At 68.2% G+C, this 112,719-nt stretch carries 107 protein-coding genes, 3 tRNA genes and 12 pseudogenes (1 of these 122 only partly in view); 61 read left to right on the forward strand and 61 right to left on the reverse strand.

Going from position 1 to position 112,719, the window contains the following annotated elements:
- Nucleotides 1-259 precede the first annotated feature (259 nt).
- Nucleotides 260-1,563: pseudogene (locus BN4348_RS54370) on the forward strand (N-acetylmuramoyl-L-alanine amidase).
- A 98-nt stretch (nucleotides 1,564-1,661) separates the two neighbouring features.
- Nucleotides 1,662-3,209: a PE family protein gene (locus BN4348_RS54375; RefSeq protein WP_066916992.1), complete on the forward strand. Its 1,548-nt coding sequence runs from the start codon at nucleotides 1,662-1,664 to the stop codon at nucleotides 3,207-3,209.
- Nucleotides 3,210-3,231: 22 nt separating this feature from the next.
- On the opposite strand, the gene BN4348_RS54380 is transcribed toward BN4348_RS54375, so the two are convergent.
- Genes BN4348_RS54380 through BN4348_RS54395 form a run of 4 tightly spaced genes read right to left on the reverse strand, consistent with a single transcriptional unit; the run spans nucleotide 3,232 to nucleotide 6,413 of the window.
- The gene (locus tag BN4348_RS54380; protein ID WP_066916993.1) at nucleotides 3,232-4,047 is read right to left on the reverse strand and encodes a Cof-type HAD-IIB family hydrolase; all 816 of its coding nucleotides are present in this window, start codon (nucleotides 4,045-4,047) and stop codon (nucleotides 3,232-3,234) included.
- Between the two features lie 22 nt (nucleotides 4,048-4,069).
- Nucleotides 4,070-4,855: a lysophospholipid acyltransferase family protein gene (locus BN4348_RS54385; RefSeq protein ID WP_066916994.1), complete on the reverse strand. Its 786-nt coding sequence runs from the start codon at nucleotides 4,853-4,855 to the stop codon at nucleotides 4,070-4,072.
- 16 nt (nucleotides 4,856-4,871) lie between these two features.
- Complete coding sequence (locus tag BN4348_RS54390) at nucleotides 4,872-5,639, reverse strand: lysophospholipid acyltransferase family protein (RefSeq protein WP_066916995.1); 768 nt, start codon at nucleotides 5,637-5,639, stop codon at nucleotides 4,872-4,874.
- A 3-nt stretch (nucleotides 5,640-5,642) separates the two neighbouring features.
- Nucleotides 5,643-6,413 (reverse strand): lysophospholipid acyltransferase family protein, encoded by a 771-nt coding sequence (locus BN4348_RS54395; protein WP_066916996.1) that lies wholly within the window; start codon nucleotides 6,411-6,413, stop codon nucleotides 5,643-5,645.
- Nucleotides 6,414-6,546: 133 nt separating this feature from the next.
- Here BN4348_RS54395 and BN4348_RS54400 point away from each other — a divergent pair, with 133 nt between their 5' ends.
- Complete coding sequence (locus BN4348_RS54400; RefSeq protein ID WP_066916997.1) at nucleotides 6,547-8,121, forward strand: MBL fold metallo-hydrolase; 1,575 nt, start codon at nucleotides 6,547-6,549, stop codon at nucleotides 8,119-8,121.
- Nucleotides 8,118-8,450 (forward strand): hypothetical protein, encoded by a 333-nt coding sequence (locus tag BN4348_RS54405; protein ID WP_066916998.1) that lies wholly within the window; start codon nucleotides 8,118-8,120, stop codon nucleotides 8,448-8,450. Before BN4348_RS54400 ends, BN4348_RS54405 begins: the two co-directional genes overlap by 4 nt.
- Here BN4348_RS54405 and BN4348_RS54410 read toward each other — a convergent pair.
- The 3 genes and pseudogenes from BN4348_RS54410 to BN4348_RS54420 all read right to left on the reverse strand — a co-directional run.
- Nucleotides 8,447-10,009 (reverse strand): phytoene desaturase family protein, encoded by a 1,563-nt coding sequence (locus BN4348_RS54410; RefSeq protein WP_066917136.1) that lies wholly within the window; start codon nucleotides 10,007-10,009, stop codon nucleotides 8,447-8,449. The genes BN4348_RS54405 and BN4348_RS54410 overlap by 4 nt on opposite strands.
- A 90-nt stretch (nucleotides 10,010-10,099) precedes the next feature.
- Nucleotides 10,100-10,495 (reverse strand): annotated as a pseudogene (locus BN4348_RS54415) (serine--tRNA ligase); the annotation flags it as partial.
- Between the two features lie 162 nt (nucleotides 10,496-10,657).
- Nucleotides 10,658-11,134 (reverse strand): annotated as a pseudogene (locus BN4348_RS54420) (TetR/AcrR family transcriptional regulator); the annotation flags it as partial.
- Nucleotides 11,135-11,205: 71 nt separating this feature from the next.
- Here BN4348_RS54420 and BN4348_RS54425 point away from each other — a divergent pair.
- Nucleotides 11,206-11,688, forward strand: a complete 483-nt coding sequence (locus BN4348_RS54425; RefSeq protein WP_066916999.1) for a DUF2834 domain-containing protein — start codon at nucleotides 11,206-11,208, stop codon at nucleotides 11,686-11,688.
- Here BN4348_RS54425 and BN4348_RS54430 read toward each other — a convergent pair.
- Complete coding sequence (locus BN4348_RS54430) at nucleotides 11,685-12,257, reverse strand: class I SAM-dependent methyltransferase (RefSeq protein WP_066917000.1); 573 nt, start codon at nucleotides 12,255-12,257, stop codon at nucleotides 11,685-11,687. The two genes, BN4348_RS54425 and BN4348_RS54430, sit on opposite strands and share 4 nt — an antisense overlap.
- Before the next feature lie 53 nt (nucleotides 12,258-12,310).
- Here BN4348_RS54430 and BN4348_RS54435 point away from each other — a divergent pair, with 53 nt between their 5' ends.
- Nucleotides 12,311-13,051 (forward strand): AraC family transcriptional regulator, encoded by a 741-nt coding sequence (locus BN4348_RS54435; RefSeq protein WP_066917001.1) that lies wholly within the window; start codon nucleotides 12,311-12,313, stop codon nucleotides 13,049-13,051.
- Here the strand turns inward: BN4348_RS54435 and serS are convergent.
- Nucleotides 13,048-14,307, reverse strand: a complete 1,260-nt coding sequence (gene serS, locus BN4348_RS54440; protein ID WP_066917002.1) for a serine--tRNA ligase — start codon at nucleotides 14,305-14,307, stop codon at nucleotides 13,048-13,050. The genes BN4348_RS54435 and serS overlap by 4 nt on opposite strands.
- Nucleotides 14,308-14,429: 122 nt before the next feature.
- Between serS and BN4348_RS54445 the strand changes: the two are divergent.
- From BN4348_RS54445 to BN4348_RS61895, 3 genes and pseudogenes are all read left to right on the forward strand, one after another.
- Nucleotides 14,430-15,576: pseudogene (locus BN4348_RS54445) on the forward strand (septum formation family protein); the annotation flags it as partial.
- Nucleotides 15,577-15,589: 13 nt separating this feature from the next.
- Nucleotides 15,590-15,992 (forward strand): annotated as a pseudogene (locus BN4348_RS54450) (metallopeptidase family protein).
- Nucleotides 15,989-16,189 carry a hypothetical protein gene (locus BN4348_RS61895; protein WP_066917004.1) on the forward strand — a complete coding sequence of 67 codons (201 nt, stop codon included), beginning with the start codon at nucleotides 15,989-15,991 and terminating at the stop codon, nucleotides 16,187-16,189. The pseudogene BN4348_RS54450 and the gene BN4348_RS61895 overlap by 4 nt, the downstream one beginning before the upstream one ends.
- Here BN4348_RS61895 and BN4348_RS54460 read toward each other — a convergent pair.
- Nucleotides 16,166-16,852 (reverse strand): histidine phosphatase family protein, encoded by a 687-nt coding sequence (locus tag BN4348_RS54460; RefSeq protein WP_066917005.1) that lies wholly within the window; start codon nucleotides 16,850-16,852, stop codon nucleotides 16,166-16,168. The two genes, BN4348_RS61895 and BN4348_RS54460, sit on opposite strands and share 24 nt — an antisense overlap.
- Nucleotides 16,852-17,787, reverse strand: a complete 936-nt coding sequence (gene pheA, locus BN4348_RS54465; RefSeq protein ID WP_066917006.1) for a prephenate dehydratase — start codon at nucleotides 17,785-17,787, stop codon at nucleotides 16,852-16,854. Before pheA ends, BN4348_RS54460 begins: the two co-directional genes overlap by 1 nt.
- A 93-nt stretch (nucleotides 17,788-17,880) precedes the next feature.
- On the opposite strand from pheA, the pseudogene BN4348_RS54470 reads away from it, so the two are divergent.
- Nucleotides 17,881-18,633: pseudogene (locus BN4348_RS54470) on the forward strand (DUF2470 domain-containing protein); the annotation flags it as partial.
- A gap of 10 nt (nucleotides 18,634-18,643) precedes the next feature.
- Nucleotides 18,644-19,576 (forward strand): LCP family protein, encoded by a 933-nt coding sequence (locus BN4348_RS54475; RefSeq protein WP_084454567.1) that lies wholly within the window; start codon nucleotides 18,644-18,646, stop codon nucleotides 19,574-19,576.
- On the opposite strand, the gene BN4348_RS54480 is transcribed toward BN4348_RS54475, so the two are convergent.
- Nucleotides 19,573-20,412, reverse strand: coding sequence for a glycerophosphodiester phosphodiesterase (locus tag BN4348_RS54480; RefSeq protein WP_066917009.1), 840 nt, complete (start codon nucleotides 20,410-20,412; stop codon nucleotides 19,573-19,575). The two genes, BN4348_RS54475 and BN4348_RS54480, sit on opposite strands and share 4 nt — an antisense overlap.
- Nucleotides 20,413-20,416: 4 nt before the next feature.
- A pseudogene (locus BN4348_RS54485) lies at nucleotides 20,417-21,275 on the reverse strand (DUF4328 domain-containing protein).
- 451 nt (nucleotides 21,276-21,726) lie between these two features.
- Here BN4348_RS54485 and BN4348_RS60570 point away from each other — a divergent pair.
- The 10 genes from BN4348_RS60570 to rraA all read left to right on the forward strand — a co-directional run bounded on the left by BN4348_RS60570 (nucleotide 21,727) and on the right by rraA (nucleotide 28,132).
- Nucleotides 21,727-21,882 (forward strand): hypothetical protein, encoded by a 156-nt coding sequence (locus tag BN4348_RS60570; protein ID WP_167670484.1) that lies wholly within the window; start codon nucleotides 21,727-21,729, stop codon nucleotides 21,880-21,882.
- Nucleotides 21,883-22,032: 150 nt separating this feature from the next.
- Nucleotides 22,033-22,656, forward strand: coding sequence for a superoxide dismutase (locus BN4348_RS54490; protein WP_066917011.1), 624 nt, complete (start codon nucleotides 22,033-22,035; stop codon nucleotides 22,654-22,656).
- 196 nt (nucleotides 22,657-22,852) lie between these two features.
- A complete protein-coding gene (locus tag BN4348_RS54495; RefSeq protein WP_066917137.1) occupies nucleotides 22,853-23,386 on the forward strand; it encodes a peptidase in 534 nt (177 codons plus the stop codon).
- 254 nt (nucleotides 23,387-23,640) lie between these two features.
- Nucleotides 23,641-24,336, forward strand: coding sequence for a TMEM165/GDT1 family protein (locus tag BN4348_RS54500; protein WP_066917012.1), 696 nt, complete (start codon nucleotides 23,641-23,643; stop codon nucleotides 24,334-24,336).
- 454 nt (nucleotides 24,337-24,790) lie between these two features.
- Nucleotides 24,791-25,189 (forward strand): helix-turn-helix transcriptional regulator, encoded by a 399-nt coding sequence (locus BN4348_RS54505; protein WP_066917013.1) that lies wholly within the window; start codon nucleotides 24,791-24,793, stop codon nucleotides 25,187-25,189.
- Between the two features lie 110 nt (nucleotides 25,190-25,299).
- Nucleotides 25,300-25,956: a DUF6474 family protein gene (locus tag BN4348_RS54510; protein ID WP_066917014.1), complete on the forward strand. Its 657-nt coding sequence runs from the start codon at nucleotides 25,300-25,302 to the stop codon at nucleotides 25,954-25,956.
- On the forward strand, nucleotides 25,953-26,588 hold the full coding sequence (locus tag BN4348_RS54515) for a YcnI family protein (protein ID WP_066917015.1): 636 nt from the start codon (nucleotides 25,953-25,955) through the stop codon (nucleotides 26,586-26,588). Before BN4348_RS54510 ends, BN4348_RS54515 begins: the two co-directional genes overlap by 4 nt.
- The gene (locus BN4348_RS54520) at nucleotides 26,585-27,097 is read left to right on the forward strand and encodes a copper resistance CopC family protein (RefSeq protein WP_066917016.1); all 513 of its coding nucleotides are present in this window, start codon (nucleotides 26,585-26,587) and stop codon (nucleotides 27,095-27,097) included. The genes BN4348_RS54515 and BN4348_RS54520 overlap by 4 nt, the downstream gene beginning before the upstream one ends.
- A gap of 104 nt (nucleotides 27,098-27,201) precedes the next feature.
- Nucleotides 27,202-27,657 (forward strand): Rv3852 family protein, encoded by a 456-nt coding sequence (locus BN4348_RS54525; protein WP_066917017.1) that lies wholly within the window; start codon nucleotides 27,202-27,204, stop codon nucleotides 27,655-27,657.
- A gap of 1 nt (nucleotide 27,658) precedes the next feature.
- Nucleotides 27,659-28,132: a ribonuclease E activity regulator RraA gene (gene rraA, locus BN4348_RS54530; protein ID WP_066917018.1), complete on the forward strand. Its 474-nt coding sequence runs from the start codon at nucleotides 27,659-27,661 to the stop codon at nucleotides 28,130-28,132.
- Between the two features lie 9 nt (nucleotides 28,133-28,141).
- On the opposite strand, the gene BN4348_RS54535 is transcribed toward rraA, so the two are convergent.
- Nucleotides 28,142-29,611, reverse strand: coding sequence for a flavin-containing monooxygenase (locus tag BN4348_RS54535; RefSeq protein WP_066917019.1), 1,470 nt, complete (start codon nucleotides 29,609-29,611; stop codon nucleotides 28,142-28,144).
- A gap of 77 nt (nucleotides 29,612-29,688) precedes the next feature.
- Between BN4348_RS54535 and BN4348_RS54540 the strand changes: the two genes are divergently transcribed.
- From BN4348_RS54540 to BN4348_RS61900, 3 genes are all read left to right on the forward strand, one after another.
- Nucleotides 29,689-30,330 (forward strand): TetR/AcrR family transcriptional regulator, encoded by a 642-nt coding sequence (locus BN4348_RS54540; protein ID WP_066917020.1) that lies wholly within the window; start codon nucleotides 29,689-29,691, stop codon nucleotides 30,328-30,330.
- An 83-nt stretch (nucleotides 30,331-30,413) separates the two neighbouring features.
- Nucleotides 30,414-31,613, forward strand: coding sequence for a DNA polymerase IV (gene dinB / locus BN4348_RS54545; protein WP_066917021.1), 1,200 nt, complete (start codon nucleotides 30,414-30,416; stop codon nucleotides 31,611-31,613).
- A 151-nt stretch (nucleotides 31,614-31,764) separates the two neighbouring features.
- Complete coding sequence (locus tag BN4348_RS61900) at nucleotides 31,765-32,067, forward strand: hypothetical protein (protein ID WP_084454606.1); 303 nt, start codon at nucleotides 31,765-31,767, stop codon at nucleotides 32,065-32,067.
- A gap of 36 nt (nucleotides 32,068-32,103) precedes the next feature.
- Here the strand turns inward: BN4348_RS61900 and BN4348_RS54555 are convergent, their stop codons facing one another.
- Both BN4348_RS54555 and BN4348_RS54560 read right to left on the reverse strand, forming a co-directional pair.
- Entirely contained in the window at nucleotides 32,104-33,111 is a 1,008-nt protein-coding gene (locus BN4348_RS54555; protein ID WP_066917023.1) for a PHP domain-containing protein, read from the reverse strand.
- Between the two features lie 22 nt (nucleotides 33,112-33,133).
- A complete protein-coding gene (locus BN4348_RS54560; RefSeq protein ID WP_066917024.1) occupies nucleotides 33,134-33,565 on the reverse strand; it encodes a hypothetical protein in 432 nt (143 codons plus the stop codon).
- Nucleotides 33,566-33,615: 50 nt separating this feature from the next.
- Here BN4348_RS54560 and BN4348_RS54565 point away from each other — a divergent pair, with 50 nt between their 5' ends.
- Nucleotides 33,616-34,467: an LLM class F420-dependent oxidoreductase gene (locus BN4348_RS54565; protein ID WP_066917025.1), complete on the forward strand. Its 852-nt coding sequence runs from the start codon at nucleotides 33,616-33,618 to the stop codon at nucleotides 34,465-34,467.
- Nucleotides 34,468-34,524: 57 nt separating this feature from the next.
- On the opposite strand, the gene BN4348_RS60575 is transcribed toward BN4348_RS54565, so the two are convergent.
- The 4 genes and pseudogenes from BN4348_RS60575 to BN4348_RS54585 form a co-directional block, all read right to left on the reverse strand.
- Entirely contained in the window at nucleotides 34,525-34,674 is a 150-nt protein-coding gene (locus BN4348_RS60575; protein ID WP_096866220.1) for a hypothetical protein, read from the reverse strand.
- 144 nt (nucleotides 34,675-34,818) lie between these two features.
- On the reverse strand, nucleotides 34,819-36,285 hold the full coding sequence (locus tag BN4348_RS54575) for a glutamate synthase subunit beta (RefSeq protein WP_066917026.1): 1,467 nt from the start codon (nucleotides 36,283-36,285) through the stop codon (nucleotides 34,819-34,821).
- Nucleotides 36,278-40,855: a glutamate synthase large subunit gene (gene gltB, locus BN4348_RS54580; RefSeq protein WP_066917027.1), complete on the reverse strand. Its 4,578-nt coding sequence runs from the start codon at nucleotides 40,853-40,855 to the stop codon at nucleotides 36,278-36,280. The genes BN4348_RS54575 and gltB overlap by 8 nt, the downstream gene beginning before the upstream one ends.
- Nucleotides 40,856-41,338: 483 nt before the next feature.
- Nucleotides 41,339-41,629: pseudogene (locus BN4348_RS54585) on the reverse strand (sigma factor); the annotation flags it as partial.
- 111 nt (nucleotides 41,630-41,740) lie between these two features.
- Between BN4348_RS54585 and BN4348_RS54590 the strand changes: the two are divergent.
- From BN4348_RS54590 to phoU, 3 genes are read left to right on the forward strand one after another with little or no spacing between them, the layout of a single operon-like run.
- Nucleotides 41,741-42,583 carry an NAD(P)H-binding protein gene (locus tag BN4348_RS54590; RefSeq protein WP_066917138.1) on the forward strand — a complete coding sequence of 281 codons (843 nt, stop codon included), beginning with the start codon at nucleotides 41,741-41,743 and terminating at the stop codon, nucleotides 42,581-42,583.
- Nucleotide 42,584: 1 nt separating this feature from the next.
- Nucleotides 42,585-43,025 carry a nitroreductase family deazaflavin-dependent oxidoreductase gene (locus BN4348_RS54595; protein ID WP_066917028.1) on the forward strand — a complete coding sequence of 147 codons (441 nt, stop codon included), beginning with the start codon at nucleotides 42,585-42,587 and terminating at the stop codon, nucleotides 43,023-43,025.
- 33 nt (nucleotides 43,026-43,058) lie between these two features.
- Nucleotides 43,059-43,721, forward strand: a complete 663-nt coding sequence (gene phoU, locus BN4348_RS54600; protein WP_066917029.1) for a phosphate signaling complex protein PhoU — start codon at nucleotides 43,059-43,061, stop codon at nucleotides 43,719-43,721.
- 10 nt (nucleotides 43,722-43,731) lie between these two features.
- Here the strand turns inward: phoU and BN4348_RS54605 are convergent.
- The 6 genes and pseudogenes from BN4348_RS54605 to BN4348_RS54630 form a co-directional block, all read right to left on the reverse strand.
- Nucleotides 43,732-44,352: pseudogene (locus BN4348_RS54605) on the reverse strand (AAA family ATPase); the annotation flags it as partial.
- Between the two features lie 400 nt (nucleotides 44,353-44,752).
- Nucleotides 44,753-45,532, reverse strand: coding sequence for a nucleotidyl transferase AbiEii/AbiGii toxin family protein (locus tag BN4348_RS54610; protein WP_066917030.1), 780 nt, complete (start codon nucleotides 45,530-45,532; stop codon nucleotides 44,753-44,755).
- Nucleotides 45,529-46,161 carry a type IV toxin-antitoxin system AbiEi family antitoxin domain-containing protein gene (locus BN4348_RS54615; RefSeq protein ID WP_066917031.1) on the reverse strand — a complete coding sequence of 211 codons (633 nt, stop codon included), beginning with the start codon at nucleotides 46,159-46,161 and terminating at the stop codon, nucleotides 45,529-45,531. The genes BN4348_RS54610 and BN4348_RS54615 overlap by 4 nt, the downstream gene beginning before the upstream one ends.
- A gap of 261 nt (nucleotides 46,162-46,422) precedes the next feature.
- Nucleotides 46,423-47,865: a CCA tRNA nucleotidyltransferase gene (locus tag BN4348_RS54620; protein ID WP_066917032.1), complete on the reverse strand. Its 1,443-nt coding sequence runs from the start codon at nucleotides 47,863-47,865 to the stop codon at nucleotides 46,423-46,425.
- Between the two features lie 59 nt (nucleotides 47,866-47,924).
- Complete coding sequence (locus tag BN4348_RS54625) at nucleotides 47,925-48,347, reverse strand: PIN domain-containing protein (RefSeq protein ID WP_066917033.1); 423 nt, start codon at nucleotides 48,345-48,347, stop codon at nucleotides 47,925-47,927.
- On the reverse strand, nucleotides 48,338-48,544 hold the full coding sequence (locus BN4348_RS54630; RefSeq protein ID WP_066917034.1) for a hypothetical protein: 207 nt from the start codon (nucleotides 48,542-48,544) through the stop codon (nucleotides 48,338-48,340). Before BN4348_RS54630 ends, BN4348_RS54625 begins: the two co-directional genes overlap by 10 nt.
- 125 nt (nucleotides 48,545-48,669) lie before the next feature.
- On the opposite strand from BN4348_RS54630, the gene BN4348_RS54635 reads away from it, so the two are divergent.
- The 7 genes and pseudogenes from BN4348_RS54635 (at nucleotide 48,670) to trxA (ending at nucleotide 58,721) form a co-directional block, all read left to right on the forward strand.
- Nucleotides 48,670-49,404: an NUDIX hydrolase gene (locus BN4348_RS54635; protein ID WP_066917035.1), complete on the forward strand. Its 735-nt coding sequence runs from the start codon at nucleotides 48,670-48,672 to the stop codon at nucleotides 49,402-49,404.
- Nucleotides 49,401-51,581: pseudogene (locus BN4348_RS54640) on the forward strand (hypothetical protein); the annotation flags it as partial. The gene BN4348_RS54635 and the pseudogene BN4348_RS54640, both read left to right, overlap by 4 nt.
- A 1,709-nt stretch (nucleotides 51,582-53,290) precedes the next feature.
- A pseudogene (locus BN4348_RS54650) lies at nucleotides 53,291-55,302 on the forward strand (lipid II flippase MurJ); the annotation flags it as partial.
- A gap of 576 nt (nucleotides 55,303-55,878) precedes the next feature.
- A complete protein-coding gene (gene sigM, locus BN4348_RS54655) occupies nucleotides 55,879-56,505 on the forward strand; it encodes an RNA polymerase sigma factor SigM (RefSeq protein WP_066917036.1) in 627 nt (208 codons plus the stop codon).
- Nucleotides 56,498-57,238 carry a hypothetical protein gene (locus BN4348_RS54660; protein ID WP_066917037.1) on the forward strand — a complete coding sequence of 247 codons (741 nt, stop codon included), beginning with the start codon at nucleotides 56,498-56,500 and terminating at the stop codon, nucleotides 57,236-57,238. The genes sigM and BN4348_RS54660 overlap by 8 nt, the downstream gene beginning before the upstream one ends.
- 101 nt (nucleotides 57,239-57,339) lie before the next feature.
- Complete coding sequence (trxB, locus tag BN4348_RS54665; protein ID WP_066917038.1) at nucleotides 57,340-58,371, forward strand: thioredoxin-disulfide reductase; 1,032 nt, start codon at nucleotides 57,340-57,342, stop codon at nucleotides 58,369-58,371.
- Nucleotides 58,368-58,721 (forward strand): thioredoxin, encoded by a 354-nt coding sequence (gene trxA / locus BN4348_RS54670; protein WP_066917039.1) that lies wholly within the window; start codon nucleotides 58,368-58,370, stop codon nucleotides 58,719-58,721. Before trxB ends, trxA begins: the two co-directional genes overlap by 4 nt.
- 78 nt (nucleotides 58,722-58,799) lie before the next feature.
- Here trxA and BN4348_RS54675 read toward each other — a convergent pair whose 3' ends face one another.
- Nucleotides 58,800-59,162: a hypothetical protein gene (locus BN4348_RS54675; protein WP_066917040.1), complete on the reverse strand. Its 363-nt coding sequence runs from the start codon at nucleotides 59,160-59,162 to the stop codon at nucleotides 58,800-58,802.
- A gap of 46 nt (nucleotides 59,163-59,208) precedes the next feature.
- Nucleotides 59,209-60,063, reverse strand: a complete 855-nt coding sequence (locus tag BN4348_RS54680) for a transposase (RefSeq protein ID WP_066917041.1) — start codon at nucleotides 60,061-60,063, stop codon at nucleotides 59,209-59,211.
- A 131-nt stretch (nucleotides 60,064-60,194) separates the two neighbouring features.
- On the opposite strand from BN4348_RS54680, the gene BN4348_RS54685 reads away from it, so the two are divergent.
- Nucleotides 60,195-61,208 carry a P63C domain-containing protein gene (locus BN4348_RS54685; RefSeq protein WP_211145770.1) on the forward strand — a complete coding sequence of 338 codons (1,014 nt, stop codon included), beginning with the start codon at nucleotides 60,195-60,197 and terminating at the stop codon, nucleotides 61,206-61,208.
- Here the strand turns inward: BN4348_RS54685 and BN4348_RS60580 are convergent.
- The gene (locus BN4348_RS60580; protein ID WP_211145771.1) at nucleotides 61,205-61,582 is read right to left on the reverse strand and encodes a hypothetical protein; all 378 of its coding nucleotides are present in this window, start codon (nucleotides 61,580-61,582) and stop codon (nucleotides 61,205-61,207) included. The genes BN4348_RS54685 and BN4348_RS60580 overlap by 4 nt on opposite strands.
- 161 nt (nucleotides 61,583-61,743) lie before the next feature.
- Here BN4348_RS60580 and BN4348_RS54695 point away from each other — a divergent pair, with 161 nt between their 5' ends.
- Nucleotides 61,744-62,964 (forward strand): N-acetylmuramoyl-L-alanine amidase, encoded by a 1,221-nt coding sequence (locus tag BN4348_RS54695; RefSeq protein ID WP_066917044.1) that lies wholly within the window; start codon nucleotides 61,744-61,746, stop codon nucleotides 62,962-62,964.
- On the opposite strand, the gene BN4348_RS54700 is transcribed toward BN4348_RS54695, so the two are convergent.
- From BN4348_RS54700 to rpmH, 9 genes are all read right to left on the reverse strand, one after another.
- Nucleotides 62,961-63,716 carry an acetyltransferase gene (locus tag BN4348_RS54700; protein ID WP_066917045.1) on the reverse strand — a complete coding sequence of 252 codons (756 nt, stop codon included), beginning with the start codon at nucleotides 63,714-63,716 and terminating at the stop codon, nucleotides 62,961-62,963. The genes BN4348_RS54695 and BN4348_RS54700 overlap by 4 nt on opposite strands.
- A 286-nt stretch (nucleotides 63,717-64,002) precedes the next feature.
- Nucleotides 64,003-64,986 carry a ParB/RepB/Spo0J family partition protein gene (locus tag BN4348_RS54705; protein ID WP_066917046.1) on the reverse strand — a complete coding sequence of 328 codons (984 nt, stop codon included), beginning with the start codon at nucleotides 64,984-64,986 and terminating at the stop codon, nucleotides 64,003-64,005.
- 23 nt (nucleotides 64,987-65,009) lie between these two features.
- Nucleotides 65,010-66,065 (reverse strand): ParA family protein, encoded by a 1,056-nt coding sequence (locus BN4348_RS54710; RefSeq protein WP_084454574.1) that lies wholly within the window; start codon nucleotides 66,063-66,065, stop codon nucleotides 65,010-65,012.
- Nucleotides 65,960-66,697: a 16S rRNA (guanine(527)-N(7))-methyltransferase RsmG gene (gene rsmG, locus BN4348_RS54715; protein WP_066917139.1), complete on the reverse strand. Its 738-nt coding sequence runs from the start codon at nucleotides 66,695-66,697 to the stop codon at nucleotides 65,960-65,962. The genes BN4348_RS54710 and rsmG overlap by 106 nt, the downstream gene beginning before the upstream one ends.
- 84 nt (nucleotides 66,698-66,781) lie before the next feature.
- Nucleotides 66,782-67,357 carry a Jag family protein gene (locus BN4348_RS54720; RefSeq protein ID WP_066917047.1) on the reverse strand — a complete coding sequence of 192 codons (576 nt, stop codon included), beginning with the start codon at nucleotides 67,355-67,357 and terminating at the stop codon, nucleotides 66,782-66,784.
- Nucleotides 67,358-67,435: 78 nt separating this feature from the next.
- Nucleotides 67,436-68,560, reverse strand: coding sequence for a membrane protein insertase YidC (gene yidC / locus BN4348_RS54725; protein WP_066917048.1), 1,125 nt, complete (start codon nucleotides 68,558-68,560; stop codon nucleotides 67,436-67,438).
- On the reverse strand, nucleotides 68,544-68,849 hold the full coding sequence (gene yidD / locus BN4348_RS54730; protein ID WP_096866223.1) for a membrane protein insertion efficiency factor YidD: 306 nt from the start codon (nucleotides 68,847-68,849) through the stop codon (nucleotides 68,544-68,546). The genes yidC and yidD overlap by 17 nt, the downstream gene beginning before the upstream one ends.
- Nucleotides 68,846-69,202: a ribonuclease P protein component gene (gene rnpA, locus BN4348_RS54735; protein WP_084454576.1), complete on the reverse strand. Its 357-nt coding sequence runs from the start codon at nucleotides 69,200-69,202 to the stop codon at nucleotides 68,846-68,848. The genes yidD and rnpA overlap by 4 nt, the downstream gene beginning before the upstream one ends.
- 23 nt (nucleotides 69,203-69,225) lie before the next feature.
- Nucleotides 69,226-69,369, reverse strand: a complete 144-nt coding sequence (gene rpmH, locus BN4348_RS54740; RefSeq protein WP_077100535.1) for a 50S ribosomal protein L34 — start codon at nucleotides 69,367-69,369, stop codon at nucleotides 69,226-69,228.
- Between the two features lie 580 nt (nucleotides 69,370-69,949).
- Between rpmH and dnaA the strand changes: the two genes are divergently transcribed.
- The 9 genes from dnaA to BN4348_RS54785 all read left to right on the forward strand — a co-directional run bounded on the left by dnaA (nucleotide 69,950) and on the right by BN4348_RS54785 (nucleotide 81,604).
- Nucleotides 69,950-71,509 (forward strand): chromosomal replication initiator protein DnaA, encoded by a 1,560-nt coding sequence (gene dnaA / locus BN4348_RS54745; protein WP_066917050.1) that lies wholly within the window; start codon nucleotides 69,950-69,952, stop codon nucleotides 71,507-71,509.
- A 469-nt stretch (nucleotides 71,510-71,978) separates the two neighbouring features.
- Nucleotides 71,979-73,178 carry a DNA polymerase III subunit beta gene (dnaN, locus tag BN4348_RS54750; RefSeq protein ID WP_066917051.1) on the forward strand — a complete coding sequence of 400 codons (1,200 nt, stop codon included), beginning with the start codon at nucleotides 71,979-71,981 and terminating at the stop codon, nucleotides 73,176-73,178.
- Nucleotides 73,179-74,336: a DNA replication/repair protein RecF gene (recF, locus tag BN4348_RS54755; protein WP_066917052.1), complete on the forward strand. Its 1,158-nt coding sequence runs from the start codon at nucleotides 73,179-73,181 to the stop codon at nucleotides 74,334-74,336.
- Entirely contained in the window at nucleotides 74,333-74,887 is a 555-nt protein-coding gene (locus BN4348_RS54760) for a DUF721 family protein (RefSeq protein ID WP_066917053.1), read from the forward strand. The genes recF and BN4348_RS54760 overlap by 4 nt, the downstream gene beginning before the upstream one ends.
- A 253-nt stretch (nucleotides 74,888-75,140) precedes the next feature.
- Entirely contained in the window at nucleotides 75,141-77,174 is a 2,034-nt protein-coding gene (gyrB, locus tag BN4348_RS54765) for a DNA topoisomerase (ATP-hydrolyzing) subunit B (protein ID WP_066917054.1), read from the forward strand.
- A gap of 33 nt (nucleotides 77,175-77,207) precedes the next feature.
- Nucleotides 77,208-80,300, forward strand: a complete 3,093-nt coding sequence (gyrA, locus tag BN4348_RS54770) for an intein-containing DNA gyrase subunit A (protein ID WP_066917055.1) — start codon at nucleotides 77,208-77,210, stop codon at nucleotides 80,298-80,300.
- 76 nt (nucleotides 80,301-80,376) lie between these two features.
- Nucleotides 80,377-81,240: a DUF3566 domain-containing protein gene (locus tag BN4348_RS54775; protein WP_066917056.1), complete on the forward strand. Its 864-nt coding sequence runs from the start codon at nucleotides 80,377-80,379 to the stop codon at nucleotides 81,238-81,240.
- Nucleotides 81,241-81,306: 66 nt separating this feature from the next.
- Nucleotides 81,307-81,380: transfer RNA gene (locus BN4348_RS54780), tRNA-Ile, on the forward strand.
- A gap of 151 nt (nucleotides 81,381-81,531) precedes the next feature.
- A tRNA-Ala gene (locus BN4348_RS54785) sits at nucleotides 81,532-81,604 on the forward strand.
- A gap of 19 nt (nucleotides 81,605-81,623) precedes the next feature.
- On the opposite strand, the gene BN4348_RS54790 is transcribed toward BN4348_RS54785, so the two are convergent.
- Together BN4348_RS54790 and BN4348_RS54795 are read right to left on the reverse strand one after the other, a co-directional pair.
- Nucleotides 81,624-81,842: a hypothetical protein gene (locus BN4348_RS54790; RefSeq protein ID WP_066917057.1), complete on the reverse strand. Its 219-nt coding sequence runs from the start codon at nucleotides 81,840-81,842 to the stop codon at nucleotides 81,624-81,626.
- Nucleotides 81,823-82,392 (reverse strand): TetR/AcrR family transcriptional regulator, encoded by a 570-nt coding sequence (locus BN4348_RS54795; protein WP_066917058.1) that lies wholly within the window; start codon nucleotides 82,390-82,392, stop codon nucleotides 81,823-81,825. The genes BN4348_RS54790 and BN4348_RS54795 overlap by 20 nt, the downstream gene beginning before the upstream one ends.
- A 195-nt stretch (nucleotides 82,393-82,587) precedes the next feature.
- Between BN4348_RS54795 and BN4348_RS54800 the strand changes: the two genes are divergently transcribed.
- The gene (locus BN4348_RS54800; protein ID WP_066917059.1) at nucleotides 82,588-83,802 is read left to right on the forward strand and encodes a cytochrome P450; all 1,215 of its coding nucleotides are present in this window, start codon (nucleotides 82,588-82,590) and stop codon (nucleotides 83,800-83,802) included.
- A gap of 3 nt (nucleotides 83,803-83,805) precedes the next feature.
- Here BN4348_RS54800 and cwsA read toward each other — a convergent pair whose 3' ends face one another.
- Complete coding sequence (gene cwsA, locus BN4348_RS54805) at nucleotides 83,806-84,240, reverse strand: cell wall synthesis protein CwsA (protein ID WP_066917060.1); 435 nt, start codon at nucleotides 84,238-84,240, stop codon at nucleotides 83,806-83,808.
- 91 nt (nucleotides 84,241-84,331) lie between these two features.
- Here cwsA and BN4348_RS54810 point away from each other — a divergent pair, with 91 nt between their 5' ends.
- Entirely contained in the window at nucleotides 84,332-84,880 is a 549-nt protein-coding gene (locus BN4348_RS54810; RefSeq protein ID WP_066917061.1) for a peptidylprolyl isomerase, read from the forward strand.
- Between the two features lie 13 nt (nucleotides 84,881-84,893).
- Here the strand turns inward: BN4348_RS54810 and BN4348_RS54815 are convergent, their stop codons facing one another.
- Nucleotides 84,894-85,319, reverse strand: coding sequence for a PH domain-containing protein (locus BN4348_RS54815; protein ID WP_066917142.1), 426 nt, complete (start codon nucleotides 85,317-85,319; stop codon nucleotides 84,894-84,896).
- 155 nt (nucleotides 85,320-85,474) lie between these two features.
- Entirely contained in the window at nucleotides 85,475-85,756 is a 282-nt protein-coding gene (gene crgA / locus BN4348_RS54820) for a cell division protein CrgA (RefSeq protein ID WP_066917062.1), read from the reverse strand.
- A gap of 311 nt (nucleotides 85,757-86,067) precedes the next feature.
- Here crgA and BN4348_RS54825 point away from each other — a divergent pair, with 311 nt between their 5' ends.
- A complete protein-coding gene (locus BN4348_RS54825) occupies nucleotides 86,068-86,562 on the forward strand; it encodes a DUF881 domain-containing protein (RefSeq protein ID WP_407937911.1) in 495 nt (164 codons plus the stop codon).
- Nucleotides 86,563-86,583: 21 nt separating this feature from the next.
- The gene (locus BN4348_RS54830; RefSeq protein ID WP_066917063.1) at nucleotides 86,584-87,270 is read left to right on the forward strand and encodes an aminodeoxychorismate/anthranilate synthase component II; all 687 of its coding nucleotides are present in this window, start codon (nucleotides 86,584-86,586) and stop codon (nucleotides 87,268-87,270) included.
- On the opposite strand, the gene pknB is transcribed toward BN4348_RS54830, so the two are convergent.
- The 7 genes and pseudogenes from pknB to BN4348_RS54865 form a co-directional block, all read right to left on the reverse strand.
- Nucleotides 87,248-89,125 carry a Stk1 family PASTA domain-containing Ser/Thr kinase gene (gene pknB, locus BN4348_RS54835; protein WP_066917143.1) on the reverse strand — a complete coding sequence of 626 codons (1,878 nt, stop codon included), beginning with the start codon at nucleotides 89,123-89,125 and terminating at the stop codon, nucleotides 87,248-87,250. The genes BN4348_RS54830 and pknB overlap by 23 nt on opposite strands.
- Nucleotides 89,122-90,220: pseudogene (locus BN4348_RS54840) on the reverse strand (serine/threonine-protein kinase). The gene pknB and the pseudogene BN4348_RS54840 overlap by 4 nt, the downstream one beginning before the upstream one ends.
- Nucleotides 90,217-91,695: a D,D-transpeptidase PbpA gene (pbpA, locus tag BN4348_RS54845; protein ID WP_066917064.1), complete on the reverse strand. Its 1,479-nt coding sequence runs from the start codon at nucleotides 91,693-91,695 to the stop codon at nucleotides 90,217-90,219. The pseudogene BN4348_RS54840 and the gene pbpA overlap by 4 nt, the downstream one beginning before the upstream one ends.
- Nucleotides 91,692-93,101 carry an FtsW/RodA/SpoVE family cell cycle protein gene (locus BN4348_RS54850; protein WP_066917065.1) on the reverse strand — a complete coding sequence of 470 codons (1,410 nt, stop codon included), beginning with the start codon at nucleotides 93,099-93,101 and terminating at the stop codon, nucleotides 91,692-91,694. Before BN4348_RS54850 ends, pbpA begins: the two co-directional genes overlap by 4 nt.
- On the reverse strand, nucleotides 93,098-94,585 hold the full coding sequence (locus BN4348_RS54855) for a PP2C family protein-serine/threonine phosphatase (protein WP_066917066.1): 1,488 nt from the start codon (nucleotides 94,583-94,585) through the stop codon (nucleotides 93,098-93,100). The genes BN4348_RS54850 and BN4348_RS54855 overlap by 4 nt, the downstream gene beginning before the upstream one ends.
- The gene (locus BN4348_RS54860; protein ID WP_066917067.1) at nucleotides 94,582-95,049 is read right to left on the reverse strand and encodes an FHA domain-containing protein FhaB/FipA; all 468 of its coding nucleotides are present in this window, start codon (nucleotides 95,047-95,049) and stop codon (nucleotides 94,582-94,584) included. The genes BN4348_RS54855 and BN4348_RS54860 overlap by 4 nt, the downstream gene beginning before the upstream one ends.
- 128 nt (nucleotides 95,050-95,177) lie before the next feature.
- On the reverse strand, nucleotides 95,178-96,872 hold the full coding sequence (locus BN4348_RS54865) for a DUF3662 and FHA domain-containing protein (protein ID WP_066917068.1): 1,695 nt from the start codon (nucleotides 96,870-96,872) through the stop codon (nucleotides 95,178-95,180).
- 252 nt (nucleotides 96,873-97,124) lie between these two features.
- Here BN4348_RS54865 and BN4348_RS54870 point away from each other — a divergent pair.
- Nucleotides 97,125-97,207: transfer RNA gene (locus BN4348_RS54870), tRNA-Leu, on the forward strand.
- Nucleotides 97,208-97,321: 114 nt separating this feature from the next.
- Here the strand turns inward: BN4348_RS54870 and BN4348_RS54875 are convergent.
- Nucleotides 97,322-97,810 carry a glutathione peroxidase gene (locus BN4348_RS54875; RefSeq protein WP_066917069.1) on the reverse strand — a complete coding sequence of 163 codons (489 nt, stop codon included), beginning with the start codon at nucleotides 97,808-97,810 and terminating at the stop codon, nucleotides 97,322-97,324.
- A 22-nt stretch (nucleotides 97,811-97,832) separates the two neighbouring features.
- Entirely contained in the window at nucleotides 97,833-98,186 is a 354-nt protein-coding gene (locus BN4348_RS54880; RefSeq protein WP_066917070.1) for a VOC family protein, read from the reverse strand.
- Nucleotides 98,187-98,224: 38 nt separating this feature from the next.
- On the opposite strand from BN4348_RS54880, the gene BN4348_RS54885 reads away from it, so the two are divergent.
- On the forward strand, nucleotides 98,225-98,491 hold the full coding sequence (locus tag BN4348_RS54885) for a YdeI/OmpD-associated family protein (RefSeq protein ID WP_066917071.1): 267 nt from the start codon (nucleotides 98,225-98,227) through the stop codon (nucleotides 98,489-98,491).
- A 9-nt stretch (nucleotides 98,492-98,500) separates the two neighbouring features.
- Here BN4348_RS54885 and BN4348_RS54890 read toward each other — a convergent pair whose 3' ends face one another.
- The 4 genes from BN4348_RS54890 to BN4348_RS54905 form a co-directional block, all read right to left on the reverse strand.
- Nucleotides 98,501-98,830: a GNAT family N-acetyltransferase gene (locus tag BN4348_RS54890; protein WP_066917072.1), complete on the reverse strand. Its 330-nt coding sequence runs from the start codon at nucleotides 98,828-98,830 to the stop codon at nucleotides 98,501-98,503.
- The gene (locus tag BN4348_RS54895; protein WP_066917073.1) at nucleotides 98,827-99,810 is read right to left on the reverse strand and encodes a pirin family protein; all 984 of its coding nucleotides are present in this window, start codon (nucleotides 99,808-99,810) and stop codon (nucleotides 98,827-98,829) included. Before BN4348_RS54895 ends, BN4348_RS54890 begins: the two co-directional genes overlap by 4 nt.
- Nucleotides 99,811-99,839: 29 nt before the next feature.
- Entirely contained in the window at nucleotides 99,840-101,222 is a 1,383-nt protein-coding gene (locus BN4348_RS54900) for an acyl-CoA dehydrogenase family protein (RefSeq protein WP_066917074.1), read from the reverse strand.
- A gap of 71 nt (nucleotides 101,223-101,293) precedes the next feature.
- Nucleotides 101,294-101,710, reverse strand: a complete 417-nt coding sequence (locus BN4348_RS54905; protein ID WP_066917075.1) for a WhiB family transcriptional regulator — start codon at nucleotides 101,708-101,710, stop codon at nucleotides 101,294-101,296.
- A gap of 144 nt (nucleotides 101,711-101,854) precedes the next feature.
- Between BN4348_RS54905 and BN4348_RS54910 the strand changes: the two genes are divergently transcribed.
- The 6 genes from BN4348_RS54910 (at nucleotide 101,855) to BN4348_RS54935 (ending at nucleotide 106,014) form a co-directional block, all read left to right on the forward strand.
- Nucleotides 101,855-102,643: a helix-turn-helix domain-containing protein gene (locus BN4348_RS54910; protein ID WP_066917076.1), complete on the forward strand. Its 789-nt coding sequence runs from the start codon at nucleotides 101,855-101,857 to the stop codon at nucleotides 102,641-102,643.
- Nucleotides 102,640-103,467, forward strand: a complete 828-nt coding sequence (locus BN4348_RS54915) for a C40 family peptidase (protein WP_066917077.1) — start codon at nucleotides 102,640-102,642, stop codon at nucleotides 103,465-103,467. The genes BN4348_RS54910 and BN4348_RS54915 overlap by 4 nt, the downstream gene beginning before the upstream one ends.
- On the forward strand, nucleotides 103,464-103,841 hold the full coding sequence (locus tag BN4348_RS54920; protein WP_066917078.1) for a DUF4226 domain-containing protein: 378 nt from the start codon (nucleotides 103,464-103,466) through the stop codon (nucleotides 103,839-103,841). Before BN4348_RS54915 ends, BN4348_RS54920 begins: the two co-directional genes overlap by 4 nt.
- Nucleotides 103,842-103,944: 103 nt before the next feature.
- Entirely contained in the window at nucleotides 103,945-105,342 is a 1,398-nt protein-coding gene (locus BN4348_RS54925) for a DUF4226 domain-containing protein (RefSeq protein ID WP_066917079.1), read from the forward strand.
- A gap of 55 nt (nucleotides 105,343-105,397) precedes the next feature.
- Nucleotides 105,398-105,715 (forward strand): ESX-1 secretion-associated protein, encoded by a 318-nt coding sequence (locus BN4348_RS54930; protein ID WP_066917080.1) that lies wholly within the window; start codon nucleotides 105,398-105,400, stop codon nucleotides 105,713-105,715.
- The gene (locus BN4348_RS54935; protein WP_066917081.1) at nucleotides 105,712-106,014 is read left to right on the forward strand and encodes a DUF2694 family protein; all 303 of its coding nucleotides are present in this window, start codon (nucleotides 105,712-105,714) and stop codon (nucleotides 106,012-106,014) included. Before BN4348_RS54930 ends, BN4348_RS54935 begins: the two co-directional genes overlap by 4 nt.
- Here BN4348_RS54935 and BN4348_RS60585 read toward each other — a convergent pair.
- On the reverse strand, nucleotides 106,011-106,154 hold the full coding sequence (locus BN4348_RS60585) for a hypothetical protein (RefSeq protein ID WP_167670485.1): 144 nt from the start codon (nucleotides 106,152-106,154) through the stop codon (nucleotides 106,011-106,013). The genes BN4348_RS54935 and BN4348_RS60585 overlap by 4 nt on opposite strands.
- A gap of 82 nt (nucleotides 106,155-106,236) precedes the next feature.
- Here BN4348_RS60585 and BN4348_RS54940 point away from each other — a divergent pair, with 82 nt between their 5' ends.
- A complete protein-coding gene (locus BN4348_RS54940; RefSeq protein ID WP_066917082.1) occupies nucleotides 106,237-107,424 on the forward strand; it encodes a DUF5631 domain-containing protein in 1,188 nt (395 codons plus the stop codon).
- 5 nt (nucleotides 107,425-107,429) lie between these two features.
- Here BN4348_RS54940 and BN4348_RS54945 read toward each other — a convergent pair whose 3' ends face one another.
- Together BN4348_RS54945 and BN4348_RS54950 are read right to left on the reverse strand one after the other, a co-directional pair.
- Nucleotides 107,430-108,185 (reverse strand): TIGR03084 family metal-binding protein, encoded by a 756-nt coding sequence (locus tag BN4348_RS54945; RefSeq protein WP_096866327.1) that lies wholly within the window; start codon nucleotides 108,183-108,185, stop codon nucleotides 107,430-107,432.
- Nucleotides 108,186-108,213: 28 nt separating this feature from the next.
- On the reverse strand, nucleotides 108,214-109,530 hold the full coding sequence (locus BN4348_RS54950; protein WP_096866224.1) for an MFS transporter: 1,317 nt from the start codon (nucleotides 109,528-109,530) through the stop codon (nucleotides 108,214-108,216).
- A gap of 84 nt (nucleotides 109,531-109,614) precedes the next feature.
- Between BN4348_RS54950 and BN4348_RS54955 the strand changes: the two genes are divergently transcribed.
- On the forward strand, nucleotides 109,615-110,217 hold the full coding sequence (locus BN4348_RS54955) for a YqgE/AlgH family protein (RefSeq protein ID WP_096866328.1): 603 nt from the start codon (nucleotides 109,615-109,617) through the stop codon (nucleotides 110,215-110,217).
- Nucleotides 110,218-110,335: 118 nt separating this feature from the next.
- Here the strand turns inward: BN4348_RS54955 and BN4348_RS54960 are convergent, their stop codons facing one another.
- Nucleotides 110,336-110,683, reverse strand: coding sequence for a hypothetical protein (locus tag BN4348_RS54960; protein WP_066917086.1), 348 nt, complete (start codon nucleotides 110,681-110,683; stop codon nucleotides 110,336-110,338).
- A gap of 54 nt (nucleotides 110,684-110,737) precedes the next feature.
- Nucleotides 110,738-111,784, reverse strand: a complete 1,047-nt coding sequence (locus BN4348_RS54965) for an LpqN/LpqT family lipoprotein (RefSeq protein WP_066917144.1) — start codon at nucleotides 111,782-111,784, stop codon at nucleotides 110,738-110,740.
- Between the two features lie 177 nt (nucleotides 111,785-111,961).
- On the opposite strand from BN4348_RS54965, the gene leuS reads away from it, so the two are divergent.
- A protein-coding gene (gene leuS / locus BN4348_RS54970; RefSeq protein ID WP_066917087.1) for a leucine--tRNA ligase crosses the window boundary here: on the forward strand, nucleotides 111,962-112,719 show its beginning. It continues 2,155 nt past the right edge of the window; only the first 758 of its 2,913 coding nucleotides appear in the window; the start codon lies at nucleotides 111,962-111,964; its stop codon lies off the right edge, out of view.

A 112,719-nucleotide genomic window follows, 5' to 3' on the forward strand; every position in this document is an offset into this window, starting at 1 on the left:
CGGGTGCGCTGCCCGCCGCCGCGGGTGCCGTGCCGGGCGCTACCGGCGCCCTGACCAGTGCCGCCGCGCCGGTTCTGCCCCACTAGAGCCCCACGGGAACCGGGAGGAACCTGTCCCCCGACGGCACCGCAGAGCCCCTCTGCGGTGCCGTCGAACAGGTTTTCGTGGACTTTTCGGCGTCGGCATCGTGTCGCCTCATAAATAACACCAGAAACACACGTAACATCAGCTGGTGTCGTCCCGCAGTCGCGCGCCAACGATGTTGCTCACCGCCATCGCGGCGACCGTCGTCATCGTCTCGTGGGTGGGCGACGCGACACACGACCGCGGCGCGCCGGAGCCGCCGCGAACCCAGGACACCCAACTCGCCGAGCAGCCGCTGACCGGCCTCGGGGCCGGGGTCACGGTTCGCGAACTCACCCAGGACAAGCCGTTTNCATCCCCGCGCCCCTCATCCCCCCGCCGCAGACACCGGCCAGGACGCACTGGACGCCGCCGACCGGCGTCATGATGCCGGGGCAGCCGCCCGCGATCATCAGCCGGGCGGAGTGGGGCGCCGACGAATCGCTGCGATGCGGTAGTCCCCAATACGACAACGGGATTCGCGCCGCGGTCGTCCACCACACCGCGGGCAGCAACGACTACTCCCCGCTGGAATCGGCCGGAATCGTCAAGGCGATCTACACCTACCACAGCAAGACGCTGGGCTGGTGCGACATCGCGTACAACGCACTGGTCGACAAGTACGGCCAGGTGTTCGAGGGCAGCGCCGGCGGGCTCACCAAGGCCGTCGAGGCCTTCCACACCGGCGGATTCAACCGCAACACCTGGGGTGTGGCGATGATCGGGAACTTCGACGACGTGCCGCCGACGCCCATCCAGCTGCGGACCGTGGGCCGGCTGCTCGGCTGGCGGCTGGGCATGGACGGCGTCGACCCCAAGGGCACGGTGGCGCTGGAGTCGGCCGGCAGCCACTACACCACGTTCGCGGCCGGCACCATCGCCAACCTGCCCACCATCTTCACCCACCGCGACGTCGGCAATACCGATTGCCCGGGCAACGCCGCCTACGCCCTGATGGACGAAATCCGCGACATCGCATCGCATTTCAACGATCCGCCCGAGGAGCTGATCAACGCGCTGAAGGGCGGCGCGATCTACGACCATTGGCTGGCGATGGGCGGGATGAACAGCGTACTGGGCGCACCCACCTCTCCGGAAGACAACGCGGAGGGTAACGCCCGCTTCGCCGAATTCGCCAAGGGCGCGATGTACTGGTCACCCGAGATCGGCCCGCAGCCGGTGACCGGCGCCATCTACGACGCGTGGGCCTCGCTGAGCTACGAGCGAGGTCCGCTCGGGCTGCCGACCAGCGCGGAAATACAAGAGCCCCTGCAGGTTACGCAGAATTTCCAGCACGGGACCCTCAACTACGAGCGGCTCACCGGGAACGTCACCTCGGTGGTCGACGGCATCACGACGCCGCTGTCGACGCAATCCCCGAGCGGGCCCGACGTGCCGCCCGAACACTTCTCGCTGCCGAGCCACCCCACCGCCACCTAGGACCTATCGGATCGTTTCGGACCCGGTGTGGGCTTGGTCACAGTACGCTCGGGGAGCCCGGCAGGCACGGGGTTGGACCGAGGCGAGGGGAGACGGTCGTGTCGTTCGTCATCGCAGAACCGGAGCTGGTGACGGCCGCAGCCGAGCGCCTCTCGGGCATCGGCTCGAACCTGGGTGAGGCCACCGCCGCCGCCGCGGCCCCCACGACGGGGTTCGCCGCGGCGGCCTCCGACGAGGTGTCGATCGCGGTCTCGGAGGTGTTCGGCAGGTTCGGCCGCGAATTCCAAGCCCTCGGCGCCCGGGCAGTGGCGTTTCAGGACGAGTTCGTCAGCCTGCTCAACGGTGGCGCGGCGGCCTACCTCGGCGCCGAGATCGCCAACGCCGAGCACAGCCTGCTGTCGACCGGCCTGTCCACCGGGGCCGCCGCGTCCGGCCTGGCCGCCGCCCCGGGCGGCGCGTACGGGCAACTGATCGTGAACACGTCCGCAAACCTGCAAAACCTCTTCAACACCTGGTCCGCCGACCCGTTCCCGTTCCTGCGCCAGGTTCTGGTCAATCAGATCGGCTATTGGCAGCAGATCGCGACGGCGCTAACCAACACCATCGAGAACTTCCCCGCCTTCCTGGCCAGCCTGCCGGCGGCCATCCAGGCCGGCATCCAGCAACTCCTGACCTTCCCCGCCGCGTCTTACGTGCAGCAGTTCATCACCACGCAGATCGGCTTCGCCCAAGAGTTTTTCACGTACCTCAACGCCGCGACCACCGGCATCTGGGCCGGCCTGCCCGCCTTCGCGAACGGGCTTCAGGTGGCCTGGCAGGCGGTCAGGGCGGGCGATTACTTCGGCGCGGTGCAGGACGTGGCGCAGGCCTTCGCCAACCTCATGGTCACCGGCGTCGATCCCAGCACCCCGGCAGTCAGCCAAAGTGGAGGAAGCATCATTCCCCCGGTCCTTCCCACGGTGACCGCGACGGTGAACCCCACGCTGCTGGGCCCGCTGGGGGATTTGTTCGCCATGGCGAACATCCCCGGACAGGAGGCTCAGTACCTCACCAACTTGATGCCACCGTCCATCCTTCGACAGATGTCGCAGAATCTCACCAACGCGCTCAATGTGCTGACGATCCCCAGCATTTCGGCGACCACCATATTGCCGCTGTCAAATCCGACGACCGGGTCGCTCAGCGCCTGCTTCGGGTTGCCGCTGCAACTCACCTATGCGGCGGCGGGCGCGCCGCTCGCGGCTCTGGAGGGGCTCGCCACCAGCGCGACAGCGGTCCAGCAGGCCCTGCTGGCCGGCAACCCGGTAGGCGCCTTCGGCGCGCTCGTGGCCGCGCCGGCCGTCGTGGCCAACGGCTTCCTCAATGGCGAAACCATCGTGGACATGACGATCCCGGTGCCCGTGTATTACTCACTGAATCCTCTGCTTCCTCCCGTCAGCTTCACCATGACGATCGTTCTGCACCTGCCCTTTGACGGCATTCTCGTTCCGCCCCACCCCCTTACGGGGACGGTCGCCCTGAGCAGCCCCATCTCTACCGACCCCTATCCGGTGACCATCTTCGGCACGCCGTTCATGGGACTGGCGCCCCTGCTGCTCAACTACCTGCCCCAGGAGCTCGCCGGGGTCATCGCGCCCACGGGTTAGCCCCTCAAGCTCGATCCCCCTGCTACAACCACCAGCGCTCCAGCACCCGCGCCACCCCGTCATCGGTGTTGGGGGCGGTGACCTCGTCGGCGGCGGCCACGACGTCGGGATGCGCGTTGCCCATGGCCACTCCGTGGCCGGCCCACAGCAGCATGGGGATGTCGTTGGGCATGTCGCCGAACGCCACCACCTCGTCGCTGGTGATCCCCTGCGGTTTGGCGATCTCCTCGACGCCGCTGGCCTTGCTTATCCCGATCGGCACTATCTCCACCAACCCGTTGTTGGTCGAATAGGTGATATCGCCTTCGATGCCAACATGTTTGGCCAATGCGGCGGCCATGTCCGCGCTGCGGGCACCGGCCTTGCGGATCAGCAGCTTGATCGCCGGGGCGCTCAGCAGGTCGTCGATCGACACCTCGGTGTTGTCCGGATTGAGCCATGCGTGCTCGTAGCCGGGCGAGCTGATGAATTGCGGGGTGGCCGTGTCGTGGGCGCGTTCGCCGATCCGCTCGACGGCCAGCCCCGCGCCGGGGATGACGCGCGCCGCGAGCTCGGCCAGTTCGGCCAGGGTGTCGACGGGCAGCGTTCGCGACGACAGCACCCGGTCGTTCGCGGGGTCATAGAGGACGGCCCCGTTGGCGCACACCGCGATCGGCGCGAAGCCGAGCGCCTCCACGACGGGGCGTATCCAGCGCGGCGGCCGGCCGGTTGCCACGACGAACTGCGCACCGGCGGCGACCGCGGCGCGCACGGCGTCGCGGGTGCGCGGGGTAATGGTTTCGTTTTCGTCGAACAGCGTGCCGTCGACGTCGCAGGCGATCAGCGCCGGCAAGGTCATTGAGAGGGTCCGCCTTTGCCTCTCAGTGGATTCCGCTTTGCGTCTGTCCCGGTCGCGTCACACCGTCGCTACCGGATCGCTGAATCCGCTCCTGCAATTCGGCCAACCGGATCGCCCGGGAATCGTCCTGGTTCGGCGCCGCGCCACCCAGGCGCCGCGGCACCCAGAACTCGCCCTCGGGGTGGGGATACTCCTCCTGCACCCGGTACAGCATCGCATTCATCGCCTGGCGCACGGCGGCGATGAGCTGCTCGGCGTCGCCCTCCGGCGCCAGCGGGCGGCCGGCGGCCACGGTGATCGGAACCTTGTTGCGGAACACCTTCTTTGGATGATCCTTGGGCCAAATCCGATGCGCACCCCAGACGATCATCGGAACGATCGGCACCCGGGCCTCCAGCGCCATGCGAGCCGCACCCGACTTGAACTCCCGAAGTTCGAAGCTGCGGCTGATGGTCGCCTCGGGATGGAGCCCGACCAGTTCCCCTTCCCGCAGCTTCTGCACGGCCACCGCGTAGGCGTCCTGCCCCATCCGGCGGTCCACCGGAATGAGCTGGCAGTGCTTGATCACGAAGTTGACGGCCTTCACGTCCGCCATCTCGGCTTTGATCATGAAGCGCAGCCGTCGCTTGCGCTCGTGGGCGGCAATCGACGCGGGCATCCAGTCCAGGTAGCTGGTGTGGTTGAGGGCGATCAGGGCGCCGCCCCGCGCGGGAATGTTCTCCAGGCCTTCGAACGTGAGCTTCGTTCCGTTCATCGCGACGACCGCCGGGACAACCATCTCCGCGAAGCGGAAAAATGGCTCCGCCATGCTCCTCTCCTTCCCCCTACCGCGACCGATGCGGGGTACGGTGGGCGGCCCGCTTGGCCGACCTTGCCGCCGCCTCGTCGGCCTCTATCTGCGCCGCCTCCGCCAAAGTCGGCGCACCGCCGCCCAGCCGGCGCGGCACCCAGCAGGCGCCGGCGGGTTGCGGGTACCGCTGCTGCGCCCGGTGCAACAGCGCGGTCATCGATTCTCGCAGGGCGGCCGTGGTGGAGGCGACGTCCCCGGCCGCGCGCACCGGGCCACCCACCTGCACGGTGACCGGCAGCTTCTTGCGGCCGATCTGTCGGGGATGGTCCTTGGTCCAAATGCGGTGGGCCCCCCAGACGATCACCGGGACGATCGGCACGTCCGCCTCGATGGCCATCCGGGCCGCGCCGGTCTTGAATTCCTTGAGCTCGAAACTCCGGCTGATCGTGGCTTCCGGATAGACGCCGACCAGCTCGCCCTCACGCAGCCGCTGGACGGCGACCGCGTAGGCGTCCGCTCCGGCGCCGCGGTCCACCGGAATGGTGCGAGTGTGCTTGATCAAAAAATTGACCACCTTCACCTGCTGCATCTCCGCTTTGATCATGAATCTAAGCCGACGGCGCCGCCGGTGCACAGCTAATGCGGCAGGCAGAAAATCGACGTAGCTGGTGTGGTTGATCGCGATCACCGCGCCGCCGGTGTCCGGGATGTTCTCCTCGCCGCGATAGGTGATGGGTGTGCCGGTGGCCAGCACCACGAGCCGGGCCAGGATCTCGAGAGTGCGAAAGGTCGGCTCCGCCATCGGCTACTGCTCCGGCGGCCCGGCGGCTCGGTCCCGGCGCGCCGCTCGCGCGGCGGCATCCTCGGCGTCCATGCGGGCCGCCTCGGCGAGCGACGGAGCGCCGCCGCCGAGCCGGCGCGGCACCCAGAACTCACCGGCCGGATGGGGCCCATACAGTTCTTGCGCCCGTTCCAGCAAATGCTGCATTCGCGAATGCAGCAGGCCCTTCAACTCCTCGATCCCCAGCGTCGGCTCGATCGGCTCGCCCACCAGGACGACGATCGGCACCTTGGGACGCAGCAGCTTCTTGGGGTGGCCCTTGGTCCAGATCCGCTGCGCGCCCCAGACGATATGCGGCACGATGGGCACCCCGGCATCGACGGCCATCCGGGCGGCCCCGGACTTGAACTCCTTGATTTCGAAGCTGCGGCTGATGGTGGCTTCGGGGTAGACACCGACCAGCTCGCCGTCCTTGAGGTTGCGGACGGCGGCCTCGTAGGACGCCGCCCCGTCCTGCCGGTCCACGGAGATGTGCCGCAGGCTGCGCATGATCGGCCCGGTGATCTTGTCGTCGAACACCTCTTGTTTGGCCATGAACCGAACCTTGCGTCCAAGGCCCTGCTTGTACGCGGGCAAACCCGCGAAAGTGAAGTCCAGGTAGCCGGTGTGATTGATCGCGATGACCGCGCCACCGCTCTTGGGCAAGTTCTCGACGCCCGAGACAGTGATCTTCAGGCCCTGAATGCGCCAGATCAAGCGGGCCAGCTGAATGATCGTCCCGTATACCGGTTCCACAGCACTTCAGCCTAGTGCTCCCGACTGTGAGCCGCCCGAAGTGCCTGAACCGTGGATGCGGGACCGCGCTAAGCTCGGGGGCTGACAAAGCCGTCAACCGTCGGCACGCCCCCCTGTCCCCCGAAAGGTATCAGTGCAGGTCACCAGCGTCGGCCACGCCGGATTCCTGATCGAGACCCACGCGGGCAACATCCTTTGTGACCCCTGGGTCAATCCCGCCTACTTCGCGTCCTGGTTTCCGTTCCCGGACAACAGCGCGCTGGACTGGGACCGGCTGGGCGACTGCGACTACTTGTACGTGTCCCACCTGCACAAGGACCATTTCGACGCGAAAAATCTGAGCGACCACGTCAACAAGGACGCCGTGGTGCTGCTGCCCGACTTCCCGGTGCCCGACCTGCGAAACGAGTTGCAAAAACTAGGGTTTCATCGCTTCTACGAGACCACCGACTCGACCAAGCACCGGATCGGCGGCCCCAAGGGCGACCTCGACATCATGATCGTCGCCCTGCGCGCGCCGGCCGACGGTCCGATCGGCGACTCGGCGCTGGTGGTTTCCGACGGCGCCACAACGGTTTTCAACATGAACGATGCCCGGCCGCTGGACCTGGACGTGCTGGAAACCGAGTTCGGCCGCGTGGACGTGCACCTGCTGCAGTACTCGGGGGCGATCTGGTACCCGATGGTCTACGACATGCCGGCCCGCGCCAAGGAGTCGTTCGGCACCCAGAAGAGGCAGCGCGGAATGGACCGCGCCCGCCAGTACATCGCCCAGGTGGGGGCGAGGTGGGTGGTGCCGTCGGCGGGGCCACCGTGCTTTCTTGACCCCGAGTTGCGCCACCTCAACGACGACCACGGCGACCCGGCCAACATCTTCCCCGACCAAGTCGTCTTCCTGGAGCAGATGCGCACGCACGGCCACGACGGCGGCCTGCTGATGATTCCCGGGTCGACCGCGGACTTCACCGGCGCGACGCTGAACTCGCTGCGCCATCCGCTGCCGAGCGATGTGGGGGCACCTCCCGCTTGCGGGGGAGTCGAGGCCATCTTCACCACCGGCAAATCGGCCTACATCGCCGACTACGCCGACCGGATGGCGCCCGTGCTGGCCGCGGAGCGCGCCGGCTGGGCCTCCGCCACCGGCGAGCCACTGCTGGACCCGCTGCGCGCGCTGTTCGAGCCGATCATGCTGCAGAGCGACGAGATCTGCGACGGCATCGGCTATCCGGTCGAGCTCGTCATCGGTCCCGAGACGGTGATTCTCGACTTCCCGAAAAGAACCGTGCGCGAACGGATTCCAGACGAGAAGGTCCGTTACGGATTCAGCATAGCGCCGGAGCTGGTGCGCACCGTGCTGCGCGACCGCGAACCGGACTGGGTCAACACCATCTTCCTGTCCACCCGGTTCACGGCATGGCGCGTGGGCGGCTACAACGAATACCTGTACACGTTCTTCAAGTGCCTGACCGACGAGCGCATCGCCTACGCCGACGGATGGTTCGCCGAGACCCACGACGACTCCGCATCGATTACCCTGGACGGCTGGGAGATTCAGCGTCGCTGCCCCCACCTCAAGGCCGACCTGTCGAGATTCGGTGTGGTAGAGGGCAACACCTTGACCTGTAACCTGCACGGCTGGCAGTGGCGGTTGGACGACGGCCACTGCGTGACCGCCCGGGGCCACCAACTGCGGAGCGCCAAGAAATGAACGCCAATTACGACGACGGGCTGGTCCAGCTGGATCGAACCGCGATCACGTTGCGCCGCTACCACTTTCCGTCCGGCACGTCCAAGGTCATCGCGCTGGACAGCGTCCGCGGATACAAGACCGAGTCGTTGGGCATGTTCATGCAGCGGTTCCGCATCTGGGGCAGCTCCGACTTCCGTCGCTGGCTGCCCCTGGACATACAACGGCCGTTCAAGTCGACGCTGATCACCCTCGACGTACCGGGGACCTGGCCCAGCCCCGCGTTGACGCCGGAACGTCCGGACGAGTTCACCGCATTGCTGGACGAACTGCTGAGCGAGCGCGGCTAGCGCCCCAACTCCTCTAGCGCCGCGCGGGCCGCGTTGTAGCCGGGAATGAAGGTGATACCCGGCCCGCCGTGGCACCCGGCGCCGCCCAGGTACAGCCCTTTGATCGGGATCGGCTGGCCCAGAAAGCCTTTCGGGCCGGGCCGATTCGGACCGATCTGGTCCGAGCTCAACAGACCGTGGCAGTAGTCGCCCCCGGGGGCGCCGAACATCACCCCCATGTGCCTGGGCGTGAAGGTCGTGTGCCGGATGATGCTGCCCTCGAAGTTCGGCGCCAGCCGGGTGATCTTGTCGATCACCTGCTGGCCCATCTCGACCTTCGCTTGGCCATAGTCCGCGCCGCCCTCGATCGGGAACCACAGCGCGAACGCCGACGCGGCGTGCTTGCCCTCGGGCGCCAGGTCGGGGTCGTTCTGCGACGGGATCTGCAGGACCAGCGTCGGGTCGGCCGGCACGATCCCGCGCCGGGCCTCCTCCCACTGTTGCTGGACTTCCTCCGGCGTGCAGAACAGGCCGATGGAGGCCTGCATGGCCGGCTCGTTGAGCACCTCGTAGGGCGCGGCGAATTTCGGGGCCTCTTCCAGCGCGAAGTGCATCTGCAGGTAGCTGCCGCGGTGGTCGATCCCCGCGTAGCGCTCGCGGATGTCGGCCGGCAGCGCGGCGGGATCGATCATCTCGTTGAGCGTGACGTCGGGCGCCAGGTTGGAGACGACGATCGGCGCGGACAGCTCTTCGCCCGCCTCCGTGCGCACCCCGGTGACCTTGCCCTCGGCGACCAGGATGTCGGTGACCTTGGTGCGCAGTCGCACCTCCCCGCCCAGGGTTTCCAACAGCCGGGCCAGGTGGGCGGTCAAAGCGCCGATGCCGCCGCGCAGCTTCTTCATCTGCATGGTGTCGCCGTCGGGCACGCCCAGCCCGAAGGCGAGCGCCGCGGCACTGCCCGGCGTGGCCGGCCCGCGGTAGAGGGTGTTGACGGCCAGCACGGTCATCGAGCCGCGTAGCGCCCCGTGTTTCTCGCGGTCCGGCAGATAGCGGTCCAGCACGTCGGTGACCGAACCGAACAGCATGTCGTCGATGGCCGAGCGTTCGAATTCGTTGGTGGCGCAGGCGTACATCTCGTCGAAGGTTTTGGGTGGGGTCCCAGCCTCGAACCGGCCCAGCGCCCGTGTCGGCGCCTGGCTCCAGGCCATCAGCCCCGCCATCCCGTTGACGGCATCCGCTCCGTGCACCTCGTTGAGGTGGGTGAACAGCTTGATCGGGTCGCTGTACTGGATCAGCGGATTGTCGCCGACGCCGCGCACCGCGACCGACATCACCTCCAGGTCGAGGGTCTCGAGGGTGTCCAGGCCCAATTCCTCGACCACCACCGCCGAGGTCGGGAACTGCACCGAGCCGGCGATCTCGAAGTGATACCCGTCGAAAAGCTCGACCGTGGAAGCCATCCCGCCGGCATAGAGCTTGGCGTCCAGGCACAACGTCCGCAGCCCGGCCTTTTGCAGCAGCACCGCCGCGGCCAACCCGTTGTGGCCCGCGCCGATGACGATCGCGTCGTATTCAGTCATGTCCCTGCCCTCCAGGAATGGAGGCTGGCACGACCGCCAAGTTTTGTCAATTATGACGAAACCGTTTTCAGGCGCCCGCCGCCCAGGCGNGTTTTCGATCGCCGCGGGCTCGCCGACCATGTCGAGGACCCGGTAGTCGTCCTCCCCGCCGGCGGGCACCCCGTCGATGATGACGTTCGAGATCGCCATGTGCGCCGCGGTGAACGCCGCCTCGGCCTCGGCCTGGGCGGCTTCGGCCGCCTTCACCTGCTCGGCGAGCTGCTTGGCGCGCGCCAGCCTGGCCGGGCGTTCGTCGGGCGACGCCGCCCCGACGCTCTTGCTGGCGGCCTTCTGTTCCGCGCGCAGGTCGTCGGCGGCCGAAATCGCCGAGCGGCGGTTGGCGTCGGCGGTCAACAAGGTATCCACCAGCCCCGGGTCCTCGCCGCGGCTGACTTGCGAGCGGCGCACGGCATCGGGGTCTTCCCGGAGCAGTTTCAGGTCGATCACGCGCCTGAGACTACTTTTGCCGCGCCGCCGCGGCGGCGGAGCACCCCCGCAGGCCCATCCCACACGTTGCACATCCGCAACTTTTGTCACCCCACTTAGCGGGCCCTGTCAGAATGGAGCCGATGTCGCAAGCGCCCGAGAAGGAAGCTTCGGAAGCCGGNTGCAGCGCGCGGTCACCGCGGCGCGCAGCCGGGCGTCGGGCGCCGGCACCGCCGCACAGCTACGCCGTTGCAGTTGCTCCTGGATGGCGTCGGCGAAGTCGGCTTGGACTTCCTGGATATGGCGCACGATGCGGCCGGGGTCGAGCTCGCCGCCCCGCAACGCCGCGATTTTCGTCACGGCCTCAACGTCATAGGGAAACGAGAAGACGGCCGACTGCACCGAGTCGATGATCGGCTCGTCGGCGGGCCGGGCGTCGAGCGCGGCGCGAAACCAGTTCAGCCCGGTGTAGTCGGCAAACAACAAGTCGTGCTTGGACCGGAAGTGTCGATAGAAGGTCCGCAGCGACACCCCGGCGTCCGTGGCGATCTGCTCGGCCGACGTTTCCTCGACGCCCTGGGCCAAGAAACGCACCAGCGCGGCCTGGATCAGCGCCTCCCGGGTGCGCTCGCTGCGCGCGGTCTGCGCGGGTCGGACCATGGGAGTAAGGTACCTCAGGAATCGTTATGTCAATCTTGACAAAACTTTGGACCAAGGGTGAGACTGCGCCCATGGTCTCGCTCCTCGTGCACGCGGTTCTCGGCCTCACCGTCATCGGCTGGATCGTCGCGTCCAATTCCAAGGTCTTCGCCCGCCCGGCCGACGGCCCGTTGTTCTCACCGTTGGAAGTCGTGTATTACGTCGTAGGCATCGCGTCGGTCGCGCTGGGCTGGTGGTTCAACATCCACTTCGTACAGGAGTACGCGAAGGGGTCCACCAACCCGATCTGGGGCCACGGCAGTTGGGCCGAATACATCCAGCTGATGTTCACCAACCCGGCGGCAAGCTCGGCCAGTCAGGACTACACGATCGCGAACGTGATCCTGCTGCCGCTGTTCACGATTGTCGATGGCTACCGTCGCGGGCTGCGCCACCCGTGGCTGTACTTCGTGTCCAGCCTGTTCACCAGCTTCGCGTTCGCCTTCGCCTTCTACTTCGCCACCATGGAGCGGCAGCGCCGGCACGAAAAGGCCCGCGAGACGGTGCACGCCTAACCAATCGGTTTGGTGGCGCGCCACCTCTGGCGCCCACCCGACACGTCGATCCGGACGTCGGCGAATCCGGCGCTGCCCAGTCGCCTGCCCAGGTCCTCCGGCGGCACCGGGTTGTAGGTGTCGGCGATGTGCAGCAGCCGGAAGGTCAGTGACGGCACCCCGTCGCTGCCGGCGAAGGCGCCCCCGGGCCGCAGCACCCGGAAGGCCTCGGCGAACAGCCGATCCTGCAGCTGCGCGCTGGGGACGTGATGCAGCATCGTGAAGCACACCACCGAGCTGAAGTGATCATCGGGCAGCCCGGTGTCGGTGCCGTCGCCGTGCATGATGCGGGCCGCCTCGCCGTAGCGACGGTTCAGCCGTTCGGCCATCGCGGCATCGACCTCAACGGCGGTGAGCGATTCGGCCCGGTCCAGCAGAGCGCCCGTCGTCGCACCGTACCCCGGGCCGATTTCCAGTGTCCGAGAGCCTAATTCGACCTCGCCGAGCACCCAGGGCAGCAGCCGGTCTGTGACCGTCTCTTGCCAGCCCGTCGAGCTGCAGCGCCACCGGTGCAGAAGGTTCATCGCCATATCGCAACGCTAAGCGCTCCCCTGATTGCAGGCTTCCGATATTCTGCCGTGATATGTCGGGAATCGGTCAGCACGGGCTGGTGACTTCATCCCAGTCGCTGCCGCCGGGCGCGCGGATCCAGCGGCACCGGCATCACCTGCACCAGATCGTCTACCCGTCCTCCGGTGCGGTCTCGGTGACCACCCCCGCGGGCACCTGGATCACCCCGGCGAACCGCGCCATCTGGATACCGGCGGGCGTGTGGCACGAACACCGGTTCCACGGCCACACCCAATTTCACGGCGTCGCACTCGACCCCCAGCGCTACCGTCGGGGTCCCGCGACACCGGCCGTGCTCGCCGTCAATCCCTTGATGCGAGAACTGATCATCGCTTGCTCGCGATCCGATGCGGTCGACACCGATCGACACCACCGCATGCTGGCGGTGCTTCACGACCAGTTGCAGGCGGCGAGTATTGTTGAGCCGCTTTGGATTCCGACGCCCACCGACAGCCGGCTGCGGCAGGCGTGCGCTCTGATCACCGACGACCTGACGGACCCGTTGACGTTGCGGCAACTCGGCAGCCGGGTCGGTGTCAGCCAGCGCACCCTGAGCCGCCTGTTCGCCGACGAGCTGGGCATGACCTACCCGCAGTGGCGTACCCAGGTCCGCCTGCAGCATGCGCTGGCGCTGCTTGCCGAGAACCACGGCGTCACCGCGGTGGCGCTGGCGTGTGGCTGGGCCACGCCCAGCGCCTTCATCGACACCTACCGGCGCGCCTTCGGCCACACGCCGGGCGCACGGCGCCGTTAGCCGGCCGGCTCCAGCAGCTCGGTACCCACGAACGGCACCAGCGCGGCGGGCACCCGCACGCTGCCGTCGGGCTGCTGGTGGTTCTCCAGGATCGCCACCAGCCACCGGGTGGTGCCCAGCGTGCCGTTGAGCGTGGCGGCCACCTGCGGCTTGCCATTCGCATCCCGGTAGCGCGTGGCCAGCCGGCGCGCCTGAAAGGTGGTGCAGTTCGACGTCGACGTCAGTTCGCGGTAGGCGCCCTGCGTGGGAACCCATGCCTCGCAGTCGAATTTGCGCGCGGCCGACGAGCCGAGATCGCCCGCGGCGACATCGATCACCCGATACGGCACCTCGATGCGGGCCAGCATCTCGCGCTGCCAACCCAGCAGCCGTTGGTGTTCGGCCTCGGCGTCGGCGGGCGCGCAGTAGACGAACCCTTCCACCTTGTCGAACTGGTGCACCCGGATGATGCCGCGCGTGTCCTTGCCGTAGCTGCCGGCCTCCCGCCGGAAGCACGACGACCAGCCCGCGTAGCGCAGCGGGCCGCCGGACAGGTCGATGATCTCGTCGGCGTGGTAGCCGGCCAGCGGCACCTCGGACGTGCCCACCAGGTACAGGTCGTCGGCCTCCACCCGGTACACCTCGTCGGCGTGCGCACCCAGAAACCCCGTGCCGGCCATCACCTCCGGGCGCACCAGCACGGGCGGAATCATCGGGGTGAAGCCGTTGTCGACGGCCAACCGCAGGGCCAGCTGCAGCAGGCCCAGCTGCAACAACGCGCCCCGGCCGGTCAAAAAGTAGAACCGCGATCCGGATACTTTGGCACCGCGCTGCATGTCGATGAGCCCCAACGACTCGCCCAGTTCCAGGTGATCCCTGGGGTTTTCGATCGCCGCGGGCTCGCCGACCATGTCGAGGACCCGGTAGTCGTCCTCCCCGCCGGCGGGCACCCCGTCGATGATGACGTTCGAGATCGCCATGTGCGCCGCGGTGAACGCCGCCTCGGCCTCGGCCTGGGCGGCTTCGGCCGCCTTCACCTGCTCGGCGAGCTGCTTGGCGCGCGCCAGCCTGGCCGGGCGTTCGTCGGGCGACGCCGCCCCGACGCTCTTGCTGGCGGCCTTCTGTTCCGCGCGCAGGTCGTCGGCGGCCGAAATCGCCGAGCGGCGGTTGGCGTCGGCGGTCAACAAGGTATCCACCAGCCCCGGGTCCTCGCCGCGGCTGACTTGCGAGCGGCGCACGGCATCGGGGTCTTCCCGGAGCAGTTTCAGGTCGATCACGCGCCTGAGACTACTTTTGCCGCGCCGCCGCGGCGGCGGAGCACCCCCGCAGGCCCATCCCACACGTTGCACATCCGCAACTTTTGTCACCCCACTTAGCGGGCCCTGTCAGAATGGAGCCGATGTCGCAAGCGCCCGAGAAGGAAGCTTCGGAAGCCGGGACCCCCGCCGGCTCCCCCGGCGATCCCGCGGAACGGCCGCAGGCCGGCTTCGTCTGGCCGCGCGGGTTGCAGGCGACGGCGACCCGGCGAGCCCTGTTGCTCACCGCGTTGGGCGGGCTGTTGATCGCGGGAGTGGTCACCGCGATCCCGGTCGGCACCGGGCCGGGGCGGCTGGCCGGCTACATGAACAGCGAGCCGGTGCCCAGCACCGGAACCAAGAGTGACGCGGCCTTCAACCGGGCCAAGGGCGGCGATTGCCTGACGTGGCCGGATGCGACGCCGGAGTCGGCCAGCATCGTCAGCTGCGCCGACGATCACAAGTTCGAGGTCGCCGAGTCCGTCGACATGCGAACCTTTCCGGGCGCCGAGTACGGGCCGGGCGCGTCTCCCCCGTCTCCGGCCCGGATCCAGCAGATGACGCAGGAGCAGTGCGAGCCCGCCGTGCAGAACTACCTGGGCCCCAAATTCGACCCGGCCAGCAAGTTCATGGTCAGCCTGTTGTGGGCCGGTGACCGGGCCTGGCGCCAGTCCGGCGACCGCCGGATGCTGTGCGGCCTGCAGCTCCCGGGGGCCAACAACCAGCAGGAGGTCTTCAAGGGCAAGGTCGCCGACGTCGACCAGTCCAAGGTGTGGCCGGCCGGCACCTGCCTGGGCATCGACTCGGCGACCAACCAGCCGACCGACGTTCCGGTCGACTGCGCGGCGCCGCACGCGATGGAGGTCACCGGCACGGTAAACCTGGCCGAGAAGTTTCCGGGTGCCATGCCCGCGGAGCCCGACCAGGACGGGTTCATCAAGGATTCCTGCACCAAGATGACCGACGCCTATCTCGCGCCGACCAAGCTGCGGACCACCACCCTGACGCTGATCTACCCGACCGTGTCGCTGCCCAGTTGGTCGGCGGGCAGCCGCCAGGTCGCGTGCAGCATCGGCGCGACGCTGGGCAACGGGGGTTGGGCCACGCTGGTCAACAGCGCCAAGGGCCAACTGCTCATCAACGGCCAGGCGCCGGTCCCGCCGCCGGACATCCCCGAGGAGCGGCTGACGATGCCTCCGATACCNGCCCCCGGCGCCGCCGCCCCCGCCCCCGCCGGCCGAACCGGCCCCGGGAGGCTAGCCGGGTGCCCGTGCGGATGGATCCGCGGCGGTTCGACGAGCTGGTCTCCGATGCGCTCGACCTGATCCCGCCCGCGCTGGCGGCCGCGATGGACAACGTCGTCGTCCTCGTCGAGGACCGCCATCCGGAGGACGCCGAGCTGCTCGGGCTCTACGAAGGGGTGGCCCTCACCGAACGCGACTCCGACTACGCCGGGGCGCTGCCGGACGCCATCACCATCTACCGCGAGGCGCTGCTCGACGCCTGCGACTCCGAAGACGATGTCCTCGAGGAGGTGGCGATCACCGTCATCCACGAAATCGCCCATCACTTCGGCATCGACGACGCACGGCTCGAACAACTCGGTTGGGCCTGACGGGCGCGGCATCCCGACATTGTCCGGGCCGGGTGCTATGAACGGCTTATGAGCGCTGAGTGCCGCGAGTGCCGGGCGGGCTTAGATCACTGCCACGGCACCATCGTTCGCCATTCCTTGCGCCGGTGGGAATGCACCGAGCCGGACTGCGACAGCCCCGAGCTGGTAGTACACACGTTCGTCATCGACTGCGACGCCGTCGGCTGCGCATGCGCGGACGAGTCGTCAGCCCATCGGATCGGTGCCTGAGCGCACCGCGTCCGCGACCGGGGTCGCCCCGGCCTGGGGATAGAACGGCGGCGTCAGCTGTCCCCACCGCACGCAGCTCCACCTCCCGTCGGTGATCGGGGCCAGCACCACCGATTCGGCGTTGTCGAGGTGGTTGTCGAGCGCGAAGTTGCCGTCCACCCCGGCCAGCACCGCCGAGGCCAGCCGGATCGCCGCGCCGTGGCTGACGACGACGATGTCGCCGTTGAACTCGTCGTCGTCCAGGTAGCGCATTCGTAGCTCGGTCAGCACCGGCACGTAGCGGTCCAAGACGTCGTTGCCGGTCTCCCCGCCGGGCAGCGGCAGGTCGAGCTCACCGCGGTGCCAGCGCTCGTAGATCGCGTTGAATTCGGCGACCGCGTCGTCGTCACTGCGGTCCTCCAAGCGCCCGACCTGCACCTCGTGGATGTCCGCAACTTCCAGGGCCCCCAGTTCGACTTCCGCGCCGATCACCTCGGCCGTCTGCGACGCACGCGTCGCCACCGAGTGCGCCAGCAGCGCCGGCCGTCCCGAACCGCGGGCAAACGCCCGGGCCTGGTCACGGCCCAACGGCGTCAGCTCCGCTCCGGGCGGCCTGGTGTCCAACCGGCGCTCGACGTTGCCGTAGGACTGTCCGTGCCGCAGAAGCACCAAACGACCGCCCATCACTCCAACCCCCCGGGCTTGCCTTCCTGCAACCGCTCGAGCCAGCGCGCGGCCTCGTCCGCCGGCGGTGGCGGCACTCCGACGGCCGACCCGGTCGGCCAAGAACCCAGATACCTCACATCGGCACAACGACGGTGCAACGCCTTGAGTGCCTCGGCGACGGCGCCGTCGTCGATGTGGCCGACACAGTCGGCGAAGAACAGGTAGGTGCCGAGTTCGGTTCGGGTCGGCCGGGATTCGATCCGGGTGAGGTCGATGCCGCGGATGCCGAATTCGGCCAGGGCGGACAACAGCGCGCCCGGCACGTTGTCGATGCGCAACACCACCGACGTCCGATCGGCTCCAGTGCGGGCCGGCGGCGGGCCGGGCAGGCCGATCAGGACGAAGCGGGTGCGGGCGTTGGGTTCGTCGACGACGCCGTCGGCGATGACGCCCAGTCCCCAATGTGCGGCGGCCAGCGGCGAGGTCACCGCCGCGTCGGCCTGGCCCTCGGCCACCTGCCGCGCCGCGTCGGCGTTGGAGTACGCCGGCCGCAGCTCGACGCCCGGCAGCTGGGCGGCCAGCCACTGACGCACCTGCGCCACCGCCACCGGGAAGGCGGCCAAGGTGCGCACGTCGCCGGGGCGCAGGCCCTGTTTGGCGACGATGCTGAACGCCACGTCCAGCGTGGTCTCGGCGAACACCTGCAGGGGCGAACCGATGGCCAGGCTGTCCAGGGTGGGTACCACCGAGCCGTCGATCGAGTTCTCGATCGGCACACACGCGTAATCGGCGTCGCCGTCGCGCACCGCGTTGAGCGCCGAGGGCGTGCTTTCCAGCGGAATTTGCCTGATCGGGCCCGGCTCCTCCTGCGGAACCAGGCCGGCGGCGGTGATCTGCCGCAGCGCCGCCTCGGTGAACGTCCCTTCGGGACCGAGGTAAGCGATGCGGACCACGCCCCAACCCTAACGGCGGTCCACGTCAAACAGTCCTTGCGGCGCGATGGGTCGTAAGTTAACTTAGCCTTACCTAAGAGACTAAGGAGCACGATGGCATCGACGATCGGCCACGCACCGACGACTCCGGAACGTATTCGCAGCGCCTGCGCGCGGGCCGGTGCCGCGCTGCTGGCGATCCAGGGTGGCGATCCGGTCGCCACACCGGTGCATCACCTGCTGCCCGACGGGTCCTTCGCCATCGCGCTGCCGGTCGACTGCGCCGGCCAGGCGGATGGCCGGGAGTCCGGATCGCAGGCGCTGCTGGAGTTGACGGACTACGCCCCGCTGCCCCTGCGGGAACCGGTTCGTTCGCTGGTGTGGGTGCGCGGGCGCCTGCATCGGGTCCCACCCGAGGACGTGACCGACATGCTCGACCTGATCGCCGCCGAGTACCCGAACCCGACATTGCTGCAGGTCGAGACGCCGCGATCGGCGCCGTCGCACGGGGACCCGCGGTACACGCTGTTCCGGCTGGAGATCGCGTCCGTGGTCGTCACCGATGCCACCGGCGCCGAGCCCGTCGGCGTCGCGGACCTGCTCGCCGCCCGGCCCGATCCCTTCTGCGAAGTCGAGGCCGGCCTGCTGTGGCACCTGGACACCGTCCACAACGACGTGGTCGCGCGTCTGGTGTCGAAGCTGCCGCCGCCACTGCGGCGGGGGCAGGTTCGGCCGCTCGGGCTCGACCGATACGGCATGCGGTTCCGCGTCGAGGGCAAGCACGGCGACCACGACGTCCGGCTGCCGTTTCACAAACCGGTGGACGACATGACCGGGCTGAGCCAGGCCATCCGGCTGCTGATGGGCTGNGCTCGCGGTGCTGATCGGCGCGCTGCTCGCCGGCGCCGGCATCGTGGGCGGGGCCGCGTGGTTCGACACCAGGCTGCACCGCGAGCAGGCGCTGACCGACTATCCCGACCGACCCGCACCCGGCCGCGGCACGAACTGGCTGATCGTCGGCTCCGACAGCCGCCGGGACCTCACCGCCGAGCAGCAGCAGCAGCTGGCGACCGGCGGCGACGTCGGCACCGGCCGCACCGACACCATCCTGCTGGTGCACGTGCCCGAGTTCCGGTCGAGCACCCCGGCGACGGTGGTGTCGATTCCCCGCGACTCGTACGTGCCGATCCCGGGCCATGGCAAGGACAAGATCAACGCCGCGTTCGCGACGGGCGGCGCGCAGTTGCTGGCCCAGACGGTGGAGCAGGCCACCGGGCTGCGCCTCGACCACTACGTCGAGATCGGATTCGGCGGCTTTGCGTCGCTGGTGGACGCGCTGGGAGGGATCACCGTGTGCCCGACCGCGCCGATCGACGACCCGTTGGCCGGCATCGACCTGCCGGCCGGCTGCCAGAAGCTCGCGGGCCGCGACGCGCTCGGCTACGTGCGGACCCGCGATACACCGCGCGCCGATCTGGACCGGATGGCCCACCAGCGCCAGTTCCTGTCGGCGCTGCTGCACCGCGTCGGCAGCCCGGCGGTCTGGCTCAATCCGCTGCGCTGGTACTCGGTGCCGCGCGCGGCCGCCGACGCCATGACCGTGGACCGGGGCGACCATGTCTGGGACGTGGCGCGACTCGGCTGGGCGCTACACGGAACCACCACCGCGATCACGGTGCCGATCGGTGAGTTCACCAGCGGCGACGTCGGGTCGGTGGTGGTGTGGAACCACGAGGTGGCCGGCGAGTTGTTCGAGGCGCTCGCCGCCGACGCGCCCGTGCCCGCCGACGCCCTCGAAGGACAGAACTAGTTCGATCGTGGCGACCCGCTGCCGTCGCCGGCGCGCGCGTTCTGCAACCACGCCTTGGTGCGACCCGGGTGGTGGGTGGCCAGCCAGGCCACGCCGACATCCCGGCAAAAGTCGATGTCGTCGTACTCGTCGACGTTCCAGCAGTAGACCGCCCGGCCCTGCGCGACGGCACGGTCCACCAGCTGCGGGTAGTCCTTCAACGTCGCCAGCGAGGGCCCGACGGCGGTGGCGCCGACGGCGGTGGCCGCGCTACTGGCCAGATAGCGAGCCGTCTTGCCGAGCAGCACCGTGGGCAGCAGCGGCGCGGCGCGCCGGATCCGCCAGACGGCGGCCGCCGAGAACGACATCACCACGGCTCGGGAGCGGTCGGCCGAGGCGGGCGCAGCGATCCCGAAACGGTGCAGCGACGCGAGGAGCTTGCTTTCCACCAGGGAGCCGTAGCGGACCGGATGCTTGGTCTCGATGAAGAGCTTCACCGGCCGGTGCCAGTCCAGCACCAGCGACACCAGCGCGTCCAGGGTCAGCAGGCTGGTGTCACCGTGCGTGCCGTCGGCGCGCCAGCTGTCGTGCCACGCACCGTATTCGAGTTCGCGCAACTCGGCGAGCGTCATGGTGCTGACCAGACCGGCGCCGGTCGAAGTCCGGTCCAGCCGGCGGTCGTGCACGCAGACCAGGTGGCCGTCGCGGGTCAGGCGCACGTCGCATTCCACGCCGTCGGCGCCCTGCTTGAGGGCCAGATCGTAGGCGGCCAGCGTGTGTTCGGGCCGGGCGGCCGAGGCTCCTCGGTGGGCAACGACAAAGGGATGCCCGGCGAGCACCTCCTCGGCCCACGTCATACCCCTATGCTGCCGGTTCCTGCCCCTCCAACTCAACCGGATCTCCGGATGCGTGCCCGGCGCGGCGGTCGGTGGGCTCCCGTTCGACCATGACCCAGCGATGCGCGGGCCGCTGCACCGGTTTGCGCTCGAACCCCTCGAAGACCCGGGCGGCCGCGGCCACGGTGACCGCCGCCAGCAGGTAGGCGAAAACCATCAGCGCGGTGTTGTTGGCGATGCCCTGGGCGTCCGTGGCCAAGCTGGTGGAGATGGCGAAGGCCGAGACCAGATAGCTGAAAACCCACGCGATCCACCACTCGAGGATCGGCCGCCGCAGCCGGGCATAGTTCTCCTCGACGGTCGCCAGCTCGATGACGTAGATCGGGGCCCACAACAGGTTCGCCAGTGGCAGCACGCACCCCGCCCACAAGGCGCGAACGGAACGCGACTCCGGCAGGCCGTGATGGGCGAACACGGCGGCCCGGCGCGCGATCAGCCACCGGATCAACATCGCGCCGGAGGCGATCAGCGCCGCGATCGCCCCCACGCTGGCCAGCACTGAAATCCAGTCAGCGGCGAAGGCCACGATCGAATTCAACAGCGTGTTCCGGTTGATGACCAACAGCACATACCGCGCGACATACACCAGGGCGGCCATGCCAAGGATCAGGACGCTAAGGAACAGCGTGGTGCGCACCGTCGGCGCGGAAGGCCCTGTCCGNCGGCCCGGCCGGTGCCGGACCGGACTGCGGGCTCCACCGCGGGTCGGCCCCAGGCATGTCCGGCAGCGGCGCCATCAATGCCCCGCGGCAGCGCGGACACCAGTCGCGTCGCCGCTCGCGCACATTCCACCGAGTGCCGCACTGGGAGCACACCTGGATCACCGGACCAGCCTAACCTTGCGACTATTCGGGCCCCGCCGAAGCGGCCGGTCCGGCAACCCGACAATTGCCGAGGGCTATCCACAGTTTCCACAGGTTTATCCACAGTCGACGAACGGGCATCACACCCATCAACACAGCCTTTTCGAGCCGCCCGGGCCGTAACTGTGGATAACCGCCGGGTGGTACGGCTGTGCCATAAACAACCCGATCGGCGCCCGAGCGAAATGAATTGCCCCGCTAAGCACCCGCGGACGAGCCCGCCTGGCTCGCTGGTGCCCGCCGGGTCGCACCCCGGCGCGTGGGCCCGGGTGAAGCTGGAAGCGGCCCGTCCGGCGCGTCGTCAAGCAGCGCGTTTTCCAACCCCGGCCCCAGGGGTTATGATCACCGTCACGAAAAATCGTTGTGACTCACCTCACTCAAGCGGGGTGGGCTTGCAGGTGAAAGGCGCTTGATGGCCACGCATTCGTTCGGTCCCGGTTCGCCGGCCGCGTCGAACTCGTATTCCGGCTCGCCCGCCTGTAACCACAGCTATAGCGTCGCCGCCCTACGCGCCGCCCTGATCGCGCTGGCGTTGCTCGCGGTTCTCGCCATCATCGTCTTGTACTGACATCTCGCCCCGAGGGGTATTCGTTCCCGGCGGTCATCCTTGCGGCGGGCGCGCGCATGGAGCAGGGTTGATTATGGCTGGCCGCCGCGTGGCAGCCCCGCGCGATGAGCGTCCGATCATCACCAACGATGCACTGAAGAAAGGAATGCTGTGGCTGTATACACCCTGCCCGACTTGGACTGGGACTTTGGAGCGCTGGAACCGCACATCTCCGGCCAAATCAACGAGCTGCACCACGACAAGCACCACGCCACCTACGTCAAGGGCGCCAACGACGCCCTGGAGAAGCTGGCGGAGGCACGCGCCAAGGAGGACCACTCGGCGGTCCTGCTGAACGAGAAGAACCTGGCGTTCAATCTGGCCGGGCACGTCAACCACAGCATCTGGTGGAAGAACCTCTCTCCCAACGGCGGCGACAAGCCGACCGGCGAGCTTGCCGCGGCCATCGACGACGCCTTCGGATCGTTCGACAAGTTCCGCGCGCAGTTCCACGCGGCCGCCACCACGGTCCAGGGCTCGGGCTGGGCGGCGCTCGGCTGGGACACGCTGGCGCAGAAGCTGCTGATTTTCCAGGTGTACGACCACCAGTCCAATTTCCCGCTGGGAATCGTGCCGCTGCTGCTGCTCGATATGTGGGAGCACGCGTTTTACCTGCAGTACAAGAACGTCAAGGTCGACTTCGCCAAGGCGTTCTGGAATGTCGTCAACTGGGCTGACGTCCAGGACCGCTACGCGGCCGCGACGTCGAAAACCCAGGGACTGATTTTCGGCTGAGGCCGTCTTTCTCAGGCTGGGGCGTCACGCGATTCGCGTGGCGCCCCCGCCGTTTGCGGAGCGTTAAAACCGGGCATCTGGAGAACATGCGCGTCAGTGGCCGTGTCGGGTTGCACGGCGTCTAACCCACAGGCATGCTTAGTCATTCGAGCTACCAGTGTGGTTAGGCGGAGCCAGGCGTCACACGGAGGTCGAGATGGAGACTGGGTCGGAGGGTCCTATCGGGGTTTCCCCCTTCCATGCCCGTGGCGCCCTGAAAGGGTTTGTGATCTCCGGCCGTTGGCCGGATTCGACGAAAGAATGGGCCCAGCTGCTGATGGTCGCGGTCAGGGTCGCGTCATTGCCCGGATTGCTATCCACCACAACGGTGTTCGGTGCCCGGGAGGAGTTACCCGACGAGCCCGAGCCCGGCACCGTCGGGCTGGTGCTGGCCGAGGGCACGGTCTTCGGTGAATCGGCCATTCAGCCAGGGTATTTCGCCGATCATCAGCCTCCGGCATTGCTGATGCTGCATCCGCCCTCGGAAACCATGCCGTCGTTGCCGGAGTGCACCGGGGCGGCATCCGGGTGCGTATTGCTTCCGGGGTTGCCGTATCTGGGATTGGAGCACCGGGCCGCGTGGGTCGAGGCGGAGTCCGACGGGACGATCACCTCGATGGTGAGCCGCGTGGGCGTCGACCCCATCAGCCACCCCGATACGGCGATATTGGCGATGCTTCTTGCCGCGTAAGGGAATTCAAACCCATTGATTCGGGCGTCGAATCGGGAAATACGGGTGCCCGAACTCGGGCGTCCGTCTGGCGGCCGGCCGGTCTGACCGTTAGCCTTGGCTCCGTTAGCGAAGGGGAGTAGCCCCGAATCGTCGGGTCGACATACTGGCGCACAGCCCGGCCGGCGGACCGGCCCCACGGGGGGCGGTGGGCGAGACCTTCGACCGATGTTCGGCGACTGGGTCGTCGACCACGTGTCGAAAGGTCGCCTCCCATGCTCGCCGCCACGTTGCTCACCCTCGGGGTGGTCTTCCTCGCCGAACTCGGCGACAGGTCCCAGCTGGTCACCATGACCTATGCGCTGCGCTACCGCTGGTGGGTCGTGTTGACCGGGGTGGCGATCGCCGCGTGCCTCGTGCACGGGGTCACGGTCTCGATCGGGCACTTCCTGGGCACCGCCCTGCCCTCGCGTCCGATGGCGTTCGCGTCGGCGATCGCGTTCCTGATCTTCGCGGTGTGGGCCTGGCGCGAGGGCGGCAACGCCGAGCAGGGGGTTCGGACCGATCCGCAACCCAGGTTCGCGCTGCTGACGGTCGTGTCCACCTTCGTCCTGGCCGAGCTGAGCGACAAGACGTCGCTGGCGACCGTCACACTGGCCGGCGATCACGACTGGACCGGGGTGTGGATCGGTTCCACCCTGGGCATGGTGCTGGCCGACGGGTTGGCGATAGGGGCGGGCACACTGCTGCATCGGCGCCTGCCGCAACGGCTGCTGCACACGCTGGCCGGCCTGCTTTTCCTGATCTTCGGGCTGTGGATGTTGTTCGACAGCGCGCTGGGGTTGCGCTCGCTGGCGATCGCCGTGACGGTGACGGTGGTGCTGACCGCCGCGACCGCGGCGGCCGCGCAAACTCGGCGCCGGCGCCGGCAGGAAGCTCCAACCGCCGGGGGGTTAACCGACATCGGCTAAAGTGCCGTCGGCACCCCTGTCCTTCGCGCCGCCCCACCCCGCAGTCGCCCCCGGGGTATCTCCGGAGGCCATTCGTTGCACCCGGAGCCTGTTTTTCGGGCGTGTCACCGACCTGACAGCAAATGATGTCGCCGACGGCCGCGCGTTGCCTGCCGGTTGCGGTGCGACTGCCCAGCATCCTCGCCCGCATCGCCTCGCCATCCGCGCACCCGGCGGCCCGCCACCGTCGCCGGGACACCGCATTCTGCGGATAACCTGTGAAGTTGGCTGATTTAGTGGACACCCCAGCGAATTAGTTAGACGCTCGTCGAGTGGTTACTCGGCCGCCATCAGCAACGCCGGTGTCGGAGTACCGCGGGTTTGCATCTGGTTGCGGGCCCAATCCGTCGCTACCATTGTCAGCAAATACACCTAGGCAATAGTTCACTTCTACAGCCCAGTAGAGGTCATATCGATGAGCACGACGTTCGCCGCCCGCCTCAACCGCTTGTTCGACACGGTGTATCCACCGGGACGGGGGCCGCACACCTCGGCGGAGGTGATCGCCGCGCTCAAGGCGGAGGGCATCACGATGTCGGCTCCCTACCTGTCCCAGCTACGTTCGGGCAACCGCACCAACCCGTCGTCGGCGACCATGGCCGCCCTGGCCAACTTCTTCCGCATCAAGCCGGCGTACTTCACCGACGACGAGTACTACGAAAAGCTCGACAACGAGTTGTCGTGGCTGGCCACGATGCGCGATGACGGGGTCCGCCGCATCGCCCTGGCCGCCGTCGGATTGTCCCCTCAGGCCCAACAGGACGTGGTGGAGCGGGTCAACGAGCTGCGCCGCGTCGAACGCCTCGACGCCTAGCTGCACAGCCCGACCTGACCGGCTGCCGCCGGCGCATTCCGATTAGGGTTGGCTCTCGGATCACGCACGCGCGAGAGCGACAGTCACGAGATACCGGGAGGCGGCCGGGAATGGGCCTGTTCCGCAAGCGAAAGAGCCGCGCGACCCGTCGCGCCGAGGCCCGCGCGATCAAGGCCCGCGCCAAACTTGAGGCCAAGCTGGCCGCCAAAAACGACGCTCGCCGGCTCAAGGCCGACCGGCGCGCCGCCGAGAAGGCCCTGAATGCGCAGATCAAATCGCAGCGAGACAGCGACCGGACGGCCCTGAAGGTGGCCGAGGCCGAGCTCAAGGCGGCGAAGGAGGGCAAGTTGCTGTCGCCGACACGGATTCGCCGGGTGCTGACGGTATCTCGGTTGCTGGCGCCGATCCTGACGCCGGTGATCTATCGGGGCGCGATGGCCGCGCGCGCGGCGATCGACCAGCGGCGCGCGGATCAGCTCGGCATCCCGTTGGCCCAGATCGGCCAGTTCTCCGGGCACGGCGCCCAGCTGTCGGCACGCATCGCCGGGTCGGAGAAGTCGTTGCGGATCGTGGTGGAGCGCAAGCCCAAGGACGCCGAGACCAAACAGTTCGTCGCCGCGATCACCGAACGGCTCACCGACCTGGCGGCGGCCGTCACCGCCGCGGAGAACATGCCGGCCGCGCGGCGCCGGGCGGCGCACGCCGCGATCTCGTCGCAGCTCGACGGCATCGAGGCGGACCTGATGGCCCGCCTCGGGCTGACATGACCGCCGCACGCGTCCTGATCGCGGCCGCGGCGCTCTATCTCGGCTCGGCGGTGGGCATCCCGGTGGCATGGGCGCACGTCCACGCCAGCAGCGACAACCCCGCACGCGGCGCCATGGCGATCGTCACCTTCGAGGTGCCCAACGAATCCAACGCGGGCGCGGCGACCACCGCGCTGACCGTCAGCCTGCCCAACGTGGCGGCCGCCAGCACCGAAGCCATGCCGGGCTGGACGGCCAAGCTCGATCGCGACGCGGCGTCGGGCACCGTCCGCTCGGTGACGTGGACGGCCGCGCCCAACGGCGGGATCGGCGTGGACCAATTCGGGCTGTTCCGGATATCGGTGCAGCTGCCCGACGCCGATACCGTCAGCTTCCCGGCCACGCAGACTTATGCCGATGGGACGGTCGTGAAGTGGGACCAGCCGCCGCTGCCCGGCGGCGGTGAGCCCGAACACCCCGCGCCCACGCTCAGCCTCGGCGCGGGCGGCGGGGCGCCGCATCAGCATCATGCACCCGCCGCGGCGCCCTCGTCGTCGACATCACCGGACACCGCCGCCCGCGTGCTGGGCGGGGCGGCCCTGGTGGTGGCCGCCCTCGGTGTCGCACTGGTGCTGCTGCGCCGCCGCGCATGAGGCGCCGGGCGGTCGCCGGGTGGGTAGGCCTGCTGCTGGCCGCGATGATGTCGACCGCGACCATCAACGCACAACCTGCGTGCGCGCACGCCGCGCGGGTCTCGACCGACCCCGCCGACAACGCGGTTCTCGCCACCGGTCCCGACCGGGTCACCGCGACGTTCAACGAAAGGTTGCAGACCGCGTTCGCCGCCATGACCGTCGTCGGGCCCGACGCCCACGTGTGGTCCACCGGGGAGCCGACGGTGCAGGGCGCGATCGTCGCCATCGGCCTGCGTCCCCTGGGGCCGGCCGGCACCTACACGGCGAACTACCGCGTCACCTCGGCCGACGGCCACGTCGTGTCGGGGTCCTGGTCGTTTCGCCTGACCGTCCCGGGCACCGGAACCCCCGGGCCGCCCGCCGCCGGCCCGACCGGGGGTGGCGGCATCCCGGTCTGGCCGTTTGCGGTGGTGGCGGTCGCCCTGGTCGCCGCGGGGGGCTGGTGGGCGCTGCGGCGCAGGCCCTGAGCGCCCCGCTCGCCGAGAGCCGCCCGCGCGCCCTGGCATGATGGGACGCGAGGAACCGGCGCGCAAGACAACACTTCGACGGACAGCTGCAAAGGAGCGGCCGCATGGCAGACCCGCAGGACCAACCCAACGGCGAACCCGACGGCCCACCGGCCCCGCCGGAGAAGAAACCTCCCCCCGAGGTCGCCAAAAAGGCCCCTGCGAAAAAGGCGCCCGCCAAAAAGGCCCCTGCGAAAAAGGCGCCCGCCAAAAAGGCTCCGGCGAAAAAGGCGCCCGCCAAAAAGGCGCCCGCCAAAAAAGCCCCGGCCAAAGCCCCGGAACCCGCTCCCCCGCCACCGGCCGAGGTGGCCATACAGCAGCGCATCGAAACGAACGGCGACCTCGCAGCCGCGGCCAAAGACGCCGCGGCGCAAGCTAAATCAACCGTCGAAGCCGCGCCCAATCCCGTCTCGCCGGAGGGTGCGCCGGCGAGATCCGGGCAGTCGCCGGTGCCGTTGATCGTCGCGGTGGCGCTCAGCCTGCTGGCGATCCTGCTGATCCGGCAGCTGCGGCGCCGCTGACGTGTCCGCGCCGTTCCGGCCGACCGCCGACCTCGTCGACGACATCGGGGCCGACGTGCGCAGCTGCGACCTCCAGTTCCGCCAGTTCGGCGGCCGCTCCGAGTTCGCCGGGCCGATCAGCACCGTGCGCTGCTTCGAAGACAACGCGCTGCTGAAGTCCGTGCTGTCCGAACCGGGGCGCGGTGGCGTCCTGGTGATCGACGGCGCCGGCTCGCTGCACACCGCGCTGGTGGGCGACGTCATCGCCGAATTGGCCCGGTCCAACGGCTGGGCGGGGCTGATCGTCCATGGTGCGGTGCGTGATGCCGCCGCGCTGCGCGGCATCGACATCGGCATCAAGGCGCTGGGCACCAATCCCCGCAAGAGCACCAAGACGGGTGCCGGCGAGCGCGGCGTCGAAATCACCCTCGGCGGGGTGACTTTCGTGCCCGGCGAGATCGCCTACAGCGACGACGACGGCATCGTGGTCGTGTAGCCGAGCCGCCTAAACGGCGACCGCTGCGGGCTTTTTGGCGAACCGCAGGCCCTCGTCGGCGATTTTTCCGCGCCGGATCAGCCGGATGTCGCGCACATAGTTCTGGTTCAGCCGCCACGGCGTGCGCGAGCCCTGCTTGGGCAACTCGTCGAGCGAGCGCAGCACGTAGCCCGGGGTGAACTCCATGAACGGACGCTCCTCGACGTCGGAACCCGGGTGCTCCACGACGACGGTGTCAAAACCGTTGTCGTCCATGTAATTCAGCAGTCGGCACGCGAACTCCGAGACCAGATCGGCCTTCAGGGTCCACGACGCGTTGGTGTATCCGACGGTGTAGATCATGTTCGGCAGCCCGGACAGCATCATGCCCTTATAGGCCATCGTCTTGGTCAGGTCCACCGGCTGCCCATCGACCGTCACGGTCGCCCCGCCAAACAGCTGCAGGTTCAAACCCGTTGCGGTGATGATGATGTCGGCCGGCAACTCCTCGCCCGAGCCGAGCCGGATCCCGGTCGGGGTGAACCGATCGATGGTGTCGGTCACCACGTCGGCCTTGCCCTTGCGGATGACGCGGAACAGGTCGCCGCTGGGCACCAGGCACAGGCGCTGGTCCCACGGGTTGTAGCGCGGGCCGAAGTGCTTCTGCACGTCATAGCCCTCGGGAAGCTGGCGCTGCACGAAGCCGAGCAGGATCTTTCGCATCCGCCGCGGCCACTTCTGGCAGGCCCCGTACAGCGCCGCCTGCCGCAGCACGTTCCGCCACCGGATCGCGGTGTAGGCCTGCTTGTCGGGAAGCCAGCGGCCCAGCCGCTCGGCGAACTTGTCCCGCTTCGGCTGCGAGACGATGTAGGTCGGTGACCGCTGCAGCATGGTGACGTGCTTGGCGCCCGACTCCGCCATCGCCGGGATCAGCGTGACCGCGGTGGCGCCGCTGCCGATCACGACGACGTTCTTGCCGGCGTAGTCGAGGTCCTCGGGCCAGTGCTGCGGGTGGATGATCGGGCCCGTGAAGTCCTCCGCGCCCGCGAACGTCGGCGCAAAGCCCTGCTCGTAGTTGTAGTAGCCGCTGCACAGCAACAGGAACGAACAGGTGAGTGTGGTTGTCATGCCGCCGTTTTCGATCTGCAGGGTCCAGCGGTTGTCGGCGTTGGACCAGTCGGCGTTGACCACTTTCTGGTTGAGCCGGATTTGCTTGTCGATGCCGTACATGGCCGCGGTGCTCTTGACGTAGTCGAGGATCGGGCCGCCGTCGGCGATGGCCTGGCGCTCGGTCCACGGGCGGAACCGGAACCCCAGCGTGTACATGTCCGAGTCGGAACGGATGCCCGGGTAGCGGAACAAGTCCCAGGTGCCCCCCATGGCAGCACGCTTCTCCAGGATGGCGTAGCTCTTGGTCGGGCAGCGGTCCTGCAGGTGCCAGGCCGCGCTCACGCCGGAGATGCCGGCGCCCACGATGACGACGTCAAGGTGCTCAGTCATGGGGCCACGCTATCAACACGGTGTCGAACGAGTCAACGGTCTGTCGAAATTGTCGACGACGTGTAAAGTAACGTCCTGTGACTACCGTCGGCCCGACTCGCGCCCTGCGCGGCCGCCGCGCTCTGCGCCCCTCCGGGGACGACCGGGAGCAGGCGATCCTCGCCACCGCCGAACGACTGCTGGAAGAGCGCGGGTTCGCGGGCATCTCGGTCGACGACCTGGCCAAGGGCGCCGGCCTGTCACGCCCGACGTTCTACTTCTATTTCAAATCCAAGGAAGCGGTGCTGCTGTCGCTGCTCGAGCCGATCATCGCGCGCGCCGACTCCGAGTTCGACGGCGCGGTGCAGCGACTCCCGGAGGACCCGCGCCGCGTCTGGCGCAACGGCATCAAAGCGTTCTTCGACGCGTTCAGCTCGCACCGCACGCTGGCGCGCGCGGCGACGGAGGCGCTGGCCACCAGCGCGGAGCTGCGGCCGGTGTGGCTGGGGTTCATGCAGAAGTGGATCGACCAGACCGCGGCCCTCATTAACGCCGAACGCGCGCGCGGCGCGGCACCGGAGACCATCCCGGCGACCGACCTGGCGACGTCGCTGAACCAGATGAACGAGCGCACAATGATGGCCGCCCTCGCGGCCGAGACGCCGGCCGTCGACGAGGACCGGGTCGTCGACACCCTCACCCACATCTGGGTGACCAGCATCTACGGCGAAACTGGCTAGGCGGCGATCGCAAGCGCGGCGTAGCCGGGCGATGCGGGTCGCCGCCATCGGACGCTGTCGTAGCCGCATGCGAACATACGTTCGTGCGGTGTGACGCGTCCATCCTGCACGCGGACCTGGACTCGTTCTATGCGTCCGTCGAACAGCGCGACGACCCGACGCTGCGCGGCCGTCCCGTGATCGTCGGCGGCGGAGTCGTGCTGGCGGCCAGCTACGAGGCCAAGGCCTACGGCGTGCGCACCGCGATGGGCGGGGCGCAGGCCCGGCGCCTGTGCCCGCACGCCGTGATCGTGCCGCCCCGGATGACGGCCTACAGCCGGGCCAGCGACGCCGTGTTCGAGGTGTTTCGCGACTGCACACCGATCGTGGAGGCGCTGTCGGTGGACGAGGCCTTCCTCGATGTCGGCGGGCTGCTCCGGGTCGCCGGCACCCCGGTCCAGATCGCCGAAAAGTTGCGCGCCGACGTGCGCGACCGCGTCGGCCTGCCGATCACCGTCGGCATCGCCCGGACGAAATTTCTCGCCAAGGTGGCCAGCCAGGAAGCCAAGCCCGACGGGCTGCTGCTGGTGCCGCCCGACCAGGAGCTGGCGTTTTTGCGCCCGCTGCCGGTGCGCCGGTTGTGGGGCGTGGGCGCCAAGACCGCCGAGCGGCTGCACAGCCACGGCATCGCGACCGTCGCCGACGTCGCCGAGCTCAGCGAGTCGACGCTGTCCTCCATGCTGGGCGGGGCCATGGGCCGCCAACTGTATGCGCTGTCCCGCAACATCGACCGCCGCCGGGTGACCACCGGGGTGCGCCGGCGATCCGTGGGCGCGCAACGGGCGCTGGGCCGTGCGGGCAACCGCATGTCGGCCGCGGAGGTCGACGCGGTGGTGGTGAACCTGATCGATCGCATCACCGCACGGATGCGCGCCGCCGGCCGCACCGGTCGCACGGTGGTGCTGCGGCTGCGCTTCGACGACTTCAGCCGGGCGACGCGGTCGCACACCCTGCCGTGGGCCACGTCGTCGACGCAGCCCATCCTGGCCGCCGCGCGGCAGCTGGTCGGCTCCGCGGCGCCCCTGATCGCGGAGCGCGGGCTGACGTTGGTCGGCTTCGCGGTGTCGGGCATCGACCGCAGCGGGGCCCAGCAGCTGATGCTTCCGTTCGGAACCGACGCCGGCCGGCTCGCCGTCGACGAGGCGATCGACCGGGTGCGCCGGCGCTACGGCAAATCCGCGCTCACACCCGCGGTGTTGGTCGGCCGCGACCCCGGCTTCGAGATGCCGCATTTACCCGACTGAGGTCGTCCGCTACCACCCCTGGCACGCCAGCCCGAGCGGGCGACACGGCCGCGACTTCCCCGCATTCGGCGATGGGCCTCTTCAGAGTCTTCGTCCGTGGCCATGCCGGGACTAACATTTGGGTGAAGCGAGCCGGAAGGCGGTGGAGACCATGGGAACCGAAACGCACACGCAGCACCTAGGCCATGATCACGCCCATGGGGAAGGCTGCGGGCATGTTGCCGTCCCGCACGGCGATCACGTCGACTACGTACACGACGGTCACCTTCATCGAAAGCATGACGGGCACTACGACGAATGTGAGCCCGCGTCCGGGCACGTGGTCCATGAGAACCACAGCCACGCCCACGGCGAGGGCTGCGGGCATGTCGCGGTCCCGCACGGCGACCACGTCGACTACATCCACGATGGTTGTCGGCACGCCGCTCACGGCGAACATTACGACGAGCACTGACTCGACCCGGCGAGCGGTCTACTACGACTTTCGCTGTTAGTTCGACCCCGTCCACTCCAGCAGCCTCTCGGCCGGCCAGGTGTTGACGATCCGGTCGGCGGGCACGCCGGCGTCCAGCGCACGCTGGGCACCGTAGCCGAGGAAGTCGAGCTGACCCGGCGCGTGCGCGTCGGTGTCGATGCTGAACACGCAGCCGATCTCCAGCGCGAGCTTCAGGAGCCGGGTCGGCGGGTCGCGGCGCTCGGGACGCGAGTTGATCTCCACGGCCGTCCCGTGCTCGCGGCAGGCGGCGAACACCGCCTCGGCGTCGAACTTGGACTCCGGCCGGATGCCGCGGTTGCCGGAAACCAGCCGGCCGGTGCAGTGGCCGAGGACGTCGGCGTGCGGGTTGGAGACCGCGCGCACCATGCGCCGCGTCATCGCCGGCGCGTCCATGGACAGCTTCGAGTGCACGCTGGCCACGACGACGTCGAGGCGCTCGAGCAGCTCGGGTTCCTGGTCCAGGCTCCCGTCGTCGAGGATGTCGACCTCGATGCCGGTCAGGATGCGCATGGGCGCGAACTCGTCGCGCAACCGGTCGATGACGTCGAGCTGCGCGCGCAGCCGCTCCGGCGACAACCCGTTGGCGATGGTCAGCCGCGGCGAGTGATCGGTCAACGCGCAGTACTCGTGACCCAGCGCCGACGCGGTCGCCATCATCTCGTCGATCGGCGCCGACCCGTCGGACCAGTTGGAGTGCAGGTGCAGGTCGCCGCGCAGCGCGGCACGCAGCCCGCTACCCCCGAGATCCTCTGCGGCGGAACGCAATTCGATCAGCAGGTCGGGCTCGCGACCGGACCAGGCCTGGTCGATCACCTTCGCGGTTCTCGGACCGATGCCCGGCAGCGTCTGCCAGCTGTTGGCCTGACCGTGCCGCTCCCGCGCGGCGTCGTCCAGGCCCTCGATGATGTCGGCGGCGTTGCGGTAGGCCATCACCCGCCTGGGGTCGTGGCGGCTCCGGTCCTTGTAATAGGCGATCTGCCGCAAGGCGGTTACCGGGTCCATGGCTCCAGTGTGCCTGGCCGGATCAGAGCAGTTGGCCGGCGACGAACCCGGCGAGCAGCACGGCGAAGCCGCCGATTTCGCCGGCGATGAGCAGCACCATCGCCACCTCCAGGCCGCGGCCCGGGTCTTCGAATTGGTTGACGGTGTCGCGCCGCGCCCCGTGGCCGATGTAGCCGAGGATCGCGGCGACGAAAAAGAAGACGACAACACCCGCCGCGGTCAGGTTGATCCACGTGGGCCAGGCGCTGAGCTCGACGAAGACCGCCAGCAGCAGGGTCGCGAACGAGTAGAGCAGCGCCGCGCGGTGCGCGATGTCGACATAGGGGTGCGCGCGGTGGTCGTCGGCGGTCATGATCTGGCGGTATTTCCACACGCCGAGAACCAGCGCGAGCACGAAGATCAGCCCGGCCGCCAGCAGGGTGATCTTGGTGTCGAGGCCGAGGGTGTAGGTCATCGCGTGATGAGTTTAGTTTCCCTTAATAAAGCCCGACTACCGTCGGGTGCATGCGATTCGCATTCAAAACCTCACCCCAAAACACCACCTGGGCCGACATGCTCGCCGTCTGGCAGGCCGCCGACGACATCGAGGTCTTCGAGTCCGGGTGGACCTTCGACCACTTCTATCCGATCTTCTCCGACAGCACGGGGCCCTGCCTCGAGGGCTGGACGACACTGACCGCGCTGGCCCAGGCCACCAACCGGCTGCGGCTGGGCACCCTCGTCACCGGCATCCACTACCGCCACCCCGCCGTGCTGGCGAATATGGTTGCGGCGCTGGACATCATCTCGAACGGTCGGCTCGAACTCGGCATCGGTGCCGGCTGGAACGAGGAGGAGTCGGGCGCCTACGGCATCGAGTTGGGCTCCATCAGGGAACGCTTCGACCGATTCGAGGAAGCCTGCCAGGTGCTGATCAGCCTGCTGAGCGAGGAGACCACCGACTTCGACGGCGAGTACTACCAACTCAAGGGCGCCCGCAACGAGCCCAAGGGCGTGCAGCGCCCGCACCCGCCGATCTGCATCGGCGGCAGCGGCGAGAAGCGCACGCTCCCGATCACCGCGCGCTACGCCCAGCACTGGAACTTCGCCGGCGGACCACCCGAACTGTTCGCGCAGAAGCGCGACGTCCTGGCCGCGCGGTGCGCGGACATCGGGCGGGACCCCAAGGAGATCACCATGTCGGCCCACCTCCGGCTGGAGCCGGACCTCGACTACGGGAAGGTCATCGCGGACGCGGCGGCGCTGGCCGCCGAGGGCCTGGACCTCGGGATCGTCTACCTTCCCCCGCCGCACGACCCCGCGGTGCTGGAGCCGTTGGCCGAGGCGATCCGGGAATCGGGGCTGGCGGACGGCTGAGCATGGCTAACCCGGCGTCGGCCGGAGCAAATCCGGCGGGGACGGTGGGGGTGGCGGCTACACCCCGAACAGCATCAGCTCTTCGGCGGTGATCAGTCGTTCTTGCTTGGCGGGAAACTCGCGGCTCTTTACCGGGTGACGTAACCACGACCAGGCGATTCGCCCCATCCGCGACCGAGGTACCGGGTTGACATGCACAGTGACCACTCCTGCGATCGGTCCGTTCTGGCGGGACTCCCCCGTGACTACCCTGTGACAGAGCCCACAACGAACCATTAGACAACAACCGTCTGGCAAACGTGGGCAGAAACGCCGGATTGAATTTTTCTGTTTCTGGTGTGACTGATGTGACTAAGTAAGAGGCGCCGCCGTCGGCCTGATGGGCGCCGGCAGCGCCGTCGCACCCATCAAAAAACGGTCCACGCCGGCCGCGGCGGCCCGGCCCTCAGCTATCGCCCAAACGATCAGTGACTGGCCGCGACCCATGTCACCGGCAACGAAGACGCCGGGGACCGAGGTGTCGAAATCGGCGCCGCGCGCGACGTTGCCGCGGTCGGTGAGCTTCACGTCGAGCTCGGTGAGCAGGCCCGGCCTCTCGGGGCCGACGAACCCCATCGCCAGCAACACCAAATCGGCCTCGAGTTCGAAGTCGGAGCCCTCGACCTTGACGAACTTGCCGTCTTGCATGGTCACCTCGTGGGCCTTCAGGCCGGTCACGTGCCCGTCGGTGCCGACGAACTCCTCGGTATTAACCGAGAACACCCGCTCGCCGCCCTCCTCGTGCGCCGAGGACACCCGGTACATCAGCGGGTAGGTCGGCCACGGCGTGGATTCGGCGCGGGTGTCCGGCGGGCGCGGCATGATCTCGAACTGGTGCACCGCGATCGCACCCTGCCGGTGCACGGTGCCCAGGCAGTCGGCCCCGGTGTCGCCGCCGCCGATGATGACGACCTTCTTGCCCTTGGCGGTGATCGGCGGTTCGCCGTCTTCCCCCAGGACGTCGTCGCCTTCCTGGACCCGGTTGCCCCACGGCAGGAACTCCATGGCCTGGTGGATGCCGTCCAAGTCGCGGCCGGGGATGGGCAGATCGCGCCAGGCGGTGGCCCCGCCGGCCAGCACCACCGCGTCGAAGTCGGCGAGCAGCTGTTCGGCGGTGATGTCGACCCCGACGTTGACGTTCGCCCGGAACTCGGTGCCCTCGGCGCGCATCTGGTCGAGCCGCCGGTTCAGGACGCGCTTTTCCATCTTGAATTCCGGGATGCCGTAACGCAGCAGCCCGCCGATGCGGTCGTCGCGCTCGAAGACGGTCACGCTGTGTCCCGCGCGGGTCAGCTGCTGGGCGGCGGCCAGACCCGCGGGCCCCGAGCCGACCACGGCGACCGTCTTGCCGGTCAGCTTGTCCGGCGGCAGCGGCACCACGAAGCCTTCCTCGAAGGCCCGGTCGATGATCTCCAGCTCGATCTGCTTGATCGTCACCGGATCCTGGTTGATGCCCAGCACGCACGCCGGCTCGCACGGCGCCGGGCACAGCCGCCCGGTGAAGTCGGGGAAGTTGTTGGTGGCGTGCAGCCGTTCGATCGCATCGCGCCAGAGGCCCCGGCGCACCAGGTCGTTCCATTCCGGGATCAGGTTGCCCAGGGGACACCCGTTGTGGCAGAAGGGAATACCGCAGTCCATGCAGCGGGTGGCCTGTTCACGCAGGGTCTGTTCATCGAAGTCCTCGTAGACCTCGTTCCAGTCGCGCAGTCGCAGCGGGACAGGCCGGCGCTTCGGCAATTCCCGATGCGTGTATTTCAGGAAGCCGCTCGGATCAGCCATGCGCGGCCGCCATGATCGCCTTGTCCACGTCGATGCCGTCGCGCTCGGCCTCGGCGATCGCCTGCAGCACCTTCTTGTAGTCGCGCGGCATCACCTTGACGAAGTGCCGGCACTGGCGGGGCCAGTCGGCCAGGATCCGCTGGCCGACAGCCGAATCGGTGGCGTCGACATGCGCCTGGATGGCGCCGTGCAGGTACTCGGCGTCGTCGCCGTCGAGCGTTTCGAGCTCCACCATTTCGGCGTTGAGGTTGTTCGGCAGTTCTTCGTCTGGGTCGTAGACATAGGCCACGCCCCCGGACATGCCCGCCGCGAAGTTGCGCCCGGTGCGGCCCAGAACGACGACCTTGCCTCCGGTCATGTACTCGCAGCCGTGATCGCCGACGCCCTCGACCACGGCGTGGGCGCCGGAGTTGCGGACCGCGAACCGTTCGCCGACCACGCCCCGCAAGTAGACCTCCCCGCTGGTGGCGCCGAACAGGATCACGTTGCCGCCGATGATGTTGTCCTCGGCGACGTAGTCGGCCGGCGCGTTGTCCGACGGGCGCACCACGATCCGGCCGCCGGACAGGCCCTTGCCGACGTAGTCGTTGGCGTCGCCGTAGACACGCAACGTGATCCCCCGGGGCACGAACGCGCCGAAGCTGTTTCCGGCGGAGCCGTCGAAGGTGATGTCGATTGTGCCGTCCGGCAAGCCCTGCCCGCCATAGGCTTTCGTGAGCTCGTGGCCGAGCATGGTGCCCACCGTGCGGTTGACGTTGCTGATCGTGGTGGAGAACCGGACCGGCTTGCCGGAGTCCAGCGCCTCGCGGCTCATCACGATCAACTGCTGATCGAGCGCCTTGTCCAGGCCGTGATCCTGGCGCGAGCTGCAGTACAGGTCCTGGTTCATGAACGCCGACTCCGGCTCGTGCAGCACCGGCGCCAGGTCCAGCTTGTGCGCCTTCCAGTGCGCCCGCGCCAGCGTCGTGTCCAGCGCTCCGACCTGGCCCACGGCCTCGTTGAAGGTCCGGAACCCCAACTGCGCCATGTACTCCCGGACCTCTTCGGCGATGAACAGGAAGAAGTTCTCGACGAACTCGGGTTTGCCGGTGAACCGCTCGCGCAGCACCGGGTTCTGGGTGGCGACGCCGACCGGGCAGGTGTCCAGGTGGCAGACCCGCATCATGATGCAGCCGGCCACCACCAGCGGGGCGGTGGCGAAGCCGAACTCCTCGGCGCCCAGCAGCGCGGCGATCATCACGTCGCGCCCGGTCTTGAGCTGCCCGTCGACCTGGACCACGATCCGGTCGCGTAACCCGTTGAGCAGCAAGGTCTGCTGCGTCTCGGCCAGCCCCAGCTCCCAGGGGGCGCCCGCGTGCTTCTGCGAGGTCAACGGCGTGGCGCCGGTGCCGCCGTCGTGGCCCGAGATCAGCACCACGTCGGCGTGCGCCTTGGAAACCCCGGCCGCGACCGTGCCCACCCCGTTCTCGGACACCAGCTTCACGTGCACGCGCGCCGCCGGGTTGGCGTTCTTCAGGTCGTGGATCAGCTGCGCCAGGTCCTCGATGGAGTAGATGTCGTGGTGCGGCGGCGGCGAGATCAACCCGACGCCGGGCGTGGAGTGCCGCACTTCGGCGACCCACGGGTACACCTTGTGGCCCGGAAGCTGGCCGCCCTCACCGGGTTTGGCGCCTTGGGCCATCTTGATCTGGATGTCGGTGCAGTTGGTCAGGTAGTGCGACGTGACCCCGAAGCGGGCCGAGGCGACCTGCTTGATCGCGCTGCGGCGCCAGTCCCCGTTGGGGTCGCGGTCGAATCGCTTGACGTCTTCCCCGCCCTCGCCGCTGTTGGACCGCCCGCCCAGGCGGTTCATCGCGATGGCCAGCGTCTCGTGCGCCTCGGCGGAGATGGAGCCGTAGCTCATCGCGCCCGTGGAGAAGCGCTTGACGATCTCGCTGGCGGGCTCGACCTCCTCCAGCGGAACCGGCGGCCGCACGTCGCCACGGAATTTCAGCAGCCCGCGCAGCGATGCCAGCCGCTCGCTCTGGTCGTCGACCAGACGGGTGTATTCCTTGAAGATCTTGTATTGCCCGGTGCGGGTGGCGTGCTGCAGCTTGAACACGGTCTCCGGGTTGAACAGGTGGTACTCGCCCTCGCGGCGCCACTGGTATTCGCCGCCCACCTCGAGTTCGCGGTGGGCGCGCTCGTCGGGCCGGTCGAGGTAGGCCAGCGTGTGGCGGGTGGCGACGTCGGCGGCGATGTCCTCCAGGGTGATCCCGGAGGTCGGGCAGCTCAGCCCGGTGAAGTACTCGTTGAGCACGTCCTCGGAGATGCCGACCGCCTGGAACAGCTGCGCGCCGGTGTAGGAGGCCAGCGTCGAAATGCCCATCTTGGACATGACTTTCAGCACGCCCTTGCCGGCCGCCTTGACGTAGTTGTTCAGGGCCTTGTTGCGGTCGATCCCGTCGAATGCGCCGCGGTCGAGCATGTCCTCGATCGACTCGAACACCAGGTACGGGTTGATGGCCGCCGCGCCGAAGCCGATCAGTGCCGCCATATGGTGCACCTCGCGGGCATCGCCGGTTTCGACCACCAGGCCGACGTGGGTGCGGGTCCGGTCGCGCACCAGGTGGTGGTGCACCGCCGACACCGCGAGCAGCGACGGGATCGGGGCCAGCCGCTCGTCGGACTCGCGGTCGGACAGGATGATGACCCGGGCGCCGTCGGCGATCGCCGCCGACGCCTGCGCGCGCACCTCCTCGAGTGCGGCGGCCAGCCCGGAGCCGCCCTCGGCGACCGGGTACAGGCAGCGAATCACCTTGGACCGCATGCCGTGTGGACGCCCGTTGATCTTGTCGTCGGGGTTGAGGTTGACCAGCCTGGCCAGCTCGTAGTTCCGCAGGATCGGCTGTTGCAGCAGGATCTGGCGGCAGGAGTCCTCGTCCGGGTTGAGCAGGTCGCGCTCGCCTCCGGTGGTGCCCTGCAGGCTGGTCACCACCTCCTCGCGGATGGCGTCCAGCGGCGGGTTGGTCACCTGGGCGAACAGCTGCTGGAAGTAGTCGTAGAGCATCCGCGGACGCTGAGACAGCACGGCCACCGGGGTGTCGGTGCCCATCGAGCCGATCGGCTCCGCGCCGGAGCGCACCATCGGCGCCACCAACAGGTTGAGCTCCTCGTAGGTGTAGCCGAAAGTCAACTGCCGCTTGACGAGTCGGTCGTGGGGCATCCGGGCGTACTCGCCCGACGGCAGGTCGTCGAGGGGAACCAGGCCCTTGTCGAGCCACTCCTGATAGGGGTGCTCGGCGGCCAGCTCCGCCTTGATCTCCTCGTCGGAGACGATGCGGCCCTGAGCGGTGTCCACCAGGAACATCCGGCCGGGCTGCAGCCGCATCCGGCGCACCACCGTGGCCGGGTCCAGGTCGAGCACGCCGGCCTCGGAGGCCATCACCACCAGGCCGTCGTCGGTGACCCAGATCCGCGAGGGGCGCAAGCCATTTCGGTCCAAAACGGCGCCGATGATGGTGCCGTCGGTGAACGTCATCGACGCCGGGCCGTCCCACGGCTCCATCAACGAGGCGTGGTACTGATAGAACGCCCGCCGCGCGGGGTCCATCGACTCGTGGCGTTCCCACGCCTCGGGGATCATCATCAGCACCGCGTGGGCCAGGCTGCGCCCGCCGAGATGGAGCAATTCGAGCGCCTCGTCGAAGCGCGCGGTGTCCGACGCGCCGGGGGTGCAGATCGGGAACAGCTTCTCGACGTCGTCGCCGAACAGGTCGGTCTTGATCAGCGCCTCGCGCGCCCGCATCCAGTTCTCGTTGCCGGTGACGGTGTTGATCTCGCCGTTGTGCGCAATGCGCCGGAAGGGGTGCGCGAGCGGCCACGACGGGAAGGTGTTCGTGGAGAAGCGGGAGTGCACGATGCCCAGCGCACTGGTCAGCCGATCGTCTTGCAGGTCAAGGTAAAACGCCTTGAGCTGCGGGGTGGTCAGCATGCCCTTGTAGATGAATGTCTGACCGGAAAGGCTTGGGAAGTAGACGGTTTCGCGACCGGGGCCGTCCTGGCCCGGGCCCTTGGTTCCCAGTTCGTGCTCGGCGCGCTTGCGCACCACGTAGGCGCGGCGCTCCAGCGCCATCCCGGAGGCGCCCGTCATGAACACCTGCCGGAAGGTGGGCATCGCGTCGCGCGACAGCGCACCCAGCGACGAGTCGTCCGTCGGCACGTTGCGCCAGCCGATGACCTGCAGGCCCTCGGACTCGGCGATCTTCTCCACCGCGGCGCACGCGGTCACGGCGTCCTTCGACGACTGCGGCAAGAAGGCGATACCGGTGGCGTAGCTGCCCGGAGGGGGCAGTTCGAAATCCACGACCTCCCGCAGGAACGCGTCCGGGACCTGGATCAGGATGCCGGCCCCGTCACCGCTGCGCGGCTCGGCGCCCTGGGCGCCTCGGTGTTCGAGGTTGAGCAGCGCGGTGATCGCCTTGTCGACGATGTCCCGGCTGCGGCGGCCGTGCATATCGACGACCATGGCTACCCCGCACGAATCGTGCTCGAACGCGGGGTTGTATAACCCGACGCGCTTGGGCGTCATATGCACCTGACCCTTCAACCAGAACGTTCGTCGCTGCCGTTACGAGCGGCTCCGACGGGGCCGCACCCGGAGGTTGCGGGCTAGGACCCCGTCGGTCTTGTCGATCGGCTGTGCCCCAGGTGGAGACGATCCGTCAGGGATTCGTCCGTGCAGCGCTGAACGGTGGCCTGGAACTGGTTTCGACAAGTCGTAAAACGATATGACAATACCCGCCTGACATGCCAACTTCGTTAAGTCTAGCCGCCAGCCGGCAGCGGCGTAAATTCGCTGCAGCGGGCGATCGGCAACGCCGCCGACATGGGTGTTTGCTGTTGATATTTTCCCGGCCCGCGCGCCGATTCTACCCAACCGCCCGGCCCATTCGCCAATTTCACAAGTTTGCTGTGATCGCGCACATGCGGGGGGGCCTGGGTACCGGCCTCGCTCACGGGCGTGCTCAGCGGACGGCGGGACGCATCGCGGCGTTGGCGCCGCGAGCCCCNGGTCCGAGCGGGGCGTCCCCGGGCGCTCGTCGACATCGCCGGGTCGCTCGTGGCGGGCGCGCGCCGAGCGCACCTGATCGAGGCACAGGCGGCTCGCCACCACCGTGAGCCAGCCGCGAACGTCGTCGATCTCGTTGGGTTCGGTGCGCGAGAGCCGCAGAAAGGCTTCTTGCGCAACGTCTTCGGCGTCGCCGACGTCGCCGAGCATCTGGTAGGCGAGGTTGATCAGATACGGGCGGTGCAGGCGCCAGGCCTGGGCGACCCGGTCGCTGGGGGACGGCGATTGGCTCATGAACCTTCGACGATGTGGGGCCGCAAAAAGTTACGCGTTTGCGCGGTAACTTTCCCGGCTCCGGCGCCGTCGTATGCGCAGTCAGAAAAATTCACGAAAGGAACCACTCCCATGACAATCGTCGTAACCGGAGCGACCGGCAACGTCGGGCGCCCGCTCGTCGCCGAACTTGTCGCCGCGGGCGCCCGGGTGCGCGCGGTCACCCGCACCCCCGACGCCGCGGGGTTTCCCGCTGACGTCGAGGTGGTCGGGTCGGCGGCGGACGCGTTACCGGGCGCGTCGGCGGTGTTCCTCAATTCGCGGGCCCTGGGCGGGCAGCTCGCCGAGACGGTCGCCCACTGCGGTCGCGCGGGCGTGACCAAGCTGGTCGCCCTGTCGGCGATCAACGCCGACGACGACTTCTCGCGGCAGCCGTCGCGCTTCCGCGGAGACCGCAACAAGGAGGTCGAGCAGCTCGCCGTGGATTCCGGCCTGGCCTGGGTGGGCCTGCGGCCCTCGGTCTTCGCCACCAACTTCGCCGGGATGTGGGGCGCGCAGCTGCGCGCCGGCGACGTGGTGGGCGGCCCCTACGCAGCGGCGTCGTCGGCGCCGATCGTCGAGAGCGACATCTCGGCGGTCGCGGCGCGGGCGTTGCTCACCGACGACCTTGTCGGGCAACGGATCCCGATGACGGGCCCGCGGGCGTTCAGCAACGCGGAGCTGGCCGGTGTCATCGGCGAGGTCCTGGGCCGCCCGCTGCAGTACCTCGAGGTTCCGGCGGAGCTGGTGCGGCAACGGTTCATCGGCCTGGGCCTGGGCGCCGAGTTCGCCGATGCCTATATCGCCATGCAGGCCGAGACCCTCGACAAGCCCGCGCTGGTCACCCACGACGTGGAGAAGATCCTGGGCCGCCCGGCCACCCCGTTCGCGCAGTGGGTGTCCGAGCACCGCGAGCTGTTCGCGAAGGAGAGCTGACATGTCCGAACCACGTCCGCCGCGCTACCTCAAGCCGATGAACAAGGTGATGATGACCGTCCAGCGGCTCGGGATACCGACCGGCCCCGCCATGGTGCTGACGGTGCCCGGTCGCAAGTCGGGCCGCCCGCGCAGCACCCCGATGACGCCGTTCGAATTCCGGGGCGGCCTCTACGTGGTCGCCGGCTACCCGGGCGCCGACTGGGCGGCGAACGCCCGCGCCGCCGGCGCGGGCACGCTGAGCCGGGGCCGACGAGCGCGGGAGGTCAAGATCGTCGAACTGGACGCCGAGGAGGCGCGCCCGGTGCTGCGCGCGTTCCCCGCCCAAGTCCCGGTCGGTGTGGCGTTCGCGAAGCGCTCGGGGATGGTGCGCGACGGGACGCCCGACGAATTCGAGGCGTTGGCCGGCCGGCTCACCGTCTTCCGGTTCGACCCGAAGTAGCCGCTTTCACCTGGGCAGACGTAACGTGGGGCCATGCGCACGGCCTTTCACGAGCAGCTGGACGCTCTCAACGAGCAGCTGGCTGACATGTGCGGACGGGCCGGGTGGTCGATGCAGAACGCCACCCGGGCCCTCCTGCACGCCGACCTCGCGCTGGCCGAACAGGTCATCGACGAACAGCGCCGGCTCGCGGACATGAGCGCCGCCGCCGAGGACGCCGCGTTCGTCCTGCTGGCGCTGCAGGCCCCGGTGGCCGGCGACCTACGCGCCGTGGTCTCCGCGATCCGGGTGTGCGCCGACGTCGAACGCATGGGCGGCCTGGCCGTGCACGTCGCCAAGATCGTGCGCCGCCGCCACCCCGAACATGTGCTGCCCGAAGAGGCCGACGGCTACTTCGCCGAAATGGGCAGCGTCGCCGTCGAATTGGGCAACGCTGCCGAGGAGGTCTTGCGCACCGGCGACCCCGACAAGGCCCGCCTCCTCAACGACGAAGACGACACGATGGACAATCTGCACCGCCAGCTGTTCACCGAGCTGATGTATCGGCAATGGGAACACGGCGTGGCCGCCGCGGTCGATGTGACCTTGCTGGGCAGGTTCTACGAACGCTTCGCCGACCACGCGGTCGAAGTCGCCCGGCACGTGATCTTCCAGGCCACCGGCGCGTTCCCCGGCGGCCCTGATCCGGCCGCCTGAGCGGCACCGGTCACCACACGATGGCGGCCATGTCGCGGTTGTCCGAGCACACGCTGCGCACCGCGGCCTCGATATCGGCGGCGGTGATGATCTGCAGGTCCTCGACCGTCACCGTTTGGCCCGAACGCTTTCGGGCGACCACCCGGGTGTCGCGGAACCCCTCGGCGCGTTCGATCACGTTGCGCGCGAACCGGCCGTTCTGCATGGCGTCGATGCCGTGCTGGCCGCCAGGCGTGGTGTAGTTGCGGATGGTGGTGGCCGCATCCAGAAACGCCTCCCGGGCGCCGTCGTCGAGCATGCTGGCCCGCGGCGCGGCGTAGCGGTGCCCGATCTCGACGATCTCGGCCGGCGAATACGACTCGAAACGCAGCTTGCGGTTGAACCGGCCCGCCAAACCCGGGTTCACTGTGAGGAATTCGTCCACCTGATCCTCGTAGCCCGCGCCGATGAAGCAGAAGTCGAACCGGTGGGTTTCCAAGGCCACCAGGAGCTGGGTGACCGCCTCCATGCCGATCATGTCCGGCGTGCCGTCCTGGTGGCGTTCGATCAGCGAATAAAACTCGTCCATGAAAATGATTCGGCCGAGCGGCTTTTCGATCAGCTCGTTGGTCTTGGGCCCAGATTCTCCAAGCCGAAGCTGATGAGACTGCTCATGTGCCAATAGTCTTTCCGTAGCCCGGACGTAGCGATGTAGGCCGACCAGCTAAAGCAAGGAATTCTCGAGCACTCTAGTCGGAAGTATTTGGACATCGGCAAACGACGGCTTCGCTCGACCTGTTGCCTGTTGCGGCGGCGGTCACATTTTTCCAAAACTCGTACCGCCATGGATTGTGCCCGACGGGTCGCGGGTGTGATCGCGATCTAGGGATTTCGACCCACCCCTCGGGTCGCGTCGCGCCGGCTCGGCATGGGTTGCCGAAGAAATCCTCTGATAGGCGTGCAGCATCGGGTCACGCGGGCTGTGGATGTAGGCCGCGAACAGGCGGCTGCCGGTTTAGCGATCGAGACGCTTTACAAAAGCTGGTAGAGCATCAATCCCAGGTTTCGCCGAGGACGCTGGCCCATGAACTTCGAACCACGGCTAGTGCTTCGGCCGCCGTGATTTCCAGTCGTGTCTGGCCGGAGAGGGATGTCTGCCACTCCAACTCGCTGGGCGGATGCGCGAACATGAAATCGCGCGGCGGAGTTGCGGTTGGGCCGTGCCGAGCGAATAGGGTAGCGGCATCTGGTGTAAGCGACCCGATCTCCGCCATTGCCCACAAGTCGTAAAGGTCGCGGGCCGCGCCGCGGTCGTACCATGCCGTGGTCTTCCAACCGACGAATGATTCGATGGTCGGGACGATCAGGGTTGCGGGGGGAGCATCTTGGTAACGCTGCTCGATGTGACGCAGTTCAGTAGGCCATTCCGGATACCCACGTCGGGCCAGTAATTGGAGCTTTATCGAGATGCCGCTGGCGGTTTGGACGATGGCGGGCTCGACGTCACGTGTTCCAAATGATGGAGACCAACTCAGTCGGCCGTGGGTCCGTAATAGCGCGGAGCCGATCGATTTCACAAGCCGGTCGGCGACTTCACTGCGATTCCCCAGGGCAATCATGTCGATGTCTTCGCTCAGTCGTGCGTGCACTAGGTGCGTGCGACTCAGCGCTGTTCCACCGTAAAAAATCACCTCATCGCGCAAGCTGTCGGAGATGGCGCCGAGGATATGTGAGATCGCGTGATCTCGCCGGACCTGATCATCGGCGACGCGGAAGCGTGCAGCTTCCCGTTCCAAATCTTCCCGGAGGAGCCCGAAACCAGCCCCCGTCATGCCGCCATCTTGCGGACCCGGTTGAATGGTTGGCGGAGCCGTTGGGTTGCGGCGATTTCGGCCATCAGCCCTTGGTCACATCGCGGCAGCAGGGCATGGATCGCCGCGAGCGCCTCGTCCTCCATATCGCCGATGTTGGGCAGATGGGCGAGATCCAGCACTGTCCGCTCGGGCGTCGTGACGAGACAGTCGCCAAGATCGGTCTGCATCACCTCTACCTGCAGGTCGGTGATGTTGCGCACGAAGAATCGGATCGTCGCCGGCCGATCCGTCATCCGCAGAGTTTCACGCCTTCGAGGGGCGGCTATTACTGCGACGGCGATCGCACGCGGAATTGCCCGGTGTAGCCGGGCGGCCGTCAGGCCCATCAAAGCGTATCGGCCCGCACCGAACTCCGCGGCACCGATCCCGGCTGCGGCGCCTTCCAGAGTTGGCAGCCAGTCACCACCGATTCGGTCCTGGGGGACGAGCGTGTAGAAGCCCTCGGCAAGGCGATGGACGAGTCCGCGAGCCTCAAGTCGGGCTAGTTCTTTACGCGGGTTGGCATACGCATCCACATCCCGCGGACGCACGGTGCGCAGCGGAGCCTGAGCGATCGCAGGTGGCACGCCTGGGTAGCGAACGGGCATGTGGCACCTCCTCTCGCCCCAAATAGACGGATCAAGTCGCTTTCAAGGTTACAATATCCGTAGTTTAATGCCAACAGCCGCTAGTTGAGAGGATACTTCTCGGTGAGCTCAAGTCGACTTCTTCGCATCGAGATGGACTATCAAAAGTAGCCCTGGACGCGCCCGATCGAGTTCCCAAGCTGAATACGCGGGTTCGTTCCCTGCATCGGACTCTGCTTTGGGCAGGTCAGACGTGGAATTAGCTTGTGACTGGTTACACCGCTACCCGCTCCCGCGCGATTGCCACCAGGACAGCAGCTCGGCGGTCGCCTCCTCGGTCGTCAGGGGCCCGCGCTCCAGCCGCAGCTCCTTCAAATACCGCCACGCCTCGCCGACCTGGGGGCCGGCCGGGATGCCGAGCAGCTCCATGATCGCGTTGCCGTCCAAATCCGGGCGCACCCGCGCCAGGTCCTCCTGGGCGGCCAGCTCGGCGATCCGCTCCTCCAGCCGATCGTAGCTGGCCTGCAGCCGCGCGGCCCGGCGCTTGTTGCGCGTCGTGCAGTCGGCGCGCACCAACTTGTGCAACCGGGGCAGCAGCGGCCCCGCGTCGGTGACGTAGCGGCGCACCGCCGAATCGGTCCATTTACCGTCGCCGTAGCCGTGGAACCGCAGGTGCAGGAACACCAGCTGCGAGACGTCGTCGACCATCTGCCGCGAATACTTCAACGCCCGCAACCGCTTTCGGGCCATCTTGGCGCCCACCACCTCGTGATGGTGGAAGCTCACCCCGCCGTCGGGCTCGTGCCGCCGCGTCGAGGGCTTGCCGATGTCGTGCAGCAGGGCGGCCCAGCGCAGCACCAGGTCGGGCCCGTCGTCCTCCAGCGCGATCGCCTGGCGCAGCACGGTCAGCGAATGCTGGTAGACGTCCTTGTGCTGGTGGTGTTCGTCGATGGCCATCCGCATGCCGCCGACCTCGGGCAGCACCACCTCACCCATCCCGGTCTCCACCAGCAGGTCGATGCCGGCCACCGGGTCGTCGCCCAGCAGCATCTTGTCCAGCTCGGCGGCCACCCGCTCGGCGCTGATCCGCTCCAGCTGCGGCGCCATCTCCTCGATCGCCTGCCGCACCCGCGGGGCGACGGTGAACCCGAGCTGCGACACGAACCGCGCGGCGCGCAGCATCCGCAACGGGTCATCGCCGAAGGACACCGACGGCGCCGCGGGGGTGTCCAGCGTGCGCGAAGCCAGTGCCGCCAAACCGCCCAGCGGATCGAGGAATTCACCCGGCCCCGCCGGGGTGACGCGCACGGCCATCGCGTTGGCCGTGAAATCGCGGCGCACCAGGTCGTCCTCGAGGCGCTCGCCGAAACGCACCTCGGGTTTGCGCGACACCTGGTCGTAGGCGTCGGCGCGGAACGTGGTGATCTCCAGCCGATAGTCGCCCTTGCCGACACCGACGGTGCCGAACCGGATCCCGGTCTCCCACACCGCGTCGGCCCACCGGCGCAGCATGTCCTGCACCTGCTCGGGGCGGGCGTCGGTGGCGAAGTCCAGGTCCGGGCTGAGCCTGCCCAGCAACGCGTCGCGCACCGAACCGCCGACGAGGTACAACTCGTGGCCCGCGGCGTCGAAGATGGAGCCGAGCTCGCGCAGCACCGGGGCGTGCTTGTTCAGGGCGACCGCGGCGGCGGTCAGCAGGGTGGCATCCTGGGCGGCGTCAGGCACGTTCGATCAGCGTAGTCGGACGGCCTGGCGACCGTGCTGGGCGCCGCTGGACGGTGCGGCTAGATACTTCCCCGTGGCAGCACCCACCTGTGCTTGAACTCTAAAACCGTCGCAGCGGTTTCGAAGTCAGCGTCGTAGTGAACAACGATGATTTGGTGCGCGGCGGCAATCGTCGCGGTGAGCAGGTCGGCCACACCCAGGGATCGATGTAGGCCGGCTCTCGCCAGCGCCCGCTGCGCACCCAGTGCCGTCTGCCAGTGCTCGTCATTTGTCGGCAGATACTCGTAGGCGGCGCGGCGGTCAGCCCACAACTGCTCGTATTCGGCCGGTCCGCGGGCACTGTAAAGCGCCTCGGCGTCCAGCGATGCCGTTGTCGCGACCACGCCGCTTTCGATCAGCGGCCGCAGGCGCCGAGACACGCCGGGATGGCGCATCCTCGCCGCGGCGCTGGTGTCGACCAGATAACGCGCGATCAGCGCCACACGTCGCCGCGCTCGCCCGCGTCGGCCATCTCCTCCAAGCCCCCTTGTTCGAGCCATTCGACCTGGCGTGCCCGGGCCGAGGTGGCGGCCGCCTGCTGCAGCGCCATCCGCACCGTGTCCGAAATACCGGTGGTCTTCAATTCACGCTGTGCCGCGGCAAGAAGGTCGTCATCTAGATCGATCAGTCTTTTGGGCATAGCTCTCCGGCGCCGAATATATACGTGCTGTAGACGAAGTATATCTCCACCGCACATCCCGCCGCACGTCGGCCCAGCGGCGAGTATGTCCTGAAGAGGGACCCCCGCCAGCTACTATCGCTTGGGTGTCGGACGCCGAACAATCCAGACCACGTCGCCGCCGGGGGCGGCGCCGGCGTCGTGCTGGCGGCGGCGCGGCGGAAAACCCCACCGATACCCCGTCGAACGGCGACTCCCCCGCGGCCAAACCGCGCCGACCGCGCCCGTCTCGCGGCATTCCCGAGCGACTGAAGACCGTCCACGAAACCTCCGCCGGGGGCCTGGTCATCGACGGCATCGACGGCCCGCGCGACGAACAGGTCGCCGCGCTGATCGGGCGCGTCGACCGGCGCGGACGCATGCTGTGGTCGCTGCCCAAGGGCCACATCGAGGTCGGCGAGACCGCCGAACAGACCGCCATCCGTGAGGTCGCCGAGGAGACCGGGATCCGCGGCAGCGTGCTGGCCGCGCTGGGGCGCATCGACTACTGGTTCGTCACCGACGGCCGCCGCGTGCACAAGACGGTGCATCATTATTTGATGCGCTTCTCGGGCGGCGAGCTGTCCGACGAGGACCTCGAGGTGGCCGAGGTGGCCTGGGTGCCGATCCGGGAACTGCCGTCGCGGCTGGCCTACGCCGACGAGCGCCGGCTGGCCCAGGTCGCCGACGAGCTGATCGACAAGCTGCAGAACGACGGCCTCGACGCGCTTCCGTCGCTGCCACCCAGCGCGCCGCGGCGGCGCCCGCAGACGCATTCGCGCACCCGGCATTCGGACAAGCGCATCGCGGGCCGGAAGAACGGTCACGGGCCGGGGCCGTGACGCCGCCGCGACTCTGCTGGGCCGGCTCGTTGCGCCTCGCCGCAGTGGTTGCCATCGTGGCCGGTTTTGCGGCGCTCGCCGGGCCCGCCCCGCGCGCGGTCGCGGGTGAGCCCGGGGACACCCCGTTCGTCCGGGTCCGCATCGATCAGGTGACCCCCGACGTGGTCACCACGACGAGCCCGCCCGTCGTCACCGTCAGCGGCATGGTCACCAACATCGGTGACCGACCGGTCCGCGACGTCATGGTCCGGCTCGAGCACGCCCCGGCGGTCGCCGACTCGGCGGCGCTGCGCACCTCGCTGGACGGCAACACCGACCAGTACCAGCCGGCCGCCGACTTCCTCACGGTCGCCCCCGAACTGCAGCGCGGGCAACAGGCCGGCTTCACCCTGTCCGCCCCGCTGCGCGCCGTGACCAAACCGTCGCTGGACATGGAGAAGCCGGGAATCTATCCGGTCCTGGTCAACGTCAACGGCACCCCCGATTACGGCGCCCCCGCCCGCCTCGACAACGCGCGATTCCTGCTGCCCGTGGTCGGCGTGCCGCCCGATCACGCCGACGACGTGAACTCCGCCGTCGCGCCCGACACCTCCAAACCCGTGTGGATCACCATGCTGTGGCCGCTGGCCGACCGGCCGCGGCTGGCCCCCGGCGTCCCGGGCGGCACCATCCCGGTCCGATTGGTCGACGACGACCTGGCCACCTCGCTGGCGCCCGGCGGCCGCCTCGACATCCTGCTGTCCGCGGCCGAGGTCGCCACCAGCCACGACGTCGACCCGGACGGCGCCGTCAGCCACGCGCTGTGCCTGGCCGTGGATCCCGACTTGCTGGTCACCGTCAACGCGATGACCGGCGGCTACGTGGTGTCCAATTCGCCCGACGGCCCCGCTCAACTCCCGGGCACCCCGACGCATCCGGGCACCGGCCAGGCCGCCGCGGCCGAATGGCTGAACCGGCTGCGCACGCTGGCCCACCACACCTGCGTGGCGCCGCTGCCCTACGCCCAGGCCGACCTGGACGCCCTGCAGCGCGTCAACGACCCGGGGCTGAGCGCCACCGCCACCAACACCATCGGCGGCATCGTCGACCGCATCCTGGACATACCCTCCACCCGCGGGGCGACGCTGCTGCCCGACGGCCCGCTGACCGGCCGCGCCGTGAGCCTGCTCAGCGCCGACAACAGCACGGTCGCGATCGCCGCCGGCAACCTGTCCGCCCACGACCTGACCAACGACACCCTCGCCGCCGCCGACACCGCGCCCAGGCGGCTGTCACCGCAGGTGGTGGTCGCGCCGTTCGACCCCGCCGTCGGGGCCGCGCTGGCCGGCGCGGGCACCAATCCCGTCGTCCCCACCTATCTGGACTCCTCGCTGGCCGTTCCGCTCTCGCACGACTCCGACACCGCCCGGCGCCAGGACGCGCTGGGTTCCATCTTCTGGCATGCCCTGCAGCGCGACGCCGCGCCGCGTACCCAGCTGTTGGTGCCCCCGGCGACGTGGACCCTGCAGGCCGATGACGCGCAGGTCATTCTCACCGCGCTGGCCACCACCATCCGTTCCGGTTTGGCGGTGCCGCGACCGCTGCCGGCGGTCATCGCGGAGGCCAACCAGCCCGGAAAAGCCCCCACCGAGCCGGAGCAGCAGGCGGGCTTAGACAAATCCGCGCGCGGCCGGATCGGCGACGACGTGACCGGCGCCATCGCCGGCCAGGTCGGCCGGCTGTGGGGGCTGACCTCGGCGCTGACCACCGACGAGCGCACCGGGCTGACCGGAGTCCAGTACACCGCGCCGCTGCGCGAGGACATGCTGCGCGCGTTGAGCCAATCCGAACCGCCGAACACCCGCAACGGGCTGGCCCAGGAGCGCATCGCGGTGGTCGGCAAGACGATCAACGACCTGTTCGGCGCCGTCACGATCGTCAACCCGGGCGGCTCCTACACCCTGGCCACCGAGCACAGCCCGCTGCCGCTGGCGCTGCACAACGGCCTGGCCGTTCCGATCCGGGTGCGGCTGCAGGTCGACGCCCCGCCCGGGATGCGGGTGACCGACGTCGGCCAGATCGAACTGCCGCCCGGATACCTGCCGCTGCGGGTGCCGATCGAGGTCAACTTCACCCAGCGCGTCGCGGTCGACGTGACGCTGNCCGGCGTCCCGGGCGGCACCATCCCGGTCCGATTGGTCGACGACGACCTGGCCACCTCGCTGGCGCCCGGCGGCCGCCTCGACATCCTGCTGTCCGCGGCCGAGGTCGCCACCAGCCACGACGTCGACCCGGACGGCGCCGTCAGCCACGCGCTGTGCCTGGCCGTGGATCCCGACTTGCTGGTCACCGTCAACGCGATGACCGGCGGCTACGTGGTGTCCAATTCGCCCGACGGCCCCGCTCAACTCCCGGGCACCCCGACGCATCCGGGCACCGGCCAGGCCGCCGCGGCCGAATGGCTGAACCGGCTGCGCACGCTGGCCCACCACACCTGCGTGGCGCCGCTGCCCTACGCCCAGGCCGACCTGGACGCCCTGCAGCGCGTCAACGACCCGGGGCTGAGCGCCACCGCCACCAACACCATCGGCGGCATCGTCGACCGCATCCTGGACATACCCTCCACCCGCGGGGCGACGCTGCTGCCCGACGGCCCGCTGACCGGCCGCGCCGTGAGCCTGCTCAGCGCCGACAACAGCACGGTCGCGATCGCCGCCGGCAACCTGTCCGCCCACGACCTGACCAACGACACCCTCGCCGCCGCCGACACCGCGCCCAGGCGGCTGTCACCGCAGGTGGTGGTCGCGCCGTTCGACCCCGCCGTCGGGGCCGCGCTGGCCGGCGCGGGCACCAATCCCGTCGTCCCCACCTATCTGGACTCCTCGCTGGCCGTTCCGCTCTCGCACGACTCCGACACCGCCCGGCGCCAGGACGCGCTGGGTTCCATCTTCTGGCATGCCCTGCAGCGCGACGCCGCGCCGCGTACCCAGCTGTTGGTGCCCCCGGCGACGTGGACCCTGCAGGCCGATGACGCGCAGGTCATTCTCACCGCGCTGGCCACCACCATCCGTTCCGGTTTGGCGGTGCCGCGACCGCTGCCGGCGGTCATCGCGGAGGCCAACCAGCCCGGAAAAGCCCCCACCGAGCCGGAGCAGCAGGCGGGCTTAGACAAATCCGCGCGCGGCCGGATCGGCGACGACGTGACCGGCGCCATCGCCGGCCAGGTCGGCCGGCTGTGGGGGCTGACCTCGGCGCTGACCACCGACGAGCGCACCGGGCTGACCGGAGTCCAGTACACCGCGCCGCTGCGCGAGGACATGCTGCGCGCGTTGAGCCAATCCGAACCGCCGAACACCCGCAACGGGCTGGCCCAGGAGCGCATCGCGGTGGTCGGCAAGACGATCAACGACCTGTTCGGCGCCGTCACGATCGTCAACCCGGGCGGCTCCTACACCCTGGCCACCGAGCACAGCCCGCTGCCGCTGGCGCTGCACAACGGCCTGGCCGTTCCGATCCGGGTGCGGCTGCAGGTCGACGCCCCGCCCGGGATGCGGGTGACCGACGTCGGCCAGATCGAACTGCCGCCCGGATACCTGCCGCTGCGGGTGCCGATCGAGGTCAACTTCACCCAGCGCGTCGCGGTCGACGTGACGCTGCGGACCCCGGACGGCATGCGGCTGGGCGACCCGGTGCGGTTGTCGGTCCACTCCAACGCCTACGGCAAGGTGCTGTTCGCCATGACGCTCAGCGCCGCGGCGGTGCTGGTGCTGCTGGCCGGGCGCCGGCTGTGGCACCGGTTCCGCGGCCAGCCCGACCGCGCCGACCTGGACCGCCCGGATCCCCCCGACGCCAGCCCCGCCGACCTGCGCGACGCGATCGACGATCGCGTCGATCAGCAGCACAGAGTATGAGCCCCGCCCCCCGGCACGCGCAGTCCCAGGCACCGCGGCACCCGCACCGCGTGCCGCCGTCGGCGCGCCGGATCCGCCCGGGTCCGCCGACGGGTCCCCTGCCGCCGGTGCCGGAGCTGGCGCGGCGACGGCCCGAGCTGTCCGACGCCGCCGTGGTCTCGCGGTCGTGGGCGATGGCATTCGCCACGCTGATCAGCCGCATCACCGGGTTCGCCCGCATCGTCGTGCTCGCCGCCATCCTGGGTGCCGCCCTGTCCAGCGCCTTCTCGGTGGCCAATCAGCTGCCGAACCAGGTCGCGGCGCTCGTGCTGGAGGCGACGTTCACCGCCATCTTCGTGCCGGTGCTGGCCCGCGCCGAACAAAGCGACCCCGACGGCGGCGCGGCGTTCGTGCGGCGCCTGGTCACGCTGACGACCGCGCTGCTGGTGCTCACCACGGCGCTGTCGGTGCTGGCCGCGCCGCTGTTGGTGCGGCTGATGCTGGGCCGCGCCCCTCAGGTCAACGAGCCGCTGACCACCGCGTTCGCCTATCTGCTGCTGCCGCAGGTGCTGGCGTACGGCCTGACGTCGGTGTTCATGGCGATCCTGAACACCCGCAACGTGTTCGGGCCGACGGCGTGGGCGCCGGTCGTCAACAACGTCGTCGCGCTGGCCACCCTGGGCGTGTATCTGGCCGTCCCGGGCGAACTGTCCGTCGACCCGGTGCGGATGGGCAACGCCAAGCTGCTGGTGCTCGGCATCGGCACCACCCTGGGCGTGTTCGCGCAGACGGCCGTGCTGCTGGTGGCGCTGAAGCGTCAGCACGTCAGCCTGCGCCCGCTGTGGGGCATCGACGAACGCCTCAAGCGTTTCGGCACGATGGCCGCGGCGATGGTGCTCTACGTGCTGATCAGCCAGCTTGGCTACATCGTCGGCAACCAGGTTGCCAGCACCGCGGCCGCGTCGGGGCCCGCGATCTACAACTACACGTGGTTGGTGCTGATGCTGCCCTACGGCATGATCGGCGTGACCGTGCTGACGGTGGTGATGCCGCGGTTGAGCCGCAACGCCGCCGCCGATGACACCGGGGCCGTGCTCGCCGACCTATCGCTGGCGACCCGGCTGACCGTGGTCACGCTGATCCCGATCGTGGCGTTCATGACTGTCGGCGGCCCGGCGATCGGCAGCGCGCTGTTCGCCTACGGGCATTTCGGCGGCGTCGACGCCGGCTACCTGGGCGCCGCGATCGCGATGTCGGCGTTCACCCTGATCCCGTACGGGCTGGTGCTCCTGCAGCTGCGCGTCTTCTACGCGCGGGAGCAGCCCTGGATGCCGATCGTGCTCATCCTCGTCATCACCGCCGTCAAGATCGCCGGCTCGGTGGCGGCGCCCCACCTCACCGGCGATCCCAAGCTGGTGGCCGGGTTCCTCGGCCTGGCCAACGGGGTCGGGTTCCTGGCCGGCGCGATCGTGGGTTACTACCTGCTACGCCGCGCGCTGCTGCCCAACGGCGGGCACCTGATCGGTGTGGGCGCGGTGCGCACGATCCTGGTGACGATCGTCGCGTCGCTGCTGGGCGGTTTGGTCGCCCACGTGGCCGATCGGCTGCTGGNCCCCTGCCGGAGTCCGGGGTGCGAAGCGGGCTGGCCCCGGCCGAGCGGGATGCGGCGGGCAATCCCGTCGAGCCCATGGTCATCGACCGCGACATCCCCTTCCAGATTTCCGCGGTTGCCGTTCGCGCGGTTCAGGAAGATGGCGGAATACGCAGCGCCTCAACGCTTTTGAACCTGCTACAGCAGGCGACCGCGGTGGCCGACCGCACCGAGGTGCTCGGACCGATCGACGATTCGCCGCCACCACCCATCGCCCGGGCGTCCACGGGCCGCGAGTATGCGGCCTTCGCGCGCCGCCGCCGCAACGTGCTGATCGGCGTCGGCGCCGCCCTGGCCGTCATCGTGGTGGCCCTGTTGGTCCTGGCGTCGGTGGTGAGCAAGATCTTCGGCAACGTCGGGGGCCTCAACAAAGACGAGTTGGGGCTGAACGGGCCCTCGTCGTCGGCGTCCTCGGCGGCCCCGGGTTCCGCGGCCGCGGGGAGCGTCGTCAAACCCAGCAAGGTGTCGGTCTACTCCCCCGACGGTGACACCGACAACCCCGGGCAGGCCGGGCAGGCGATCGACGGCGACCCCTCGACCGCCTGGTCGAGCGAGATCTACACCGACGCCGTCCCGTTCCCCAGCTTCAAGCAGGGCGAAGGGCTCATGCTGCAGTTGCCGAATCCCACCGTGGTCGGCCAGGTCACCATCGACACGCCCAGCACCGGCACCAAGGTCGAGATTCGCTCGGCGTCGACGGGCTCGCCGTCGCGGCTGGAGGACACCACCGTGCTCGCGCCGGCCTTCCCGCTCAAGCCCGGCCACAACGTCATCCCGGTGCGGGCCGGCTCGCCGACGTCGTACCTGCTGGTGTGGATCTCCACCCTGGGCACCACCAATGGCAAGAGCCAGGCCAGCATTCAGGAGATCACCGTTCAGGCGGCCTCCTGACGGCGCTCACAGATCCTGCTCTGGTGAAGTGCCGCGCGACCCCCGATTGGTTACTGTCCGGCCGTGGGTCTCGGGGGCGGGGAATTCGAGGGTAAGAGCCAGGGCGAACGCACTGACGCCGAGCTGCTGGCCGCCCACGTCGCCGGCGATCGCCGCGCCTTCGACGAGCTGTTCCACCGCCACCAACGCCAACTGCACCGCCTGGCCCGACTCACCACCCGCACCCGCGAGGACGCCGAAGACGCGCTGCAGGACGCGATGCTCTCGGCGCACCGCGGCGCCGGATCGTTCCGGCACGACGCGGCGGTCGGGAGCTGGCTGCACCGCATCGTGGTCAACGCCTGCCTGGACCGGCTGCGCCGCACCAGGGCCCACCCGACCGCCCCGCTGGAGGACGTCTATCCAGTCGCCGATCGCACGGCACAGGTCGAGACGGCCATCGTGGTGCACCGGGCCTTGATGCGCCTACCCGTCGAGCAACGGGCGGCGGTGGTGGCCGTCGACATGCAGGGGTACTCGGTCGCCGACACCGCCGCGCTGCTGGGCGTCGCCGAGGGCACCGTCAAGAGTCGATGCTCCCGCGCCCGGGTCCGCCTCGCCGAGTTGCTCGGCTACCTCAACGCCGGCCCCGACCTGGCCCCACCCATGGCCGTCAAGCCGCGCATAACGGACACTGGGGCGGATGGGTGAACCCGACCAGGATGCCGCCGAGCCGCCCCTGACGGTCGAGCTGCTGGCCGACCTGCAGGCCGGTCTGCTCGACGACGATTCGGCCGCCCGCGTACGCAAACGGGTCCGCGAAGATCCGGCGGCGCAGAACATCCTGCGTGCCCTGAACCAGGTGCGCTGCGACGTGGCCACGCTCGGCGCCGACGCGGCATGGGCGCCCGACGTGCCGCCGCAGGTGACGGCCCGGATCTCGGCGTCGCTGAAGTCCGAGGACAGCCACGACCGGGTCGGTGCCGCCCACTCGGCCCGGCCGCGCATCCGCCCCGCCCGACTGGCCGCCGGCGTGGCCGGCGTGGGGGCGGTGCTCGCGGCCATCGGGGTGGGCACCGCGGCGCTGCTCAACGCGCCCCAGCCCGCCCCCAGCACCCCGGCCACCGCGGAGCACATCACGGTCTCCACGCCGCCGATGGTCATCCCGCTGTCACAGGCCGAGATCCTGGGACTGCTGACGAAGAGCCCCGATTACGGCCCGCTCGGCGACGCCTCGCTGCGTGCGTCCTGCCTCAGCGGGCTCGGCTACCCGGCGTCCACCCGGGTGCTCGGCGCGCGGCCGGTCGACATCAACGCCCGCCCCGGCGTGCTGCTGGTCCTGCCCGGCGACACGCCCGACGACCTCGCGGTCTTCGCGGTGGCGCTCAATTGCAGCGCCGCCGACACCGGGTTGCTGGCCAACACGCAGGTACCGCGGCCTTAGCGGTGATCGCCGCCGGACTTTAGTGTGGTGCCCAGCACCCGGGGAACACCCGCGCCTACGCTGGCGTTCGTAGACGTAGCTTCCGCACCCGAAAGGCTCGAATGACTGCCGCTACCCCTGCTCCCGACACCCACGACACCATCCACGACGTCATCGTCATCGGCTCCGGTCCCGCCGGGTACACCGCGGCCCTCTACGCGGCCCGCGCCCAGATGAAGCCCCTGGTTTTCGAGGGCACCTCTTTCGGCGGCGCACTGATGACCACCACCGAGGTGGAAAACTACCCCGGGTTTCGCGACGGCATCACCGGCCCGGAGCTGATGGACGAGATGCGTGAGCAGGCGCTGCGCTTCGGCGCGGACCTGCGGATGGAAGACGTCGAATCGGTCTCGCTGACGGGGCCGGTCAAGTCGGTCGTCACCGCCGACGGCGAAACCCATCGGGCCCGGGCCGTCATCCTGGCCATGGGTGCGGCGGCGCGCTATCTGCAGGTCCCCGGTGAGCAGGAGTTGCTGGGCCGCGGGGTGAGTTCGTGTGCCACCTGCGACGGGTTCTTCTTCCGCGACCAGGACATCGCGGTCATCGGTGGGGGCGACTCGGCGATGGAAGAAGCCCTCTTCCTGACCCGCTTCGCCAGCAGTGTGACGCTTGTGCACCGCCGCGACGAGTTCCGGGCGTCCAAGATCATGCTCAACCGCGCCCGCAACAACGACAAGATCAAGTTCGTCACCAACGCCGCCGTGGTATCCGTCGAGGGCGACACGACGGTGACCGGACTGCGCCTGCGCGACAACCTAACCGGCGAAGAGTCGACGCTCCCGGTCACCGGCGTGTTCGTGGCGATCGGTCACGAGCCGCGCTCGGGCCTGGTGCGCGACGTCGTCGACGTGGATCCCGACGGCTACGTGCTGGTGCAGGGACGCACCACGAGCACCTCGCTGGACGGCGTGTTCGCGGCCGGCGACCTGGTGGACCGCACCTACCGGCAGGCCATCACCGCCGCCGGCAGCGGCTGCGCGGCGGCCATCGACGCCGAACGGTGGCTCGCCGAGCACGAAACAGACACGACCCACCACGGCGCGACAGCCGGAAGCGCCGAGGGTACCGACACATTGATTGGAGCACCGCGATGACCGACGCCGAAAAGGCCCACGCCACAATAGAAGTCTCCGACGCGTCTTTTTCCACCGAGGTGTTGTCAAGCGATAAGCCTGTGCTGGTTGACTTTTGGGCGACGTGGTGCGGACCGTGCAAGATGGTCGCGCCGGTGCTCGAGGAAATCGCCAGCGAGCGGGCCGGGCAGCTCACCGTCGCAAAGCTCGACGTGGATGCCAACCCGGAGACCGCGCGCGACTTCCAGGTGGTCTCGATCCCCACGATGATTCTGTTCAAAGACGGCCAACCCGTGAAGCGAATCGTCGGCGCCAAGGGCAAGGCGGCGCTGCTGCGCGAGCTCTCCGACGCGGTGCCGAACCTCACCTGAGGCGTTAGCTGCCGCGCCGCGCCGCGCCCCACGCCCAGCCGGTAGTGGGTCAGTTTGAAAAGGTCAGCTTGAAGCTGCTTAACGCGGAAACACGCTCCAGATGCTTGCCCCGGTTCCCGCGCCGCTCCCGACAATGAGCAGGGCAACACCGATCCAGCGTTTTTCGAAGCCCTTGTTCAAGCGACCCTTCACGAAGTCGCTGAGGGCTTGGCTGCGAGCTGCTTGTTGAGCAACGAAGGCTCCAGCTCCACCGCCGAAGGTGACGGTAACCCCTGGCTTTGGGCTGGTGACGACCTCTCGCTGTGTATCGGCGGTGCCTTCTTTGTTCAACAGGTCGCGGAGGTCCCTTTGATCGGACCAGATGTCGAACGCCACGAGGCCCACGCCGATCCACTGCAATAAGAGGGCGAGCGCGTACAGGGCGATGATTCCGCAGATCACACTCCTATGGCTATCACGATTGCGCCAGCGACGAGCAGATTCTCTCCTAGTCGAGCAGCGCGGCAATATCGCGACAGCTCCATACACGGTCGGTGATGCCAGCGGCCATCGCGGGCGTCGTTTTCCGGCCACCGGCGTCGGCGGTCAGTGTGCCGTGGGACCGGGCGAAGTTGTAGTACATGTAGTGCAGCGAGACCGCGTGCGCCAGGTTCTCCACCTTCTTGGAGAAGCCGTTGGTGAGGCGGGTGAAACGGCGCATCCCCATCCGCATGGTGAGGTTTTGGCGCTCAACGTATGACGTGCTGGCCTTGGCCAGGTTGGGGTTGCCGTTGACCTTGCGGATTTCGATGCCGGTGCAGACGGCGGGGCTGTAGCGGCGCTCGTTGCCCTCGCCGGCGGGGGCGTCGTAAATCTTGTGGAGCATGGCGTAGTCGATGTCCCCATGGAATGCGGTCTCCACGGCTCTCACGTACAGGCGTAGGCCGTCGGTGGTGAGCTGGACGCGGTTGGCGAGCCGAGATGCCAAGTCCCGTATGAACACTTCGGCGTCGTCGGCGGTGCGTTCACCCACCAGCCAAGAGGGCACCAACTTGGTGTCGGCGCAGATGGCCGTCCACGTCCACACGTCGCCGTAGCCATATTCGCCCCGGTGCTCCTCGGGAACATTCTTCTGCTTGGCGTAGCAGAACGCCCAGATCTCATCGCATTGAATGTTGGTGCAGGGCAAGTCGAATAGTGCCGCAGATTGGTATTCGGCGCACGCGGCGCCCAGCTCGACAAGCAATTTGGTCACAGTGTTCTTCGCGGCCCCGGTCAACCGCACCGTTGCACGGATGGACATGCCCTCGCACAGGCAGGAGACGATCTGTGCCCGCTGATCGGTGGAGAGCCGGTTGACCATAGTGACTATTATGCTTGACCGGTCATGTAAAAGCAATAGGGACAATGCGCAAATGTGGCGATCATGCATGCAATCCTACCGACGATGTACTATAGTGCAAGCATATGCTTACAAGTCCGACAGGAGAGATCGTGACCGAAGAACCGCCGAAGGATGGCCGCGCCGCTGGTGGCCACGCCCGCAAAAAGAAGACCACCGCGAAGCAACGGAAGGCCATCGCTAAGAAGGCCGCCGACGCGCGGTGGGAACTGGACGAATTGCCGATGGCTGTCACATCAGAAAGCAAGCCGATCAAGCTGGCCGACTTCGAGATCGACGCCTATGTCCTTGAGGACCAGACGCGCGTTCTATCCCAAGCCGGCTTCCTCACCGCGCTGGGTCGGCACCGCCGCGCTGGTGTACGCACCTCAGAAACGCCGCCGATGTTGCAGGGCCAAGCATTCGCCCCGTTCGTCACCGACGAGCTGCTCGCCGCCGCGCAGCCCATCGTATTCCGTACCCGCAGTGGTTTGCGCGCCTACGGCTACCGTGCGGAGCTTCTCCCGCAGGTGTGCGAGGTCTATCTCAAGGCGCGCGATGCCAACACCTTGGCACCCAACCAGAAACGGTTCGCGATCCAGGCCGAGATCCTGATGCGCGCATTCGCCACCGTCGGCATCATCGCCCTGGTCGATGAGGCCACCGGCTACCAAGATGTCCGCGCGCGTGACGCCCTCGCCACCATCCTGGAGCAGTACATCGAGAAAGAACTCCAGAAATGGGTGCGCACGTTCCCTGATGATTTCTACCGTGAAATCTTCCGGCTGCGCGGGATCAAATACCCCAACGGGTCGGTGAACAAGCCCGCGTATTTCGGGCATCTGACCAACGACATTGTCTACAAGCGTTTGGCTCCTGGCGTCCTCGACGAACTGCGCCGCGTCACGCCGCGAGACGACAAGGGCCGCACTAAGCACCGGTACTTTCAGCGGTTAACGACCAATCACGGCTACCCGCGCCTGCGTGAACACCTCGGGTCAGTCGTCACCGTGATGAAGCTCAGCAAAGACTGGCCGGACTTTATGGACAAGCTCAACATGCTGCACCCCCGATACGGCGAGACGCTGCCCCTCCCGTTTTCCGACGACGACGGGACCGGCCTCTAGGACTGCCCAGTGCCTTTCCACCGGGCAGCCGCGGCCTTCTTGGCGATCTCTGACCGCTGCCCGGCGGTCAGCCTGTCGGCCCGGGCGCGGCCGCCCTTCAGGCCGCCTTTGCGGCCCAGCGCAACCGCCGCTGGGTCTTTGCCCGCGACGACGTTCTGCACCAGACGTTCAATGCCAGCGAGTGCCTTCGCCTTGTCTGGGTCCAGCCACGACAGCGACGGGAGCTCGGCACATAGCCCGACCCACTCGTTGTCCTCGGCTGACCACTCGACACGGTAGGTGTACCCGTCTGGTGTCTCGTCGGTGGCATCGGCCACGATGGACGCGGCCAGCGCGTTCAGGTCACGCGGACGCTTTCTTGAGCGATCAGGCATGCCATCCATCATCCCACCAGGACTACGCGACCCGACGAATTACATCGCTTCAAACTGACCCACTACCGCCCAGCCTGGGGTTTTCCGAAAATTGAGAAGCGTCTGCGACAATAACGGCTAGCTGTTGCCCGTGTTCAGCCTTGTCCCGGAGGGCCCTTGGTATGCCGAGTCCGCGCCGTGAAGACGGCGACGCGCTGCGCTGTGGTGACCGCAGCGCTGCCGTGACCGAGATTCGGGCTACGCTGGCCGCGCTGGGAATGCTGGACAACCCCGACGAAGACATGACGACCGGCCGGCATGTGGCCCTCGAGGTCTTTGACGCCGAGCTCGACCAGGCGGTGCGCGCTTTCCAGCAGAATCGCGGGCTGCTGGTAGATGGCATCGTCGGCGACGCCACCTACCGCGCGCTGAAGGAGGCCTCGTACCGGCTGGGCGCGCGCACGCTGTATCACCAATTCGGTGCTCCCCTCTACGGCGACGACGTCGCCACCCTGCAAGCGCGGCTGCAGGACCTCGGTTTCTACACCGGCCTGGTCGACGGCCACTTCGGCCTGCAGACCCACAACGCTTTGATGTCATACCAGCGCGAGTACGGCCTGGCCGCCGACGGCATCTGCGGCCCGGAAACCTTGCGCTCCTTGTACTTTTTGAGCTCGCGCGTCACCGGCGGCTCACCGCACGCGATCCGCGAGGAAGAGCTGGTCCGCCGGTCCGGGCCCAAACTGTCGGGCAAGCGCATCATTATCGATCCGGGCCGCGGCGGCGCCGACCACGGTCTGATCATGCAGGGGCCGACCGGACCTGTCAGCGAAGCAGATGTGTTGTGGGACTTGGCGAGCCGACTCGAGGGACGGATGACCGCCATCGGCATGGAAACCTTCCTATCCCGGCCGACCAATCGCAGCCCGTCGGACGCCGAGCGGGCCACCACGGCGAATAACGTCGGCGCGGACCTGATGATCAGCCTGCGCTGCGAATCCCAGCGCAGCCCCGCGGCCAACGGCGTGGCCTCCTTTCACTTCGGCAACGCGCACGGTTCGGTCTCGACCATCGGCCGCAACCTCGCCGACTTCATTCAGCGAGAAGTGGTGGCTCGCACCGGATTACGGGATTGCCGCACGCATGGCCGGACGTGGGACCTCCTGCGGCTGACCCGGATGCCGACCGTTCAAGTCGACGTCGGCTACATCACCAATCCGCGTGACCAGGCGATGCTGATCTCGACGCAGACCCGAGACGCCATCGCCGAGGGCATCCTCGCCGCGGTCAAGCGCCTCTACCTGCTCGGCAAGAACGACCGGCCCACGGGCACCTTTACCTTCGCCGAACTGCTGGCTCACGAGTTGTCGGTGGAGCGGGCCTCCCGGCTGGGCGGTTCTTAACCGCTCCCGTTGATCTGCAACGTATTTGATGCGCTAGCGGAGCCCGCCCCGACGGGTTCCTGCAGCTGGGCACTGGACAGCAGGCGCTCCAGCGCCGCCTCGACCTCGGCTTTCCAGCCCAGGCCCTTGTCCAACTCCAGCCGCAGCCGTGGGAAGTATGGATGTGGTGCCACCACAACGAATCCCACGTCCTTCAGGAACTCCGCGTCGATGATGCAGTGCTCCACCGAGCAATCGCCCAGGGCCTCCAGCACCGGCCGCACATCGGGGTCCACCAGTCGCGGATCCTGCAACTCGGAGGCCGCCGGTGTGCGCCCGAAAGCCTCCAACGCACGCACGCCGCGCCGCACCAGCTCATCGATGACGCGGGCGATGAGTCCGTGCGGCAGATCGTCGGAGGCCTGCCCCGGCTCGATGTTCATTGACGTCAGCAGCACGGCGTCGGCGGACACCGGCGCCGTGGGAAAGCGCTGCGCCCGCGGCACCGCGCGCGGCGGCGCGTACAGGACGTAGCCCAGGCACGGCGGTTCGGCGTGGCTGCGCTCGTCCGGAATCGCCGTCGCGACCTGACCGCATGAGCCCCACTCCAGCATCACCATCGACAGCCAGGCTTCTTTTTCGAATTCGGGGTCGGCGAGGTGGTCTTGGTTACCCAGCGTCGCGGGATCGACCTCCCAGAACACGCAGCGTCGCGCATGCTTGGGAAGCTGCTCGAAAGCCTCGAGCCGCAGCGGCGTGATTCGAGCAGACACTAGCCTCCTGGCTTCCGTCCGGTACTGCGGCCGCCACATTTTGGCGCCATCAGCAACCTCTCCAGGATAGGAGAGTTTGTCGCCGTACGACCAGTGTTTTCCGCGCCACTTGAGGCGGGCAGGCGAACACTCCCGCGCATCACGACACGGCCGGCGAAATGGCGAAAGGTGTTGTGGCGCATATGAATTCTGCGTGGAGGCGGTGTCGGCAACGGCTCATTTGGGTCTCAATTCGGCCTCGAAACCCGCGTGGCGTCACAGTGACGTAATTACACCGGGTACGCGGTCATGCCTTGGGCGGGGTCATCACGTCGACGATTCGCTGGAGGTCCTCCACCGAGCCGAACTCGACCACGATCCGTCCCTTCCGTTTGCCCAGGCTGACCGTCACCCGGGTATCGAAGGTGTTGGATAGCCGGTCAGCAACGTCCTGAAGTCCGGGCATCTGAATTGGCTTGCGGCGTTGGGGCGCCGGGGTGGTCGCGTCCCCGCGGTTGGCCAGGGTGACCGCCTCCTCGGTGGCCCGCACCGACAAGCCCTCGGCGACGATCCGGCTGGCCAGCTCCTCCTGCGCCTCCGGACCGCCGTCTAGGGACAGCAGCGCCCGGGCGTGGCCGGCGGACAGGACGCCCGCCGCGACCCGTCGCTGCACCGGGATCGGGAGCTTCAGCAACCGGATCATGTTGGTGATCAGCGGCCGCGACCGGCCGATGCGGGACGCCAGCTCGTCGTGGGTGACGCCGAATTCGTCGAGCAGCTGCTGGTAGGCCGCCGCCTCCTCCAAGGGGTTCAGCTGTACCCGATGGATGTTCTCGAGCAGGGCGTCGCGCAGCAGATCGTCGTCGCCGGTTTCGCGCACGATGGCCGGGATGGCGGCCAGGCCCGCTTCCTGGGCGGCGCGCCACCGCCGCTCCCCCATCACGATTTGGTACCGCGGGCCGCCCGGGGTTCCGCTCACCGGCCGGACCACGATCGGCTGCAGCAGCCCGAACTCGCGGATGGAGTGCACCAGCTCGGACAGTGCCTCCTCGTCGAACACCTGCCGGGGCTGGCGTGGGTTGCGCTCGATGTCGGCCGGCGCGATCTCCCGGTAGACCGCGCCCACCGACGCGGCGTTCTGAGCCGGTCCGCCGATCAGCACGTCGGCGGCGGCGTCGCCCATCCGCGGGCCCAGTGTGGCCGGGCCGGAGTCGCCTTCCGCTGGACCGGTGGGGATCAGCGAAGCAAGGCCCCGGCCGAGGCCGCCCTTCTTGCGTAACGGCTGCGTCATGGTCGTCCCTTCACGGATGGTGGTCAATCGCGTTCGGCGAGCTCGCGACTCGCGTCGAGGTAACTCATCGCCCCCCGGGAACCGGGGTCGTAATCGATGATCGTCATGCTGTAGCCGGGCGCCTCCGACACCTTCACGCTGCGCGGGATCACCGTGCGCAGCACCTTGGTTCCGAAGTACCGGCGGACCTCTTCGGCGACCTGGTCGGCCAGCTTGGTCCGCCCGTCGTACATCGTCAGGATGACGGTCGTCACATCCAGTAGGGGATTCAGGTGGGCCTTCACCATCTCGATATTGCGCATCAGCTGTGACACGCCCTCCAGCGCGTAGTACTCACACTGGATCGGGATCATCACCTCGGGCGCGGCCACCAGTGCGTTGATCGTCAGCAGCCCGAGCGACGGCGGGCAGTCGATGAAGACGTAGTCGAAGTCGAACTGGTCGAGCTCGGCCAGGGCGGTGCGTAGGCGGTTCTCGCGCGCGACCATGCTGACCAACTCGATCTCGGCGCCGGCCAGATCGATGGTCGCCGGCACGCAAAACAGCCGCGCGCTGTGGGGGCTCGGCCGCAACGCCTCTCGTAGCGACACCTCGCCGATGAGAACTTCGTACGACGACGGCGTGCCTGCCTGCCGATCGTGGATGCCGAGGGCCGTGCTCGCGTTGCCCTGGGGATCGAGGTCGATGACGAGGGTCTTGAGTCCCTGCACGGCCAGCGCGGCCGCGAGGTTGACGGCGGTCGTGGTCTTCCCCACGCCGCCTTTCTGGTTGGCGACGGTGAACAGCCGTCGGTGCGCCGGGCGGCGCAGCGGCGGGTAGGCCGTGTGTAGGACCCGCATCGCACGCTCGGCGGCGGCGCCGATCGGTGTGTCGAATTCGGCCGATGTTTCACGTGAAACATGGCTGGGCTCCGCCGCGGCGTCGGCCGAGCTCGGTGCCGGCGGCGGACCGCCGGACCAATTGGTCGGAGAACTCACCGTGTCCCCCTGTCTGCCATGCGGCCCGGTTTTGGGCGCGGCCGCTTTCCGCGTCGCGCTAACACCACGGTTGACGGCGGACGCAAATAGTTCGCGCCACATGTGACCACCCTGACATCCACGGCGCCCGATGCCGCCATCACACGCCGGTGGGCTTCCACTTCCTCGGGAGCGCGCTCCCCCTTGATGGCGACCATCCGCCCATCGAGCCGTACCAACGGGATGCTCCACTTCGTCAACTTGTCCAGCGGTGCGACCGCTCGCGACACCGCGACGTCCCGGGCCCCGAACTGCTCGCGCACCCAGGGCTCCTCGGCGCGGCCGCGCACCACCTCGACCGCCAACCCTAGTTCGGCCACCGCCTCGAGGAGAAACTCGCTCCGCCGCAACATCGGCTCCAGGAGCACCACCTCGAGGTCGGGCCGCGCGATCGCCAGCGGTATCCCCGGCAGCCCGGCCCCGCTGCCGACGTCGATCACCCGCGCACCCGACTCGATGAGTTCACCGGCCGCGGCACTGTTCAATAGGTGGCGATCCCACAGCCGGCTGACCTCCCGGGGCCCGAGGAGCCCTCGCTCCACCCCGGGGCCGGCGAGCAGTTCCACGTACCTTCGCGCGGTATCCATCCGCGGACCGAAAACGTTCTCCGCGGCCTCGCCGACCGATCCCGGACCCGGCGCCGACGCGGACACTCCCCCGGCCGCCTCCCTATCGCCATGTTTCACGTGAAACATCCCGTCTTCTTGTTTCACGTGAAACATCCTCGATCCCTGGGGGCGGTCCGGGTCGCCTGAATTACACGGCTGTGACTTGGCGGGCTAGTCGAGCAGGACGACGACCCGTCGGGAAGGTTCCTGCCCCTCACTCTCGCTGTGCACCCCCGGCACCGCGGCCACGGCATCGTGAACGATCTTGCGTTCGAACGGCGTCATCGGAGAAAGCTCCTCGCGTTCGCCGGTGTTCAGCACCCGCCGTGCCACCTTGTCGCCCAGCGCGGCGAGCTCCTCGCGGCGCCGCCGCCGCCAGCTCGCGATGTCGAGCATCAAGCGGCTCCGCACACCCGTCTTCTGGTGCACCGCCAGCCGGGTCAGCTCCTGCAGGGCGTCCAGCACCTCACCGCCGCGGCCGACCAACTTGTTGAGGTCGCTGCTGCCGTCGATGCTCACGACGGCGCGGTCCCCCTCGACGTCAAGATCGATGTCGCCGTCGAAGTCCAAGAGGTCCAGCAGCTCCTCGAGATAGTCACCGGCGATCTCCCCCTCGGCAACCAGGCGGTCCTCCAGGTCGTCGACTTGCTCGGCACCGCCTTCGGCCGCCGCCTCGTCCTCTGGGGCCGGCGCTTGCGTGTCGAGCTCCGCGTCAACGTCGCGTTCGGTCGTTTCGGCGTCTGTCATCTCGTTTTCTCTCCCTCATCCAGGGTTCCCGTCCAGTCGGGTCACTCGCCCGGGGTCCCCTTAAGCTCTGGCGCCGCGTCAGCGTTTCCGCTTCTTCGGTCGCGCCCCGGGTCGCGGGGTGCGGTTGGTTGGCCCGTCGTTGCGTCCCGCCGCGCTCGGCTTGTCCGGTTCGGCCGTGGCCGTCCCCGCTTCGGTGGCACCGCCGGCGGATCCCCCGGAATCCGAGTCCGCACCATCGTCGTTCCGAGCCGCGGAGCCGTTGCCGCTCGCCGCCGAGGCCTTCGGGTTGCGCTTCGGTTTGGCGCCCGGCGCGGGCGCGTTGGCTGCCCGCCGCTCAACGACTTCCTGCCTCTTGGCCTCGTCCTCTTTTTCGATCATGCCGAACACGTAGTGCTGCTGCGCGAACGTCCAGATGTTGTTCGCGAACCAGTACAGGATGATGGCGAGCGGAAGGAACGGTCCGCCGACGACGACGCCGAGCGGAAACACATACAGTGCCAGCTTGTTCATCATCGCCGTCTGCGGGTTGGCGGCGGCCTCCGGGCTCTGGCGCGCCACCGACGCGCGGCTGTTGAAGTAGGTCGCGACGCCCGCCAGGATCATCACCGGGGCGCCCACCGCGATCACCGCCGGGCGGCTGAAGTGGGTGAAGGCGTCCAATCCGGCGTGTTGCGTCATGAAGGCGCCGATCGGCGCGCCGAAAAGATTGGCATCCAGGAAGTGCGCCACATCGGTCGGGCTGAAGAAATAGTTGCCCGTCGCCCGGTTCTGGGCCACCGACAGATGCGGCTGGCCGAAGCCGCCGGTCGTGCGGTTGAACGACCGCAAGACGTGATACAGCCCGAGGAACACCGGGATCTGTGCCAGCATCGGCAGGCAGCCGAGGATCGGGTTGAAGCCGTGCTCGCGTTGCAGCTTCTGCATCTCGAGCGCCATGCGCTGGCGGTCTTTGGAGTACTTCTTTTGCAGCGCCTTGATCTGTGGCTGCAGCTCCTGCATCTGCCGGGTGGTACGAATCTGGCGCACGAACGGCTTGTACAGCAGGGCCCGCAGGCTGAACACCAGGAACATCACCGACAAGGCCCAGGCGAAGAAGTTCGACGGCCCGAGCAACGCCGCGAACAACTTGTACCAGGCCCACATGATCCACGACACCGGGTAGTAGATGATGTCGAGGCTGAAGAAATCAAACAAAAGATTCACTCTCCCGTTGCTCCGGCGCGGGGTCCCCCGCGGCGCCGGCGCCTTCGAAGCTCGCTCGGCATGCGTGTCGATCCGGTATCGGATCCCATCCTCCCCGATGCCACGGGCCGCATTTGGCGAGCCTGGCTGCGGCCAACCAACTGCCCCGGATCAATCCGTATTCGGTCAGAGCGTCGACGGCGTACTGGCTGCAGGTTGGCATGAAGCGGCATGTCGCCGGGCGCAGCGGTGACACCATGTGCCGGTACAGCTGAATCAGGAAGATCAGTCCTCGCGCCGCGCGCTTCACCGGCCGGTTCCCGCCGACTCGAGGGCGCGCCGCAAGCCGCGCCGCAGCTGTTGCTCCAGCCGCGCGGATGACACCTGGCGACTGCTCGGCAGCGCCCGGATCACCACCCGGTCGGATCGCTGGAGATCTCCCAGCATGGTTCGCGCGACATGACGCAGCCGGCGCGCCACCCGATGGCGCTCCACGGCCGATCCGACGGTCTTGGCGATGATCAGGCCGACGCGGGGACCCGTGTCGTCCCCGGACTCGCGTCGCACATGCACGACGACATCAGGCTGCGCCGCGCGCACGCCATACTTCACCGCGGCGTCAAACTCCGTTGACCGCCTCATGCGGTTGCGTGCGGGAAGCACCGCTGAAGAACCCGACGTTGCGATCAGGCAGTCAACGCGCGGCGGCCTTTGCGGCGCCGGCTGGAGACGATCGATCGCCCGGCGCGGGTGCGCATCCGCAAGCGGAAGCCATGCACGCGGGCTCGGCGCCGGTTATTCGGCTGGAAGGTCCGCTTGCCCTTGGCCACGGCGTTCTCCTCGTCTCGAACCATCCGGCCGCATTCGTCCGCGAGGCAGTCGGAGGTGGGTCTTGCTGCTGGCCGGCGCGGTCCCCGAGCTTTGTCCGGGTCGCAGCCGTATCGCCGACTTTCGGGCGACTGTTTGAGGGTACTGACGCGGATTCGCTGGGTCAAACTTGGTCTCCCGCAACGGACCCAACTCACACATCCGCGAAAACGCAAGTTCTCGAACACGTCCGTGCGGCACCATAGGACAACACGCAACAAGCAGGGTCAGATAACCCTAAAGAGGCCGATTGGAATGCAGCAGAACTGTTGGCAGCCGAACGGAAAACTGTTAGCTTCGGGCAATGCCGTTTCAGAGTGGAGCGGCGCTCGACGACGAAGCGAGGATGGCGGATCGACTAGCTGTCTAGGCGACCTGCACGGGTTGTCATCAGCGCGGAGATCACGGGCTGTCGCCGGTAGGCTGCGGCTCGTTTACGATCATCCTGTCCACACCTGTGGATAACTATGTGGACAGTTGTTTCGTCACCAAGCGTGGCTGCCCCTCGACCCGGGATCTGCGAGAGCCAGGGAGATTACGTCGTTGACCGATGACCCCGGTTCAGGATTCACAACAGTTTGGAACGCGGTCGTCTCCGAGCTCAACGGCGACTCGGCCGCGGAGGGAATGGCCACCAATCGCACCGCCCTCGCCACCCCACTGACCCCTCAGCAAAGGGCGTGGCTCAACCTCGTCCAGCCGCTCACCATCGTCGAGGGATTTGCCCTGTTGTCGGTGCCGAGCAGCTTCGTGCAGAACGAGATCGAACGCCACCTACGTGCGCCGATCACCGACGCGCTGAGCCGCCGGCTCGGTCAGCAGATCCAGCTCGGGGTACGCATCACCCCGCCCGCGGACGACGTCGAGGACGCCGCCTTCACCGCAGCGGAGCCCTTCCCGCCCGCCCACGACGACCAACCCCTCGCTCAGGTCGACGATTCGGTCATCGACATGTCGATCGACGTCGACGAGGGTGACGAGGGTGACGAAAACGGTGAGATCGGCGCCGAGCAGAGCTGGCCGAACTATTTCACGGAACGTCCGCACACGGCCGACCCGGCCATCGCCGGCGGAACCAGCCTCAACCGCCGATACACCTTCGACACGTTCGTCATCGGCGCCTCGAACAGGTTCGCGCACGCCGCAGCCCTGGCCATCGCCGAAGCCCCGGCCCGCGCTTACAACCCTTTGTTCATCTGGGGAGAATCCGGCCTCGGCAAGACCCACTTGCTACACGCCGCCGGCAACTACGCGCAGCGGCTGTTCCCCGGCATGCGCGTCAAGTACGTCTCGACCGAGGAATTCACCAACGACTTCATCAACTCGCTGCGCGACGACCGTAAGGTCGCGTTCAAACGCAGTTACCGCGACGTCGACGTCCTCCTGGTGGACGACATCCAGTTCATCGAGGGCAAAGAAGGTATCCAGGAAGAGTTCTTCCATACCTTCAACACGCTGCATAACGCCAACAAACAGATCGTCATCTCGTCTGACCGGCCGCCCAAGCAACTCGCCACACTCGAAGACCGGCTCCGGACCCGGTTCGAATGGGGCCTGATCACCGACGTGCAGCCTCCGGAACTGGAGACCCGCATCGCCATTCTGCGCAAGAAGGCGCAGATGGAACGGCTGGCCGTACCCGACGACGTCCTCGAACTGATCGCCAGCAGCATCGAGCGCAACATCCGCGAGCTCGAAGGGGCGCTGATCCGGGTGACCGCGTTCGCGTCCTTGAACAAGACCCCGATCAATAAGGCTTTGGCGGAAATTGTGCTTCGCGACCTGATCGCCGACGCCAGCACCATGCAAATCAGCGCCGCGACGATCATGGCCGCCACTGCCGAGTACTTCGACACCACCGTCGAGGAGTTACGCGGCCCGGGCAAGACGCGGGCACTGGCCCAGTCGCGCCAAATCGCGATGTATCTGTGCCGCGAGCTGACCGATTTGTCGCTGCCCAAGATCGGCCAGGCGTTCGGCCGCGACCACACCACCGTCATGTACGCGCAGCGAAAGATCTTGTCCGAGATGGCCGAGCGCCGTGAGGTCTTCGATCACGTCAAGGAACTCACCACCCGCATCCGGCAGCGCTCCAAGCGCTGAATGCGGCGGTCCTGACAAATTTTTTCCGAGAAACTTCTCACTCCCCCGTCACACCTGTCACACCATCCTGTTGTGCGTACCGCTGTGCACAACCCGTCCAAACATCGGTGGAGTGATCGCATTTGCATGCACACGGCTCGCCCATCCCCAGCGCCCCCGACCGCGCACACAGTTATCCACCGACTCATCCACAACCGGACCACTTCCCTAGCTGCGACAAGGTCCGCTGTCCCCAGAATGCACAGTACTTATTACTAGTACTGAGATCTCTCCGTAGATTGTTCTTTGAAGTACAGCGTTGGGGACGCGCCTCGCCGCCCCGCCCGGCATGCCGCTCACGACGCGGCTTGTCGGCCTCCGCGATTAGCTTTCAAGATGGCCGCAGAAGATCTACGGTTGTTCAGCGACTGCTAGCGACGGGCGGCTAGCCACTTTGATTTTTCGGACACTCGGCAGGTAAAGGGACGCTATGGACGCGGCGACGACAACAGCTGGCCTCACGGACTTGAAGTTTCGTCTGGTGCGAGAGTCTTTCGCCGAAGCGGTGTCATGGGTGGCGAAGAACCTGCCGACCAGGCCGGCGGTGCCGGTGCTGTCCGGCGTGTTGTTGTCCGGTTCCGACGAGGGACTGACGATTTCCGGCTTCGACTACGAGGTCTCCGCCGAAGCCCAGGTTGCGGCCGAAATAGCTTCTCCGGGAAGCGTTTTGGTATCCGGAAGGCTGTTATCGGACATCACCCGGGCGTTGCCGAACAAACCGGTCGACTTCTATGTGGACGGCAATCGGGTCGCGCTGACGTGCGGAAGCGCCAGGTTCTCCTTGCCGACGATGCCTGTCGAGGACTACCCGACGCTGCCCGCGCTGCCCGAAGGTACCGGGACCCTGCCGGCGGAGCTGTTCGCCGAGGCGATCGGTCAGGTCGCCATCGCCGCCGGCCGGGATGACACGTTGCCCATGCTCACGGGGATCCGGGTTGAGATTTCGGGCGACACGGTGGTTTTGGCCGCGACCGACAGGTTCAGGTTGGCGGTTCGCGAGCTGACGTGGTCGGCGTTGTCGCCCGACATCGAAGCCGCGGTGCTGGTGCCGGCCAAGACACTGGCCGAAGCGGCGAAAGCAGGGGCGGACGGGTCTGAGGTTCAACTGTCGCTGGGCGCCGGCGCGGGAGTCGGCAAGGACGGGTTGCTCGGTATCAGCGGTAACGGCAAGCGCAGCACGACGCGGCTGCTGGACGCGGAGTTCCCCAAGTTTCGCCAGCTGTTACCGGCCGAGCACACGGCCGTCGCCACTATCGACGTCGCGGAGCTGACCGAGGCCATCAAGCTCGTCGCCCTGGTCGCCGACCGGGGTGCTCAGGTGCGGATGGAGTTCTCCGAGGGTTCGCTGCGGCTTTCCGCGGGGGCCGATGACGTGGGCCGGGCCGAAGAGGACCTCCAGGTGGATTTCGTTGGCGAACCGCTGACGATTGCCTTCAATCCGACGTATCTGACCGACGGGCTCGCGTCGGTGCATTCCGAGCGGGTGTCGTTCGGTTTCACGACGCCGGGCAAGCCGGCGTTGCTGCGGCCGGCTTCCAACGACGACAGCTCCCCCAGCGGCAGCGGGCCGTTCACCGCGTTGCCAACGGACTACGTGTACTTGTTGATGCCAGTTCGGTTGCCCGGGTAGGTGTACGTCCGGCAGTTGGGGCTGCGTGATTTCCGGTCCTGGGCGCATGCCGACCTCGAATTGCCGCCGGGGCGGACGGTATTTGTCGGGCCCAACGGCTTCGGTAAAACGAATCTCATTGAGGCGCTGTGGTATTCGACCACCTTGGCTTCGCATCGGGTCGGGACGGACGCGCCGTTGATCCGGGCCGGTGCCGATCGTGCGGTGATTTCGACGATCGTCGTCAACGAGGGCAGGGAGTGCGCGATCGACTTGGAGATCGCTGCGGGCCGGGCAAACAAGGCGCGGCTGAATCGGTCGCCGGTGCGCAGCACGCGCGAGGTGGTCGGTGTGCTGCGCGCGGTGCTTTTCGCCCCCGAGGACCTGGCCCTGGTGCGCGGCGACCCGTCGGATCGTCGCCGATATCTCGATGATCTGGCGACGGTCCGTCGGCCCGCGATCGCCGGTGTGCGGGCCGACTATGACAAAGTCTTGAGGCAGCGCACGGCGCTTTTGAAGTCGCTGTCCGGCGCCCGGTACCGGGGCGATCGGAGCGCCCTGGACACGCTGGACGTGTGGGACAGCCGGTTGGCCGAGCACGGGGCCGAGTTGATGGCCGCGCGGATCAATCTGGTGAACGAACTGGCGCCGGAGGTGGAAAAGGCCTATCAGTTGGTGGCGCCGGGCTCGCGGTCCGCGTCCGTCGCCTATCGCGCAAGCCTCGGCGAGCACCATCCGCGAGACTTCGACGGTGACAGCCGCGAATTTCTGGAAGCCGCCTTGTTGGCCGCGCTGTCAGCGCGCCGGGACGCCGAACTGGAACGCGGGATGTGCCTGGTGGGTCCGCATCGCGACGACCTCGAATTGCGGCTCGGCGACCAACCCGCCAAAGGCTTTGCCAGTCATGGGGAATCGTGGTCGGTCGCGGTGGCGTTGCGGTTGGCGGCGTATGAATTGTTGCGGGCCGAGGGCACCGAGCCGGTGTTGTTGCTGGACGACGTGTTCGCCGAACTCGACGCCACGCGCCGTCGGGCCCTGGCGGCGGTGGCCGAATCGGCCGAGCAGGTCTTGGTGACCGCGGCGGTGCTGGAAGACATTCCGGCGGACTGGGATGCTAGGCGGGTGCACATCGATATGCGCGACGACGACTCGGGCAGGATGTCGGAGGTGCGAGCGTGAGCGGCGCCGGAGACCAGGAAGACATTGACCGCTTGGGCGGGCTGACAGGCATCGATTTGGTGCGGCGCACGCTCGAGGAGGCGCGCGCCGCCGCGCGCGCCCAAGGTAAGGACGCCGGTCGGGGCCGGTCGGCCCCTGCGGTGCCGCGGCGCGTCGCGGGGAAGCGACGGAGCTGGTCGGGGCCGGGGCCCGACGGGCGAGACCCGCAACCGCTGGGGCGGCTGGCGCGCGACCTGGCGAAAAAGCGTGGCTGGGCGACGCACGTCGCCGAAGGCACGGTGTTGGGCCACTGGCCCTCGGTGGTGGGACACCAAATCGCCGACCACGCGACCCCGACTGCGCTGAGCGAGGGTGTGCTCAGCGTGACGGCGGAATCGACCGCCTGGGCGACCCAGTTGCGGATGATTCAGGCGCAGCTCTTGGCCAAGATCGCCGCGGCGGTGGGCAACGGTGTCGTGACGTCGCTGAAAATCACCGGGCCGGCCGCGCCGTCGTGGCGTAAGGGCCCACGTCACGTCGCCGGGCGGGGGCCCCGCGACACCTACGGCTGAGCTATTCGACGCCCAAATAATCCCCAGCCGCGGCCCTATCAACAGGCGCCTCAGAGCCGCCACAACGGAACGGACTTACATAACGCACGTCGGGACGCGCCCAGAACGCGGAAATCGTGTGCACGGCGCGGTTAGCTGGGTAGAAACGCGCCCGGAGAATCGGTGCTGGGGGTCCTTCACGGTAGACTGGTGGCGTGCGATTGTCGCGGTGACTGGACCGCCCGCAAGAAACCCCAAGGAGAGCATTCCGACCGTGGCTGCCCAGAAGAAGAAGCCTCAAGCCGGATACGGCGCTGAACAGATCACCGTCCTCGAAGGGCTGGAGGCCGTCCGCAAACGCCCGGGCATGTATATCGGCTCCACGGGTGAGCGTGGCTTACACCACCTCATCTGGGAGGTGGTCGACAACTCGGTGGACGAGGCGATGGCCGGCTATGCCGACCAGGTCGACGTGCGGTTGCTGGACGACGGCGGGGTCGAGGTGGTCGACAACGGGCGCGGCATTCCGGTGGCAATGCACGCGACCGGCGCCCCGACCGTCGACGTGGTGATGACCCAACTGCACGCCGGCGGCAAGTTCGGCGGTGAGAACAGCGGCTACAACGTCAGCGGCGGCTTGCACGGCGTCGGCGTGTCCGTGGTGAACGCACTGTCAGTCCGGCTCGAGGTCGACATCAAACGCGATGGACACGAGTGGTCGCAGTTCTACGACCGCGCCGTGCCGGGGACCCTCAAGCAGGGCGAGGCCACCAAGAAAACCGGGACCACCATCAGGTTCTGGGCCGATCCGGACATCTTCGAAACTCTCGAATACGACTTCGAGACGGTGGCGCGCCGGCTGCAGGAAATGGCGTTCCTGAACAAGGGCCTGACGATCAACCTCACCGACGAGCGCGTGAAGCAGGACGAGGTCGTCGACGAGGTCGTCAGCGACACCGCCGAGGCCCCCAAGTCCGCCGAAGAAAAGGCGGCCGAATCGACCGCACCGCACAAGGTGAAGCACCGGACGTTCCACTATCCCGGCGGCCTGGTCGATTTCGTGAAGCACATCAACCGCACCAAGAGCCCGATCCAGCAGAGTGTCATCGACTTCGACGGCAAAGGCGCCGGCCACGAAGTGGAAATCGCGATGCAATGGAACGGCGGCTATTCGGAATCGGTGCACACCTTCGCCAATACCATCAACACCCACGAAGGTGGCACCCACGAGGAGGGCTTCCGTAGCGCGTTGACCTCGGTGGTCAACAAATACGCTAAAGACAAGAAGCTCCTGAAGGAAAAGGACGCCAACCTCACCGGCGACGACATCCGGGAGGGCCTGGCGGCGGTGATCTCCGTCAAGGTCGCCGAGCCGCAGTTCGAGGGGCAGACCAAGACCAAGCTGGGTAACACCGAGGTCAAGTCCTTCGTGCAGAAGGTGTGCAACGAGCAGCTGACACATTGGTTCGAGGCCAACCCGTCGGAGGCGAAAACCGTTGTGAACAAGGCGGTGTCGTCGGCGCAGGCGCGGATCGCGGCCCGCAAGGCGCGGGAGCTGGTGCGCCGCAAGAGCGCCACCGACCTCGGCGGGTTGCCGGGCAAGCTCGCCGATTGCCGCTCCACCGACCCGCGAAAGTCCGAACTGTATGTGGTCGAGGGTGATTCGGCCGGGGGCTCGGCCAAAAGCGGCCGCGATTCGATGTTCCAGGCGATCCTTCCGCTGCGCGGCAAGATCATCAACGTCGAAAAGGCGCGCATCGACCGGGTGCTGAAGAACACCGAAGTCCAGGCGATCATCACCGCGCTCGGCACGGGAATCCACGACGAGTTCGACCTCAGCAAGCTGCGCTACCACAAGATCGTGCTGATGGCCGACGCCGACGTCGACGGCCAACACATTTCGACCCTGCTGTTGACGTTGTTGTTCCGCTTCATGCGCCCGCTGATCGAGAACGGGCACGTGTTCTTGGCGCAGCCCCCGCTGTACAAGTTGAAGTGGCAGCGCAGCGATCCCGAGTTCGCCTACTCCGATCGCGAGCGCGACGGCCTGTTGGAGGCCGGACTGAAGGCCGGCAAGAAGATCAACAAGGAAGACGGCATCCAGCGCTACAAGGGTCTGGGTGAGATGGACGCCAAGGAGTTGTGGGAGACCACGATGGACCCGTCCGTGCGGGTGTTGCGCCAAGTCACGCTGGACGACGCGGCGGCCGCCGACGAGCTGTTCTCCATTTTGATGGGCGAGGACGTCGACGCGCGCCGCAGCTTTATCACCCGCAACGCCAAGGACGTTCGCTTCCTGGATGTCTGATGAGTCAGGCGCTCCGAATCAAACGAGGAATAGATGACTGACACCACGCTGCCCCCCGGCGACGAGGCCGGCGACCGCATCGAACCGGTTGACATCCAGCAGGAGATGCAGCGCAGCTACATCGACTACGCGATGAGCGTGATCGTGGGCCGCGCCCTGCCGGAGGTGCGCGACGGCCTCAAGCCGGTGCACCGCCGGGTGCTGTACGCGATGTACGACTCCGGGTTCCGCCCGGACCGCAGCCACGCCAAGTCGGCGCGTTCGGTGGCCGAGACGATGGGTAATTACCACCCGCACGGCGACGCGTCGATCTACGACACGTTGGTGCGCATGGCCCAGCCGTGGTCGCTGCGGTATCCGCTCGTCGACGGGCAGGGCAACTTCGGTTCGCCGGGCAACGATCCACCGGCGGCGATGCGCTACTGCGTCAGCGCGGATGCGTCGGTGGCGCTGGCTTCGGGGGAACTGATTCGGATCGGCGACATCGTGCCCGGTGCGCTACCAAATACCGACAACGTCATCGACATGAAAGTCCTTGACCGGCACGGCAATCCGGTGCGGGCCGATCGATTGTTCCATTCGGGAGAGCACGAAACCTACACCGTGCGGACGGTCGAGGGTTACGAAGTCACGGGCACTGGAAACCACCCGTTATTGTGTCTCGTCAACGTCGCCGGCGTTCCCACGCTCCTCTGGAAGCTGATCGAAGAGATCCGGTCGGGCGACTGGGCCGTCGTGAATGCCAACTGTGTGGCTTATGCCGGCGACACCCGGACAACGGCGCGCGTAGCGCCCACGGTCGACGAGGTACCTGGGCTTGCGGAATTCCTCCACTTCTACGCGGATGACGCGGACGCCGCAGCTATCGCGACCGACCTCACCGATGGCCGGTTCTATTACGCGCGCGTGGCTTCGGTAACCGAGGCCGGCATTCAACCGGTGTACAGCCTGCGCGTCGACACCGATGATCACGCATTCCTGACAAACGGCTTCGTCAGCCACAACACCGAGGCGCGGCTGACCCCGCTGGCGATGGAGATGCTGCGGGAAATCGACGAGGAGACAGTCGATTTCATCCCGAACTACGACGGCCGGGTGCAGGAACCGACAGTGTTGCCCAGCCGGTTCCCCAACCTGCTGGCCAACGGTTCGGGTGGCATCGCGGTCGGCATGGCGACCAACATCCCGCCGCACAATCTGCGCGAGCTCGCCGAGGCGGTCTTCTGGTGCCTGGAAAACCACGAGGCCGACGAGGAGGCGACGCTGGCCGCCGTGATGGAACGGGTCAAGGGCCCCGACTTCCCCACCTCCGGGCTCATCGTCGGCTCCCAGGGCATCGGTGACGCCTACAAGACCGGCCGCGGGTCCATCCGGATGCGCGGTGTGGTGGAGGTCGAAGAGGCCAGGGGCCGAACGTCTTTGGTGATCACCGAGTTGCCGTATCAGGTCAATCACGACAACTTCATCACCTCGATCGCCGAGCAGGTCCGCGACGGCAGGCTCGCCGGGATCGCCAACATCGAAGACCAGTCCAGCGATCGGGTCGGCCTGCGCATCGTCATCGAGCTCAAGCGCGACGCGGTGGCCAAGGTGGTGCTCAACAACCTCTACAAGCACACGCAGCTGCAGACCAGCTTCGGCGCGAACATGCTGTCCATCGTCGACGGGGTGCCGCGCACCCTGCGACTGGACCAGATGATCCGCCACTACGTCGCGCACCAACTCGACGTCATCGTGCGCCGCACCACCTACCGGCTGCGCAAGGCCAACGAACGGGCCCACATCCTGCGCGGTCTGGTCAAGGCGCTCGACGCGCTGGACGAGGTCATCGCCTTGATCCGGGCGTCGGAAACGGTCGACATCGCCCGCGGCGGCCTGATCGAGCTCCTCGACATCGACGAGATCCAGGCCCAGGCGATCCTGGACATGCAGTTGCGGCGGCTGGCCGCCCTGGAGCGCCAGCGCATCATCGACGACCTGGCCAAGATCGAGGCCGAGATCGCCGACCTGGAAGACATCCTCGCCAAACCGGAGCGCCAGCGCGCGATCGTGCGTGACGAACTCAAAGAGATCGTCGACAAGCACGGCGACGACCGTCGCACCCGGATTGTGGCCGCCGACGGCGAAGTCAGCGACGAGGACCTGATCGCCCGCGAGGACGTCGTCGTCACCATCACCGAGACCGGCTACGCCAAGCGCACCAAGACCGACCTGTACCGCAGCCAGAAGCGCGGCGGCAAGGGCGTGCAGGGCGCCGGCCTCAAGCAGGACGACATCGTCGCGCACTTCTTCGTGTCGTCCACGCACGACTGGATCCTGTTCTTCACCACCCAGGGGCGGGTGTACCGGGCCAAGGCCTACGAGCTGCCCGAGGCCTCCCGGACCGCGCGGGGTCAGCACGTGGCCAACCTGCTGGCCTTCCAGCCCGAGGAGCGCATCGCCCAGGTCATCCAGATCCGCAGCTACGAGGACGCCCCCTACCTGGTGTTGGCGACGCGCAACGGCCTGGTCAAGAAGACCAAGCTGACCGACTTCGACTCCAACCGCTCGGGCGGGATCGTGGCGATCAACCTGCGGGACAGCGACGAGCTGGTCGGCGCGGTGCTGTGCTCCTCCGAGGAGGACCTGCTGCTGGTCTCCGCCAACGGGCAGTCCATCCGGTTCTCGGCGACGGACGAGGCGCTGCGGCCGATGGGCCGGGCGACCTCCGGTGTGCAGGGCATGCGGTTCAACGCCGACGATTACCTGTTGTCGCTGAACGTCGTCCGCGAGGGCACGTATCTGCTGGTCGCCACGTCGGGCGGGTACGCCAAGCGCACCGCGATCGAGGAGTACCCGGTGCAGGGCCGCGGCGGCAAGGGCGTGCTGACCGTTCAGTACGACCGTCGCCGTGGCAGGCTGGTGGGCGCGCTGATCGTCGACGACGACAGCGAGCTGTACGCGATCACCTCCGGCGGGGGCGTCATCCGCACGGCGGCACGTCAGGTCCGCAAGGCGGGACGGCAGACCAAGGGCGTGCGGCTGATGAACCTGGGCGAGGACAACACGCTGTTGGCCATCGCACGGAACGCCGAGGAAGCCGCGGACGAAGCCGTCGAGGAAGCCGAGGGCACTGAGGAGTCGTAAGGCTTAAACTCGGTCCGACCAGACATCATCCAACTGCCACCGCGCAAGCGTTCTGCCAAAGATCTAAGGAGTCGGGGTGACCTCACCGAACGAGCCTGGCGCCCCCAACAGGGGCGACGGCCTCAATGGCGACGGTTCGGTCGAGCGTGCCGGCGCCCACCGCGCTGCGCCCGCGCAAGCAGGCGCGACTCGGCCGTCCCACGCGGCGCCGCGCGAGCCCGAACCCCAGAGCGCGCCGCGGTCGGCGGGCCCGTCCCCCGGTGCCGATGCGCGGCCGAACCGCGTGGTCTTCGGCACCGCGGCCCCGGGTGGCGGCGCGGGCGCGCGCCCCAAGCACCCGCCCTACGAGTTCGACGCCGCGCCGGCGCGCGGCGAGAGCCCACCCGCCGAGGCCTACGCCAGCGAGTTGCCGGATCTGTCCGGTCCACTGCCCCGGCCCCCGCAGCGCAAACCCGCCCCGGACCGCAGCGCCGAGACGCCGGGCCCCTCGGCGTCGTCGGGCCGGTCGGCGACGGCCGAAAGCCGGGAGAATCGCGAGGGCCGCGAAAACCGGGTCCAGGTGTCGCGGCGCACCCGCGGCCCCGTTCGGGCGAGCATGCAGATCCGCCGCATCGATCCGTGGAGCACGTTGAAGGTGTCGCTGCTGCTCTCGGTGGCGTTGTTCTTCGTCTGGATGATCGCGGTGGCGTTCCTGTACCTCGTGCTCGGCGGCATGGGCGTGTGGGCGAAGTTGAACAGCAACGTCGGCGACCTGCTGAACAACACCAGCGGCAGCACCGGCGAACTGGTGTCCAGCGGCACCATCTTCGGTGGTGCCGTGCTGATCGGCCTGGTGAACATCGTCTTGCTGACCGCGATGGCCACCATCGCCGCGTTCGTGTACAACCTGGCGACCGATCTGATCGGCGGCATCGAAGTCACGCTGGCGGATCGCGACTAGCACGATGCGTTTTTGTGGGTGGGGCGACGATTGCGGTAATCTCGTCGCTCGGCCCTGCGCGAATATGGGCCTGTAGCTCAGGCGGTTAGAGCGCTTCGCTGATAACGAAGAGGTCGGAGGTTCGAGTCCTCCCAGGCCCACAACCATGTGCCCGTCCAGACGTTGCGTGAGGCTTGCATTGCCACTGGCGCTGGTCGCTGTAGCGGCGGTGGCGGTGCGGTCACGACGCGGGGTCGAGGTCTGGCACGTGGCGGTGGCTGACCCAACCGATCACCCGCCGAGCCACGATGAGGGGCCTTAGCTCAGTTGGTAGAGCACCGCCTTTGCAAGGCGGGTGTCAGGGGTTCGATTCCCCTAGGCTCCACGCGGCGGTTTTGGGCGCCCTAGAGGTCGGCACCTTCGGCCAAGTAGGTGACTGCGTACCAACGTCTCGACGGCGCTACCCCTGTCTCGTAGCCGTCGGTCTCGGTGACCGACTCCAGGCGGACGTCCGTCAGATGCGGATTCTGGACGCGAACCTGGTCTTCGAGCGCCGCCTCCAGCGCGCCGCCGGTGAGGGCGCCATCCGCGAGCACCCTGCCCTCATACCTCGTCCAAGTCACGCCCTACATCCTCTACGGAACCGAGGAAGCGTTGCACCAGGGCGCGTTCGGCGGCCGGGTCTTTGAGCGGCCAGCACCACAGCGCGAGGAAGACGCGGATCAGCCACTGCGCGGCCGGGGGGTCGTCGTTGCCCGGCCCGAGCATTTCGGCGGCCAAGCCGGTCACCGTGGGCGAGCTGATGACCCATTCGCTGACCGGGGTCGCGTGGATGGACTGCATAAGCTGCGCAAGCGGATCCGACCGCAGGCGTTGCAGGGCGATGATCGTGGCGGTCACGACGCGATCGGGGCCGCGCAGGTCCTTGATGGCTTCCCGGGTGGCGTCGACGATGCGCGCCGCTTGCATCGCGACCACGGCGTCGCGGATAGCCGCCTTACCGCCGGCGTGCCGGTAGATCGTCGCGGGCGAGCAGTGAACTCGGGCCGCCAAGGCTTCGATGGTGAACCCGTCGTAGCCCTTGCGCGAGATGAGCTCCGCGGCCGCGGCGTGAATCCTTTCCACGGCTTCGCTGCGGCGATCACGCCCCACCAACCAGTCGTCGCGCGGCATCCACCCATGCTCCAATACATCGCAGCGCACCGAAACACTTCTCTCACGGTGAGAATTCTCAAACGGAACTTCTCAGACCAATGCCCTGCTGGCGACAGGTGGCCGCCGACGGCCTGGTGCGGTCCCGGGTGCACTCGCCCCTCAACATCGCCTTCTCCCATTGACGGCGCGGGTCGGCGCATCGAACCTGAACGCATGCCCGTCTTGGAAAGACCGATCGAGCTCCTCGGGGCCGAGGCGCTGCAAGATCCATATCCGGTATACGACCGCATGCGCGCCGAGGCGCCGGTGCAGCGCATCGGCGACTCCGTGTTCTACGCCGTGTGCGGCTGGGACGCGGTGCAGGAGGCCGTCGAGCGCGTCGACGACTTCTCGTCCAACCTCACCGCGACCATGGTCTTCCACGGCGACGGCACTGTCACCCCGTTCGACATGGCGCCCGCCGGGGGCGCCGCCCACGCGTTGGCCACCGCGGACGATCCGGTCCATGCGCTGCACCGCAAGATCCTGCTGCCGCACCTGTCGGCCAAGCGCGTCCGGATCATCGAGGAGTTCGCCGCGCAGACCGCCGACCGGTTATGGGAGCGAAACCTGCACGACGGCCAGATCGAGTGGATGAGCGCGATCGCCAACAGGTTGCCCATGATGGTGGTCGCCCGGCTGCTGGGGCTGCCCGACGACGACGTCGACAAACTCATCCGGCTCGGCTACGCCACCACCACACTGCTCGACGGGATCGTCACACCCGACCAGCTCGAAGCCGCCTTCGCGGCCGCCCTGGAACTGTCCGGCTATGTCACTGAGCATTTCGAAAAGGCAAGCGGCACCACCGAATACGGTCTGATCGCCGACCTGGCCGCTCGCTGCGCAGCTGGTGAATTGGACCAACTGCCGGCGCTGGGCATCATGCTCACCCTCTTCAGCGCCGCCGGCGAATCCACGGCATCGCTGCTGGGCAGCGCCGCGTGGATCCTGGCCACTCGCCCCGAGATTCAACGCCGGCTGCGTGAGAACCCGGAATTACTAAGCGCTTTCATCGAGGAGACGCTGCGCTGCGAGGCGCCGTTTCGCGGCCACTACCGACACGTGCGGCGCGACACCACGCTGGCCGGGGTCGATTTGCCCGCCGACTCGCATCTGCTGCTGATGTGGGGCGCGGCCAACCGCGACCCGGTGCACTTCGATACGCCGAACGAATTCCGCCTCGACCGCACGTCCGCCAAGGACCACCTGACCTTCGGCAAGGGGGTGCACTTCTGCGTCGGCGCCGCGCTGGCGCGCCTGGAAGCCCACGTCGTGTTGCGCAAGCTACTGGAGCGCACCACGTGGCTCGAGGCGACCGACGTCGGCGAATGGCTGCCGAGCATCCTGGTCCGGCGCCGAAAATGGCTGCGGTTGGCCGTCAGATAACCGTTACGGCCGAGGCTGCACCTCGACGCTGGGCGGCAGGGGCGAAGGCTCCTCGCGGCCCGCGCGCATCGACCGCCGAAACATGCTGAAGGCGACGGCGCCGCCGGCAAGGACCAGGACGGCCGCGCCGGCAATCACCCAGGGGCGCGGCCTGCGGCGCTGGGCCCGGCGCGCGTCCTGCAGCGCCTGGGGCAGCCCGGCGACCACGTCTTGCGCGGCGGCGAGCTCCAGGGCGAGGGTTTCTTGAGCCGCGGCGATGTCGCGGGCGAGCCGCCCTTCCCGGTAGCGGCGACGGAGCTCCGACGCGGTCGACCGCGCGCCGTTGACGCCGAGTCCGACGACGCCCCGCGTGACGTCGACCGGTCCCACCGCCGTGTAGGTCAGGCCCCGCGCCAGTCGCTCCCGCGGGGTCAGCCGGGTTTCCGCCTGCGCGCTCATCTGCCGCCCTTCTGTGCCGCTCCCCCGGTGCCCCATCAGCCTGCCATCAATCCGGCCCGCCCGGTACCGGCTGCGGGCCTGCCCGCCCGCAATGGCAGACTCTAACCCCGTGACTAACAGCCCCATTCAGACTGCCACCGCAACGCTGCACACCAACCGCGGAGACATCAAGGTCGCCCTGTTCGGAAACCACGCGCCCAAGACCGTCGCCAACTTCGTCGGCCTGGCTCAGGGCACCAAGGAGTACTCGACCCAGAACGCATCGGGCGGCCCGTCGGGTCCCTTCTACGACGGCGCGGTTTTCCACCGGGTGATCAAGGGCTTCATGATCCAGGGCGGCGATCCGACCGGCACCGGCCGCGGGGGCCCGGGCTACAAGTTCGCCGACGAGTTCCACCCCGAGTTGCAGTTCGACAAGCCCTACCTGCTCGCGATGGCGAACGCCGGTCCGGGCACCAACGGCTCCCAGTTCTTCATCACCGTGGCCCAGACGCCGCACTTGAACCGGCGCCACACGATCTTCGGCGAAGTGACCGACCCCGACTCGCAAAAGGTTGTCGACGCGATCGCGACGACGGCCACCGACGGCAACGACCGTCCGGCCGAGCCGGTCGTCATCGAATCGATCACGATCTCCTAAACCGGCCTCGCCGTCAGCGCCGGTCGCCACCGGCGTAGCCGGCGTCGGTCAGCGCGTCGAGCACCTCCAGCGGGTTGGTCCCTAGGTCCCAACGGGACAAGATCACCAGAACCCCGTCCACCGTTTCGATCTCGAGTAATCGGACCGTGCGCCCGTGCCGGCGGAACTCGGTGATCCGGATCATCTTGATGTCGGAGCGCCCGAATAACTGCGTTCGGAACCAGCCCCGCAGGGCCAGGCCATCGGGGGTAATTGCCAGCTTCGGGCGCGCGCGCCACGTCATGCCCGCAAACAAGATCAGACCCGCCGCGGCAATCCCCGCCAAAATGCGGCCGGGCGGGTCTGTGACTATGGTCACACACGCGATAGCCATCAAAACACCCACGGCCCCACAACCAGCGATTCCGGCGGCGCCGGGCGCCCATTCTGTTTGCTGCACGGGCCGGCTAACCCCTCCCACCACTGGCTATGCGGTTATCCACAAGCGCTATCAACAGTGGGGATAAATCACACGCGTGTGATTGGGTGGTCACAACGTTGCTGAGCCAGTTACAGACGGACCCCAAGATGAATTCATTACCGGGGCGGCCTCGGTCAGTGCCAGCGCATCGTGAGCAACAACCCGGTGATCATGAAAGCGAACGCGATGGCGTAGTTCCACGGCCCGAGTTGCGCCATCCAGTTCAGGGCCGCCGGCGCCTGGCTTCCGACCGCGGCCAATTGGAACACCATCAGCCAGACGAGCCCGATCAACATGAGGCCGACGAACAGGCAGACGAACCACACGCTGGAGGGCCCGACCTTCACCTTCACCGGCGTGCGGCTGACCGCGCTGACGGTGAAATCGTTCTTCTTGCGGACCTTCGATTTGGGCATTTCAGTACCTCGGCATTACCTGAACAACACGGTGAACGGGACGGGGTGCGACGATAACGATGGCAGCTGCACGTATGGCTCGGCTACGAGACTAACTCACCTGGCACCGTGACCAGGAAACGGAGAGTCGATGATTGACAGGCGCCGCTCACCATGGCGCTTCGGCGTCCCGCTGGTGTGCCTGCTGGCGGGATTGCTGCTCGCCGCCACCCATGGGGTGTCCGGCGGCGCCGAAANGCGCCGAGCGTGACGAGCCGACCACCAGGCCCGAGTCGGCGCATGGCCGGTCCTCGGACGCCGCCCTCGCGGCGATGCTGCGCCGCGCCGCCGAGCTGGCGGCCGAGGCGGACATGGATCCGGTCCACGGGCCGGGCTTGGTGGTGACCCTCCAGGACGCGCAGCGCGACGCCAACGGCCGCTTCCCCCGCGACGCGTCGCCGGACGACCTGGTGGTGCACCAGCAGGACATCCAGGCAGTGCTCAACGCGCTGTGGAGCGCCGGCGCGGAAGCGATCCAGATGCAGGATCAGCGGATCATCGCGACCTCGGTGCCCCGCTGCGTCGGCAACACGCTGTTGCTCAACGGTCGCACCTACAGCCCGCCCTACACGATCACCGCGATCGGCAACGCGGCGGACATGCAGGCCGCCCTGGCCGCCGCTCCCCTCGTCATCCTCTACAAGCAGTACGTGGTCCGCTTCGGGCTCGGCTACCACGAAGAGGTCAAGCCCGACGTCCAGATCGCCGGTCATTCCGAACCGGTCCGCATGCACTTCGCACAGCCGGCGGGACCGGTGGGCTACTGAGCCGGACGGTACCCTGACACGATGCGGATCCTGGTTGTCGACAACTACGACAGCTTCGTGTTCAACCTGGTGCAATACCTGGGCCAGCTCGGCGTCGAGGCCGACGTGTGGCGCAACGACGACGCCCGGCTCTCCGACGAGAACGCCGTCGCCGCGCAGTTCGCCGGCGTCCTGCTCAGCCCGGGCCCGGGCACCCCGGAACGCGCGGGCGCGTCCATCGCCCTGGTCCGGGCCTGCGCCGAGCAGCGCACCCCGCTGCTGGGGGTATGCCTCGGCCACCAGGCCATCGGGGTGGCGTTCGGCGCCACGGTGGACCGCGCGCCGGAGCTGCTGCACGGCAAGACCAGCAGCGTGTTTCACACCAATGTCGGTGTGCTGCAGGGACTTCCGGATCCATTCACGGCGACGCGATACCACTCGCTGACGATCCTGCCGGAGTCACTGCCGGCGGTGCTGGAAGTCACGGCCCGCACCCGCAGCGGGGTGATCATGGGCGTGCGGCACACCGAGTTGCCGATTCACGGTGTCCAGTTCCATCCGGAGTCGATCCTCACCGAGGGCGGGCACCGAATGCTGGCGAACTGGCTCGCCTATTGCGGCTGGACGCGCGACGACACGCTGGTGCGCCGGCTGGAGAACGAGGTGCGCGCCGCGGTCCGGCCGTATTTCCCGGAGGACGCCGCGGCTACTGGCCGAACTTCAGCGTGATGATCCCGTCCCGGTTGCAACCGGCCCCGGCCGGCGGGTTCTGATAGACCACCCGGTGGGACTGGGAGCCGCCGGCGTCGACGTCCGGACCCTTGTCCAGCACCCCGGTCCAGCCCAGCGCGCGCAACCGCGGTTCGGCGTCGGTCCAGAACATGCCGGTCAGGTCGGGCATCAGGAATTGGTTGCCTTTGGACACCTGGATCTCGATCACCGAGTCCACCGGAACCATCTGGCCCTTCGGCGGATTCGTGCCGATCACCTCGCCGGCGGGCCGGGGGCTGTCCACCGGGGTCTGGCTGAACTTGGTGAACCCGTAGACGGTCAGGTTCTTTTGCGCGACGTCGACGGTCTGGCCCGCGACGTCGGGAACCTGCTTGGTCTCCGGCCCGGAGCCGACGATCACCGTGATCACGTTGGTGATCGCCGACGTCTGGTTGGCCGGCGGGTTGGTCCCGATGACCTTGCCCAGCAATTCAGGGCTCGACGGTGAGTTCGCCTGCTTGAATTTGCTGAATCCGGCGGCTTTGAGCTTGCTGACCGCGTCGGAGTAGCTCAGCGAGGAGACGTCGGGCAGTTCGCGCTGCTCCGGCCCGGTGGAGACGTTGATGGTGATCTCGTCGCCGGCGCTCACCGACGCGTTGGCGCCCGGGTCGGTGCTGATGACGTGATCCGGCGGAACCGCGGAGTCCGGCTTCTGCAGCGTCCGGGTCTTGAAGCCCCGGTTCTGCAGTGCCGCAATGGCATCGGCGGACACCTGTCCGCGCATGTCGGGCACCGTGACGTCGCGGGTGCTGCCACCGAACGTGTTGAACGCGATGACGACCACGATCGTCAGCACGGCCAGCGCGGCCACTGCAACGACCCAGCGGCCGATGGAACCGCCGGGCGCACCGTCGTGGTCGGTGGTGTCGAGAGCCTGGCGAGGCAGCGGGTCGGTGCGCGGCCCGTGCCCTGTCGCGGACGACAGAAACGAGCTGCGCTCAGCGTCGGTAAGCACCTTGGGCGCCTCCGGCGTCTCGCCGTTGTGCACCCGCACCAGGTCCGCGCGCATCTCCGCCGCCGTCTGATAGCGGTTCTCCGGATTCTTGGCCAGCGCCTTGAGAACGACGGCATCCAGGTCGCCGGAGATGCCCTCGTGCCGCTGCGACGGCGGCACCGGGTCCTCGCGGACGTGCTGGTAGGCCACCGCGACGGGCGAATCACCGGTGAAAGGCGGTTCGCCCGTGAGGATTTCGTAGAGCACACAGCCCAGTGAATACACATCGGATCGGGCGTCCACGGAATCACCGCGCGCCTGTTCAGGTGACAGATACTGGGCGGTCCCGATCACGGCCGCGGTCTGGGTGACGCTGTTGCCGCTGTCGGCGATCGCGCGGGCGATGCCGAAGTCCATCACTTTGACCGCGTTGGTGGTGCTGATCATGATGTTCGCCGGCTTGACGTCGCGATGGATGATGCCGTTTTGATGGCTGAAGTTCAGGGCCTGGCAGGCGTCGGCGATGATCTCGATGGCCCGCCGGGGTGGCAGCGGGCCGTCGGTGTGCACGATGTCGCGCAGTGTGACGCCGTCGACGTACTCCATGACGATGTAGGGCAGCGGGCCGGTCGGTGTGTCCGCCTCGCCGGTGTCGTAGACCGCCACGATGGACGGGTGATTCAGCGCCGCGGCGTTTTGCGCCTCACGCCGGAAGCGCAGGTAGAAGCTGGGGTCACGGGCAAGGTCGGCGCGCAGCACCTTTACCGCGACGTCGCGGTGCAGGCGGAGGTCGCGGGCCAGGTGGACCTCGGACATGCCCCCGAAACCGAGGATCTCGCCGAGTTCGTAGCGGCCGGACAGCGGCTCAGACGCGGTCATCGCGGTGTTTCGTGTGGGGCCGGCGGCCTGCTGTGAAGTCCGGAGCTGCCCACGGTCGCGCGTTCCGGCCAATCCAGTCGCAGGCCCGGTGCGGACCCACTGGGCGTGTTGCTCGCCGGGGGCGGCGCCGTCGCCGGCGGGGTCCCGGTGTCGGTGACCGTCGGGGGTTGCTGCTGCTGATCGGTGCGGGAATTGATGACGATGATCACCGCGATGAGGATCGCCAGCGCTCCCAGCACCNTGGCTGGGCCGCGGGGGCCGGCGCCCCGCACGCACCGCGGCGACGGCGTCGGCGAACGGTCCCCCGCTGCGATAGCGCATCTGGGGGTTCTTGACGAGCGTGATCTCGATGAGCTCCCGCACGTTGGGTGGCAACTCGGCGGGCAGCGGCGGCGGCGGTTCCTTGATGTGCTTCATCGCCACCGTCAAGGCGCCGTCACCGCTGAACGGCCGCTTACCCGAAACCACCTCGTACCCAACGACTCCCAGCGAGTACACATCGCTGGCCGGGGTCGCGTCGTGACCCAGGGCCTGTTCGGGGGCGATGTATTGGGCGGTGCCCATCACCATTCCGGTCTGGGTCACCGGCGCGGCGTCGACCGCCTTGGCGATTCCGAAGTCGGTGATCTTCACCTGGCCGGTGGGGGTGATCAAGATGTTGCCCGGTTTGACGTCGCGGTGGACCAAGCCGGCGGCGTGCGCAACCTGAAGCGCCCGGCCGGTCTGCTCGAGCATGTCCAGCGCGTGCCGCAGCGACAGCCGCCCGGTGCGCTTGAGCACCGAATTCAGCGGTTCGCCGTTGACCAGCTCCATGACCAGGTACGCCGTCCGGCCCTCGCCGTCCAGCTGGCTTTCGCCGTAGTCGTGGACGGCGGCGATGCCGGGGTGGTTGAGCATCGCGGTGGTCCGCGCCTCGGCGCGGAACCGCTCGATGAACTCGGGGTCCTGAGAGAATTCCTGTTTCAGCACCTTGACCGCGACGCGCCGGCCCAGCCGGCTGTCCACGGCCTCCCACACCTGGCCCATGCCACCGGTGGCGATCAGGCGCTGCAGGCGGTACCTGCCTGACAGCGTCACCCCAACTCGCGGGCTCATGGTCCTCCCTGTAGCGCCGCCGCGATCACCGCCCGTCCGATCGGCGCGGCGAGCGCGCCCCCGGTCGCGGATAGTCGGTCGGCACCGTTCTCCACCAGCACCGCCACGGCAACCTTCGGCGCCTGCGCGGGCGCGAACGCGATGTACCACGCGTGCGGCGGCGTGTTACGCGGGTCGGTGCCATGCTCTGCGGTACCCGTCTTGGATGCAATCTGCACGCCGGGAATCGCCCCTTTCTGCTGTGCGACCTTCTCGGCGCCGACCATCAGCTCTGTTAGCTTAGCGGCGACCTGCGGCGACACCGCGCGGCGCTGCTGGTAGGGCGCAGTGGTGCTGATGTTGGAAAGGTCCGGTCCCTTGAGGCTATCGATCAGGTAGGGCTGCATCGTCACCCCGGCGTTCGCGATGGTCGCGGCGATCTGGGCGTTCTCCAGCGGCGTCAGCGCCACATCCTTTTGCCCGATGGCGGACATGCCCAGCGCGGCGGCGTCCGGGATGATCCCCACGGTGGATTCGGCGACCTGCAGCGGAATGACGCTGGGCGTGCTGTCCAGCCCGAACGAGCGCGCCGTGCTGCGCAGCGCGTCGGCCCCGGTGAGGATGCCGAGCTGGACGAAGGCGGTGTTACAGGACAGCGCGAACGCCTGGCTGAGGGACACCGTCGGCTCGTTGCCGCACGGCGCGCCGCCGTAGTTCTCCAGCGTGGCGGTGCTGTTGGGCAGCGGAATGGTGGCCGCAGCGGTCAACTGTTCGGTTTCGGTCGCGCCGCCCTGCAGCGCCGCCGCGGTGGTGATCACCTTGAACGTGGAACCCGGCGGATAGGTCTCCGAGATGGCGCGGTTGGTCAGCGGGTTGTCGGGGTCGTCGCGCAGCCGCTGCCAGGCCTGCGCCTGCACCTCGGGATCGTGCGACGCCAGCTGGTTGGGGTCATAGGACGGCGACGACACCATGGCCAGGATCTTGCCGGTGGACGGCTCCAGGGCGACGACGGCTCCCTTGCATGGCGGTCCGCCGCAGCCCTGCTGCATCGCGTCCCACCCGGCCTGTTGCACCCGCGGGATGATCGTGGTGTCGACGTTGCCGCCGCGTGGATCGCGGCCGGTGAAGAAGTCGGCCAGCCGGCGCCCGAACAGGCGCTCGTCGGACCCGTTCAACAACGGGTCCTCGGCCCGTTCCAGGCCGGTGCTCGAATAGCGCAGCGAGTAGAAGCCGGTGATCGGCGCGTACACCGCCGGGTTGGGGTAAACCCGCAGGAAACGAAACCGGCTGTCGGTGGCCACGGAATAGGCCAGCAGCTGGCCGCCGGCGACAATTTGGCCGCGCTGGCGTGAATACTCGTCGAGCAGCACCCGCTGGTTGCGCGGGTCGGCGCGCAGCCCGTCGGCGGCGAAGACCTGCGTCATCGTGGCGTTGAGCAAAAGCAGCACCACCAACGCCATCACGGTCACCGAGATCCGGCGGAGAGAGGCGTTCATACCCGCTCAATCACCTCGGTGCTGGCCGCCGCGATCGGCGACTTGTCACGCGCGCGGGTGCGCAGGGGACGCCTTGCGCTGTGCGAGATGCGCGCCAGGATCGCCAACAGGATGTAGTTCGCCAGCAGTGACGAACCGCCGTACGACATCCAGGGTGTGGTCAGGCCGGTCAGCGGGATCAGGCGCGTGACGCCGCCGACGACGATGAAGAGCTGCAGGGCCAGGGTCGACGCCAGACCCGCCGCCAGCAGCTTGCCGAAGCTTTCCCGCGTCGCGATCGCCGTGCGCAGCCCGCGCACGATGACGATCGTGTACAGCATCAGCAGGGCCGACAGGCCCACTAATCCAAGTTCTTCACCGAACGCGGCGACGATGAAATCGGTCGACGCCGCCGGCACGGTGTCGGGCTGGCCGTTGCCGAGCCCGGTGCCGAAAATCCCGCCGGTGGCAAAGCTGAACATCGACTGCACGAGCTGATAGCCGCTGCCGTCGGGGTCGGAGAACGGGTCCCACCACATCTGCACCCGAACCCGCACATGGTCGAAAAGGAAGTACGCCGCAACGCTTCCCGCGACGAACAGCACCAGGCCGATGACGACCCAGCTGAAGCGCTGGGTGGCGAGGTAGAGCACCACCAGGAACGACGCGTACAGCAACAGCGAAGTGCCGAGGTCCTTCTCGAAGACCATCACGCCCACCGAGGCCACCCATGCCGCCAACAGCGGCGCGAGATCGCGGGGACGGGGAAGGGTCATTCCCATGAAATGCTTACCGACGCTGGCGAACAGGCCGCGTTTGGCGATCAGCACCGCGGAGAAGAAGATCAGCAGCAGGATCTTGGAAAACTCGGCCGGCTGAATTGAGAAGCCCGGGAAGCGAATCCAGATCTTCGCGCCGTTCTGCTCGGACACAGATGCCGGCAACACCGCGGGGATAGCCAGGAAGACCAGCCCCACGATCCCACAGATGTAGCCATAGCGGGCCAGTTGTCGATGGTCTTTCAAAAAGGTGACCACCAACGCGAACGCGGCCACTCCGACCACGGTCCACAGCATCTGCTGCGTCGCGCTGGGATGATGACGGCCGCTCAACTCGTTGTTGACGAGGTCGAGCCGGTGGATCATCACCAGGCCAAGTCCGTTGAGCAGAGCCACAATTGGCAGCAGCAGGGGGTCGGTATAGGGGGCGAATCGCCTGATCGCCAAGTGCGCGCTGCCGAACATGACCAGAAAGACCAGCCCGTAACTGACCAGGTTCCAGTGCAGGCCGCGGTCCTGATTGGCCTGCACGATCAGCAACGCGGCGACGGTGATCAGTGCGGCGAAGCACAACAACAGCAGTTCGGCGTTGCGCCGAGTAGGCAGTGGAGGAGTGACTGCGACCGGCGGCTGGACTTGGGTGGTCATGCCACCGCCCGGCAATCGATGCCCGGCTTAGGTGGTGGTGGCGGGAGCGCAGTCACCGTCTGAGTGGTCGTGGGCGACGTGGTCGCGGGCGCGATAGGCGCGGTGCTGGCGGGGCTGCTGGTCGGACTGGCGCTGCTGGACGGGGTGGCACTCGAAGGGGTAGGGGGCGCAGTGACATTCGGTTCGGTGCCGGCGGGCGGGGAGGTGGCGCGCGGCGGGGGACACGGCGGTAGCAGGGAGCTGGCCGACAATTCGCGCAACTGGCCGATGGCGTCATCCAGTGTGCCGGCCGGAAGTCCGGCCTGAACCTGTGCGCGCTCGGGAGGGCGCAGATCCTGCAGTTGCATCAGGCGGCAGTCGAGATGACCGCCGCTTTGGCCGGAACTGATCAGGGACAGCTCGTTGCGGGCGTTGAGGCAGCCGATCAGGTACGGCTCGTGCAGCGACATGCCGAGCAGCGACCCTTGGATTCCCCGCAGGATCGACACCATGCCGTTGTATTCGGCGACGTAGTAGTTGCTGCGGATGATGGCGCGGCCGATGCCCAGGCCGGCGAGCACCAGCAGCACGACCAGCGTGACGACGATCGCCGTCCGGCGCCGCGACCAGCGCGGTCGCCGAGGCGTTTCCTCTTGCGCCGGAACGCGTTTGGCGACCTCCTCGCGGGGCCGGATGGCCGAGGCGCGCCCGGCGGAGGTGTTGGGCAGCGTCAGCTGGTCGTCCTCACCGGAGACCGCACCGGCCAGAATCGGCTGCGTCTGGCCGTAGTCGTAGTCGACGACGTCGGCGACAACGACCGTCACGTTGTCGGGACCGCCCCCGCGCAACGCCAATTCGATGAGGCGGTAGGCGCTCTCGGCCACGTCGGGGATCTGCAGCGCCTCGAGGATGGTCTCGTCGCTGACGGGGTCGGACAATCCATCGGAGCAGAGCAGGTATCGATCGCCCGCCCGCGCCTCGCGCATGGTCAGAGTGGGCTCGACCTCGTGGCCCGTCAGGGCGCGCATGATCAACGAACGCTGCGGGTGGCTGTGTGCCTCTTCTCGAGTGATCCGCCCCTCATCCACCAAAGTTTGGACGAACGTATCGTCCTTGGTGATCTGGGTGAGCTCGCCGTCGCGCAACAGATAGCCACGCGAGTCGCCGATGTGCACCAGCCCAATCCTGTTGCCGTCGAACAGGATTGCGGTCAGCGTGGTGCCCATCCCCTCGAGGTCGGGCTCCATCTCGACCTGTGCGGCGATCGCCGCGTTGCCGGAGCGTACCGCCGCGTCGAGCTTGGCAAGCAGGTCCCCGCCGGGCTCGTCGTCATCGAGATGGGCGAGCGCGGCGATCACCAACTGGGACGCCACCTCGCCGGCGGCGTGGCCGCCCATCCCGTCGGCCAGGGCCAGCAGTCGCGCGCCGGCGTAAACGGAGTCTTCGTTGTTGGTGCGTACCAGGCCGCGGTCGCTGCGGGCCGCATATCGCAGTACCAGGGTCACGGGCGCAACTCAATCGCCGTTTTGCCGATTCGAATTGGCGTTCCGATGGGAACCCGTACCGCAGTCGTCACCTTCGCCCTGTCAAGGTAAGTGCCGTTGGTCGATCCTAGATCCTCGACATACCATTCCGAGCCGCGCTGAGACAGCCGGGCGTGCCGTGTCGAGGCGTAGTCATCGGTGAGCACCAGGGTCGAGTCGTCAGCGCGCCCGATCAACACCGGCTGCCCGCTTAGCGTGATGCGGGCACCGGTCAGCGCGCCCTCGGTCACCACGAGATAGCGTGCGGCGTGGCGGCGCTGGCGTGAGGGCAGCAGGGTGCCGCGCAGCGCCAGGCCGCGGCGCACCATGACAGCCCCGGTGGGCGCGTAGATGTCGGTCCGCAGGATCCGCAACACGGACCAGATGAATACCCATAACAACATTAAAAATCCGGCACGCGTCAGCTGCAGTACTAGTCCCTGCATCTGGCGTCCTTTCCGTCCTGGCGCCGCACCCCTCGTCGCACCCGTGACACCGAGCACATCGGCAACGTCACGATACTTGGACGGTCGTCGACGCGGGGCGAAGCACGGCAGCTTTGAGCCCGGTGCGTCTAGTGGATGCGAACGATGATCTCCGAGTGGCCCAGACGGATCACGTCGCCATCGGCCAACTGCCACTCCTGTACCGGCGCGTTGTTCACGGTGGTGCCGTTAGTCGAGTTGAGGTCGGAAAGGAGCGCGACCTGACCGTCCCAGCGGATCTCCAGGTGCCGCCGCGAGACCCCGGTGTCGGGCAACCGGAACTGGGCATCCTGGCCGCGGCCGATGATGTTGGCGCCCTCGCGCAGCTGGTAGGTCCGGCCGCTGCCGTCGTCGAGCTGCAGCGTCACCGAGGTTCCGGCGGCGCCGTAGCCGCCCGGGCCGTAACCGCCGTAGCCGCCGCCCGCCGGCTGGCCGTACTCCGCCGGCTGGCCGTACTCCGCGGGCTGGCCGTAGTCGGCGGGCTGGCCGTAGTCGGCGGGTTGGCCGTACTCGTAGTCGCGGTGGGCGGTCTCGGGGTAGCCGCCACCTTGTGGGGCATATCCGCCGCCCGGAACGCTTTCTGCGTACTGGGTGTAGTCACCCGGGCCATAGTCCTGCTGGCCGTAGCCACCACCCTGCGGATAGCCCTGGTCGTATCCGGCGCCCTGCTCCGGGTAAGCCGGACGTTGTTGCTCGGGCGCGCCCTGCGGCGCCGGCGGGGCATAGCCGCTCTCCTCCGGGCGAGCCGGCCCACGCCCGTACTCGCCGTACCCATACGCCTGCTGGGTGGCACCGGGCTGACCGCCGCCGGGCGGTCCGTAGCCACCGCCCTGCCGGTAGCCCTGGTCTCCAGGGCCGTAGCCCTGCCCGCCGTAGCCGCCCGCCGCAGGCGGACGTTGCTCGTAGGACGGCGGGTAGCCGCCCTGTCCCTGGTCGGGGTAGCCGCCCGGCGCCTGGTACCCGCGCTGGTCGTAGCCGCCCTGTTCGGGGTAGCCGCCGCGCTGTTCTTGGTAGCCGCCTTGTTCGGGGTAGCCGCCGCCCTGTTGCGGGTAGCCGCCGCGCTGTTCTTGGTAGCCGCCCTGTTCGGGGTAGCCGCCCGGCGGTGGGTAGCCGCCCTGCTCGGGCTGACGCGGTGGCGGGTAGCCGCCCGGCGGCGGGTAGCCGCCCTGCTCGGGCGGGTAGCCCCCTCGGGGCTCCGGTCCGCCCTGCGGCTCCGGGCCGCGCGGCTCGTCTTGCGGGCGCCCGTAACGGTCGTCGTAGTACTCGTCGCCAGGCCGGCCCTGCCCCTGACCCCCGTGGTAGCTCGAATTGTCAGTCATTGCTGCTACTCCTCGTTCTGCGCCGAACGCGTGATTTGATTGTGGCCGGAGAGGGTGGATGACGGTCGGGCGGGGCTCGACATCGGGATTGACAGCACCGCGGGCGCGGTACTGACCGGTATGCAGGCTCGACGACTGCTCGAACCGGACGACCACATCACCATACGTTTGCCACCCCTGTTCATAGATATAGTCGGCCAAGTACCTCGCGAAAGCGTTCGACGTGAGATCCGTGTCGGCTCCCACCTTCGCAAAGTCGTGCATACCGAGGGTAATGATGTATTCGTTGGGGGCCAAAAGACGATTCCCTCGCAGCGCTCGCACCCCGTCGTCGGCTTCCCTGCGCAATAACCCTTCAACCTCTTGCGGCACGATCGATCCGCCGAAGACCCGGGCGAACGCGTTGTCCACCGTCGCCTCGAGCTTGCGCTCGATGCGCTGAACGAGCCCCTTTTGGCTACTCATCTTTCAGCGCTCGCCCGCAGCTGCCGTGGTGTGTCGCGGGCGCGAGGCAAACGAACCGCCCGCTTGTTGGCTCACCCCAGCATGTTATCGGGACACCGCGACGGTGCGGCACCGTGGGAATTCTGAGAATCGCATCCGCGCAGTTCAACGCCATATGGCAGCGTTCGCGGGGCGCCGCGACCGGCGCCCGGTCCCGCCAAGGCGATTGGGGCAGACGGCGATTAGAGTGGTATGGTCCATCGGTTGTTTTCCGGGCGAGTGGCGGAATGGCAGACGCGCTGGCTTCAGGTGCCAGTGTCCTTCGGGACGTGGGGGTTCAAGTCCCCCTTCGCCCACCGGTGAGCGGTTCCACGAACTGCACGCCTCAAGGTCACGAACTCGAAAGAGTTCGTGGCCTTAACGTTTTCCACTCAGTTGGGGCACGAAGCGGGCGATGACCGACCCGAGATTCACCGTGGCAGCACGGCCTCGACGGCGCCGATGATCTCAGGCGCGTCGGGTTCCGTCCGGGGACGAAACCGATTGACCACCGCACCGTCGGGGCTGATCAGAAACTTCTCGAAGTTCCACTGAATGTCGCCCGCTGAGCCGTCGGAATCGGTGGCTTTGGTCAGCTCGGCGTACAGCGGGTGGCGGTCTTCGCCGTTGACGTCGGTCTTGGCCAGCAAGGGAAACGTCACCCCGTAGGTCGTCGAGCAGAACTCTTGGATCTCCTCGGCCGTGCCCGGTTCCTGGCCCATGAACTGGTTGCACGGAACGCCGACGACCGTCAGGCCACGGTCGCGGTAGTCCCTGGCCAGCTTCTCCAACGCGGTGTACTGCGGAGTCAGTCCGCACTTGGAGGCGACATTCACGATCAGCGTTGCGCCGCTGGACAATTCGGCCAGGGTCGTCGGCTTGCCGTCGAGCGTGGTGAGGGCGATGTCTTTAAGGGTCACGCCGATGACGCTAACACTTGTCTCACCGGGCCAGCGGGCTGTAGAAGACCAGGCCATTGCCCTTGTTGTCGTAGACCACGGCGCGCCGCTCGTGCGCATCGTCGTACGGGCCTGTCACGATGCCGCCACCACTTGCCTCGACCGCCTTGGCTGCGGCATCGACATCAGTGGTCTTGATCCCGACGACGACCTGGCCGGGTATGGGGTGGTCCACCGCGGTCGCCAGCGCGAGGGTGACCGCCCCGCCGTCGAGCGCGGCGAAATGGGCTCCGTCGCGGAACTTCAGCGGCATTCCCAGGGTCTCGCTGTAAAAGCGGACCGACTCATCCAGGTCGTCGGTCGACAACACGATCATCCGGACCTCATGCGTGCTCACTGCTGCCTCCTCGGGCTGGGTCGCCTTACCCTAGCCCGGTGAGCAGCAACCGAGTCCCCGGCGGAGTGGTGCACAGATTGCCGGCAGACCTGCGTGCGGCGCTGAGCGCGAACTCGACGGCGTTGGCGGCCTGGCAGGACATTACGCCCTTGGCGCGCAACGAGTTCATCTGCTGGGTCGAGGACGCCAAACAAGACGCGACCCGAAAGCGGCGCATCCGCCGAACGCAGGAGGAGCTAGAAGAAGGCAAGCGCCGGCCGTGCTGCTGGCCCGGGTGCAAGCACCGCGAGCGCACCGGCAAGTAAGCGGGCCGGCTAGGACCGCAGCCACCGGTGGACGTCGGCGGTCACGGGGTCGGTGATGTCGTCGAACTCGGGGTGTTTCTTGAGCACCGTGACCACCATGGAGCACACGGGGACGACGCGCTTGCCGTCGTCGCGCGCGGCGTTCAGCGCCTCCTCGACGAGGATGGTGGCCAGGCCCCGTCCGCCATACGCGGGGTCGATCTCGGTGTGGTAGAAGACGCGCTGATCGCCCCGGTCGGCGAAGTCGGCGAGGCCGACGGGCTTGCCCTCGACCGAGATGGTGTACCGACCCTCCTCCGCGGCGACGGTGGTCGGGGCGCCGGTCTTGTCGGCGGTCATGTGTGTTCCCTTCTATGCGGTGCCGGTCGAGGCCGCAGCCGGGTGGTCGGCAGCGGCGGGGCGGGCAGTCGCGTGACCGAACCCCGGTAGCCAGCGACGGTGCCGAAGCGATCGGCGCCGTCCTCCCACAGTCGCCGGTAGCCGACGATGTCGTCGTGACTGCGCCCGACGAAGTTCCACCACATCACCAACTGTTCCGCGAACGGTGTTCCGCCCAGCACCAGCACCCGAGCGGGCCGGTCACCGGGGTTGTGCAAGGGCACAATCGAATTGCCCGCTGCTTGGTAGCCGAAGTCGGCGACCTCCAGGGTAGTCCCGCCCATCGCGACGGGTCCCGCGTCGCAGAGCAGGCCGTGTTCGAATGCCGGATCGACCTCGATGTCCAGCGCGGCGTTCGGCTCCAGGTCGAGCTGCGCGCCGAGCAGCGGCGTGAACGTGCGCACCGGCGAGCGGCTGCCCGCCAGCTCCCCGAGAAACACGCGTGCCACCGCCCCTGGCAGCGGAATCGGCGGGGGCGCATAGTGGGCGAAGTCGCGGCCGGTGTCGCGGTGCGAATCGGGCAGCGCGACCCACAACTGCACCCCGTGCAACGCGGCGTCCGAGCCGATCGACACCTCGGAGTGACAAATGCCCGCGCCCGCGGTCATCAGGTTCAGCTCGCCGGGCCGGACCAGCGCATGAACTCCGCCGCTGTCGCGGTGCTCCACCGCCCCGCCGAACAACCAACTCGCCGTTTGCAATCCGGTGTGTGGATGTGGCGGGACGTCCATGCGCGCGGGCACGGGGTCTTCGGGGAGGCCATAGTGGTCGATGAAGCACCAGGCGCCGACCAGCGAGCGGTGCCGTTGCGGAAGCGTGCGGTGAACCGGGATCGCCCTCGGGCCGCCCAGCGGAACTTCGCGTGGATGCAAAACCTCGACACCGACGGCGCCCGATGCGCGGCAGGCGACCTCGACCGGCGCGGTCTCGAGGTTGCTCACCCGACCGACGCTACGCCTCGTGGGAGGCCTCACCGGCCCGGCGGCCGCAGCACCTTCATCGCCAGCCGCATGACCGGGTCGGGGACGCGGTCCTGCATCGACAGCGCGGCGTCGGCGGCGCGGGATCGCAGCGGGGTGCCGCGACCGAATAGCCGGTTCAGCGGGCCACCGGTCGGCTCGATCACCACATGCAGCGGCGGGGTTCCCACCGCGGCGCCCAGCGCATTGGCGATGACCATCCGCTGAATCTCGCTGGTGCCCTCAAAGATGGTGTAGAGCTTGGCATCCCGATACCACTTCTCCACCGGGTGATCGGTGATGTAGCCCCAGCCGCCCATCGTCTGGACGGCCCGTTCGGTGGCCTTCACCGCGACCTCGCTGGCCGCGAATTTCGACATCGAGCCCTCGCCGCGCTCAAACGGGACGTTGTTGGCCGCCATCCAGGAGGCGCGCCAGGTCAAGAGCCGGGCGGCGTCGATCTCGGTGGCCAGCTCCGCCAGCGGAAACGCGATGCCCTGGTTGTCGATGATCGGGCCGCCGAAGGCCTCTCGTTCCGTGGCGTACCACGTCGCGTACTCCAATGCGGCGCGGGCGATCCCGATCGCCTGGGCGGCGACCATGGGGCGGGTCTGCTCGAAGGTGCCCAACGTGGCCGAGCCGGATCGCTTTCCACCGGCCACCACCTCGCGGGCCTTGGCGAGTTTGTGTTCGAGCTTCTCTTCTCCGCCAAGCAGATTGGCTCCCGGAACGCGCACCCCCTCGAACAGCAATTCGGCGGTGTGAGACGCACGGCAACCCAGCTTGTCGAGCTTTCGGACCAGCTTCAGCCCCGGCGTGCCGCCGGGCACGACGAACAGCGCTTGACCGCGGTGCCCGAGTTCCTCATCGACGACCGCGTTGACCACATGCACATTGGCGATGCCGCCGTTGCCGATCCACATCTTGTGCCCGTCGATGATCCAGTCGTCACCGTCGCGGCGCGCGCGAGTGCGCAGATTGCGGACATCGCTGCCGCCCTCGGGCTCGGAGATCGCCAGGGCGGCAAGCTTGATATCGCCTGGGGTCCCGAAACATTCGGGTGCCCACTCGAGCATTTGCTCCGGCGACGCTGCCTGACCGATCGCCGACAGTGCCAGCGCGGGCATGACGATCGCCAATCCGATTCCCGCGCAGCCCCAGAAGAGCTCCTCCATGAACATCGGTAGCGAAATGCCGGTCGGGTCACCGATCAGGTCGCGGTAGAACAGCGGACTGTAGAAGCCGCGCTGGGCGGCCTCCTCCAGCACCGGCCAGGGAAATTCCTGGCGCTGGTCGTAATGGAGCGCCACGGGTCGGATCACTTCTTCGGCGAACTCGTGCGTGCGCCGGGCCAGGTCGTGTTGTGCCGCCGTTGGTGTCAGGTCGAACGTCATAGATCCGCCTCGGGGTAAACAGAGTCGGTCGTGTCAAGCCGGTCTACCCCGTCGGCTGGGTCAGCAAACTGTCAGGCGGCGGAACGGGGCCCCACTTGTGCGGTTGGCAGGTGCAACACCACCGCGGCGACGAGAACCGCGTCATGCTCGTGGCGCGCCAACAGCGCCGCGTTCTCGGGCAGCTGCCGTGCATTGATCTCGCCGGCGGCGATCCGGCGCAGCACGTCATGGGCGCGGGCGAGTTGTTCGCGCTTGCGGTACTGGCCGCCGGGCAGTTTGACGCCGGCCCAGACGCCGTACTCCTCGCGGTGGGCGATGGCGTGCTGGGCGCACCGCCGCTGCTGCGCCAGCGGGCAGCGGCGCAGGCACTGGATCCGCGCCTCGGTGGCGGACCGCTCGTATGCCCGCGCTTTCGCCGCGCCGTCGCCACCGTCGTCGTCGGGATAGCCGAACCACAGTTCCGGGTTGGCTGCACAGGGGTGTCCCATGTCGGTCTCCTTCTCCAGCGGTGAAACGTTGGCAAAAGCGTATACATAGATACGTTCCCCGCGCAAGAGAAACGTGATAAAAACGTATATTCGCTGGGCAGCCCGATGCCGTGTGTAATATCCGGCCTATGGCCGGAGCGTGCGGTGAGCCGTGAATCGGCCGGCGCGGCAATCCGCGCGTTGCGTGAGTCCCGCGACTGGTCGCTGGCAGAGCTGGCCGCCGCGACGGGTGTCAGCATCATGGGGCTGAGCTTCCTCGAGCGCGGCGCCCGTAAGCCGCACAAAAGCACAGTTCAGAAGGTCGAGAACGGGCTGGGCCTACCGCCGGGCACCTACTCTCGGCTGCTGGTGGCCGCCGACCCGGATGCCGAGTTGGCCCGGCTGATGGCAGCGCAGCCGGTCGACAGGGGGCCTGCGCGGGCCGCCGGCGCGGTGGTGGTCGACCGCCACAGCGACACCGAAGTCCTGGAGGGCTACGCCGAAGCTCAACTCGACGCGCTCAAATCCGTCATCGATCGGCTGCCGGCGACGACATCAAACGAATATGAGACGTATATTCTGTCTGTGATCGCTCAATGCGTGAAGGCGGAGATGCTGGCCGCCAGCTCATGGCGGGTGGCCGTCAACGCCGGCGCCGACTCGACGGGCCGGCTCATGGAGCATCTGCAGGCTCTCGAGGCGACGCGCACGGCACTGCTGGAACGGATGCCCACCAGCTTGAGCGCGCGCTTCGATCGCGCGTGCGTGCAGTCGTCGTTGCCGGAGACGGTCATCGCGGCGCTCGTCGGCGTTGGCACCGACGACATGTGGGACATCCGCAACCGGGGCGTGATCCCCCCGGGGGCGCTCCCCCGCGTCCGTGCCTTCGCCGAGGCCGTCGAGTCGTCCGGCGGGGCGGACCCGGATCGCGATGGCGGCGAGGAGGCGTCGTGACCGAGAGCGAAATCGAGGTGCTGACCCGCGGCCATCGACTCTTTGGCGACAGCACGAGCCCACCGACGCTGGATGCGGGCACCGCCCATCACCGCGAGTCGCTGCAATCTGGCGCCGACATCAATAGCGTTGTGGCACAAGGTGTTTACCGGCTGGCGGTGGCCCAAAGTGAGCATCGCCTGCAGTCGGCGGCGCGCACGGATGCTCAAGCCGCCGGGGTCATCGCCCGCGCCCACCAGGACCGCGCCGCGGCCCGTGACCGCACCAAATCCGTGCTCGACGAGGCCCGTGCCGACGCCGCCGCGACTCCGATTCCCCTGACGCCGATGGCCCAGCGCGAGGCGATGCGGCGCCGCGTGGCCCGGCTGCGCGCGCAGCGGGCGCACGTCCTGTCGGCCCGCCTGAAGGCGCGCCGGCACTCCACGGCGCTGCGGGCGCTGCGGTATGGCCTGACACACCATCGTTTTCCCGGCCCGCCGGCGTCGAATGGGCGCGCCGCGGTGGCCGTGCGCGCGGCCTTGTCGCGATTGGGGCGCCCATACGTCTGGGGCGCGACCGGACCCGGCCAGTTCGACTGCTCCGGGTTGGTTCAGTGGTCCTACGCGCAGGCGGGCGTTCACCTGGGCCGCACCACCTATCAGCAGATCAACGAGGGGGTTGCGGTGCCCCGCTCGCTGGTCCGGCCGGGCGATCTCGTCTTCCCCCACGCCGGACACGTACAGCTGGCGATCGGCAACAACCTCGTTGTCGAGGCGCCCTACGCGGGCGCCTCAGTGCGAATCAGTCGGCTGGGCACCAACATTGCGATTCGGCGGCCGTTATGACAGATGAATCCGCGCCCGAACGTTCCGGACCCTCGCTGGGCGCCATCCAGGCGCGGCAGTCGGCGCTGGCCGGCCGGCACAGCGCCGCCTCCGACGCCGACCGCGTGCTGGCCGAGGTGCTCGCCAGCGCTCATGCCGCCACCCGGGAAAGCGTCAGGCGACTCGACGCGATCGCCGAGGAGATCGACCGTGCCGCCCTTCAGCGCGGTGACCTTGCGGCCGGCACCCCCTTGGGGGCGCGCGAACTGCGCCGGTTTCTGCTGGATAAGCAACGCGAGATCGCGCGGGTCGTGGCCGATGCCCGCGAACTCGGACGCGCGAAAAGGGCTGTCCTGGAAGGGCTGCGCGCACAGTACACCGTTCCCGCTGACTAGCCGCGACCCCCTCCCCGCTCGGTGGTGCACAGGCGCGTCGGGGTGAATTGTCGGCTGGAACGTGCCTGGGTACTGTCGCCCGGCATGGAGGGGCGCGCCACCGATGTCGACGTATGACGAGCTGATCAACGCGATCACGTACGTCCGGGAGCGCACCGGAGATCCGAACGGGTGGCAGACGGGTTTGGCGCCGGACGAGGTGGCCGCGGTGATGACCCCGACCACCCGGCCGGAGACGCTCGAGGCGATCGTGCGCAAGATCCGCCAGCAGCATTCGAGCCTGTTCGGCGCCACGGCGCCGGGCGGTCCGCCCCCGGGCGCACCCGAGCCCGACCGCGGGCAGGGTCAGGCCGCCGAGGCGATGATAGACGCCGAAGCCGCTCTGGCACACCAGAATTCGGCCAGCTCTCAGCTCGACATGCAGGTGATCAACGCCATCCTGAACGCCCACCTGAACGCCGTCGAGGGCAGAGAAGCGCTGAGCAAGTTGCAGCGCGAAACCGAAGTCGCGGTCCTGACGCGATCGGACCTCGACACCCCGGCCGGGGCGCGCGATTTCCAGCGGTTCCTGATCGGCAAGCTCAGGGACATCCGCGCGGTCGTCCTGAACGCAAGCCTGGACGACACGTCGAAATCGGCGCTGATGGCCGCATGGACGTCGCTGTACGACGCCTCCAGGCACGCCCCCGACGAGCGTCCGGCCGCGCCCGCCGTTCCCGTTGCCGCGCCCGCCGACAGCGCCGCCGACGAGCCAATCGACGATCCCGGCGTGGACCCGCCGCCGGACTCGATGTTTGCAGACGACCCCGGGCCGCCCACCGGTGATCTCCCCGCACCGTCGCCGGGGGGGAGCGCCACCGCCCCCGCGGCGCCGGCTATGCCTACGACCCCGGCAATACCCGCCATACCCGGCTTTGGCGGGGCGCCGATACCGGGCGGTCTGGGCGGCCTCCCGCTACCCGGCCTGCAGGACGTCGGCGAGGAGAGGCCGTCCGGATCCGCTGACCCCGAACCCGGCGACCACCCTGACGACCCGCACGGCGACGACGAGGACAAGGCCCATGAACAGGACGTTGCAACGGACCGACCCGAATCGCCACTGGCGGGCCCCACGGCGGTTACCCTGCCCGACGGTGATACGGTCACGGCGGCCAGCCCACAACTGGCCGCGGCGATCCAAGCCGCCGTCGGTGGCGCCCCGATCCCAGATGCGTTCCATCAGCAGGGAATTACCATCCCCCCACCGGGAACGGCGGTCCCCAATCCCATCGACGCGCTGCAGGCGACGCCCGGCGATATCGGCATCCTCACCGATCGTCATGCGCTCGCCCTCGGGCATGAGAAGGCCCTTCTCGACGGCCAGATTCAGCGCATCGCCACCGTGAGCGGGCCGAACTTTCTAGGCTGGGAGCATCCACCGGCGGTGAGCGCGCCCGCGAGCCCGCCGGTCGAGCCGCACACACCGACACCCACCGGGCCGGCGGCCACGTCGGCCACCTGACAATAGTGATGGCCCCGCCCTCCCGCGGCGGTGCACCGAGTAGGAGAGAGAGCAGATGGCAGAACCAATCCGTGTGGTGCCCGCGCACTTACGCGAAGCCGCTGCGCATCACCAGGAGACCTCCGATTATCTGCGCACCGTTCCGTCTTCGCACGCTGCGATCCAGGAAAGCCTGGACTCGCTCGGGCCGGTCTTCGGCGAACTGCGCGATGCCGGACGCGAACTGCTCGAGTTGCGGCGCCAGTGCTACGAACAGCAAGCCGACGACCACGCCGACATCGCGGAGAAACTGAGCGTGTCGGCGGCGATGTGGGAAGAGCACGAGCAAGAGGCGGCACGAAACTTCGGCGGCATCGTTGACGGGGGTCGGTGACGGACGCCAATCCCGCCTTCGACACCGTCCACCCGAGCGGGCACATCCTGGTCCGCTCCTGCCGCGGCGGGTACATGCACAGCGTCGCGCTGAGTGAAGAGGCGATGGACACCGACGCCGAAACCCTGGCGCAGGGAATCCTGTTGACCGCCGACGTGTCCTGCCTCAAAGCGCTGCTGGAAGTTCGCGACGAGATCGTGGCGGCCGGCCATACCCCGTCGATGGAGGTGCCCAGCCCGCATGACCTCGATGCGGCGATCGAAAAGCTCCTGGCGCACAAGTTGCGGCGTCGCGCCTAAACCAGCCAGGTCTTGGCGCTGTCGGGATCGGGAGCGATGTCCGTGGGCGGCTCGACGGGATTGGGGCCGAACAACTCTCGCGCGCGGGCCAGCAGGGCGCGCACCTCGTCGAGTTGCTGCTGCAGCGCAGAATCAGCCATGTCCCCACGCTACCCAGGCCGTCGCAGCAGCACAATTCACTGACCGAATAGACGACCCGACGGATGCCGGTAGGCTTGGCCAGTGGCGATCTTCGGTCGAATAGCGGCGCGCCAGCGCCTCCGGAGAGCTACCCGGGAATCGCTGACTATTCCGGCCTTCAGCTCTCCCGTGGACTGCACCCCCTGGGTGACGGGCGGACTTTGGCCTGCCGAATTGTCCGCGACCACCGCCGAAACCTCCACTCTCGCAGAGTATCTGAGGGACGACCTGCAGCGCATCACCCGAAGCGCCAACGACGAGCTCAGAAAGATCCGGCTAGCGGACATGCCCGAATTCGTCCGACGGGCAGAGGAAGCCAGGGTCATCGAGGATGCCCGGGCGCGCGCGGTGCGGCGGGTCGAGTCGGCGATTCGCCATGTGCACGCCGTGCAGCCCGGGGCGCCCCCTGACGGCGCCGGTCTCGAGACGACGCAGATCATCCCCGTGGTCACCGAAGCTGCTCCCGCCCCTCCGGAAGCCGTCGCGGCCGCAGACGAGGAGGAGCACGACGCCTCGGAGGGTCGTCACCGGGCCTCCGAGGAGGCGATCGCCGGCCCGCGGCCCGGCCCGACCGAGAAAATCCCGGTGGCCGCGAGGGCAAGCGAATCCGACGACGAACGGTTGCAGCGCCTCCTCGCGTTCGTGGTCCATCAAGAGCCGCGCCTGAATTGGGCGATCGGCGATCGCCCCGACGGCAGCACCGTGTTGGTCACCGACTTTGCCCACGGCTGGATACCGCCGGGCATCGCGCTTCCCGAGGGCGTGCGGTTATTGGAACCGGGGCGACGCACCGGCAAGGTCGCGGCCTTGGTCGGCGAAACCCGGCGGGCCCGCACCTACGCCCCCGGCGATTCCCTGGGCCGGCTGAATGACTTCGCCGAGACGGCGGCCTCGGCGCAGCCCCGCGAGCTGCCCGCGGTGGACGGTCTCGGCTGGGAGTTGAGCCAGGCCACGCACTGGCGGGACGGGTTGCCGCGGATGGTGCACACGTTGGCCCGCGCCGCGGCCGCCGGAACCGGCGTGGCGGAAGAAGAGATCGATCTGCTCCGGGTGCATCTCGATACGGCGCGCTATCAGCTGGTGATCCAGTATCCGAACATCGACCCCGCGCTCTTCCTCAACTGCCTGCTACTGGCCGCCACCGAAGGCGCGGTGGCCGGGGATTTGGTGTCGGCGAACTACCACCTCGCGTGGTTTCACAAGCTCAACGAGCCGGCGGGCGCGCTGTAGGCGGCTCATCGACCGGGGCCGGGCGGCCCCGCGAAGGCTTGAGCGATCTCCAGCCATCGCTGCGCGTCGGGACCGTGCGCCGTGACGTCCAGCGCGCCCGGCGGACGCCGCTGCGTCACCAGGAAGCAGAAGTCCTCGGCGGAGCCCGTGACCCGCTGGGTGGCGTCCGGCGGGCCCCAGGACCAGGTGTCGCCGCCGGGTCCGCGCAGCTCGACGTGGAACGGGTCGCTGGGCGGCATCAGGTTGTTGATGACGAAGGCGTAATCGCGGGTGCGCACCCCGATGTGCGCGATCGACCGGAGGCGCTCGGTGGCTCGCCGTTTGACGCCGAGGGCATCGGCGACGTCGAGCCCGTGCGCCCACGTCTCCATCAGCCGGGCCGTCGCCATCGACGCCGCGCTCATCGGTGGCCCGAACCAGGGCAGCTTGCGGCCGTCGGGCACCGCCAGCAGGGCCTCGTGCAACCGAGCGCGGGTGGCCCGCCAATCGGCGAGCAGTTCGGCCGGTGCCGCGGCCGCCAGTTCCTCGGCGCCCGCGTCGACGAAGCCGGTCGGGTCGGCCTGAGCCGCCGCCAACACCTCGGCGAATCCTGCCTCGTCGGTGACGGCGGTCAGCGCGACCCGGTCGGTCCACAGCAGGTGCCCGATCTGGTGGGCGATGGTCCAGCCCGGCGCCGGCGTCGGATCCGCCCAGCGGTCGGCCGGCAACGGCGCCACCAGCGCGTCCAGGTCGTCGCTTTCGGCGCGCAGGTCGGCCACCATCGGCTCGGCAGCGGTCACGCTACGTACCTTAGCGATTGCCGGCCGGCTGCCCGCGACGCCCGATGACGCTGTGCATCGCGAGCCCGATCAGATACAGCACCGTCCCGAAGAGCACAAACACCGGCGCGCGCCCGTCGTCGGGAATCAAGATGGCGGACACCGTGATCGCGACGATGAACGCCACCCAGAACAGCGCATCCTGCACCGCGAACACGTGCCCGCGCAGCGCGTCGTCGACGTCCATCTGCATCGCGGAGTCGGCGCACAGCTTGACCATCTGACCGGCGACGCCGAGGCAAAAGCCGCACACCACCATCAGCGGGAGACGCAGCAGGGCACCGGGGAGCTGGATGAGCGCGGCCGCGACCAGCGCGCCATTCGCCGTGGCGTAGCGGCCCCAGCGGCGAATCGCCGACGGCGTCAACACGTTGGCGAGGAAGGCGCCGAGACCGGAAGCGGCGAAGAACACCAACGCGATACCCAGGCCTCCGGTCGCCCGGCCCGGCAGGTGGTGCACCAGCAGCAGCATCACCAGCGAGTTGATCCCGACCACCATCCGATGAGAGGCCAGGCCCGCCAAGGTGGCAGCAACCGTCGGGCTCTGCACAACCGTGCGCGCGCCGTGCAGCCAGCCAGTGACGACCGCGTAGACGGCCGGTCCATGGATCGCGCGCTTGGTGTCATCCGGGCCCAGCACGCGGGAGCCGAACCGCAACGCCAACAGCAACGCGATGGAAACGGGAATCGCGGTGATGAAGATGATCACCGCCGCTCCCCCATCGCCGGCGCCGGCGAAGAAGCGCGGCACCAGCATGAAGTTGGCGCCCAGGAAGGCCGCGACGGCGCCGGAAGCGGTGGCAACCGAATTCATCGTCACCACCTGCTCGCGCGGCACGACGTGGGGCAATGACGCCGACAGCCCGGACGCGACAAACCGGGCCAGGCCGTTGGCGAACAGCGCCGCGATCAGCAGCGGCATGTCGCCGGCGCGCACGGCCAGAATGGTGCCGATCCCCGCGATGAGGATCAGGCGGCCCGCCGTCGCGCCCACCAGCACCAGCCGTCGATCCCAGCGGTCCATCAGCGCGCCGGCGAAGGGTCCGAGCAACGAGTAGGGCAAGAACAGCACCGTGAACGCGCGTGCGATGGCCATCGGGTCGGCGGCGCGATCCGGGTTGAACAACAGCGCTCCGGCCAACCCCGCCTGAAACAGCCCGTCGCCGAACTGACTCGCCATGCGTACCTGCAGCAGCCGCCAGAAATCCGGCAGGCCGCGCACCGACCGCCACAGGTCGGCGGATGCGCGCGAGTGCGTCCGGGGTTGAATCACAGCACCGACTTCCAGGGTTGGGTTTCACCAACAGTACAAATATTCGTGCGCCACGCTTGATTACACCGGGCCGCGAAGCGAAGGTGCGATGATGGTGTGATGCCTCCCGAAGACCCCGAGGACTACGTCGCACCCGCCGCGCAGCGGGTTCGTGCGGGCACTCTCCTGCTTGCCAACACCGATCTTCTCGAGCCCACGTTTCGGCGCAGCGTGATCTACATCGTCGAGCACAACGACGGCGGCACACTGGGGGTCGTGCTCAACCGGTCCAGCGAGACCGCGGTCTACAACGTGTTGCCGCAGTGGGCCAAACTGTCGGCCAAACCCAAGACCATGTTCATCGGTGGGCCGGTCAAGCGCGACGCGGCCCTGTGCCTGGCGGCGCTGCGCACCGGCGCCGATCCGCAAGGGGTGCCGGGCCTGCGGCATGTGGACGGCCGGATCGTGATGGTCGACCTGGACGCCGAGCCCGACCTGATCGCCCCGCTGGTGGAGGGGGTGCGCATCTTCGCCGGGTACTCCGGCTGGACCATCGGCCAGCTCGAGGGTGAGATCGAGCGCGACGACTGGATTGTGCTGTCCGCGTTGCCATCCGATGTTCTGATCGGGCCGAGGGCCGACCTGTGGGGGCAGGTGCTGCGTCGCCAGCCGCTGCCGCTTTCCTTGCTCGCGAGCCACCCGATCGATGTGAGCCGAAACTAGGCTCGCCGGCACGCCGCGCGATCATCCGCGGCAGCAGGGTCAAAACGACTGTCGCCGCTGCAAATAGCCACCGCCGGCCGCTTCACCATGACGGCTCTAGCGGGCCGGCACCATCGGATCAGTAGCAGGACTGCGTGCAGACGGCGCAGCTGCCGGCGCAACCGGCCGCCGCCGCTTCCCGGCTCAGCGCGAAGCGCGCGCTTTGCCACGACCCGGTGGCCAGGGTTCCGAGCGCGCCGGCGACACAGACGATCAGCACGACCAGAGCGGTGTGGGGGGAGGCGGCCAGGGCGACGGCCCCGCCGGCGGCCAGCATCACCGCGGCCGCCAGCTGGGTGGGCGCCATGGCGCGCAGCGCGAGCTGGGCGGTGGCGCCGTCAGCCGTCTGATTGTGGGCGAGCGACCAGGTCCCGAACCCGGCGGAGGCCACCGCCGCACACATGCACACCAACCCCGCGATCAACATGGCCTCACAATACGAGCCCGGCCGCCCGGCCGCGCGGCGGGCTCGACGGCCCTGTTAGTGCTGCAGGAACGAGAAGTTCGGCAGCGGCGGCAGCCCGGGCACCATCGTCAAGAGGTTCGGCGTCGGCCTGCTGGCGGCCGCTGGGTAGGGCGCGGCCGGCTGGGCGGGAAGCCCGACCGGTGCCGCCGCCGGCTGCGCGGGAACAGCCACCGGCGGCGCCGCCGCTTGCGCGGGAAGCCCGACCGGCGACGCACCGGGCCCCTGGGCGGGGGCGGGGGAGGCGGTTCCGGGTGCGGTCACGCGGAAGCCGTTGACGATGGCGTCGGTGGCCGGCGCATCCGCGACCGCCACCGCACGATCGGTGGTCACCGACAGCGACACCAGGTACTTGTCCCGGCCGGAGGTTGCGATGATGTGGCGGCGCGACGTATTGAGCATCATGTCGCCGTCGCGGTAGGTGCCCTCGATCACCGACGACGGGAAGCCGCCGAAGTCGGCCATCGAGGCGTTGGTGGTCTGCCACGCGAGCAGTTGCTGGCTGTCGACGAAGCCGTGGCTGATGGCCTCTTTCGGATCAAAGTTCCCGACCAGCTTGTACACCACCACCTGCGCGTTTGACGAGTAAATGCTGGCCCCGCGCCGGTCGGCGATCACCGCGAACGCGTCGGGCACATTCGGGTCGGGCACCTGGGTCCAGCGAGGCGGAACCGGCAGCGTGATGTCGAGCGCCTTGAAGCCCTGGGGCTTCTGCGCCTCGAGCTTGACGCCCTTCGACTGCAGGTAGTCGCGCAGCGTGCCCGTAACCGCGGGGGTCTGCGCGGGGACCGCCGGCGCGACCGCGGCGGGCGCTGCGGCGGCATTCGGCGGTACAAACGGGTTGGCCGCCGGGGGAGTGGCGAGCAACCTGTTGCCGGGCAGCTGCCCGGGTGCCGCCACGACGTTTTGCGGCGCGGGCGCCGGCGCAGCGACGACCGGCGCGGGCTGTGGGGCGGGGAGCGAGGGATCGGCCGATGCGGTGCCGCCCGCGAATGCCGTGACACCGATCCCGCCGGCGGCCAGACCCCCTGCGAGTACCCGCAACGTACGGGTGATCTGAATCATCTGCGTGATCCTTCCCAACGGCTCGGCCACGTGGTTAGAGGCCGACTGTAACCAGAGGTCAAACCCGCTGAACAGGGCCGAAACCGACCTGGGATGAACCTCTGATCGGTGCGCAACGCAACCGAGACCAACCTGTGGCCGGCGGGGCCGGCGAGGCGGTCCTTATACCCTGTTCAGGTGACCGAATCCCCGACCACCGTTTCCGGCGCCGCCGCGCCGGACTCCGATGCGCCGCCGCATCGCTACACCGCGGCACTGGCGGGCCGGGTCGAAAGCGCGTGGCAGGAGAACTGGGCAAAGCTCGGGACGTTCAACGTGGCCAACCCGGTAGGAGACCTGGCTCCCGCCGACGGGACGCCAGTACCCGCCGACAAGCTGTTCGTGCAGGACATGTTCCCCTACCCGTCGGGCGATGGATTGCACGTCGGCCACCCGTTGGGATACATCGCCACCGACGTCTACGCCCGGTACTTCCGGATGAACGGCCATAATGTCCTGCACGCGTTGGGCTTTGACGCCTTCGGGCTGCCGGCCGAGCAGTACGCGGTGCAAACCGGCACGCACCCGCGCACCAGGACCGAGGCCAACGTCGTCAACTTCAGGCGCCAGCTCGGTCGGCTGGGCCTCGGCCACGACAGCCGGCGCAGCTTCTCCACCACCGACGTCGAGTTCTACAAGTGGACCCAGTGGATCTTCCTGCAGATCTACAACGCCTGGTTCGACACCGCCGCCAATAAGGCACGACCGATCGCCGAGTTGGTCGCCGAGTTCGATTCCGGGGCGCGTCGTCTCGACGATGGGCGGGACTGGGCCGGGCTGTCGGCGGGGGAGCGGGCCGACGTGATCGACGGCCACCGACTCGTCTACCGGGCCGACTCGATGGTGAATTGGTGCCCCGGGCTGGGCACCGTGCTGGCCAACGAAGAGGTGACCGC

It is taken from the genome of Mycobacterium interjectum, assembly GCF_900078675.2.
In the GTDB taxonomy this organism is placed as follows: domain Bacteria; phylum Actinomycetota; class Actinomycetes; order Mycobacteriales; family Mycobacteriaceae; genus Mycobacterium; species Mycobacterium interjectum.

Coding starts and splice junctions, on each gene's coding strand:
- BN4348_RS54800 (WP_066917059.1), top strand. CDS start 82,588: ATGCCCGTCTTGGAAAGACCGATCGAGCTCCTCGGGGCCGAGGCGCTG.
- BN4348_RS54710 (WP_084454574.1), bottom strand. CDS start 66,065: ATGTGGCGCGAACTATTTGCGTCCGCCGTCAACCGTGGTGTTAGCGCG.
- BN4348_RS54405 (WP_066916998.1), top strand. CDS start 8,118: ATGAACGCCAATTACGACGACGGGCTGGTCCAGCTGGATCGAACCGCG.
- BN4348_RS54955 (WP_096866328.1), top strand. CDS start 109,615: ATGCCTCCCGAAGACCCCGAGGACTACGTCGCACCCGCCGCGCAGCGG.
- BN4348_RS54680 (WP_066917041.1), bottom strand. CDS start 60,063: ATGGTCAACCGGCTCTCCACCGATCAGCGGGCACAGATCGTCTCCTGC.
- BN4348_RS54510 (WP_066917014.1), top strand. CDS start 25,300: ATGGGCCTGTTCCGCAAGCGAAAGAGCCGCGCGACCCGTCGCGCCGAG.
- rsmG (WP_066917139.1), bottom strand. CDS start 66,697: ATGTTTCACGTGAAACATGGCGATAGGGAGGCGGCCGGGGGAGTGTCC.
- BN4348_RS60580 (WP_211145771.1), bottom strand. CDS start 61,582: ATGCCTGATCGCTCAAGAAAGCGTCCGCGTGACCTGAACGCGCTGGCC.
- trxA (WP_066917039.1), top strand. CDS start 58,368: ATGACCGACGCCGAAAAGGCCCACGCCACAATAGAAGTCTCCGACGCG.
- BN4348_RS61900 (WP_084454606.1), top strand. CDS start 31,765: ATGGGAACCGAAACGCACACGCAGCACCTAGGCCATGATCACGCCCAT.
- BN4348_RS54850 (WP_066917065.1), bottom strand. CDS start 93,101: ATGACCACCCAAGTCCAGCCGCCGGTCGCAGTCACTCCTCCACTGCCT.
- BN4348_RS54410 (WP_066917136.1), bottom strand. CDS start 10,009: ATGACTGAATACGACGCGATCGTCATCGGCGCGGGCCACAACGGGTTG.
- BN4348_RS54930 (WP_066917080.1), top strand. CDS start 105,398: ATGGCAGAACCAATCCGTGTGGTGCCCGCGCACTTACGCGAAGCCGCT.
- BN4348_RS54795 (WP_066917058.1), bottom strand. CDS start 82,392: ATGCCGCGCGACGACTGGTTGGTGGGGCGTGATCGCCGCAGCGAAGCC.
- BN4348_RS54380 (WP_066916993.1), bottom strand. CDS start 4,047: ATGACCTTGCCGGCGCTGATCGCCTGCGACGTCGACGGCACGCTGTTC.
- BN4348_RS60570 (WP_167670484.1), top strand. CDS start 21,727: ATGGCCACGCATTCGTTCGGTCCCGGTTCGCCGGCCGCGTCGAACTCG.
- gyrA (WP_066917055.1), top strand. CDS start 77,208: ATGACTGACACCACGCTGCCCCCCGGCGACGAGGCCGGCGACCGCATC.
- BN4348_RS54615 (WP_066917031.1), bottom strand. CDS start 46,161: ATGCCCGTTCGCTACCCAGGCGTGCCACCTGCGATCGCTCAGGCTCCG.
- dnaN (WP_066917051.1), top strand. CDS start 71,979: ATGGACGCGGCGACGACAACAGCTGGCCTCACGGACTTGAAGTTTCGT.
- BN4348_RS54535 (WP_066917019.1), bottom strand. CDS start 29,611: ATGACTGAGCACCTTGACGTCGTCATCGTGGGCGCCGGCATCTCCGGC.
- crgA (WP_066917062.1), bottom strand. CDS start 85,756: ATGCCCAAATCGAAGGTCCGCAAGAAGAACGATTTCACCGTCAGCGCG.
- BN4348_RS54920 (WP_066917078.1), top strand. CDS start 103,464: ATGACAGATGAATCCGCGCCCGAACGTTCCGGACCCTCGCTGGGCGCC.
- BN4348_RS54705 (WP_066917046.1), bottom strand. CDS start 64,986: ATGACGCAGCCGTTACGCAAGAAGGGCGGCCTCGGCCGGGGCCTTGCT.
- trxB (WP_066917038.1), top strand. CDS start 57,340: ATGACTGCCGCTACCCCTGCTCCCGACACCCACGACACCATCCACGAC.
- BN4348_RS54810 (WP_066917061.1), top strand. CDS start 84,332: ATGGCAGACTCTAACCCCGTGACTAACAGCCCCATTCAGACTGCCACC.
- pbpA (WP_066917064.1), bottom strand. CDS start 91,695: ATGAACGCCTCTCTCCGCCGGATCTCGGTGACCGTGATGGCGTTGGTG.
- BN4348_RS54480 (WP_066917009.1), bottom strand. CDS start 20,412: ATGACGTGGGCCGAGGAGGTGCTCGCCGGGCATCCCTTTGTCGTTGCC.
- phoU (WP_066917029.1), top strand. CDS start 43,059: ATGCGCACGGCCTTTCACGAGCAGCTGGACGCTCTCAACGAGCAGCTG.
- BN4348_RS54525 (WP_066917017.1), top strand. CDS start 27,202: ATGGCAGACCCGCAGGACCAACCCAACGGCGAACCCGACGGCCCACCG.
- BN4348_RS54660 (WP_066917037.1), top strand. CDS start 56,498: ATGGGTGAACCCGACCAGGATGCCGCCGAGCCGCCCCTGACGGTCGAG.
- BN4348_RS60585 (WP_167670485.1), bottom strand. CDS start 106,154: ATGGCTGATTCTGCGCTGCAGCAGCAACTCGACGAGGTGCGCGCCCTG.
- gltB (WP_066917027.1), bottom strand. CDS start 40,855: ATGACGCCCAAGCGCGTCGGGTTATACAACCCCGCGTTCGAGCACGAT.
- BN4348_RS54965 (WP_066917144.1), bottom strand. CDS start 111,784: ATGATTCAGATCACCCGTACGTTGCGGGTACTCGCAGGGGGTCTGGCC.
- BN4348_RS54555 (WP_066917023.1), bottom strand. CDS start 33,111: ATGGACCCGGTAACCGCCTTGCGGCAGATCGCCTATTACAAGGACCGG.
- BN4348_RS54905 (WP_066917075.1), bottom strand. CDS start 101,710: ATGGGACACCCCTGTGCAGCCAACCCGGAACTGTGGTTCGGCTATCCC.
- BN4348_RS54425 (WP_066916999.1), top strand. CDS start 11,206: ATGGTCTCGCTCCTCGTGCACGCGGTTCTCGGCCTCACCGTCATCGGC.
- BN4348_RS54610 (WP_066917030.1), bottom strand. CDS start 45,532: ATGACGGGGGCTGGTTTCGGGCTCCTCCGGGAAGATTTGGAACGGGAA.
- BN4348_RS54520 (WP_066917016.1), top strand. CDS start 26,585: ATGAGGCGCCGGGCGGTCGCCGGGTGGGTAGGCCTGCTGCTGGCCGCG.
- BN4348_RS54825 (WP_407937911.1), top strand. CDS start 86,068: ATGCTGCGCCGCGCCGCCGAGCTGGCGGCCGAGGCGGACATGGATCCG.
- BN4348_RS54505 (WP_066917013.1), top strand. CDS start 24,791: ATGAGCACGACGTTCGCCGCCCGCCTCAACCGCTTGTTCGACACGGTG.
- BN4348_RS54460 (WP_066917005.1), bottom strand. CDS start 16,852: ATGGGCGGTCGTTTGGTGCTTCTGCGGCACGGACAGTCCTACGGCAAC.
- BN4348_RS54900 (WP_066917074.1), bottom strand. CDS start 101,222: ATGACGTTCGACCTGACACCAACGGCGGCACAACACGACCTGGCCCGG.
- BN4348_RS54890 (WP_066917072.1), bottom strand. CDS start 98,830: ATGACCGCCGACAAGACCGGCGCCCCGACCACCGTCGCCGCGGAGGAG.
- BN4348_RS54595 (WP_066917028.1), top strand. CDS start 42,585: ATGTCCGAACCACGTCCGCCGCGCTACCTCAAGCCGATGAACAAGGTG.
- BN4348_RS54430 (WP_066917000.1), bottom strand. CDS start 12,257: ATGGCGATGAACCTTCTGCACCGGTGGCGCTGCAGCTCGACGGGCTGG.
- BN4348_RS54385 (WP_066916994.1), bottom strand. CDS start 4,855: ATGGCGGAGCCATTTTTCCGCTTCGCGGAGATGGTTGTCCCGGCGGTC.
- BN4348_RS54860 (WP_066917067.1), bottom strand. CDS start 95,049: ATGCAGGGACTAGTACTGCAGCTGACGCGTGCCGGATTTTTAATGTTG.
- pknB (WP_066917143.1), bottom strand. CDS start 89,125: ATGACCGCGTCTGAGCCGCTGTCCGGCCGCTACGAACTCGGCGAGATC.
- cwsA (WP_066917060.1), bottom strand. CDS start 84,240: ATGAGCGCGCAGGCGGAAACCCGGCTGACCCCGCGGGAGCGACTGGCG.
- BN4348_RS54590 (WP_066917138.1), top strand. CDS start 41,741: ATGACAATCGTCGTAACCGGAGCGACCGGCAACGTCGGGCGCCCGCTC.
- BN4348_RS54865 (WP_066917068.1), bottom strand. CDS start 96,872: ATGAGTAGCCAAAAGGGGCTCGTTCAGCGCATCGAGCGCAAGCTCGAG.
- BN4348_RS54945 (WP_096866327.1), bottom strand. CDS start 108,185: ATGGTGGCCGACCTGCGCGCCGAAAGCGACGACCTGGACGCGCTGGTG.
- BN4348_RS54720 (WP_066917047.1), bottom strand. CDS start 67,357: ATGACAGACGCCGAAACGACCGAACGCGACGTTGACGCGGAGCTCGAC.
- BN4348_RS54565 (WP_066917025.1), top strand. CDS start 33,616: ATGCGATTCGCATTCAAAACCTCACCCCAAAACACCACCTGGGCCGAC.
- BN4348_RS54500 (WP_066917012.1), top strand. CDS start 23,641: ATGCTCGCCGCCACGTTGCTCACCCTCGGGGTGGTCTTCCTCGCCGAA.
- BN4348_RS54390 (WP_066916995.1), bottom strand. CDS start 5,639: ATGGCGGAGCCGACCTTTCGCACTCTCGAGATCCTGGCCCGGCTCGTG.
- BN4348_RS54960 (WP_066917086.1), bottom strand. CDS start 110,683: ATGTTGATCGCGGGGTTGGTGTGCATGTGTGCGGCGGTGGCCTCCGCC.
- BN4348_RS54695 (WP_066917044.1), top strand. CDS start 61,744: ATGCCGAGTCCGCGCCGTGAAGACGGCGACGCGCTGCGCTGTGGTGAC.
- BN4348_RS54630 (WP_066917034.1), bottom strand. CDS start 48,544: ATGCCCAAAAGACTGATCGATCTAGATGACGACCTTCTTGCCGCGGCA.
- BN4348_RS54435 (WP_066917001.1), top strand. CDS start 12,311: ATGTCGGGAATCGGTCAGCACGGGCTGGTGACTTCATCCCAGTCGCTG.
- BN4348_RS54925 (WP_066917079.1), top strand. CDS start 103,945: ATGTCGACGTATGACGAGCTGATCAACGCGATCACGTACGTCCGGGAG.
- BN4348_RS54495 (WP_066917137.1), top strand. CDS start 22,853: ATGGAGACTGGGTCGGAGGGTCCTATCGGGGTTTCCCCCTTCCATGCC.
- BN4348_RS54830 (WP_066917063.1), top strand. CDS start 86,584: ATGCGGATCCTGGTTGTCGACAACTACGACAGCTTCGTGTTCAACCTG.
- BN4348_RS54575 (WP_066917026.1), bottom strand. CDS start 36,285: ATGGCTGATCCGAGCGGCTTCCTGAAATACACGCATCGGGAATTGCCG.
- BN4348_RS54560 (WP_066917024.1), bottom strand. CDS start 33,565: ATGACCTACACCCTCGGCCTCGACACCAAGATCACCCTGCTGGCGGCC.
- BN4348_RS54515 (WP_066917015.1), top strand. CDS start 25,953: ATGACCGCCGCACGCGTCCTGATCGCGGCCGCGGCGCTCTATCTCGGC.
- BN4348_RS61895 (WP_066917004.1), top strand. CDS start 15,989: ATGAGCGCTGAGTGCCGCGAGTGCCGGGCGGGCTTAGATCACTGCCAC.